The sequence below is a fragment of the Arthrobacter sp. D3-18 genome (genome assembly GCF_054408525.1).
Window position 1 is genome coordinate 287,742 of the sequence record NZ_CP096439.1, and the last position, 111,466, is coordinate 399,207.

General features: G+C 60.9%; 116 protein-coding genes and 8 pseudogenes (2 of these 124 only partly in view). 69 read left to right on the forward strand and 55 right to left on the reverse strand.

Annotation, left to right across the window (positions count from 1 at the left end):
- The 7 genes and pseudogenes from M1D89_RS01310 to M1D89_RS01340 all read left to right on the forward strand — a co-directional run.
- Positions 1–460: the 3' portion of a hypothetical protein gene (locus M1D89_RS01310; protein ID WP_498643351.1), read on the forward strand. It extends 269 nt beyond the left edge of the window; the window shows 460 of its 729 coding nt (coding positions 270–729); its start codon lies off the left edge, out of view; its stop codon occupies positions 458–460.
- 40 nt (positions 461–500) lie between these two features.
- Positions 501–1,148 carry a VOC family protein gene (locus M1D89_RS01315; protein WP_498643353.1) on the forward strand — a complete coding sequence of 216 codons (648 nt, stop codon included), beginning with the start codon at positions 501–503 and terminating at the stop codon, positions 1,146–1,148.
- Positions 1,145–2,578 carry a dihydrolipoyl dehydrogenase family protein gene (locus M1D89_RS01320; RefSeq protein WP_498643355.1) on the forward strand — a complete coding sequence of 478 codons (1,434 nt, stop codon included), beginning with the start codon at positions 1,145–1,147 and terminating at the stop codon, positions 2,576–2,578. The genes M1D89_RS01315 and M1D89_RS01320 overlap by 4 nt, the downstream gene beginning before the upstream one ends.
- Before the next feature lie 278 nt (positions 2,579–2,856).
- A complete protein-coding gene (locus M1D89_RS01325; protein WP_498643357.1) occupies positions 2,857–3,255 on the forward strand; it encodes a DUF3040 domain-containing protein in 399 nt (132 codons plus the stop codon).
- Between the two features lie 390 nt (positions 3,256–3,645).
- Positions 3,646–4,076, forward strand: a pseudogene (locus tag M1D89_RS01330) (LexA family protein).
- Positions 4,069–4,521, forward strand: a pseudogene (locus M1D89_RS01335) (Y-family DNA polymerase); the annotation flags it as partial. The pseudogenes M1D89_RS01330 and M1D89_RS01335, both read left to right, overlap by 8 nt.
- Positions 4,522–5,313: 792 nt before the next feature.
- Positions 5,314–6,309: a PIN domain-containing protein gene (locus M1D89_RS01340; protein ID WP_159736757.1), complete on the forward strand. Its 996-nt coding sequence runs from the start codon at positions 5,314–5,316 to the stop codon at positions 6,307–6,309.
- Here M1D89_RS01340 and M1D89_RS01345 read toward each other — a convergent pair.
- On the reverse strand, positions 6,298–7,137 hold the full coding sequence (locus tag M1D89_RS01345) for an IclR family transcriptional regulator (RefSeq protein ID WP_498643360.1): 840 nt from the start codon (positions 7,135–7,137) through the stop codon (positions 6,298–6,300). The genes M1D89_RS01340 and M1D89_RS01345 overlap by 12 nt on opposite strands.
- A 183-nt stretch (positions 7,138–7,320) precedes the next feature.
- On the opposite strand from M1D89_RS01345, the gene M1D89_RS01350 reads away from it, so the two are divergent.
- The 8 genes from M1D89_RS01350 (at position 7,321) to M1D89_RS01385 (ending at position 16,015) form a co-directional block, all read left to right on the forward strand.
- Positions 7,321–8,355 (forward strand): ABC transporter permease, encoded by a 1,035-nt coding sequence (locus M1D89_RS01350; protein WP_159736759.1) that lies wholly within the window; start codon positions 7,321–7,323, stop codon positions 8,353–8,355.
- A gap of 42 nt (positions 8,356–8,397) precedes the next feature.
- The gene (locus M1D89_RS01355) at positions 8,398–9,360 is read left to right on the forward strand and encodes a substrate-binding domain-containing protein (protein WP_159736760.1); all 963 of its coding nucleotides are present in this window, start codon (positions 8,398–8,400) and stop codon (positions 9,358–9,360) included.
- A 64-nt stretch (positions 9,361–9,424) separates the two neighbouring features.
- Positions 9,425–10,978 carry a sugar ABC transporter ATP-binding protein gene (locus tag M1D89_RS01360; RefSeq protein WP_159736761.1) on the forward strand — a complete coding sequence of 518 codons (1,554 nt, stop codon included), beginning with the start codon at positions 9,425–9,427 and terminating at the stop codon, positions 10,976–10,978.
- Between the two features lie 35 nt (positions 10,979–11,013).
- Positions 11,014–12,156: a glycoside hydrolase family protein gene (locus M1D89_RS01365; RefSeq protein ID WP_498643363.1), complete on the forward strand. Its 1,143-nt coding sequence runs from the start codon at positions 11,014–11,016 to the stop codon at positions 12,154–12,156.
- A 5-nt stretch (positions 12,157–12,161) separates the two neighbouring features.
- Positions 12,162–13,505 (forward strand): MFS transporter, encoded by a 1,344-nt coding sequence (locus M1D89_RS01370; protein WP_498643365.1) that lies wholly within the window; start codon positions 12,162–12,164, stop codon positions 13,503–13,505.
- 25 nt (positions 13,506–13,530) lie between these two features.
- On the forward strand, positions 13,531–14,409 hold the full coding sequence (locus M1D89_RS01375) for a Cof-type HAD-IIB family hydrolase (RefSeq protein ID WP_498643367.1): 879 nt from the start codon (positions 13,531–13,533) through the stop codon (positions 14,407–14,409).
- A complete protein-coding gene (locus tag M1D89_RS01380; RefSeq protein ID WP_498643369.1) occupies positions 14,406–15,071 on the forward strand; it encodes a bifunctional 4-hydroxy-2-oxoglutarate aldolase/2-dehydro-3-deoxy-phosphogluconate aldolase in 666 nt (221 codons plus the stop codon). The genes M1D89_RS01375 and M1D89_RS01380 overlap by 4 nt, the downstream gene beginning before the upstream one ends.
- Positions 15,068–16,015: a sugar kinase gene (locus M1D89_RS01385; RefSeq protein ID WP_498643371.1), complete on the forward strand. Its 948-nt coding sequence runs from the start codon at positions 15,068–15,070 to the stop codon at positions 16,013–16,015. The genes M1D89_RS01380 and M1D89_RS01385 overlap by 4 nt, the downstream gene beginning before the upstream one ends.
- 4 nt (positions 16,016–16,019) lie before the next feature.
- Here M1D89_RS01385 and M1D89_RS01390 read toward each other — a convergent pair whose 3' ends face one another.
- On the reverse strand, positions 16,020–16,829 hold the full coding sequence (locus M1D89_RS01390) for an IclR family transcriptional regulator (protein ID WP_498643373.1): 810 nt from the start codon (positions 16,827–16,829) through the stop codon (positions 16,020–16,022).
- 174 nt (positions 16,830–17,003) lie between these two features.
- Between M1D89_RS01390 and M1D89_RS01395 the strand changes: the two genes are divergently transcribed.
- The 8 genes from M1D89_RS01395 (at position 17,004) to M1D89_RS01430 (ending at position 26,430) form a co-directional block, all read left to right on the forward strand.
- A complete protein-coding gene (locus M1D89_RS01395) occupies positions 17,004–18,578 on the forward strand; it encodes an acyl CoA:acetate/3-ketoacid CoA transferase (RefSeq protein WP_498643375.1) in 1,575 nt (524 codons plus the stop codon).
- Positions 18,575–19,354, forward strand: a complete 780-nt coding sequence (locus tag M1D89_RS01400) for an enoyl-CoA hydratase/isomerase family protein (RefSeq protein ID WP_498643377.1) — start codon at positions 18,575–18,577, stop codon at positions 19,352–19,354. The genes M1D89_RS01395 and M1D89_RS01400 overlap by 4 nt, the downstream gene beginning before the upstream one ends.
- Before the next feature lie 20 nt (positions 19,355–19,374).
- The gene (locus M1D89_RS01405) at positions 19,375–20,514 is read left to right on the forward strand and encodes an iron-containing alcohol dehydrogenase family protein (protein ID WP_498643379.1); all 1,140 of its coding nucleotides are present in this window, start codon (positions 19,375–19,377) and stop codon (positions 20,512–20,514) included.
- Positions 20,515–20,536: 22 nt separating this feature from the next.
- The gene (locus M1D89_RS01410; RefSeq protein ID WP_498643381.1) at positions 20,537–22,078 is read left to right on the forward strand and encodes an aldehyde dehydrogenase family protein; all 1,542 of its coding nucleotides are present in this window, start codon (positions 20,537–20,539) and stop codon (positions 22,076–22,078) included.
- Positions 22,079–22,168: 90 nt separating this feature from the next.
- Positions 22,169–22,924: an HAD hydrolase-like protein gene (locus tag M1D89_RS01415; RefSeq protein WP_498643383.1), complete on the forward strand. Its 756-nt coding sequence runs from the start codon at positions 22,169–22,171 to the stop codon at positions 22,922–22,924.
- Positions 22,925–23,170: 246 nt separating this feature from the next.
- The gene (locus M1D89_RS01420) at positions 23,171–24,226 is read left to right on the forward strand and encodes a Gfo/Idh/MocA family protein (protein ID WP_498643385.1); all 1,056 of its coding nucleotides are present in this window, start codon (positions 23,171–23,173) and stop codon (positions 24,224–24,226) included.
- On the forward strand, positions 24,223–25,392 hold the full coding sequence (locus M1D89_RS01425) for a Gfo/Idh/MocA family protein (RefSeq protein WP_498643387.1): 1,170 nt from the start codon (positions 24,223–24,225) through the stop codon (positions 25,390–25,392). The genes M1D89_RS01420 and M1D89_RS01425 overlap by 4 nt, the downstream gene beginning before the upstream one ends.
- 54 nt (positions 25,393–25,446) lie before the next feature.
- Entirely contained in the window at positions 25,447–26,430 is a 984-nt protein-coding gene (locus M1D89_RS01430) for a substrate-binding domain-containing protein (protein ID WP_498643389.1), read from the forward strand.
- Positions 26,431–26,608: 178 nt separating this feature from the next.
- Here the strand turns inward: M1D89_RS01430 and M1D89_RS01435 are convergent, their stop codons facing one another.
- The 3 genes from M1D89_RS01435 to M1D89_RS01445 form a co-directional block, all read right to left on the reverse strand.
- Positions 26,609–27,895 (reverse strand): site-specific integrase, encoded by a 1,287-nt coding sequence (locus M1D89_RS01435; RefSeq protein ID WP_498643391.1) that lies wholly within the window; start codon positions 27,893–27,895, stop codon positions 26,609–26,611.
- 683 nt (positions 27,896–28,578) lie between these two features.
- Positions 28,579–28,875 carry a helix-turn-helix domain-containing protein gene (locus M1D89_RS01440; RefSeq protein WP_498643928.1) on the reverse strand — a complete coding sequence of 99 codons (297 nt, stop codon included), beginning with the start codon at positions 28,873–28,875 and terminating at the stop codon, positions 28,579–28,581.
- A 38-nt stretch (positions 28,876–28,913) separates the two neighbouring features.
- The gene (locus M1D89_RS01445) at positions 28,914–30,023 is read right to left on the reverse strand and encodes a tyrosine-type recombinase/integrase (RefSeq protein WP_498643393.1); all 1,110 of its coding nucleotides are present in this window, start codon (positions 30,021–30,023) and stop codon (positions 28,914–28,916) included.
- Positions 30,024–30,182: 159 nt separating this feature from the next.
- Here M1D89_RS01445 and M1D89_RS01450 point away from each other — a divergent pair.
- The 4 genes and pseudogenes from M1D89_RS01450 to M1D89_RS01465 form a co-directional block, all read left to right on the forward strand.
- A pseudogene (locus M1D89_RS01450) lies at positions 30,183–31,028 on the forward strand (DUF4113 domain-containing protein); the annotation flags it as partial.
- A gap of 30 nt (positions 31,029–31,058) precedes the next feature.
- Positions 31,059–31,373, forward strand: coding sequence for a hypothetical protein (locus M1D89_RS01455; protein ID WP_498643395.1), 315 nt, complete (start codon positions 31,059–31,061; stop codon positions 31,371–31,373).
- Positions 31,373–31,771, forward strand: coding sequence for a hypothetical protein (locus M1D89_RS01460; RefSeq protein WP_498643397.1), 399 nt, complete (start codon positions 31,373–31,375; stop codon positions 31,769–31,771). The genes M1D89_RS01455 and M1D89_RS01460 overlap by 1 nt, the downstream gene beginning before the upstream one ends.
- Before the next feature lie 15 nt (positions 31,772–31,786).
- Positions 31,787–31,924 carry a hypothetical protein gene (locus M1D89_RS01465; RefSeq protein ID WP_498643399.1) on the forward strand — a complete coding sequence of 46 codons (138 nt, stop codon included), beginning with the start codon at positions 31,787–31,789 and terminating at the stop codon, positions 31,922–31,924.
- A gap of 82 nt (positions 31,925–32,006) precedes the next feature.
- Here M1D89_RS01465 and M1D89_RS01470 read toward each other — a convergent pair whose 3' ends face one another.
- The 5 genes and pseudogenes from M1D89_RS01470 to M1D89_RS01490 form a co-directional block, all read right to left on the reverse strand.
- Positions 32,007–32,132, reverse strand: a complete 126-nt coding sequence (locus tag M1D89_RS01470; protein ID WP_498643401.1) for a hypothetical protein — start codon at positions 32,130–32,132, stop codon at positions 32,007–32,009.
- A 221-nt stretch (positions 32,133–32,353) separates the two neighbouring features.
- Positions 32,354–32,881, reverse strand: a complete 528-nt coding sequence (locus M1D89_RS01475) for a hypothetical protein (protein ID WP_498643403.1) — start codon at positions 32,879–32,881, stop codon at positions 32,354–32,356.
- Between the two features lie 115 nt (positions 32,882–32,996).
- Positions 32,997–33,254, reverse strand: coding sequence for a DUF2188 domain-containing protein (locus tag M1D89_RS01480; protein ID WP_498643405.1), 258 nt, complete (start codon positions 33,252–33,254; stop codon positions 32,997–32,999).
- Between the two features lie 136 nt (positions 33,255–33,390).
- A pseudogene (locus M1D89_RS01485) lies at positions 33,391–34,079 on the reverse strand (SOS response-associated peptidase).
- A 186-nt stretch (positions 34,080–34,265) separates the two neighbouring features.
- Positions 34,266–34,574, reverse strand: coding sequence for a histone-like nucleoid-structuring protein Lsr2 (locus M1D89_RS01490; RefSeq protein WP_498643407.1), 309 nt, complete (start codon positions 34,572–34,574; stop codon positions 34,266–34,268).
- 224 nt (positions 34,575–34,798) lie between these two features.
- On the opposite strand from M1D89_RS01490, the gene M1D89_RS01495 reads away from it, so the two are divergent.
- The 8 genes from M1D89_RS01495 to M1D89_RS01530 all read left to right on the forward strand — a co-directional run bounded on the left by M1D89_RS01495 (position 34,799) and on the right by M1D89_RS01530 (position 46,112).
- Positions 34,799–34,996: a hypothetical protein gene (locus M1D89_RS01495; protein WP_498643409.1), complete on the forward strand. Its 198-nt coding sequence runs from the start codon at positions 34,799–34,801 to the stop codon at positions 34,994–34,996.
- Positions 34,997–35,497: 501 nt separating this feature from the next.
- On the forward strand, positions 35,498–36,328 hold the full coding sequence (locus tag M1D89_RS01500; RefSeq protein ID WP_498643411.1) for a sigma-70 family RNA polymerase sigma factor: 831 nt from the start codon (positions 35,498–35,500) through the stop codon (positions 36,326–36,328).
- A complete protein-coding gene (locus M1D89_RS01505; protein WP_498643413.1) occupies positions 36,310–36,894 on the forward strand; it encodes a hypothetical protein in 585 nt (194 codons plus the stop codon). The genes M1D89_RS01500 and M1D89_RS01505 overlap by 19 nt, the downstream gene beginning before the upstream one ends.
- A gap of 490 nt (positions 36,895–37,384) precedes the next feature.
- On the forward strand, positions 37,385–38,926 hold the full coding sequence (locus M1D89_RS01510) for a sigma-70 family RNA polymerase sigma factor (protein ID WP_498643414.1): 1,542 nt from the start codon (positions 37,385–37,387) through the stop codon (positions 38,924–38,926).
- Between the two features lie 409 nt (positions 38,927–39,335).
- Entirely contained in the window at positions 39,336–44,318 is a 4,983-nt protein-coding gene (locus tag M1D89_RS01515; protein WP_498643416.1) for a beta strand repeat-containing protein, read from the forward strand.
- Positions 44,319–44,603: 285 nt separating this feature from the next.
- Positions 44,604–44,891 (forward strand): hypothetical protein, encoded by a 288-nt coding sequence (locus M1D89_RS01520; RefSeq protein ID WP_498643418.1) that lies wholly within the window; start codon positions 44,604–44,606, stop codon positions 44,889–44,891.
- Positions 44,892–45,140: 249 nt separating this feature from the next.
- Positions 45,141–45,866, forward strand: coding sequence for a hypothetical protein (locus M1D89_RS01525; RefSeq protein WP_498643420.1), 726 nt, complete (start codon positions 45,141–45,143; stop codon positions 45,864–45,866).
- 72 nt (positions 45,867–45,938) lie between these two features.
- Positions 45,939–46,112: a hypothetical protein gene (locus M1D89_RS01530; RefSeq protein WP_498643422.1), complete on the forward strand. Its 174-nt coding sequence runs from the start codon at positions 45,939–45,941 to the stop codon at positions 46,110–46,112.
- 197 nt (positions 46,113–46,309) lie between these two features.
- Here the strand turns inward: M1D89_RS01530 and aqpZ are convergent, their stop codons facing one another.
- Positions 46,310–47,050 (reverse strand): aquaporin Z, encoded by a 741-nt coding sequence (aqpZ, locus tag M1D89_RS01535; RefSeq protein WP_498643424.1) that lies wholly within the window; start codon positions 47,048–47,050, stop codon positions 46,310–46,312.
- A 287-nt stretch (positions 47,051–47,337) separates the two neighbouring features.
- On the opposite strand from aqpZ, the gene M1D89_RS01540 reads away from it, so the two are divergent.
- Entirely contained in the window at positions 47,338–47,547 is a 210-nt protein-coding gene (locus tag M1D89_RS01540) for a hypothetical protein (RefSeq protein ID WP_498643426.1), read from the forward strand.
- A 37-nt stretch (positions 47,548–47,584) separates the two neighbouring features.
- Here M1D89_RS01540 and M1D89_RS01545 read toward each other — a convergent pair whose 3' ends face one another.
- From M1D89_RS01545 to M1D89_RS01575, 7 genes are all read right to left on the reverse strand, one after another.
- Positions 47,585–48,388 (reverse strand): ANTAR domain-containing protein, encoded by an 804-nt coding sequence (locus tag M1D89_RS01545; RefSeq protein ID WP_498643428.1) that lies wholly within the window; start codon positions 48,386–48,388, stop codon positions 47,585–47,587.
- A 280-nt stretch (positions 48,389–48,668) separates the two neighbouring features.
- Positions 48,669–49,049, reverse strand: a complete 381-nt coding sequence (locus M1D89_RS01550) for a DUF7793 family protein (RefSeq protein WP_498643430.1) — start codon at positions 49,047–49,049, stop codon at positions 48,669–48,671.
- Between the two features lie 623 nt (positions 49,050–49,672).
- Complete coding sequence (gene bla / locus M1D89_RS01555; RefSeq protein WP_498643432.1) at positions 49,673–50,617, reverse strand: class A beta-lactamase; 945 nt, start codon at positions 50,615–50,617, stop codon at positions 49,673–49,675.
- Between the two features lie 724 nt (positions 50,618–51,341).
- Positions 51,342–52,424 carry an alpha/beta hydrolase gene (locus M1D89_RS01560; RefSeq protein WP_498643434.1) on the reverse strand — a complete coding sequence of 361 codons (1,083 nt, stop codon included), beginning with the start codon at positions 52,422–52,424 and terminating at the stop codon, positions 51,342–51,344.
- 125 nt (positions 52,425–52,549) lie between these two features.
- Positions 52,550–52,813, reverse strand: a complete 264-nt coding sequence (locus M1D89_RS01565) for a hypothetical protein (RefSeq protein WP_498643436.1) — start codon at positions 52,811–52,813, stop codon at positions 52,550–52,552.
- Between the two features lie 427 nt (positions 52,814–53,240).
- Positions 53,241–53,465 carry a DUF2188 domain-containing protein gene (locus M1D89_RS01570; protein WP_498643438.1) on the reverse strand — a complete coding sequence of 75 codons (225 nt, stop codon included), beginning with the start codon at positions 53,463–53,465 and terminating at the stop codon, positions 53,241–53,243.
- A 31-nt stretch (positions 53,466–53,496) separates the two neighbouring features.
- Complete coding sequence (locus M1D89_RS01575; protein ID WP_498643440.1) at positions 53,497–53,697, reverse strand: hypothetical protein; 201 nt, start codon at positions 53,695–53,697, stop codon at positions 53,497–53,499.
- 247 nt (positions 53,698–53,944) lie between these two features.
- Between M1D89_RS01575 and M1D89_RS01580 the strand changes: the two genes are divergently transcribed.
- The gene (locus tag M1D89_RS01580) at positions 53,945–54,154 is read left to right on the forward strand and encodes a hypothetical protein (RefSeq protein WP_498643442.1); all 210 of its coding nucleotides are present in this window, start codon (positions 53,945–53,947) and stop codon (positions 54,152–54,154) included.
- A 105-nt stretch (positions 54,155–54,259) separates the two neighbouring features.
- Here M1D89_RS01580 and M1D89_RS01585 read toward each other — a convergent pair whose 3' ends face one another.
- From M1D89_RS01585 to M1D89_RS01620, 8 genes and pseudogenes are all read right to left on the reverse strand, one after another.
- The gene (locus M1D89_RS01585; RefSeq protein ID WP_498643444.1) at positions 54,260–55,012 is read right to left on the reverse strand and encodes a GAF and ANTAR domain-containing protein; all 753 of its coding nucleotides are present in this window, start codon (positions 55,010–55,012) and stop codon (positions 54,260–54,262) included.
- Positions 55,002–55,346: a hypothetical protein gene (locus tag M1D89_RS01590; protein WP_498643446.1), complete on the reverse strand. Its 345-nt coding sequence runs from the start codon at positions 55,344–55,346 to the stop codon at positions 55,002–55,004. The genes M1D89_RS01585 and M1D89_RS01590 overlap by 11 nt, the downstream gene beginning before the upstream one ends.
- Positions 55,339–56,061: an ANTAR domain-containing protein gene (locus tag M1D89_RS01595; protein WP_498643448.1), complete on the reverse strand. Its 723-nt coding sequence runs from the start codon at positions 56,059–56,061 to the stop codon at positions 55,339–55,341. The genes M1D89_RS01590 and M1D89_RS01595 overlap by 8 nt, the downstream gene beginning before the upstream one ends.
- 142 nt (positions 56,062–56,203) lie before the next feature.
- A complete protein-coding gene (locus M1D89_RS01600; RefSeq protein WP_498643450.1) occupies positions 56,204–56,416 on the reverse strand; it encodes an ANTAR domain-containing protein in 213 nt (70 codons plus the stop codon).
- 65 nt (positions 56,417–56,481) lie between these two features.
- Positions 56,482–56,709: a hypothetical protein gene (locus M1D89_RS01605; RefSeq protein WP_498643452.1), complete on the reverse strand. Its 228-nt coding sequence runs from the start codon at positions 56,707–56,709 to the stop codon at positions 56,482–56,484.
- 710 nt (positions 56,710–57,419) lie between these two features.
- Positions 57,420–57,611 carry an ANTAR domain-containing protein gene (locus tag M1D89_RS01610; RefSeq protein WP_498643454.1) on the reverse strand — a complete coding sequence of 64 codons (192 nt, stop codon included), beginning with the start codon at positions 57,609–57,611 and terminating at the stop codon, positions 57,420–57,422.
- Positions 57,612–57,727: 116 nt separating this feature from the next.
- Positions 57,728–58,156, reverse strand: a pseudogene (locus M1D89_RS01615) (GAF domain-containing protein); the annotation flags it as partial.
- 204 nt (positions 58,157–58,360) lie between these two features.
- Positions 58,361–58,636, reverse strand: coding sequence for a hypothetical protein (locus M1D89_RS01620; protein ID WP_498643456.1), 276 nt, complete (start codon positions 58,634–58,636; stop codon positions 58,361–58,363).
- Between the two features lie 278 nt (positions 58,637–58,914).
- Between M1D89_RS01620 and M1D89_RS01625 the strand changes: the two genes are divergently transcribed.
- The 3 genes from M1D89_RS01625 (at position 58,915) to M1D89_RS01635 (ending at position 61,090) form a co-directional block, all read left to right on the forward strand.
- Positions 58,915–59,382 (forward strand): DUF4383 domain-containing protein, encoded by a 468-nt coding sequence (locus M1D89_RS01625; protein ID WP_498643458.1) that lies wholly within the window; start codon positions 58,915–58,917, stop codon positions 59,380–59,382.
- A gap of 113 nt (positions 59,383–59,495) precedes the next feature.
- Complete coding sequence (locus M1D89_RS01630) at positions 59,496–59,909, forward strand: MarR family winged helix-turn-helix transcriptional regulator (RefSeq protein ID WP_498643460.1); 414 nt, start codon at positions 59,496–59,498, stop codon at positions 59,907–59,909.
- Positions 59,910–60,178: 269 nt separating this feature from the next.
- Positions 60,179–61,090, forward strand: coding sequence for a LysR family transcriptional regulator (locus M1D89_RS01635; protein ID WP_498643462.1), 912 nt, complete (start codon positions 60,179–60,181; stop codon positions 61,088–61,090).
- A gap of 100 nt (positions 61,091–61,190) precedes the next feature.
- Here the strand turns inward: M1D89_RS01635 and M1D89_RS01640 are convergent, their stop codons facing one another.
- Both M1D89_RS01640 and mdlC read right to left on the reverse strand, forming a co-directional pair.
- A complete protein-coding gene (locus M1D89_RS01640) occupies positions 61,191–62,684 on the reverse strand; it encodes an aldehyde dehydrogenase family protein (RefSeq protein ID WP_498643464.1) in 1,494 nt (497 codons plus the stop codon).
- Positions 62,685–62,759: 75 nt separating this feature from the next.
- Positions 62,760–64,403: a benzoylformate decarboxylase gene (mdlC, locus tag M1D89_RS01645; protein WP_498643466.1), complete on the reverse strand. Its 1,644-nt coding sequence runs from the start codon at positions 64,401–64,403 to the stop codon at positions 62,760–62,762.
- A gap of 258 nt (positions 64,404–64,661) precedes the next feature.
- Between mdlC and M1D89_RS01650 the strand changes: the two genes are divergently transcribed.
- From M1D89_RS01650 to M1D89_RS01660, 3 genes are read left to right on the forward strand one after another with little or no spacing between them, the layout of a single operon-like run.
- Positions 64,662–65,579, forward strand: a complete 918-nt coding sequence (locus M1D89_RS01650) for a ketopantoate reductase family protein (protein WP_498643468.1) — start codon at positions 64,662–64,664, stop codon at positions 65,577–65,579.
- Positions 65,576–67,012 (forward strand): amidase family protein, encoded by a 1,437-nt coding sequence (locus M1D89_RS01655; RefSeq protein ID WP_498643470.1) that lies wholly within the window; start codon positions 65,576–65,578, stop codon positions 67,010–67,012. Before M1D89_RS01650 ends, M1D89_RS01655 begins: the two co-directional genes overlap by 4 nt.
- Before the next feature lie 9 nt (positions 67,013–67,021).
- On the forward strand, positions 67,022–68,371 hold the full coding sequence (locus M1D89_RS01660) for an MFS transporter (RefSeq protein ID WP_498643472.1): 1,350 nt from the start codon (positions 67,022–67,024) through the stop codon (positions 68,369–68,371).
- Between the two features lie 562 nt (positions 68,372–68,933).
- Here M1D89_RS01660 and M1D89_RS01665 read toward each other — a convergent pair.
- Both M1D89_RS01665 and M1D89_RS01670 read right to left on the reverse strand, forming a co-directional pair.
- Positions 68,934–69,374, reverse strand: coding sequence for a RidA family protein (locus M1D89_RS01665; protein ID WP_498643474.1), 441 nt, complete (start codon positions 69,372–69,374; stop codon positions 68,934–68,936).
- A gap of 5 nt (positions 69,375–69,379) precedes the next feature.
- Positions 69,380–70,003: a helix-turn-helix transcriptional regulator gene (locus tag M1D89_RS01670; RefSeq protein WP_498643930.1), complete on the reverse strand. Its 624-nt coding sequence runs from the start codon at positions 70,001–70,003 to the stop codon at positions 69,380–69,382.
- Between the two features lie 232 nt (positions 70,004–70,235).
- Between M1D89_RS01670 and M1D89_RS01675 the strand changes: the two genes are divergently transcribed.
- The 5 genes and pseudogenes from M1D89_RS01675 (at position 70,236) to M1D89_RS01695 (ending at position 75,505) form a co-directional block, all read left to right on the forward strand.
- Positions 70,236–71,393 carry an alanine racemase gene (locus M1D89_RS01675; protein ID WP_498643476.1) on the forward strand — a complete coding sequence of 386 codons (1,158 nt, stop codon included), beginning with the start codon at positions 70,236–70,238 and terminating at the stop codon, positions 71,391–71,393.
- A 232-nt stretch (positions 71,394–71,625) separates the two neighbouring features.
- The gene (locus M1D89_RS01680) at positions 71,626–72,297 is read left to right on the forward strand and encodes an HAD family hydrolase (RefSeq protein WP_498643478.1); all 672 of its coding nucleotides are present in this window, start codon (positions 71,626–71,628) and stop codon (positions 72,295–72,297) included.
- A 29-nt stretch (positions 72,298–72,326) separates the two neighbouring features.
- Positions 72,327–72,718 (forward strand): annotated as a pseudogene (locus M1D89_RS01685) (RidA family protein).
- A gap of 28 nt (positions 72,719–72,746) precedes the next feature.
- Positions 72,747–74,153 (forward strand): cation:dicarboxylate symporter family transporter, encoded by a 1,407-nt coding sequence (locus tag M1D89_RS01690; RefSeq protein WP_498643480.1) that lies wholly within the window; start codon positions 72,747–72,749, stop codon positions 74,151–74,153.
- Positions 74,154–74,413: 260 nt separating this feature from the next.
- Positions 74,414–75,505, forward strand: coding sequence for an epoxide hydrolase family protein (locus M1D89_RS01695; protein WP_498643482.1), 1,092 nt, complete (start codon positions 74,414–74,416; stop codon positions 75,503–75,505).
- A gap of 143 nt (positions 75,506–75,648) precedes the next feature.
- Here the strand turns inward: M1D89_RS01695 and M1D89_RS01700 are convergent, their stop codons facing one another.
- The 6 genes from M1D89_RS01700 to M1D89_RS01725 all read right to left on the reverse strand — a co-directional run bounded on the left by M1D89_RS01700 (position 75,649) and on the right by M1D89_RS01725 (position 79,159).
- Complete coding sequence (locus M1D89_RS01700) at positions 75,649–76,401, reverse strand: GAF and ANTAR domain-containing protein (protein ID WP_498643484.1); 753 nt, start codon at positions 76,399–76,401, stop codon at positions 75,649–75,651.
- On the reverse strand, positions 76,391–76,729 hold the full coding sequence (locus M1D89_RS01705; RefSeq protein WP_498643486.1) for a hypothetical protein: 339 nt from the start codon (positions 76,727–76,729) through the stop codon (positions 76,391–76,393). Before M1D89_RS01705 ends, M1D89_RS01700 begins: the two co-directional genes overlap by 11 nt.
- Positions 76,722–77,444: a GAF and ANTAR domain-containing protein gene (locus M1D89_RS01710; RefSeq protein WP_498643488.1), complete on the reverse strand. Its 723-nt coding sequence runs from the start codon at positions 77,442–77,444 to the stop codon at positions 76,722–76,724. Before M1D89_RS01710 ends, M1D89_RS01705 begins: the two co-directional genes overlap by 8 nt.
- A gap of 149 nt (positions 77,445–77,593) precedes the next feature.
- Positions 77,594–78,241, reverse strand: coding sequence for a GAF and ANTAR domain-containing protein (locus tag M1D89_RS01715; RefSeq protein ID WP_498643490.1), 648 nt, complete (start codon positions 78,239–78,241; stop codon positions 77,594–77,596).
- A 307-nt stretch (positions 78,242–78,548) separates the two neighbouring features.
- The gene (locus tag M1D89_RS01720) at positions 78,549–78,740 is read right to left on the reverse strand and encodes a hypothetical protein (RefSeq protein WP_498643492.1); all 192 of its coding nucleotides are present in this window, start codon (positions 78,738–78,740) and stop codon (positions 78,549–78,551) included.
- Between the two features lie 5 nt (positions 78,741–78,745).
- Positions 78,746–79,159, reverse strand: coding sequence for a CBS domain-containing protein (locus tag M1D89_RS01725; protein ID WP_498643494.1), 414 nt, complete (start codon positions 79,157–79,159; stop codon positions 78,746–78,748).
- A 277-nt stretch (positions 79,160–79,436) separates the two neighbouring features.
- On the opposite strand from M1D89_RS01725, the gene M1D89_RS01730 reads away from it, so the two are divergent.
- Positions 79,437–79,688, forward strand: coding sequence for a hypothetical protein (locus M1D89_RS01730; RefSeq protein ID WP_498643496.1), 252 nt, complete (start codon positions 79,437–79,439; stop codon positions 79,686–79,688).
- Between the two features lie 38 nt (positions 79,689–79,726).
- On the opposite strand, the gene M1D89_RS01735 is transcribed toward M1D89_RS01730, so the two are convergent.
- From M1D89_RS01735 to M1D89_RS01765, 7 genes are all read right to left on the reverse strand, one after another.
- The gene (locus tag M1D89_RS01735) at positions 79,727–80,485 is read right to left on the reverse strand and encodes a GAF and ANTAR domain-containing protein (protein ID WP_498643498.1); all 759 of its coding nucleotides are present in this window, start codon (positions 80,483–80,485) and stop codon (positions 79,727–79,729) included.
- Between the two features lie 572 nt (positions 80,486–81,057).
- Positions 81,058–82,191 (reverse strand): glycosyltransferase, encoded by a 1,134-nt coding sequence (locus M1D89_RS01740; RefSeq protein WP_498643500.1) that lies wholly within the window; start codon positions 82,189–82,191, stop codon positions 81,058–81,060.
- A complete protein-coding gene (locus M1D89_RS01745) occupies positions 82,181–83,512 on the reverse strand; it encodes a family 1 glycosylhydrolase (RefSeq protein ID WP_498643502.1) in 1,332 nt (443 codons plus the stop codon). The genes M1D89_RS01740 and M1D89_RS01745 overlap by 11 nt, the downstream gene beginning before the upstream one ends.
- Positions 83,509–83,739 carry a hypothetical protein gene (locus M1D89_RS01750; RefSeq protein WP_498643504.1) on the reverse strand — a complete coding sequence of 77 codons (231 nt, stop codon included), beginning with the start codon at positions 83,737–83,739 and terminating at the stop codon, positions 83,509–83,511. The genes M1D89_RS01745 and M1D89_RS01750 overlap by 4 nt, the downstream gene beginning before the upstream one ends.
- A complete protein-coding gene (locus tag M1D89_RS01755) occupies positions 83,736–85,403 on the reverse strand; it encodes a class I SAM-dependent methyltransferase (protein ID WP_498643506.1) in 1,668 nt (555 codons plus the stop codon). The genes M1D89_RS01750 and M1D89_RS01755 overlap by 4 nt, the downstream gene beginning before the upstream one ends.
- Positions 85,400–86,860 (reverse strand): SDR family NAD(P)-dependent oxidoreductase, encoded by a 1,461-nt coding sequence (locus M1D89_RS01760; protein ID WP_498643508.1) that lies wholly within the window; start codon positions 86,858–86,860, stop codon positions 85,400–85,402. The genes M1D89_RS01755 and M1D89_RS01760 overlap by 4 nt, the downstream gene beginning before the upstream one ends.
- 50 nt (positions 86,861–86,910) lie before the next feature.
- Positions 86,911–87,828: a metallophosphoesterase gene (locus M1D89_RS01765; RefSeq protein WP_498643510.1), complete on the reverse strand. Its 918-nt coding sequence runs from the start codon at positions 87,826–87,828 to the stop codon at positions 86,911–86,913.
- Between the two features lie 370 nt (positions 87,829–88,198).
- Between M1D89_RS01765 and M1D89_RS01770 the strand changes: the two genes are divergently transcribed.
- The 5 genes from M1D89_RS01770 (at position 88,199) to M1D89_RS01790 (ending at position 92,037) form a co-directional block, all read left to right on the forward strand.
- Positions 88,199–88,579 (forward strand): hypothetical protein, encoded by a 381-nt coding sequence (locus M1D89_RS01770; RefSeq protein WP_498643512.1) that lies wholly within the window; start codon positions 88,199–88,201, stop codon positions 88,577–88,579.
- A gap of 11 nt (positions 88,580–88,590) precedes the next feature.
- The gene (locus M1D89_RS01775; protein WP_498643514.1) at positions 88,591–89,088 is read left to right on the forward strand and encodes a hypothetical protein; all 498 of its coding nucleotides are present in this window, start codon (positions 88,591–88,593) and stop codon (positions 89,086–89,088) included.
- 147 nt (positions 89,089–89,235) lie between these two features.
- Positions 89,236–89,844, forward strand: coding sequence for a Rho termination factor N-terminal domain-containing protein (locus tag M1D89_RS01780; RefSeq protein ID WP_498643516.1), 609 nt, complete (start codon positions 89,236–89,238; stop codon positions 89,842–89,844).
- Between the two features lie 402 nt (positions 89,845–90,246).
- Positions 90,247–91,131, forward strand: a complete 885-nt coding sequence (locus tag M1D89_RS01785) for a manganese catalase (RefSeq protein WP_498643932.1) — start codon at positions 90,247–90,249, stop codon at positions 91,129–91,131.
- Positions 91,132–91,251: 120 nt separating this feature from the next.
- Positions 91,252–92,037 (forward strand): ANTAR domain-containing protein, encoded by a 786-nt coding sequence (locus M1D89_RS01790; RefSeq protein ID WP_498643518.1) that lies wholly within the window; start codon positions 91,252–91,254, stop codon positions 92,035–92,037.
- Between the two features lie 367 nt (positions 92,038–92,404).
- On the opposite strand, the gene M1D89_RS01795 is transcribed toward M1D89_RS01790, so the two are convergent.
- Positions 92,405–92,842 carry a MarR family winged helix-turn-helix transcriptional regulator gene (locus tag M1D89_RS01795; RefSeq protein ID WP_498643520.1) on the reverse strand — a complete coding sequence of 146 codons (438 nt, stop codon included), beginning with the start codon at positions 92,840–92,842 and terminating at the stop codon, positions 92,405–92,407.
- Between the two features lie 225 nt (positions 92,843–93,067).
- Here M1D89_RS01795 and M1D89_RS01800 point away from each other — a divergent pair, with 225 nt between their 5' ends.
- The gene (locus M1D89_RS01800) at positions 93,068–93,190 is read left to right on the forward strand and encodes a three-helix bundle dimerization domain-containing protein (RefSeq protein ID WP_498643522.1); all 123 of its coding nucleotides are present in this window, start codon (positions 93,068–93,070) and stop codon (positions 93,188–93,190) included.
- Positions 93,153–93,287, forward strand: a complete 135-nt coding sequence (locus M1D89_RS01805; protein WP_498643524.1) for a three-helix bundle dimerization domain-containing protein — start codon at positions 93,153–93,155, stop codon at positions 93,285–93,287. The genes M1D89_RS01800 and M1D89_RS01805 overlap by 38 nt, the downstream gene beginning before the upstream one ends.
- Here M1D89_RS01805 and M1D89_RS01810 read toward each other — a convergent pair.
- Entirely contained in the window at positions 93,271–93,555 is a 285-nt protein-coding gene (locus M1D89_RS01810) for a DUF7793 family protein (protein ID WP_498643935.1), read from the reverse strand. The genes M1D89_RS01805 and M1D89_RS01810 overlap by 17 nt on opposite strands.
- Here M1D89_RS01810 and M1D89_RS01815 point away from each other — a divergent pair.
- Together M1D89_RS01815 and M1D89_RS01820 are read left to right on the forward strand one after the other, a co-directional pair.
- Positions 93,448–93,678, forward strand: coding sequence for a hypothetical protein (locus M1D89_RS01815; protein ID WP_498643955.1), 231 nt, complete (start codon positions 93,448–93,450; stop codon positions 93,676–93,678). The two genes, M1D89_RS01810 and M1D89_RS01815, sit on opposite strands and share 108 nt — an antisense overlap.
- A gap of 229 nt (positions 93,679–93,907) precedes the next feature.
- Positions 93,908–94,303: a response regulator transcription factor gene (locus M1D89_RS01820; protein ID WP_498643526.1), complete on the forward strand. Its 396-nt coding sequence runs from the start codon at positions 93,908–93,910 to the stop codon at positions 94,301–94,303.
- 115 nt (positions 94,304–94,418) lie between these two features.
- Here the strand turns inward: M1D89_RS01820 and M1D89_RS01825 are convergent, their stop codons facing one another.
- The 4 genes from M1D89_RS01825 to M1D89_RS01840 all read right to left on the reverse strand — a co-directional run bounded on the left by M1D89_RS01825 (position 94,419) and on the right by M1D89_RS01840 (position 96,680).
- Positions 94,419–95,519 (reverse strand): EAL domain-containing protein, encoded by a 1,101-nt coding sequence (locus tag M1D89_RS01825; protein WP_498643528.1) that lies wholly within the window; start codon positions 95,517–95,519, stop codon positions 94,419–94,421.
- 174 nt (positions 95,520–95,693) lie between these two features.
- A complete protein-coding gene (locus M1D89_RS01830; RefSeq protein ID WP_498643531.1) occupies positions 95,694–96,149 on the reverse strand; it encodes a MarR family winged helix-turn-helix transcriptional regulator in 456 nt (151 codons plus the stop codon).
- 73 nt (positions 96,150–96,222) lie between these two features.
- On the reverse strand, positions 96,223–96,447 hold the full coding sequence (locus tag M1D89_RS01835; RefSeq protein WP_498643533.1) for a DUF2188 domain-containing protein: 225 nt from the start codon (positions 96,445–96,447) through the stop codon (positions 96,223–96,225).
- 32 nt (positions 96,448–96,479) lie between these two features.
- Positions 96,480–96,680: a hypothetical protein gene (locus M1D89_RS01840; RefSeq protein ID WP_498643535.1), complete on the reverse strand. Its 201-nt coding sequence runs from the start codon at positions 96,678–96,680 to the stop codon at positions 96,480–96,482.
- A gap of 295 nt (positions 96,681–96,975) precedes the next feature.
- Between M1D89_RS01840 and M1D89_RS01845 the strand changes: the two genes are divergently transcribed.
- The 7 genes and pseudogenes from M1D89_RS01845 (at position 96,976) to M1D89_RS01875 (ending at position 101,174) form a co-directional block, all read left to right on the forward strand.
- Positions 96,976–97,443, forward strand: a complete 468-nt coding sequence (locus tag M1D89_RS01845) for a DUF4383 domain-containing protein (RefSeq protein ID WP_498643537.1) — start codon at positions 96,976–96,978, stop codon at positions 97,441–97,443.
- A 206-nt stretch (positions 97,444–97,649) separates the two neighbouring features.
- Positions 97,650–97,814 carry a hypothetical protein gene (locus M1D89_RS01850; protein WP_498643539.1) on the forward strand — a complete coding sequence of 55 codons (165 nt, stop codon included), beginning with the start codon at positions 97,650–97,652 and terminating at the stop codon, positions 97,812–97,814.
- A gap of 79 nt (positions 97,815–97,893) precedes the next feature.
- Positions 97,894–98,097 (forward strand): annotated as a pseudogene (locus M1D89_RS01855) (hypothetical protein); the annotation flags it as partial.
- Positions 98,098–98,339: 242 nt separating this feature from the next.
- On the forward strand, positions 98,340–98,603 hold the full coding sequence (locus tag M1D89_RS01860; protein WP_498643541.1) for a helicase associated domain-containing protein: 264 nt from the start codon (positions 98,340–98,342) through the stop codon (positions 98,601–98,603).
- A gap of 565 nt (positions 98,604–99,168) precedes the next feature.
- Positions 99,169–99,444: a hypothetical protein gene (locus M1D89_RS01865; protein WP_498643543.1), complete on the forward strand. Its 276-nt coding sequence runs from the start codon at positions 99,169–99,171 to the stop codon at positions 99,442–99,444.
- A 52-nt stretch (positions 99,445–99,496) separates the two neighbouring features.
- Complete coding sequence (locus tag M1D89_RS01870) at positions 99,497–100,264, forward strand: hypothetical protein (protein ID WP_498643545.1); 768 nt, start codon at positions 99,497–99,499, stop codon at positions 100,262–100,264.
- Positions 100,265–100,409: 145 nt separating this feature from the next.
- The gene (locus tag M1D89_RS01875; protein ID WP_498643547.1) at positions 100,410–101,174 is read left to right on the forward strand and encodes a hypothetical protein; all 765 of its coding nucleotides are present in this window, start codon (positions 100,410–100,412) and stop codon (positions 101,172–101,174) included.
- Positions 101,175–101,189: 15 nt separating this feature from the next.
- Here the strand turns inward: M1D89_RS01875 and M1D89_RS01880 are convergent, their stop codons facing one another.
- Both M1D89_RS01880 and M1D89_RS01885 read right to left on the reverse strand, forming a co-directional pair.
- A complete protein-coding gene (locus M1D89_RS01880) occupies positions 101,190–101,876 on the reverse strand; it encodes a hypothetical protein (RefSeq protein WP_498643549.1) in 687 nt (228 codons plus the stop codon).
- A gap of 239 nt (positions 101,877–102,115) precedes the next feature.
- Positions 102,116–102,694, reverse strand: a complete 579-nt coding sequence (locus tag M1D89_RS01885) for a recombinase family protein (RefSeq protein WP_498643551.1) — start codon at positions 102,692–102,694, stop codon at positions 102,116–102,118.
- A 503-nt stretch (positions 102,695–103,197) separates the two neighbouring features.
- Here M1D89_RS01885 and M1D89_RS01890 point away from each other — a divergent pair.
- Both M1D89_RS01890 and M1D89_RS01895 read left to right on the forward strand, forming a co-directional pair.
- Positions 103,198–104,442: a glycoside hydrolase family 26 protein gene (locus tag M1D89_RS01890; RefSeq protein ID WP_498643553.1), complete on the forward strand. Its 1,245-nt coding sequence runs from the start codon at positions 103,198–103,200 to the stop codon at positions 104,440–104,442.
- 67 nt (positions 104,443–104,509) lie between these two features.
- On the forward strand, positions 104,510–104,836 hold the full coding sequence (locus M1D89_RS01895; RefSeq protein ID WP_498643555.1) for a hypothetical protein: 327 nt from the start codon (positions 104,510–104,512) through the stop codon (positions 104,834–104,836).
- A gap of 433 nt (positions 104,837–105,269) precedes the next feature.
- On the opposite strand, the gene M1D89_RS01900 is transcribed toward M1D89_RS01895, so the two are convergent.
- The 3 genes and pseudogenes from M1D89_RS01900 to M1D89_RS01910 all read right to left on the reverse strand — a co-directional run.
- Positions 105,270–107,807: an Ig-like domain-containing protein gene (locus M1D89_RS01900; RefSeq protein ID WP_498643557.1), complete on the reverse strand. Its 2,538-nt coding sequence runs from the start codon at positions 107,805–107,807 to the stop codon at positions 105,270–105,272.
- 24 nt (positions 107,808–107,831) lie between these two features.
- Positions 107,832–108,455 (reverse strand): hypothetical protein, encoded by a 624-nt coding sequence (locus tag M1D89_RS01905; protein WP_498643559.1) that lies wholly within the window; start codon positions 108,453–108,455, stop codon positions 107,832–107,834.
- A gap of 252 nt (positions 108,456–108,707) precedes the next feature.
- Positions 108,708–109,011: pseudogene (locus tag M1D89_RS01910) on the reverse strand (recombinase family protein); the annotation flags it as partial.
- A gap of 222 nt (positions 109,012–109,233) precedes the next feature.
- Here M1D89_RS01910 and M1D89_RS01915 point away from each other — a divergent pair.
- On the forward strand, positions 109,234–109,689 hold the full coding sequence (locus M1D89_RS01915; RefSeq protein ID WP_498643561.1) for a hypothetical protein: 456 nt from the start codon (positions 109,234–109,236) through the stop codon (positions 109,687–109,689).
- A gap of 184 nt (positions 109,690–109,873) precedes the next feature.
- Here M1D89_RS01915 and M1D89_RS01920 read toward each other — a convergent pair whose 3' ends face one another.
- Positions 109,874–110,011 (reverse strand): hypothetical protein, encoded by a 138-nt coding sequence (locus M1D89_RS01920; RefSeq protein ID WP_498643563.1) that lies wholly within the window; start codon positions 110,009–110,011, stop codon positions 109,874–109,876.
- Between the two features lie 1,092 nt (positions 110,012–111,103).
- Here M1D89_RS01920 and M1D89_RS01925 point away from each other — a divergent pair.
- On the forward strand, positions 111,104–111,466 hold the beginning of the coding sequence (locus M1D89_RS01925) for a ParA family protein (protein ID WP_498643565.1). It continues 582 nt past the right edge of the window; the window shows 363 of its 945 coding nt (coding positions 1–363); its start codon is at positions 111,104–111,106; its stop codon lies off the right edge, out of view.

The following is a 111,466-nucleotide window of genomic DNA, read 5'->3' on the forward strand; positions in this document are numbered from 1 at the left end:
CCTTTCGGCACCCCGCCGCAGCATGGCCGGTTACCTCGGAGATACACAGTGGTCACCGACCCAAATGGGCTACTTCATTTCCTACGCAACATGGACGTACCTGGCCGAACCGCAGCTCTTCACCCTCCCAGGAGTGAAGACACGCGAAATCGATCCCTGGTCCGAAGACGGCGAGACATGGCGCCGGCTCGAAGTGACCTTCCCGGATTCCATCCACAGCCACAGCAAGGTCCAGACCTACTACTTCGACTCTGAGACGGGCGAACAGCGGCGGATGGACTACGACGTCGAAGTCAACGGCTGGGCCGAAGTCGCCCATTACACCTCCGAACACAAAGACTTCCGAGGACTGACCGCCCCCACCCGCCGCCGTGTACTCCTGCGCGATAAGGACAACAACGGCCTGCACAACTTTGCCGCAATCCTCCTGGATCTTCAGGATCTCCGACCCGCCAACTGACCCCCAGCCCGACCATCCAACCCACACAAGGAGCATCACAATGTCTGTCCCCACCACGGAAATCCTGAAGAACGCCCTCGATCAAGCCGCGACCGATCACGGCGTCTACGAGGCCACTGTCCTGGGCGGTGTCCACGACGTCGAGTGGCCCACCTGGTACGCCGACCACATGAGCCAAGCACTGGCCAATGACGGCTACAACCTGGCCCTAGCGGCAGAAGAGAAGCCCAAAGAAATCAGCACCCTGGAACTGAAACTAGAAGTCCTCGTACTTCCCGTCACCGACGTCGACCGGGCCAAGGACTTCTACGAGAAAGCTGGCTTCCGCTTGGACGCGGACTTCAACATCAGCGAGAACTTCAGAATCATCCAGCTCACCCCGCCCGGTTCGGAAATGTCCATCATCTTCGGCAAGGGCGTCACGGAATCTGCGCCCGGCTCGGTCCAGAACCTCCACCTCATCGTTAAGGACATCGTCGCCGCACAGGCAGAACTACACCGTCGCGGGATCGACATCAGCGAAGTCTGGCATGACGCCGACGGGCTCTTCCACCAACCCGGCGGACGGAACCGCATCAGTGGCCCATCCCCGGACAGGTCAGACTACGGCTCCTTTGCATCCTTCAGCGACCCGGACGGCAACGGCTGGTTCCTTCAGGAAGTCCTCACCAGGGCGCCCGGACGATGAGCGACCACGGGTCCGCAGAATATGACCTGATCATCCTTGGCGGCGGCGCAGTCGGAGAAAACATCGCCGACCGCGCCGTCCAAGGCGGCCTCACAGCCGTCATCGTGGAAAACGAACTCGTCGGCGGAGAATGCTCCTACTGGGCATGCATGCCCTCCAAAGTCCTGCTGCGCTCCACCCAAGCTCTTCGAGCAGCCCGCCAACTCCCGGGAGCCGCCGAGGCAGTCACAGGACAGCTCAACATTGAAGCGGTCCTGGCACGACGGGACTACTACACGAGCAACTGGTTAGACGCCGGACAGGTCCAATGGCTCAACAGCGCCGGGATTGGCCTGATCCGGGGCCACGGCCGAATCACCGGAACCAAGCGGGTCACTGTCACCGCCGCTGACGGGTCAACCACAGAAATCACAGCCCGGCATGCCGTGGCAGTGGCCACCGGCTCAAGCGCCCTCATCCCCGACATCGAAGGACTAACCGACGCGCGACCCTGGACGAGCAGGGAAGCGACCAGCATCAAGACAGTCTCTGAAAGCCTCGCCATCATCGGCGGAGGAGTAGTCGCCACCGAGATGGCAGCAGCGTTTGCCGGATTCGGAACGAAAGTAACGCTGATTTCCCGCAGCGGTCTCCTGACCTCCATGGAACCGTTCGCCGGCGAACTCGTCGGCGCCGCCCTCCGCGACCAAGGCGTCAACCTGCTCCTGGACACCAAAACAACCAGCGTTCAACGCACCGGAGGCAGCGTCACTTTAGAAACCAGCGACGGCCAAACCATCACGGCACAAGAAGTGCTCGTCGCAACCGGACGCACGCCGAACACCCGCGACGTCGGGCTTGGTAGCCTCGGGCTCACCCCAGGCGATTGGATCGAAACGGACGACACCTTGAGGGTTCCCGGCTTTGACTGGCTCTACGCCGCCGGCGACGTAACGAACCGGGCACTGTTGACCCACCAGGGCAAGTACCAGGCACGTGCGGTAGGCGACCTCATCGCCGCCAGGGCAACAGGAACACCCGTGGATGTCACCTCGTGGGGCCGACATGTTGCAACAGCCGACCACTCAGCAGTACCACAGGTCACCTTCACTGATCCCGAAATTGCCTCGGTTGGACTGACCGCCCATGCCGCCACAAAGGCCGGCTACGACATCCGCGTTGTGGACTACGAAATTGGAAACGTGGCCGGCGCCGGCTTGCACGCCGAAGGTTACAAGGGCACCGCCCGAATGGTGGTCGACGAAGCCCGGAAAGTCATCCTGGGCGTCACCTTCGTAGGTCCCGACGTCAGCGAAATGCTACACGCAGCAACCATCGCAATCGTCGCCGAGATCCCCTTAGACAGACTCTGGCACGCTGTCCCCGCGTACCCGACCGTTAGCGAAATATGGCTCCGCCTCCTGGAGACCTACGGGCGAGAAGCCCGGTAGCACATCCGCCCCTCCACGGTTTCCAGCCGGTCGAGGGCAGGACATCCAAACGCTCCACCAGGAGCAGCCAGTCCCTCCTCGACCGGCGCGGAAACCTCCAAAACTCAAACCGCCCTAGCGACAGCTGTGCTCAACCGTTCCCTGGATGAACAAGAGAGAAGACCTAATGGCAATCCGCCATTCAGATAGAAACACCAAACTCCCGTTTCGGGTCAGAAACTTCCGGGCCCCTGGCGTGTATCGGTTCTCCCGACACCTGAACCGGGCAGGAGCAACTAATGGCACTCACTGACCGCGAGCAGAAGATGCTCGAGCAACTCGAGCAGCAATTCAAGCAGGACGATCCCGAGTTCGCCAAGGCAATGGAGCCAGAACCTACCGCCACCACATCAATCCGGACCATCGTCGGCGGAATCTCCATCTCGATTGCAGGCTTCGTAATCCTCTTCCTCGGCGTCGGCCTACAAAACCCCGCAGCCAATATACTGATCGGCCTCTCCGGTTTCGCCGTCCTGGTGGCAGGACTCTACATCGCCACCAAAAAGGTCAACCTCCAAAGGAAGCCGAAGCTGAAGACAGCCGAACCAAAGGAAGAAACCACCCGCGCACCGAAACAAGCACCCAAAGACGGCTACAGTAGCGCCGCTTGGTGGCCGATCATGTTCCCCTGGGTCTAACGAGACGGCGCCCCATCACTACAGCAAGGGCGCCGGTTCGACATGGGCCGTGATCCGGTCACCTCGATGACATGCCATAGACATCACGCCTGTATTAGTCATCAGAGAAGCAGAGAATATCTACGCCTCTGAATAACGGACTCCACCAAGTGCTAGGCCTGAACTGGACCCTGCCGACGTCGAACTCCCGCCGCATCTCCAAAACCGTTAACGCATCCATCTCGCGGTGGACGGGTTGTGCACACTGGCGGGCAGGTGGAGCCCTCCGCACAGCTCAAAGCTGTCCCCATTGTGTGCAAGCCGTCCCACGCCGCCCCGTGGGCGGCTTATTTCGTCGGACCGCTGGAGTACAGTTGTTTATCGAACATAGTTTCGAATAAAAGATGTGTTGTGGGCGTGATAGTTGGCCCCCGTGTGATAGATGCGGGACTGTCCTTAGTACGGTGCTGGTGGCACCGGTAGCGGTGGCGGCCGGCTATCCCTCGCCGGCTCAGGATTACTTTGACCGTCGGATCGATCTCAACGCGCACCTGGTCAAGGACGTGACCAGCACGTTCATCGTCCGGGTCACCGGCCAGTCCATGGAGCAGGCCGGCATCAGCGAAGGGGATGAGCTGGTCGTGAAGCGGGCGCTGGAACCTAAGGACGGTTCCGTGGTCGTCGCGGTCCTTGATGGTGAGTTGACGATCAAGCGGCTCAGGATTACGCCATCAGGTGTAGTCCTGCAGGCCGACAACCCACGGTTTCCGGACATTGAGGTTCCGGCGCTGGCCGAACTCTCGGTGTGGGGCGTTGTTGAGCGGTGTTTGCATTATGTCTAAGCCCGCGGTGATGCGCCGGATGCAGGAGATCGCGCACGTGGACGTGAACTGTTTTTATGCCTCAGCCGAGCGGGCGTTCAATCCTTCACTGGAGGGCAAGCCCGTCATTGTGCTCTCCAACAATGACGGCTGCGCGGTGACCCGCTCCCCCGAAGCAAAACGCCTGGGTATCGCCATGGGCGATCCGTGGTTCAAGCGCCGGCCCTGGGCCAAAGAATGGGGTCTCGTGGCCCTGTCGAGCAACTACGAGTTGTACGGGGACATCTCCGGCCGGGTAATGGAGTTGCTGGGCCGCTACTCGGCCTGGCTGGAGGTCTACTCCATCGATGAGGCGTTCCTGGGCGTCAAAGGTGAACCGGACGAGCTGCTGGCCCTGGGCCGGGAGATGAAGGCCGCGTGCCGGCGGAACGTCGGCGTGCCGGTCTGCGTCGGGATCGCTCCGACTACCGGTACTGCCGCCTATTCGAGAGTGACTTATTCATCGAATTTTCCTTGGGGCGTCCACCACTTGACCGGTGTTCAAGGTGGCAGATGTTGTAGCAGTGGGCCCTGACCAGGCGAAAGCGCTGCATGCGCGGTATGCCAAGCGTGCGCGGCCCTTCGGGCTCACATTGGAGGAACTAAATTTCAAGCATTTCCCCATGCACAACGGGCATCCAGGGATCCCAGTGAAAGCGTGGTTGCGGTTTCCGAATTGCGCGGAGCTGGTTGATGGCGAGGTGTTCGCCTGGACAGCGAAGGCGGCGGAGGTGACGTGGAAGGACGGGCCTTACACCTATCGGACGTGGGTATGGGCGTCGGCGGTGACCCGACGCAAAGAAGTAGCAGGTAGGAATTTGGGAGAGCGGGTAAGAAATGACAGCAACAACGAGTGAAGTAACGAGCATAGGAACACCGGTCGGTGTGCGGTTCAGTCCCATGGGAGCGCCGTTGGCAGTCCGCCACGATGGGCGGATTTGGGTCGTCGTCGAAGATTCAGTGCATTGGTTCGCCAGGGATTCTTGGTGGGGAACACGTCGCACCGCCCCTGTCGGCATCGGAAATCTAGTGGATATTGAGTATTGGAGAGTACAGGTGAAGCCCTCGGCCAACGCTGCCCTCCGCACCTTCACACTCCGTCTCGAACCACTGGCAGAGCAATGGGTTCTGGAAACGATCAGCTAAGCCCTCTAGACGGTTTCACGTGCAGATGGGCCATGGCGAGGAGGGAACTAATGATGGCGGTAGGCTGAACGTCGTGCTGCACCTATTCCTGGATACCTCGACGTGGTTGGACCTCTCCAAGCGCAGGGATGGACAACGATGGATTGTGGCTCTACGCGTGTTGGTCCATCAAGGACAGCTCGAACTGCTGGTCCCCAAAGTCGTGATCGACGAGTTCGAGCGAAACAGAGATCGAGTCGAGGCTTCCATGACCGCCAGTGTTGCCCAACGGTTCAAACTCATCAAGCAGGACATCGACGATTTTGGTGGGACGGACAGCACAGAAGCACTCACCATCGTCGAGGACCTTGCTCGCCATGTGCCCCTCATCGGCGCGATGACAACACGCAACTTTGACGATGTACTGGAACTGCTGAGTGCAGGGCGAGTTTTGCAGCCAACGGATGAAAACCACCGGGCGGTAACAGAGCGCGGGCTCTCCAAGCGGGCACCGTTCCACAAGTCAAAGAACAGCGTTGCTGACGCGCTGCTCATCGAGCTATACGCGACGGCCGCCGGCGAAAATTGCGCTGAAGAAGAGCACTACGCCTTCATCACTTCAAACAGCGAAGACTTCTCCTTACCCAACGCAGACAGGCGAAAACCGCACGAGGACATCGCGATCTTCTTCGATGGCCAAACGTCCGTTTACGGCCTCGGTGTTGACGGTCTCGACAGTGTCCTCCGAGAGCGATTTGGCACTGATATCGAGGAACTGTTCGACGAATCGGACTTCGAGGAAGAACCACGACGTTTGGACGCAATTCTTCGCGAAGAGCAGATGCTCTTCGACCGCATTTGGTACCACCGGTCAAAACAGAGTGAGTACCGCTTACGCGACGAAGGGGACGCGGGCGAACTGCAACGGGAACTTGCCATCGCAGGACCTGGCCGTAAGCGCGTCGAACACGTTTATACGGGCCCGGGAGAACTTGGCCCCTACACAGATTTTGAGCTGGGTATGCTCAACGGCAAACTTTCCGCCCTGCGATGGGTCTTGGGCAGCGAATGGGACTTCCTAGACACCTGACTCGTCGGATCCGTCGTGGGGGTTCCACCCCAGCTTCACGGAGATTGCTTCGGCTTCCCGTTGAAGGGGTACCAGAAAACGGGATAGGTTTCGGGTATTGAGTCGGTTCGACGGCGCAGCTACTGTTAAGGACGCCTGGACGCTTCCGCTGTAGTTCCGCAACGCCACCGAGAGGCTGGACAGGCCCACTTCCCTCTCTTCCCAGCATGTGGCGTAGCCCCGTCGGGCAATCTTTCCCAGCTCTTCCCGCAGCGTCTCGTCGTCTGTGATGGTGTTGGACGTATATGCCTTCAGCCCTCGACTGATGTAGCCATGGACATAGTCCTCTGCCTGGTTGGCGAGCAGGACCTTGCCGGAGGCCGTGGCGTGCAGGGATGAGCGGCGGCCGCTGTTAGCGACCATGCCGAACGTGCTGCTGGTCTGCCCGCGGTCCAAGTACAGGACGTTGTCGTCGTCCAGGATGCCGAGCAGGACCGCGGCATTGGTTTCGGTTGCCAGCCGGTCCAGGTGAAAGCGCGAGAGCTTGGTGAGTTCAATCGACCTCACCACAGCACTTCCCAATTCATATATGCCCCAACTGAGTTGGTAGCGCGCGTCCGCGTCCTTGGAGACGAGCCCTTCCACTTCGAGAGTTTTCAACAGGTTGTAGGTCGCCGGCTTACTCAATTCGACCCGGCGTGCCAGATCACTGAGTGACGTGGGACGGGAGAAACGTCCCAGCGCCTTCAGAAGGTGCGCGGCACGCGCGACGGACTGCACTGTGCGTGGCGGCCTAGCCGGCGAATCAACTGACCCGGGCACGGGCTGAGGCAAGACTGTTTCTCCCATGCAAACAAGTATGCGGCTAATCACAAGCGTTAGCAAGCGCTGAATGGTATTTGCTATTGGCTATTGCTTGGGGCGGGCCGAACTGGCTACCTTCGAATCAACCCCAAATGTGAGCTGAATCGCCAAAACAGGCGCAGACCTAGGGACGGCGAAGTCCCGGCACTCCAATCAAAAGGAAATCTCATGAGCACGCAGAAGATTGCCAGCGTGGGCAACCTGAAGGACGGAAATGAGCGCCCGTCGAACACCCCCGAATCGGTCAATCCCCGCAAGAACGCCGTAGTTCGGATCTTGAAGCAGGGGGCCATCGGATGGGTCCTCCTGGCTTTGTGCGTGGTGGCCTACATCGCCACCCCGTACTTCCTCACCGTTGACAACCTGATCATCGTCGCCCGGCAGACGGCTTTGGTTGGCGTGGTGGCGGTGGGAATGACCTTCGTCATCCTGACTGCAGGCATCGATCTGTCCGTCGGCGCTGTTGTCGGCCTCACGGCAGTGTCCGTTTCGTATTGCCTGGCCAACGGCTACGGCATCGCTGCCGCTCTCGCCGCCGGCGCCGTGGTTGGCCTGCTCGTCGGTGTACTCAACGGTGTGGGCGTAAACCTGGCGAAAGTTCCGCCGTTCATCATGACGTTGGGGATGATGACCATGGCCCGTGGCATCGCGTTGACGCTATCGAACGGAAAGCCGATCGGCGTCGGCGCTGAAGCCGAGGCCTTCTCTTGGATCGGGGCCGGCGACGTTCTGGGAATTCCTGTTCCCGTCCTGATCTTTGCAGTGGTCGCCGCTGTCGCGGCGTTCGTTCTGCGCTACACCTCCTTCGGCCGCGCCGTCTACGCCGTTGGTGACAACCGCGAAGCTGCCCGCCTGTCCGGTATCAGGGTCAAGCGCACCCTCTTCATCGTCTACGTCATAGCAGGTCTCTTGGCAGCGCTCACCGGCATCATCTACGTCAGCCGGTTGACCGTGGGCGAGCCGACCGCCGGCATGAGCCTGGAACTGGACGCCATCGCCATCGTCGTTATCGGAGGCACGAGCCTCTTCGGCGGCCAGGGAAAGATCTCCGGCACCATCATCGGCGCCGCCATCGTCACTGTCCTGTCCAACCTTTTGGACCTGCTGGCCGTCTCTTCCTTCACCCAGCAGATCATCAAGGGCGTCATCGTCATCGCCGCAGTCATTCTCGAACGCATCCAGAACCGCCACAGCAACGACTAACACCCCACCCCGCCCCGCACTTACTCAAACAGGGAGAACACCATGTTCCGCAACAAGAAGAGCCGCGCAGCGGTCGCCATCGTCGGCGCCCTCCTGGTCGCCTCAACCGCCGCAGCCTGCAACCGCGGAGAAGCCGGCGCCGCTGGCGGCAAGACCGTGATCGGATTCTCGCAGGCAACCATGAACCACCCGCTCCGCGTGGCCATGGTCGACGGAAACGTCGCCTACGCCAAGGAGCACTACGCCGACGTGGAGGTTAAGGTCTCCGACGGCCAGAACAGCGCACCCACACAGGTCGCCAACATGGAGTCGCTGATCGCTCAGCACCCGAAGGCCATCATCCTTTCCCCTGTCACCTCCGACGCCCTGACGTCTGTGGCCAAGAAGGCCATGGATGCCGGCATTCCGGTCCTGACGGTCGACCGGCAGGTCAACACGCCCGTGACGTCGCACATCGGCGGCGACAACAAGGCCATTGCCGTCTCCGTCGGTGAATTCCTCGGCGAAAAGCTTGGTGGCAAGGGCAACATCATCGAGATCCAGGGAACCTCCGGCGCCTCGGCAACGACCGAACGCAACAGTGGCTTTGCTGACGCGATCTCCAAGTTCCCCGGCCTGAAGATCGTCGCCTCCACCGACGGTGATTACCAGCGCAACAACGCCACCAAATTCATCGAAAACAACATCCAGCGCTTCAAGTCCGGCGAAGTCACCGCCGTCTACGCCCACAACGACGAAATGGCACTCGGCGCCCGCCTGGCCCTCGAGCAGGCCGGCGTCGCCGACAAGGTCACCATCGTCAGCATCGACGGACAAAACGAAGCCATCCAAGCCGTCGCCGACGGCAAACTCACTGCGACGTTCACCTACCCGTACGGGGTTCCCGAGGCCATCGAAGCCGCCTACAAGGCAGCCAAGGGCGAGACGGTCGAGAAGTCCATCGTGTTGAAGTCGCAGCGCATCGATCAGGACAACGCCAAGGACTTCATCGGCAAGGGCTTCTAGCCTTCACCCTGGCCCCCGGGCCTGACCGCACCTTCATCGGCAACTCATCCACCGGAGCATCACAATGAACACAGAACCAGACAACAGCCCCGCAGCTGCCCCAGCAGCGCCCAAAGGGACTCCGCTGTTGAAGATGGACAAGATCGGCAAGCACTTCGCCGGAGTCATTGCCCTTGACGGGGTGAGTCTGGAAATCGGCACCGGCGAATGCCATGCACTCGTTGGCGAAAACGGGGCCGGGAAATCCACCCTCATGAAGGTCCTGTCAGGCGCTTACACCGCCGACGCGGGCACCGTCAGCATCGACGGTGCCCGCGTCGAAACCGGCAACCCCCGGCGTATGGCCGACCTGGGCATCGCGGTGATCTACCAGGAACTGACCCTGGCACCCCACCTGAGCGTCGCCGAGAACGTCTTTCTTGGGCGGATGCCGCGAACGAAGCTCGGCATTGTCGACTGGGCCAGTGCACGCAGGCAAACCCGGGAAGCCCTGAACCGGCTGGGCGTCACTATCGGCGTCGATGTGCTGGCAGCCGATTTGAGCATCGCCCAGCAGCAGATGGTCGAAATCGCCAAAGCCCTGACCCAGAACGCGCGGCTGCTTGTCCTTGACGAACCTTCGGCGGTCCTGGGCGACACCGAGATAGCCATGCTGTTCGACATCATGCGGTCTTTGAAGTCCGAAGGCATCTCCTTCATTTACATTTCACACCGGATGAAGGAGATCTTCGAGATCGCCGACAACGTCACGGTGTTGCGCGACGGCCGGACCATCGCAACCCAGCCCGTCGCTGACATCACCGCAGACGGGCTAGTTAGCCAGATGGTGGGCCGGGAGCTGAGCAACGTTTATCCGCCACGGGACCGGGATCCCAAGGGCGTTGTTTTGAAGGTACAGAACCTCAACGGCGGCCCACTGGTCAAGGATGTCAGCTTCGAACTCCGGGCCGGGGAAATTGTCGGTATCGCCGGCCTGGCAGGTGCCGGGCGTACGGAAATCCTCCGGCTCATCTCCGGCGCAGACCGCAGGGCGTCAGGCACCGTGGAGCTGTTCGGCAAGCCCGTTGACTTTGCAAATCCCCGCCAGGCAGTTGACGCCGGAATCGGCCTGCTGCCCGAAGACCGCAAAGGCCAGGGCCTGTTCCTCAGCCACTCAGTCGCGTTCAACATCTCGGCCGCGGACCTTTCCAAGTACTCCACGGCGGGGGTCCTTAACCTGGGCTCTGAGAAGCAGAAGGCCAACGAACTGATCAAGAGCCTGCGCATCAGGACCCCCGACGCCGCGTTCACCGTACGGAACCTGTCGGGCGGCAACCAGCAAAAGTGCGTCCTGGGCCGGTGGCTCGCCGCCGGATGTTCGGTGCTGCTGGCCGACGAACCAACCCGTGGCGTGGACGTCGGGGCCAAGCAGGACATGTACCGGCTGCTCAACGAGTTCGCCCAGGAGGGCCTCGCCGTCCTGTTCGTCTCCTCGGAACTGCCCGAAGTCCTCGGATTGGCCGACCGGATTCTGGTCATCCGGGACGGGGAAGTTTCCGCAGAGCTTGACGGTAAGACCGCAACGGAGGAATCCATCATGCGCCACGCCACCGACCACGGCGCCGCTGTCGGTCTCTGAGAGCACCAGCACAGAGCCAGAAAGGCACTTCACCCATGAGCACCCCGACGCAGGCGACAAAGCCAAGTCTCGACCTTGACGCCACCTTCGCCACGGCGCAGGAACAGGTCAAGAACCTCATCACCAACCACCCCGACAAGATCCCGGTCTACACCGAGAACGGACAGTGGCACTTCGACGACGATGCCTGGGCCCCGGGGTGGACCTCTGGATTCCTGACCGGCCTGATTTGGATCTTCGCCGAACGGACCGGGGACCCCTGGTGGCGCGAACAGGCTGAAAAGTACAGCCTTCTGGTCGAACCCAGGAAACACGACGACGGCACCCATGACGTGGGGTTCCTCATGACTCCCAGCTGGGGACGATGGCACGAACTCGCCCCGTCGGAAAAGACCAAGGACGTGCTGGTCACCGCCGGCCGGACTCTGGCCAAGAGCTACAACCCGGCCGGAAAGTACCTGAAGACCTGGGTCGATGACGGCAGTTCCTTCATTGACATCATGATGAACGTCGGCATCATCTTCCAGGCCGGCGCCCTCTCCGGCGACGAAATCCTGACCAACATCGCAGCCGAGCACTCCCTGACCTCGCGCCGCTATCTGGTGCGCGGCGACTCAAGCACCATCCATGAGGGATGGTTCAACCCCAAAACCGGCGAATTCCTGCGGGCCGAAACCCACCAGGGCTATCGTGCCGACTCCTGCTGGGTCCGCGGACTAACCTGGGCGATCTACGGCTTCGGCACCGCTTACGAGTGGACCGGAGACACCAGGTTCCTGGACACCGCACGCCACTGCGCGGACTACTACATCGAACGCACCGGCGACCGGATCATCCCGCCGAACGACTTCGATGACCCGCACCCGGAACTGCAGTTCGAAGCCTCCGCGGCCAGCATCGCCTCCTCGGCCCTGCTGCAGCTCGCGGAGCTCCTGCACGCCCACGGTCAGGGCATCGACGCTGAACCCTACGAGAACTACGCACGCCGCACCCTAGCCCGGCTGAGCACCCCGGAGTTCCTCGGCCGCGCCGAGGAAGGCTGGGAAGGCGTCATCAAGCAAGCCACCTACCACCGCGGCAACAACTTGGGCGTCAACGAAAGCGTCATGTGGGGCGACTATTACTTCGTCGAGGCCCTGCACAAGCTCTCAAAACTCACCAACGAAACCAACAGGTAAACCCGATGAGCTCCAACCACCCCACCACTGCCACCGACGTCCATGACAGCCCCCGGGTCACCCCCACCGATCGACGCCGCGCCGCTTGGGCTGGGTTCGTGGGCACCATGCTCGAGAACTTCGACATGGTCGTCTACAGCATCGGCTCTGCGGTCATCTTCAACACGCTGTTCTTCCCCAACTTCGACCCGGCCATCGGCTTTATCGCCAGCTTCGCGACCTACGCCGTCGGTTTCGGCGCCCGACCCCTGGGCGGGCTGTTCTTCTCCCGCTACGGTGACCGGCTGGGCCGCAAGTTCGTCATGGTGGCCACGTTGAGCCTCATGGGCACCGCGACCTTCGCGATCGGCCTGCTGCCCACCTACGGGCAGGCCGGGGTCCTCGCCCCGGTGCTGCTGGTCCTCTGCCGCTTCGTCCAGGGCTTCGGGGCCGGCGCCGAAATGGCCAGCGGCGTGGTGCTGCTGACAGAATATGCCCGCAAGGGACGGCGCGGGGCCATGGTGTCACTGGTGTGGGTCGGCGCGGCCGTTGGTTCCGTTGCCGGGGCACTGGTGTGGCTGCTGGTGCAGTTGCTTCCCAAAGCCGAGCTCGAAGGCTACGGCTGGCGTCTGGTGTTCCTCTCCAGCATCGCCGTCACCATCGCCGCGTACGTCATCCGCCGGCGGATGAAGGAGTCCCCGGTCTTCCGAGAGCTCAAAGCCGAACGCCTGGAAGCGTCCTCACCAGTCCGGGACGTCCTGAAAAACGGCCGCAAACCCCTAACCCGGGTCTTCTTCATTAACGTCGGAGGCCACGCACACTCCTACATCTACCAAGTCTTCATCGGCGCCTACCTCATCTCCACCGTCCACATGCCCACAACACTGGTGCCCCAAATGCTGCTCCTGGGCGGGATCGTCGCCATCCCCGCGGCCTACCTGGCCGGCCGGGCCTCGGATAAGTGGGGCCGCAAACCGGTGAACCTGGCCATCTTGAGCGTGCTGTTCCTGTTCTCCTTCCCGGCGTTCTGGCTGGCCGGCACGGGCAACGTGTGGCTGATCGGGGCCGTGTACGTCGTCGGATTCGCGTTCGCCGTCGAAGGCGCCATCGCCGCTCAGTCCGCCATGTTCGCCGAACTGTTCGGCGCCCGCTACCGCTACGCCGGTGTGGCCCTGGCCCGGGAATTCTCTGCGATCTTCGGCGGCGGCATCGCCCCCATGATCTGCTCCGCGCTGCTGGCATGGGCCACCGGATCCTACTGGCCGGTCGCCGTGTACATGATGATCGTCGTCACCGTATCCATCATCCAGTCGCTGCGCACACCCGAAACGGCGGACCGGGACCTGACCTCGGTCCAAGACGCGGACTAGAACACCCACCACCTGAAGGAGAGCCATGGACAAGACGCTGCACACCGGATCAAAAGGCCCTTTCCTCCCGGGATCCGACCACCCGAAACTGCGTGCTGCCGCGATCGACGTCGATGGCACCTTGCTGGACTCCGGCCATCAGCTGTCCGGGGAAACCATTGCCGCAGTGACGAAGGCCCAACAAGCGGGCTTGCAGATCATCCTCGCCTCCTCCCGGGCACCACGGGCGATGTGGCCGATCCTGGCCGCGACCACCCTGACCGAACCGGCCACGTTCGTTGCCTCCCAAGGCGCGCTCGTGGGCCAGTACTCGGCAGCGGGGACGCTCAGACGTCTGCGCCAGCACCTCATACCGCTGGACGACGCCCACCACATCCTCCGACTGGCTATGTCCCTGGGGCTGCCAACCAACTGGTTCAGCGGCGAAAAATGGCTCGTCTCCGAAATCGACGGCCACATCCGCCGGGAAGCGGACATCGTCGGTTTCAATCCCTTCCTGGCCTCACTGGCCTCCGAAACGGAAGGCCCGGACAAGCTGATGTTCATGACCGGTCCGCAGGAGACGGACAAACTCGAACAACTCGCGGCCATGCTGCCCATCACCGTTCAGGCTCAAATATCGAACCCTACCTACCTGGAAATCACCCGGGCAGGTGTCGATAAAGCAGCAGCCATACACACCATCTGCCACGGTATGGGACTCCGCGCCGAAGAAGTCGTCGCGTTCGGGGACGGCCCCAACGATCTGGGCCTCTTCGCCTACGCCGGGCTCAGCATCGCTCCCGCCAACGCCCGGGTCCAGGTCCTGGAAGCTGCGACCTTCCACACCGCCAGCAACGATGACCACGGCGTTGCCCAGGCCCTCATGGCCATTCTGGAACACAACGAAAGAACAACCTCATGAAAACGCTCCTCGCAGAACACCGCCTCCGCCCCTCAGCGGCACTCCTGGACTGCCCCGTCATCGCCGTGCTGCGGGCCTGTCACGCCCGGGACTACGTCCCCGTCGTTGCCGCCCTGGGTGAAGCGGGCATCCGTTCCATTGAACTGACCCTGAGCACGCCCGGAACCCTGGAAACTTTCGAGGCACTGCGGGCAGCGACCGACGATGCCGTCGAAATCGGCGTCGGAACAGTCACCTCTACCGTCCAAACCATCGCCGCTATCGAGGCCGGAGCCGACTTCCTGGTCACCCCCGTCACCGATACAGCCATCGTTGAAGCAGCCGTCGCGGCCAAGATCCCGATCTACCCCGGCGGCCTGACCCCCACCGAGCTGCACGCCGGATGGGCAGCCGGGGCGACAGCGGTGAAAGTCTTCCCGGCAGCAACGGTCGGCCCGGGCTACATCAGCCAGCTTCAAGGACCCTTCCCGGGCATTCAGGTCGTTCCGTCCGGGGGCATCGGCATCGATGACATCGGCTCCTGGATGAAAGCCGGCGCGGTAGCGGTCAGCCTTGGCGGGCCACTGATCGGCGACGCCTTTAAAGGCGGCAGCCTCGCCGCACTTAAGGATCGCGCCCGCACGGCGGTACAGGCCGCACTGGAAAACCAGGTGAAGCCATGAGCGGCCGTGTCGTGACCTTCGGTGAAGTGATGGCCCTGGTCCGCAGCACCAAGCCCGGCATGATTGCCCTGACCCGCGACGCGCAACTGGGCATCGGCGGCGCAGAAGGCAACTTCGCTGTCGCCCTGAAAAGGCTCGGCACCGACGTGAGCTGGATCGGGCGCGTCGGACAGGACAGCTTCGGGCAGATGGTCACCCGCGAATTGAGGGCAGAGGGAATCGACGTCCACGCGATCGTTGACACGGAAGCGCCCACCGGAATGATGGTCAAGGAAAGCCGGACACCGAAAAACACCAGGGTCTCCTACTACCGCCGTGGCTCGGCCGGGTCCCGGCTGAGTGCCGAAGACCTGCCCGCCGGCAGCTTCCAGGGCGCTGCGTTGCTGCACGTCACGGGGATCACCCCGGCTCTGTCGGCCTCGGCCCGGGCCGCGACCCTGTACGCGGTCGAAAGCGCACGCGCGGCCGGGTTGACGGTGTCCTTGGACCTGAACTTCCGTTCCCAGCTGTGGTCCGGTCAGGACGCAGCGCACTTCTACCGCAGGATCCTGCCATTGGTGGACATCGTTTTCGCTGGCGACGACGAAGCAGCCCTGATCGTCGGCACCAACCCGGGCCCCACAGCACTGGCCTCGGCCTTGGCGGATCTGGGACCCACCGAAGTAGTCATCAAGCTCGGGGACCAGGGCTGCTATGCCCTGGTCGATGGGGCCGGGCACCTGCAGGACGCCATCCCCGTCTCCGTGGTCGACACCGTCGGCGCGGGCGATGGCTTCGTCGCCGGCTACATCGCCGAGTACCTGCGGGGTGAGCCGGTTCGGAAACGGCTGCTCACGGCCGTGACGGTGGGTGCGTTCGCGTGCATGGTTCCCGGTGACTGGGAAGGGATGCCGTTCAGGTCCGAACTGGACCTGCTCGGGGCGAAGGAACCTGTCAGCCGCTAGCCGATCATTGCTCCGCCGGAGCGCCCAGTGCCCGGGATACCCGGGCGGCGGCGGCGAGCAACAGATCCACCAGGCCCGGCCCGGTAGCGTGGTTTACGCGCTGGGCCGGGCCTGCGACGGCCATGGCCGCACATACGTTCCCGGTGTAGTCCCGCACGGGCACCGCGACCGAACACAACCCCAGCTCCTCTTCTTCCCAGCATGTGGAATACCCGTTCAGACGCACCGCCGCCAACGCCTGCCCCAGCTCCCGCGGGTCAATCAACGTCGCCTGCGTCCGCGGCACCAAGGGCTGGACCAGGAAATCTGAAATGAACTGCTCCGGCTGATAGGCCAGCAGCACCTTGCCCGATGCGTTGGTGTGCAAAGGGGATCGCCGGCCCATGTTGGCCACCATCGCAAACGATTCAACCGCCTGCCCGCGATCCAGGTACAGCACCGAATCGCCGTCCAGAATGGACAACAGCACCGCTTCCCCGGTCAGCTCCGCCAAATCATCGAGGTGAACGCGGGCCACCCGGGTCAGGTCCACCGACCGGATGACCGAGCTGCCCAGCTCGTACAAACCCCAATCCAGCTGATACGCGGCCTCAGCAGTCTTGCTGACAAACCCTTCCAGCTCCAGGGTCCTGAGCATGTGGAACGTCGAGGGCTTGCTCAGCCCCACCGCGGCGGCCAGCTCACCCAAGGTCATTGCCCGGCTCTGCGCCGCGAGGGTCTTCAGCAGACCAATGGCCCGCGAGACGGACTGGACCACGCGAGGACCCTCCGCCGCTTCGGCAGCAGGAGTGGTTTCTGTTTTCGGTATCGACATGGCTCGGCCCTTCCTATCCCTGATCCGATACTACACACGCTCATTTGGTAATGGCTAACATTATTTCGCTGTGGCTATTGATGGTGGAGTTCGGTGCTCATACATTGGTTAGGTCAGGCGGTGAGCAGTGTCACGTCACCCCACCAAGCACCAAGTTGAACGGAACATGGATCAATGAAATTCTGCAGCGCAGCAGAGGCAGCGGAACTAATACCTGATGGTGCCACAGTTATGGTGGACGGTTCCGGTGGCGGGGTCAACGAGCCCACCGCGATCCTGGCGGCCATCGAGGCCCGGTTCCTGGATCAGGGAGCACCCCGAAACCTGTCCGTCTATCACGTCTCGGGAATGGGATCGGGCAATGGTGACGGCATCGACCGTTTCGCCCATCCCGGCATGACCACCCGCGTCATCGGCGGTCACTGGGCTTGGTCACGGCGCATGCAGGAGATGGCCGCCGACAACCTCATCCAGGCCTACTGCCTGCCGCAGGGCACCTTGTCTCATCTGCTGCGTGAAGCGGCCGGGCACCGGCCGGGCGTGATCAGCCGCGTTGGGATCAACACTTTCGTGGACCCCCGGATCTCCGGTGGCAGGCTCAATGCCGCTGCCCTGGATCCGGTCAACGAAATCATCACTCTCGCCGGGCAGGAATGGATCTTCACCCCCGTTGTACCCATCGATGTGGCCATCATCCGTGGAACCACCGCTGATGAACACGGGAACATCACGATGGAAGGCGAAGGACTGCTCGCGGAGATCCTGTCCGCCGCCCAGGCAGCAAAGAACAACGGCGGCATCGTCATCGCCCAGGTCCGCGACCAGGTCCCGTTCGGGCAGATCACCCCGCAATCGGTGCAGGTTCCCGGCGTCCTGATCGACGCGGTCGTCGTCGACCCGACGCAGCGGCTCTCGCACGCAACCGGCGAAGACCCCTACCTCGAGGGCCGGGAACGACTGGAGAACATCACCATCGACCCGATGGCGTTGGGCGTGCGCAAGGTCATCGCCCGCCGCGCGGCCGCCGAGCTGCACTCCGGTGACGTCGTCAACCTTGGCTTCGGGATGCCGGACGGTGTCGCTGCGGTCCTGGCCGAGGAAGGCCAGTCCGAAGACGTTGTCTTCACCGTCGAACAAGGCCATGTTGGCGGGGTGCCGGCCGGCGGAACTGATTTCGGTTTGGCCCGCAACGCTGAATCGAGCATCAACGCCGGAGCCCAGTTCGACTGGTACGACGGCGGCGGCATCGACACCGCGGTGCTCAGCTTCGCCGAAGTCGACGCCGCAGGCAATGTCAACGTCAGCCGCTTCGGTCGCCGCGCCCCCGGCATCGGCGGCTTCGTCAACATCTCCCAAGGCACCCACCGAGTGGTCTTCGTCGGAACGTTCATCGCCAAGGGCGACTACGAACTCGATGGAACCGGAACGATCGGCCTGCCGCCGACCGGCAAGCCCAAGTTCGTCAACAAGGTCGAACAAATCAGCTTCTCCGGCATCAACGCCGTCGAAACCGGCCAGGAAGTCTACTTCGTCAGCGAACGCGCCGTCTTCAAGCTCGGTCCCGAGGGGCCGGTCCTGATCGAGATCGCCCCCGGCATCGACCTGGAAAAGGACGTGCTGTCCCAGATGGGCTTCACCCCGGCCATCGCCCCGGGCCTGCGCGTTATGGACCCCGCACTGTTCCGGACTGAACCGATGAACCTGGCCCTCCCCGCCCAGGACCCGCAGCTAGTGAAAGCACAGGCATGACTACACTCACCGACACCGTCCTGCTCACCGAACAACACGACGCTGTCCTCATCGCCACCCTGAACCGCCCCGCCAAGGGCAACTCGCTGAGCACCGAGCTGATCGACGCTCTGGGCGCCCTCGCCGCCGAGCTGCGAAGCCCGACCCACGAAGGGACCAAAGCGGTCATCCTCACCGGCGCCGGTCAGAAGGCCTTCAGCGCAGGTGCTGACATTAATACCCTGGTCGGGCTCGACGCGGCCGCGGCAGAGGCACAGATGCTGCACGGCCAAAAGGTCTTCGACGAACTCGAAGACCTCCCCCAGGCCGTCATTGCAGCCATTGACGGGGTGGCCTTCGGGGGCGGACTGGAATTGGCGATGGCCTGCGACCTGCGCGTCGCTTCCCCCACTTCCCGGCTCGGGCAACCCGAGATCACCCTTGCCAACCTTCCCGGCTGGGGCGGCACTCAGCGCTTGCCTCGCCTGATCGGACAAGGCCGGGCCCTGGAAATGATCCTGACCGGCGAGCCGATGTCCGCGAGCCGTGCCCTGGAAATCGGGCTCCTGAACGCCGTCTCGGAAGACCCCGTGGCAGCTGCGCATAACCTTGCCGCCAGAATCACCCGCCACTCCGGCACCGCCGTCAGCGCAGCGAAACAGGCCATCTACGCAGGCGAACGCGAAGGCATCACTGAAGGCCTCCGACGTGAAGCCTTCCTCGTGGGCCAGTGCTGCGAAAGTCCCGAGCAACGCGAAGCCGTCCAAAAATTCCTCAACCGTAAAAAATCCAACTAACCCTGCAAGGAAGCACCGACATGAGCCAGCACTTCTCCTCCCCGCCCCGCCTCATCCTCGGCGAAGGAGCCTTGGAACAACTCAGCAACGAACTGCCGCAGCTAGGCACCAAAGTTCTCATCGTCACCGACCCCGGCATCGTAGCCGCCGGCATCCTCGAGATTGTCACGGGCGTCCTGAACGACAGCGGCCTCGAAATCGCCGTCTTCTCCGACGTTGTGGGCAACCCGGACGTTTCCACCGTCGAAGCAGCCGACAAGGCCCGCTCCAACAGCGGCGCCGACATTCTCGTCGCCATCGGCGGCGGCTCCAGCATGGACGTGGCCAAGGCCGTGGCCGTGGTGGCCACCAACGGCGGCACGATCGCCGACTACGAAGGTGTCGACAAGTTCACCAGCACCCCGCTTCCGGTGATCGCTGTTCCCACCACCGTGGGCAGCGGCAGTGAAGTGACCAAGGGCGCGGTCATCACCAACGCGGCCACGCACGTGAAAATGGTGATCGTCTCTGACCTGATGTTCGCCAAGATCGCGCTGCTGGACCGCCGCGTCGTCGCCGGCCTGCCCGGCCGCATCGCCGCGACCACCGGCATGGACGCCCTCACCCACGCCATCGAAGCCTACGTCGCCAAAGGCGCCAACCCGGTCACGGATGCGATCAACATCGGCGCGATCGAACTCATCGGACAGAACCTTGTGGCCGCTTCCAAGGGCGACGAAGACGCCCTGTACCAGATGCTCGTAGCCTCCTCCATGGCCGGCATCGGCTTCCACGACGCCGGACTCGGCGCCGTCCACGCCCTGGCCAACACCCTCGGCGCGCACTTCGGGGTCCACCACGGAACCGCCAACGCACTGTTCCTTCCTTACGTCATGGACTTCAACGTCTCTTCCGCCCCGGCCCGGTTCGCCCGCATCGCCCGCGCCCTCGGCGTGGACACCACCGGAATGGACGACGAGCAGGCATCCCTGGCCGCCGCGGCCGCCGTCCACCAGCTCGCCGCCGACACCGGCGTTCCCCGGAAACTCTCCGAGGTCGGCGTCAGCGAAGATGCGATCGAAACCCTCGCCAAGGATGCCCTCGTGCAAGCCGACCTGCCCGGCAACCCCCGTGAAGCGTCCCTTGAGGATCTCATCGACCTCTACCGCAAAGCCCTCTAAGCAGAAAGGAAGGTTGAACCCAATGACGAACACACTCACCGAGCCCCGCCTCATCGGCCACTTCATCCAAGGCAGCACCGTCCAGGAAACCCACGACGAACTCCTTGACCGCCGCGCCCCCGGAACCGACGAGGTCGTCAGCCGCGTACTCCGCGGCTCCGGACACGATGTAGACCAGGCCGTCCAAGCCGCACGGACGGCCTTCGACACCGGCACCTGGCAGCACGCCCCCGGTATGGAACGCTACAAACTCCTGAACCGGGTCGCCGACCTCATCGACCAGAACGCCGCCCGCCTTGCCCAGTTGGACGCCGAAGAATCCGGCAAGCCCATCGTCCTGGCAGAAGGGGACATCGCCGGCGCCGCCGGGCTCTGGCGCTATGCGGCCAGCCTTGCGCTGAACATCCAGGGCAAGTCGTTCACCAGCAACGGCCCGGACTTCACCGGTCTGGTCCTGCGCGAGCCCATCGGCGTCACCGGACTAATCATTCCGTGGAACTTCCCCGCCCTGATCCTGAGCCAGAAACTGCCGTTCGCCCTGGCCGCCGGTTGCACCGCTGTGGTCAAGCCCTCCGAGTTCACCTCCAGTTCCGCCCTGGAAATCGCCCGCCTCACCGCTGAAGCAGGATTCCCCGAAGGCGTCGTGAACGTCGTCGTCGGCGACGGATCCACCGGCGGCGCGATCTCCGAACACCGCGACGTGGACCTGGTCTCCTTCACCGGTTCCACCGCGACAGGGCGCAAAGTCGTCGCCGCCTCGGCAGGTAACATGAAAAAGCTCTCCCTCGAACTCGGCGGCAAGGCAGCAAACATCGTCTTCAACGACGCCGACCTCGAAGACGCCGCCGCCGGTGTCGTTTTCGGCGTGAACTTCAACAACGGCGAATGCTGCGTCTCCCAGCCCCGCCTGCTGGTCCAGGAAGACGTCGCCGATCAATTCATCGCCGAGGTCGCCAAGCGGACCGCCCAGCTGAAGGTCGGCCAACCCCTGGACCGCGCCTCGGACGTCGGTGCGCTCATCCACGCCGGCCACCTGGACCACGTCTCCTCCTTCGTCGAAGGCGCATCACAGCACGGCGGGGAAGTCATCGTCGGCGGCGAACGGCTCACCGGCGGCGAATACGGCAACGGCCAGTTCATCGCCCCGACCATCATCGCCAACGTCACCGCCCAGGCCCCGGCCTTCCAGGACGAAATCTTCGGACCCGTGTTGACCGTGACCAAGTTCAAGACCCAGGCAGAGGCCATCGCACTGGCCAACAGCGTTGAATACGGCCTGGCCAACAGCGTCTGGAGCAAGAACACCGACACGCTGCTGGAGACCGCGAAAGCGCTCCAAAGCGGAACGGTCTACGCCAACACCACCATCGACGGCATCCCGCAGATGCCCTTCGGCGGGTACAAGGCAAGCGGCGTTGGCAGGGAAATGGGCGAAGCGGGCTTTGAGGAGTTCACCGAGCTGAAGTCCGTCAACATCCGCACGGGCAAACGCGCAGGAACCTTCCCCATCCCCGCCAGCCTCGCTGGCGGTGCCTCGGTCCCGCAGATGACTCCGCGCGACTGACCCCACACCGCGGCAGCCGCCTTTCTGGCACTGAGAGGTGGCTGCCGCTATTTGCCCTCGAACCCCATCTGAGCGAACCAAGGAACCGATGTGAACCGTGCCTGGCCTCCGGGAATGACCCCCTTACGCACCACCCGCCGGAGCAACGGCCCTGGAGTCCTGTTCGACCTGGATGGGACCCTCGTGGATCCGGCCGGTGGAATCACGGTCGGCATAGCCCACGCATTGACAGCCGCCGGAATGGACCCGCCCGACGAAGCAACGCTCCGTGCCATGGTCGGCCCGAAACTCGCCGATGCCCTGCTGACCCACACCACAGCACGACCCGAACAAATACCGGGCATCATCGCTTCCTACCGCCAGTGGTATGCCACGACCGGGATGGCCATGGGCGCGGTCTACCCCGGCATCACAGACCTGCTCGATGCCCTCGTCGACGCAGGAATCACGCTCGGCGTGGCCACACAAAAGCCCCGAACCATTGCCCGCACCATCCTTCAAACCCATGGCATCGAGGCCTACTTCGATGTCGTAGCAGGCGCTCCTGACGAAGAGGCCCTCATGCCCGGGGAACAGGGATACACCCCGGGCAAGACCGAAATCATCGCCGAGGCCCTCGCTGCCCTGAAACCCGCCACCGCTGTCATGGTGGGCGACCGCGCCCAGGACGTCGAGGGTGCCCGTGCGAACGACATCGCCTGTCTCGGCGCAGGCTGGGGCTACGCGAGCCCAGGTGAGCTTACCGAAGCCGGCGCCGCCCTCGTGGTGGCTGACCCGAAGGACGTAACCCCCGGCGTGCTGCTGAGCCTTGCCGCGAACCTGCAGGCAGCCCCACAGCAGCGCTAAGCGCGCCGACAACAGAACCTCCGACGACGCGCCGTGGGTCAGAGCCAGTCCCCTGACTCACGGCGCACTCTTGGTTGCCCAAAACCTCCGGGATCTGCGGCCGACTACGCCGGTCACCCGGCCCGAAGACCCAGCCGTCATTTGTTGATGGATAACGCTATTTGGTGAAAGCTATTGAAAGCATGCCTTGGGATGACTGAAAGTGGTCCACGTCACCCTTCCCCTTCACGAGAGTTTGGCGACCGCATGGACCACACGTCAGTGATCAGATTCGGCATTCTGGGCAACGCCGCCGTTTACCAGAAGGCACTGCGCCCGGCCTTTGAAAGGTCGGCCGTGGCAGTTCTAGCCGCCGTCGGATCCTCCAAAGCATCCGGAGCGGCCCACCCACTCCCCACAGACGGCGTCCCCGCCATCACGGAGTACACCGGCGAGGGCGCCTACCAGGCCGTGATCGATGACCCAAACGTCGACGCCGTCTACATTCCCCTGCCTAACCACCTCCACAAGGAATGGACCCTGAAGGCCGCAGCAGCCGGCAAGCACGTCCTGTGCGAAAAACCTCTCGGCGTCACCGCAGCCGACGCCTACGACATGATCCGGGCCTGCCAGGAAAACGGCGTCCACCTCATGGAGGCCTTCATGTACCGGTACAACCCCCAGCACCACCGGGCACGCCAGATCGCCGCCTCCGGTGAGATCGGCGATCTGCGCCTGGTCCGGGTGGGGTTCTCCGTTCCACTGCCCAGTCCGGAATCCAACGTCCGGTTCCAGGACTACCCCGGGGCCGGGGCCCTGCACGATGTCGGCAGCTACGGGATCAACGTCTCCCGTTGGATGTTCGGCACCGAACCCACCCGGGCGCACGCCCTCACCGCGAACCTGCCAGGTACCGGCGCTGACATCCTGCACACGATCAGCCTCGAATTCCCCGACGGAAAAATGGCAACGATCAGCGGCGGACTGGGACAGGCCTACCGCAGCTTCTACGAACTCGTCGGCACTACCGGCCGCATCGAAGTCGAACGGCCCTTCGCCACACCCCCGTTCGTCGAATCCGACGGCCCACTCAGGCTCAAAGTCGACACCGGAGAGAGCACCCGCGAGGAACTATTCGACGACGAAAGCCAGTACGACATCCAAATCGAAGCCTTCTGCAGCCTCATCAACGGCCACCCCGAGCAGGCCTACAGCCCGGAGGACTCGCAAAGGAACATGCACGTCCTGGACGCCTGCGCGGCCTCGGCGCAATCAGGCGCCACGGAACTGGTCCACGGCAGCGAAGTCGGCGTCCTCCGATGACCGGCACCGTGAACATCGCCGTGGTCGGGCTCAACTTCGGCGCCTCCTTCGTTCCGAGCTACAAGCACCACCCACAAGTGGGCGAAGTAACCATCTGCGACTTCAACCAGCATCTGGTCTCCCAGGTCGGTGAGCGGTGGGATATCACCAAACGTGCCCATTCACTTCAGTCGGTCCTCGATGACCCGGACATCAATGCCGTTCACCTCCTGACCAACATCACCGGCCATGCAGACCAGGCTGTCGCGGTCCTGGAAGCCGGGAAACACTGCGCCGTCGCGGTGCCCATGGCCCTGACGATGGAGGACGTGGCGAGGATTGTTGCCGCCCAGGAGAAATCCCGAAAGGTCTACATGCTCGCCGAGACCGTCATCTTCACCAGGAATTTCCTCTACGTCCAGCAGCTCCTGAAAACCGGCCAGATGGGCAACATCCAGTTCATGCGCGGCGCCCATTACCAGGACGTGGACGGCTGGCCGTCCTACTGGAAAGGAATGCCGCCGATGTACTACGCAACCCACGCCCTGGCCCCGGCGTTCGCCGCAACCGGGTCCCGCGCCAAACGCGTGGTGTGCTTCGGGTCCGGAAAAATGCGCGAGCAACTCCATGAGCCCTACGGCAACCCCCACCCCATGCAGACAGCCCTGTTCCAAATGGAGGACGGAACCCTCGCCGAGGTCACCCGGACCCTCTTCCACAATCCCCGCGGCTACACCGAAGCATTCACCATCGGAGGGGACAACATCACGTTCGAAACCGGGCAGCTCGATGCCGACCGGCCGGTCATGTGGAGATACAAAGACGACGGCGTGTTCGACCCGGACATGAAGCTGACGACCTACACCACCATGGGCCGGGAAGTGACCGAGGAACGCATCGACCCGCCCGACCAGCTGCACCTCATCCCCGAACCAATCCACAAGTACACCCGCTCGCACACGGTGACGAGCCTGCGTGACCCCGAGGACGTGTTCGAGTACACCACCATCGGCGGTTTCCACCCCCATCTCGTCCACGAATTCATCAACGCAGCGGCAGGACAGCGCACACCGGAGTTCGACATCTACCGGGCAGCCGACCTCACCGCCGCATGCCTCGCCGCCCACGACTCAGCCATGGCCGACGGCAGCGACACCGTAATCCGCGAATTCCTACCCATCAGCTAGACCCCGCACACACCACTTTCGGCCCCCAACAAACGCTCAACGAGGAGTAAAACCATGTCCGTACGCACTCTCAAATGGAAAGCCGCCATCGCCCTAACTGGGGTCCTTCTTAGCTCCACCGCTCTGACGGCATGCAACCGGGACACCGGAGCGGCAGCCGCCGGCCAAAGCGGCGGCGGAGAACGAATGATCATCGGCTTTTCCCAAGGCACCATGAACCACCCGTGGCGCGTGGCCATGGTGGACCAGAACGTCGCCTACGCCAAGGAGAACCTGAGCAAAGTCGATGTGAAGGTCACCGACGGCCAGAACAGCGCCTCAACCCAGGCAAGCAACATCGAAGCTCTCATCGCCCAGCACCCCAAGGCCATCATCCTTTCCCCCCTTACAGCAGATGCGCTGACTCCGGTGGCCAAGAAGGCCATGGACGCAGGCATTCCCGTGATCACCTTGGACCGTGAAGTGAACACCCCCGTGACCACCCACATCGGCGCCGACAACAAACAGATCGCCGAAGAAGCAGGCAAGTTCATGGGTGAAAAGCTCGGCGGCAAGGGCAACATCATCGAGATCCAGGGAACCGCCGGCGCCTCGGCAACCATCGACCGGAACAGCGGCTTTGCTGACGCGATCTCCAAGTTCCCCGGCCTGAAGATCGTCGCCTCCACCGACGGTGATTACCAGCGCAACAACGCCACCAAATTCATCGAAAACAACATCCAGCGCTTCAAGTCCGGCGAAGTCACCGCCGTCTACGCCCACAACGACGAAATGGCACTCGGCGCCCGCCTGGCCCTCGAGCAGGCCGGCGTCGCCGACAAGGTCACCATCGTCAGCATCGACGGACAAAACGAAGCCATCCAAGCCGTCGCCGACGGCAAACTGGCCGCCACGTTCACATACCCATACTGCGCGCCCGAAGGCATCAAGGCAGCCTACGATGCGGCGACTGGCAAGACCCTGGACAAGAAGATCGTCCTGAAATCCGTCAAGATCGACGCAGAAAATGCCAAGGAATACATCGGCAAGGGCTTCTGACAGCAGGCCTCTCAGCAAAAGGGTGGGCGCCGACGCGGTAGTGTCGGCCCCCACCCTTTCTTGCGGCAGCACGACAAGAATCTGAGTTACCGCGTACCCGGCTGGTCTGCCCCGCAGGTGTTCCCTTCCGTAGCTGCCTACGATGGGTCGGCATCGTATGCTGTGGCCGGGTTGGCCCCTATTCGGCAAGCCGGATTCGCGGATAGTCGACCCAGTCGCGGCTGCTGAGAGCCGACCAACGTGTTGCCGTGTGGATGGAAATTCCCAGAAGGGAAGCAAGCACTGCAGGTGGAATGTCACGGGCGAGGTTGATCATGGCGGTGCTGCGCCCCGCACGTGAGTTGATACCGCGACGTCTGAGCGGCTCGGTCATTGCCGCAGTTGTCAGGTGACGTCCTGGTTTGCGTCCTGCGAAGAGCCAGATATGCTCCCCGGTTGACGCGCGCCGTGCGCTGTCCAGGAGTTGCCGTACGAGAGACGTCATTGCTTCAGGTAATTCGATCGGATCTGAGCCAAGGCTAATTCGGATGGTGTCGCTGTCGATGTCCAGGTCATCTAACTGGATTGTGACGACACGGGTTGCCGTAATCCCGTACAAAAGCATCAGCAGTCCGCCCACACGGGCGGCGAAGCCGAGATCGTCCGCGTTCAAGAGATACTTCACCCATTCCCAGCGCTGGTCCTCCGACACTGCAGTGACGCCGGGGCTGCGTTGTGGCAAGTACTCACTGCGCAGCCGGGTGAGTCCCTGGTTCCTTGCCCATCGAATGAACGGTGTCAGAGCGGCACGCCCTCGCCGGTGTGTCACAACGTAGTTATCGAACAAGCGTTGTGGGGTTGATTCAAGGCTCAGTCCCAGACTGTCGAGGTGCTGGAGGAACTCGGTGACAGCAATCAGGTGTGCCTTTGACTGCCGATAACGGCTGCTTTCGTCGGTCTTACTGAGATGGGCTTCATTGGAGAACTGAGGATTCACGGCCCACGCTGCGTAGCGCTGCAGGAGCGATCTCTCGTCAGGTTTTGCGAGCGAGGCAAAGAACTGTCTCTGCCACACTTCAAGCCGGACTCGATCGAAGTTGTCCACGGGTACTACTCCTGCCTCCATGAGGAGGGCGGCGAAGTATCCTGTGGCTCTGGCATTGGGAAGTTCAGCCACAGCGCGAAGGGAAATAGCGGTGTTTCCTGTGGCCATGGCCTTTACAACAACGGCCATAGGGCTGCGGAGTACCCAAGTAAGGATTGTTTGGGCGTTCCCGTCCTCGTGCAGCAGGTATGTCTCGAGCGGCTTGAGCTTCGGATGGGGCTGGCCGTTCTGGTCCGTAATCAGGCCGCGGACTTTGTCTGGAAGTAGGCATTTGGCGCAGTAGACACCGTGCAGCTTCTGCTGGTCGCCCCCGCAACCATGACAACAGCCGGACTTTCCTACGCCGGCGCATTCACCGCAGATCGGCCCGTCCTCGCTCACGTGCGGCGAGATTCGCACCTCATGGCAACTCGAGCACGCCCGCGGTCTGCGGTTCAGGCGTAGGTAGCACCTCATACACACGGCTCTGCCGTCGGCTCTGCTGGCAGCAGGCCGATTCTCTGCACAAACCACACACGTCACAGGTGGTGCTGTGTAGCAGCGCCGGCATACAGGCCCAGCGAGATTTCGCGCCTCAGGAGTTTCGGCCATGCCGCAGGCGATGCAGGTCTCCTTGCTGCGGGGATCCCCGCGGAAACAGACACGGCAGTAGGGATTCCCTGCCAGCAGGCGGTAGCCGCCGGGTCGTTTCTGGCCGCACCCGCTGCAGTCAGGGTTCCTGGCGTTGCGGCTGCATCGATCACAATGCTTGCCTCCCTGGCCGTCCCTATGTCTCAGCTGCTTCGTCAGCCCGCAGGACGAACATTTGGGCAGCTGAAAGAGGAAGTGGCCTTGCCTCCGCAGGTCACGAATGAGCCGTCGTGTTGTTGGCAAAGCGTCGGAATGACCGGAAACAAGCACGTCCGGTTTGGCGCTAAGTTCACGAGCAAGCCTGACCAGGGCTTTGGGGCCACCGGCTTGTTGCGCAGAAGCGGTGATGACGGAAGCTGGAAGATCCGGCATAACGTCCTGGCATGCACGAATGATCTCCACAAGGCTTTCCGCACCGCCTGGGGCGGGCTCGATCATGCTCCAGTTAGCGGTGGTCGGGGTTTGTGAATGCGGGCAGGCTTAGGTCGCAGCTGACCCAGAGAGCCGCGAGTCTGCTCAACCGGGGCGGTCTTCTCCTCGACTATCCGAACCTCGATCAGATCCGACGGCGTGCATCCCAACGCGGCGCACACTGCACCAATAACGTGCAGATTGGCTCGTTCCGGTGTTTGAGTGACGAGCCGGAAAACCTGTTCCCGGGACAGGTGTACCCCGTACTGCTCCAGAAGGGGAATAAGTTCTGTCGTCTTAAAGAGACCATGTTCGGCCATGATCCTACGGAGATGCCAAACCGTTTCAACTCCCGTACTCACGACACCTCCAATGTGTTGAAGCGGCGCAGGGCATCAGCCAGGATGCGATTCTTGAAATCCCCGTTGACAGACGTATAGATCGACGTTGTCGATGCGTGCATGTGGCCGACCTGTTCCTGGACGAAACGGTCAGCATACCCGTACTCAATCAAGTGGGTCACATAGGAATGACGCAGGCAGTGAAGCGTCAAAGCTGGGTCCATGCCTGACTCCCTGCGTAGCGCGGCAAACCGGCGGTCCATATACTCGCGCGACACCCGGCTCCTTCGCTCGGTAGGCCACATGGCAGCGAGTTCTGCAGGTGCGAACAAGTCCCTGCCTTCCTCTACCCACTGCCGCATACCATCGATCCACCATGCGAGCTCGGGAACCAGCAGCACCGTCCGGCGCTTGGGCGTACCTCCCCTGCTGGACTTAGCAAAGCGGACCGACAGGGCGGCATACTTTCCCCATTGCGGGACCTTCGCATTGAAGTGAAGATCTGCAAGATCAATGCCTCGCAGCTCGGACCTTCGCAGTCCGAAGGCGTAGGCAGTCTTGAACATTTGGGCGTCCCGGAACGCGGCAAGTGCCCCCTTGCGCCCGCTCGTCAGAATCGACTCAACTCTTGCATCCGCGTAGTCAAAGAAATTCTGAAGCTCCTCGAGGGTCAGTGCACGCCGTGACGGATGGCCTTCATAGTCCTGAACATGTCTGGTGGTGTTCCACCTCAGACATATCTGTGACGGGGTGTCGCCGAACCTTGCCTCACAGATCTCCACCCAGTCGTAGTCCGGGCTGATCAGGTAGTCACAGAACAGACTCAGAGCGTTATGCATGTGTCTGATGGTCGAAACGGCACGGCCTTTGGAACGGAACATTCCCGAATATTCGTCAAGATCACTCGCCTGCCATTGCCAGGGATAGGAACCGGCATAGTCACAGAAGCGCCGCACGATTCCGAGGCGGCCTTTGATCGTGTCCTCCGCCAGCCCGCGGCTTTGCTGTTGCTGGGTCCATGATCCGAGCATCGATTCGAAGACTGCTTCTTCGGGATGAAGGAGTTCCAAACCGCTGTCGGAACCAGCGGCTCGTCGGAGCTGGGTAACACCAAGAAAATGTTGCATCAAACACAGGACTGTATGGATAGATGCAACTTTAATCAAGTTTGGCACGTTCTCCCGCGCGCCTAGGCTGATAACGAAGACGTCGCAAGACGAGGAAGACGGCCATAAATCATCAGTCCCCGCACGTTATATTGCATTAGATGCAACAGTCCACGGTTGAAGACCCTTGCCAAGCTGTGCAACAAGTGGGCAAAGAACAATCCCGCTTTCGATGGTGTCTGCCGGTGGGAATCTGTGCCAGCAGACCAGCGCGAAGCGCTGATGGCCAAGCTGTCCGTGATCGAAATCTGGGGCGTGGCCACCAGATTAACCAGGCGCCTGAACGCGATGGGGATCTTCTCGATCTTGGACCTGACCCGCGCTAACCCGGTAGCTATCCGGGACAAGTTCTCCATCGTCATGATGCGCACCGTCCTGGAACTGCAAGGCACACCGTGCATTCCGATGGAAGAGGAACGAATCGGCCGGGACCAGCTGATCTTCTCCCGGTCCTTCTCCACACCGATCACCACAACTGCAGGGCTGCGGCAGGTCATGAGCGTGTACGCGCAAATGGCCTCCGCACGTCTGGTCAAACACGACCTGCAAGCCAAAGTGCTGACCGCCTTCGCGGCGACATCGCACTCCAACCCGAACGAAAAATCCTTCCCCTCGGTGTGCCTGGCCCTGCCGATGCCGACCGCTGACCCGGTGCTGTTGACCAAAGCCGCCCACGCGCTGCTCCCCCAGGTCCATGAGGGCGTGAAGTATGTCCGGGCCGGGATCATGGTCACCGACCTGCGCCCATCAGGGAACCAGAAACCCCTGGAACTCTTCGAGAACCCCCACGAAGAACGCGGAATCGGGATCCTGCTCGAAGACGTAGCGAAACGCTACGGCCGCGGATCCATCGGACTCGGCCATGCCGGAATCAAAGGCGGCCCGGACTGGTCCATGAAACGCGACATGCTCTCCCCCAGGTACACCACCCACTGGGACGAACTCCCCCTCGTCAAGGCCGCCTGACCGGCGCCAAGGTAAGAAAGGAAACCACACATGACCATTGCACCCGAATCACCCACGACCAGTGCTGATGTCGCTGTCCGGTTCAGCCCCGACAGTACCCCGTTGGCGATCCGTCACAACGGACGCATTTGGATGGTCGATCCCGATGTCCACACCGCTCACTGGTTCACCAGGGACGCATGGTGGGAAACCCAGACCAGGGCAGCGATCGGCACCGGCGATCTGGTCAGCGTCGAACATTGGCAAGTCCAAGCCAAACTCCCCCAAGCTAATGCCGAACTGCGCACGTTCACGCTGCGGCGGGAGCCGCTGGCTACCGTGTGGCAGCTCGAATCCATCAGCTAGTGCCGGCTGACCTGTACCGCTCCCCTGTCCCTGAACAGCTCTGGAAACGGATCCGCAACGAATTTCACCTGCCCAGCCTGGAGCAGGTCCGCGAACGGTTCGCCTCCGTGCATGAGGATCCCGAGCCGGTCATGCGGCAGCTGGTTCGGGTTTTCCTGGACGGAGGGACGTATTGCCCTGGTTACCAGTTCCGGCCAGATCAGACTTTGGAGCCGGTGGTGGTGGCGCTGTTCGAACGGGCAATGGAGCTGCGGATCCCACACAACTACTTCGCACTGTGGATGATGGTGCCTTCCCCCGCCCTGCAGGGAAAGCGGCCCGTGGATCTCCGCCGCAGCGGCGAAGCCTCGGCCCTGCTCGCGGGGCTGGAACGGACCTTCAGAGACGAGGCGGCCTAGCATACGGGAGTGAAAGTGACCCTGACCGTAGAGGCCGCCGACGGCAAACTAAGTTACATCGACGCCGAAGGCGAGACATACGAAGACGCCAAAGCCGCCGCCGAAGCGCTGATCCCGGAAGGCTCCAAAGCCATTGTCCTCCCCGGCAAGTAGCAAGCCCGTATGAGCCCGAAAGTACGAACAGCGGTGGGTTCGGCCGGCGGATAGCCGCGTTTTACAAGAAGCCGAACGCCTTTCACAGGTTCTGTGGGTTCTTCGGAACCAGAAAAGGCGTGGCCTTCTCGCCCAGGAAGCCGTCCAGGCGCTCGATACGGCCTTCCCCGGCTGGCTGGACGGGATCGCGCTCAACTTCGAGCGGCACAGGCAACAACGGGCCACTGTATTCATCGATATGGATGAAAGAGAACGGTAAACACCCGCACCGCGGCGGCGGGGATGCCAAAGAACGGGCCCTGGCCGGTTGGCTCGCACGACAAAAGTACATGCGAACAAGGGCGAATACCCTGCCCGGATCAAGGAACTGAACGCGCGCATGCCCGGATGGCACCGCGCACCCTGATCCCAAACCGGTCCGGGGTAGGGCTATTTATCGGCCCAGCGTTCGTGCGCGGCTTGGCGGCTGATCCCAGCCGCCCGTCCGATGTCGGTCCAGGAGGCGCCGGCTGCTTTCGCGGCTGCGACGGTCTTGTCCAGGCGGTGCCCGGCCTGACGGTGTTCCCTGGCAGCTGCCTCCACACCAAGGATCGCTTCAGACGGGGCAATGTGGATCATCCACTCGTCCTGAACGGCATCTTCCACGCGTTCGGAAACAAAAGCGCCCTCCCCTAGAGGGCAGTACTCTTTGCGGGAGGCGAAATCAGCCTCTGCGGGCGTGAGCACTCTTTGCCACAGCTCTCCCTGCCACCCACAGGTGCAGGCACCGCGCCAGCTCATGATCAGGTCGTGAGGGACGATCTCCTCATCAGGGTGGAATTCTCCGGCTGGTTTGTAGTCTCCGTTGATCCCGTGGACAAACACTCCCTCCCCGGTTGAGCTCCCTGAGAGCCTACCGTCGGGTGCGACTTCAGCAACCCAGCCCTCGTGTTTGTAGTCGTTGGATGTCCAGCCCATGGCGTCGTGCCTTCCTGTCAGGGTTTCCTGACAGGAAGTCTTTCAGGGACCTCTGACAATAACCAGAGCCGTCCAAGCGGGGCTACGGGTCGGAGAGATCGGGGACTGCCGGGGCTTAGTGTCTGGTGTCCTTGGCTGGTGACTCGTTCTTGGATCCCGAGTCGCTGTCGCTGAACTTGCCATTCTTATTCTGGATCCGCACTTCGCCGTGTCCGCGGCCCGTGTTCTCCACGATTTCCTTGGCCCGTTTCTCAGCGGCCTTCTTCGTGGGTTCATGGGACGAGACCCGTTTGGCGTCTTCTTTTTTGACGTCCCAACCTCCGCGGTCACTATTGGGGACTACGTACCGGTCGTTGTCGTTGCCTTTTGCCATTTTGATCCGCTCCTTACCGCGTGAACTGATTTTGGGCCCAGCCAAAGGGCCAGTGGATGGACTGCCCCTTTATATGTGCCCGCTTATCGGCAATCGTGACGGGAAAAGTGAAAGATTTTCTGGCAGTCGATGTTCATCATTCCGCGGGTTCAATCAGCTCGGGTCCGTTGTTCCGGACACTGTTGACGCGGGTGCTGACTATGCGCGGGGTCAGGGTTGGTTCCGGCAGGGAATCCAGCAGGTGTTGGACGTCGGCTTTGTCGGTCAGGTCCGGGTCGAGCCATTCCGCGAAGCGCTCCTGCGGGATGATGACCGGAGAGCGATCGTGGACGTGTCCCAGCGCGTCCTGTGTCGTTGTGGTCAGGACGGTGCAGGTCAGCAGCCACCGTTCGGGATCGTCTTCGGGCAGGGCAGGATCGGGCCAGAACTCGTACAGGCTGGCGAAGCCCAGCAGCGGTTGTTTCTCGGAGAACAGATAGTTCGGGATCTTCTTGCCGTCCTCGGTCTTCTGCCATTCGTAGTAGCCCTCGGCGGGAACGATAGCCCTGCGCTTGACCGCAGCTGACCGGAAAGATGGCTTCTCCAAGATGCTCTCGCTGCGGGCATTTATCAGCTTGGATCCGATCTTGGTGTCCTTTGCCCAGGATGGCACCAGACCCCACTTTGCAATCAGCAGGCGCCGATCGATCGTGCCCTCGTCCAGGCGTTCTCGGCCACGATCGGTACGTTCTGGGTCGGGGCGACGTTCCAGCTCGGCCCTGGCGGGCTGCCTTCAACTTCCTTGGCCTCGAAGTGGCTCAGAAGATCGCTCGTTGCTTTGGACATCACGTATCGGCCGCACATGAGCCCATTCTGCCCATAAAACCGTCAAAGCGGAGGCCGTGCGAGGCTTCGGATCGCGTTGTATCGGGGCCTGCCCTTCTGATGGTCAGCAGTCGGTCTTGATGTCAGCCGTCCAGCGAGGGATGGGGTTGCGCTTCCAGAACGCCTACTGTCAGGATTCCCGGGTTGTTAGTGTGCAGCGTTGTAACGTTCGAGGACGTGGGCGCTGATCGTTCCCCGTGCTGCGACGTTGATGCCGTTTTCCTTTGCCCAGGCACGGATTTTGGAGTTCCTGGTTCCGCGGCTGCGGGAAGTCGCGGATTGTTTCAACGTGCGGGCAGCAGCTACAAAGGGGCTTAGGGAATCCCGTAGTTCTTTGACATGGGTGCTGTTGAGGTCGATTTCGTAGTCGCTGCCGTCGAGGGAGAAAACGATGGTCTCTTCCGCGTCCGTGCCGTCCAGGTCGTCGTGCAGAGTGATGATTGTTCGTGTAGCCACCATAAAACCGTACCCCGCAAGGCAAGGGTGTCCTGACAGGGGCAAACACAAGACGCTCCAACGAAGCTCCTCGCGTTGCCCGGCGGATTCGCGGAGAGTTGCAGCAGGCGGTGAGAATGTCAGCGGCGTGTCGGACTCGAGTCCATGGTGACTTTCCGCATCCGCACAGGGTTTGACCTTGAGATCTTGGATGAACGGCGGCTCGCCGGATCGACCGGCAATTCATGATTCGGCGCGTCGATGCTGCCACCTTGGACGGTGAAGAAATTCACACCTCCACCGCAACGCCGGCCGAAGCCATCGCCTTCGTTCTTGATTCGCCCAAGGCCCTCGCCTCGCTGGTGGCAACAGTGATGCTTAGCCGGGCAGGGACGGAGATGCCTGGCGCCCGGCTCTCAAACGTGAACTTGGAACACCTCTAACATCCGGACTCTCTGCGTCGGTTTCCTGGGCTGATGTCAGTTTTTGAAACTTTTTGTGTTTTCGAGCGTCACGTTTCGAGCCGGGGCCGGTATACATCGTGGAGGCATTCCCGGTCCTTGGGCCGGGCCTGCTGTCGAGACCAGCTAGTGCTGCTATCCAACTCTCCTGGCGCTGTGCCAGGAACACGAAGCGGCGACCGGATACGTGTCCCCCCTGACCATTGCCGGCCGTCGCTTTCGTGTTGGATTCCGCACAAGTACCACCAGAACACCGGGGAAAGAGGGAGTCATCTCTTAGTTGAGAGCGATCCCAATTATTTGTATAGGCTGACGTCGATCTGCCAGGCGAACGACGGAAAACGACACGCTAAGCGCTAGGGTCCGCATCGGTGGCAGAGCAAGTAAGTGAATATTTTGGGGGAACTACAGCATGAAGAATGAAGCCGAGCACTTGGTGCCGCCTGCCTCGGAGACGCCGCGGAAAGCGCTCCGGGTAGCGCGATGACCCAACCGGGTAATTCGACGTCACGGGAGTCCGCGGCTTCATCGGATGAGGATCTCATCAGGGGTGTGGAAAAGGGTGACGACGCCGCTGTCGAGGAGCTTTACCGCCGCCATCTTCCCGCGGGGCTGTCCTTTGCCCGCCGGCTTGTGGGTAATGATTTCGACGCCGATGACGCCGCTTCGGAGGCTTTCCTCAAAGTTATCGGGGCCATCCAACGCGGCAACGGCCCTGACGGGCCTTTCCGTCCGTACCTGCTCCGGGCTGTACGGACCTGTGTCGCTGATCACTGGACGGCCCAGTCCCGTGTGGTGCTGTTCGAGGACCCGATGGACACCCCAGCGGATGATCCGGGTTTCGACCACGTTCTGAACGAGACCGATCGTGACCTGGCGAGCGTGGCGTTCGCCTCCTTGCCGGCACGATGGCAGACGGTGCTGTGGCACCTTGACGTCGAACGCGAACCTCCCCGCAGGGTCGCCCCCTTGTTGGGTCTTGAACCCAATGCTGTCTCGGCGGTAGCGGCCCGGGCTCGGAAAGGCCTGCGTCAGGCTTATTTGGAAGCGTACGTTGCCTCCTCTGTTGAGGAATCCTGCAAACCGTTCCTGCCGCTGCTGGCCAAGTCCGTCACTGACGGCCTGTCCCCTGCCGAGGATCTGCGGCTGCAAAAACACTTGGAAGAATGCCCTGACTGCAGGGCAGCGATCCTTGCGATGGCCGACGCCAAATCCACGATGAGGCGAGCCGTCGGGCCCTGGTTCCTGGGGTTGGCGGCAGCCCCGCTCACCTTCACCCTGCCGTTCCTGCCGTCGTGGTCGCCCAGCAGCTAGCCACGCACTCCTCGGGCTTCGCACTGGGTCCTTGGGCAGCGTCAGTGGCCGCAGCGGCATGCGTCGTGACCGGCGCGGCCGTCGGGCTCAATACAAGTACGGTCGATCTGATAGATCCGGGAGTAGCCGCTGCCCCGGCCCGCGTCGCTCCGATGGGACCTGAAACCCCGGTCAACCCCTCCACGCCACTGGCTTCTGCACCGGTCTTTGACCGGACACAGGCACCGGCCCCGTCCGGCGTTCCGGTCATTCCTCCCAAGACCAATGCTGCGAAGGAAGTGCTGCTTTCCGCGTCGGTTCAGCTCACCGCCGCTCCTTCGACCGATCCTGCCGCCATCCCGCCGCCACCCCCCACAGCGGCTACGGTCAAAACCCCGCCAACCAACCCACCGGCGCCGGCCCCTGCCCCCGCACCCTCAACACCGGCACCTCCGACGGTGAAGCCCACCCCCACCACGCCGCCGGCACCTTCCCCTCCTCCGCCGCCGGCAGCAACCCCGGCACCGACTCCCCTGCCGGCGCCCGGGCGGGATTGCTGGCTGCTGTGTCTGGAGATCCGCTTGTAACCCTGGGAACCGGGCTTCCGTGTCGTTATCAGCGTCGGGGAATTTTGGCGGTTCGGCGTCACGATTCGCTTCCGGGCCGACGGGTGCAGCCGTCACACCAACACCTTCCGCACTCGCGGCCGACAGGGCGGGTCTCCCCTCAACCGGCCCCGAACTGGGGAAACACTGATCCGCACACATGAACCGAGAGTGAACTCCCGCTAATAAGGGTTCTTATTTTTTCGTATAGGATGCTCGTGGACGGCATTCGATGCTCGCCCCACAGGACTTGTTTACCACTGCCCGCCGCTCCGCGGGGATGTCGTCTCATCCCCTTGCGTGAGCGCCGGCACGGTCCCTGAAGGCGTGTTTGAGAGGTACCGGAGGGGGTGCGATCCTTTTCCGGCGGTACGCCGATGGGGCTCGCGATGGGGAACAACAGAACAATGACTACCAGGCACTCACTGCTGACCGCTGCCGTTTTCGGCTTTCCGACAGACCGGGAACTCCGATGACCGGCACCGGGGACCAGGGGATCTTCACTCCCGGTAACGCCGCCGATGAGGATCTCATCGCGCTGGTTGAACAGAACAACGAAGCGGCGGTTGAAGAACTGTACCGCCGGCACATGCCTGCAGCGCTGCTGTTCGCCCGGCGGGTGGTCGGCAATGATTTTGACGCTGACGACATTTGCTCCGAAGCGTTCCTGAAAGTCATCGGCGCGATCAGGCGCGGCAAAGGCCCGCAGGGCCCGTTCCGCCCGTATCTGCTCACAGCAGTCAAGACCAGCGCCGCTGATCACTGGTCTGGTGCGAGCCGTGAAGAGCTGGTCGAGGACGCGGCCGAAACTCCTGATGATGAGCGCGGCTACGACCGTATCCTGCAGGAAAAAGATCTCCAGCTGGCGGCAGCGGCGTTCACGTCCCTGCCTTCCCGCTGGCAAACCGTGCTCTGGCACGTGGACGTTGAAGGGGAACCTCCCCGCAGGGTCGGGCCTTTGCTCGGTCTCGAACCAAATGCCGTCTCTGCCGTGGCCGCCCGCGCCCGCAAAGGACTGCGCCAGGCCTACCTTGAAGCGTATGTCGGCTCATCGTTGGAGGAGTCCTGCAAACCGTATCTGCCCCTGCTCGCCAAGTCCGTCGCCGATGGGCTGAGCCCGGCCGAGGATCTGCGGCTGCGCAAGCACCTGGATAAATGCCTGCCCTGTTCGGCTGCCATCGCTGCCCTGACAGACGTGCGTTCGACCATGCGGCGGGCCGTTGGTCCCTGGATCCTGGGTTTGGCCCCGGGATCTGCCCTTCTGCCCGCCGGCGTGGCCGGATCAGCAGGAGCGGGCGCAGCCAACCCGGTCCCAGCCGCTGGGCAGGGTGCTGCGCACTCGGCAGGAATGGGCATCGGTGCCTGGGCAGCTGCTGTTGCCATTGTGGCGTGTCTTGCCACCGGCGCGGTTGCGGTGGGTATGGGTCTGGGCACGACGAGTTCCGCAAACCAGGCCGGCAGCGCACCGGCCCAAGTCGGTCCCGGTTCCGCAGGAGGCCAGGCAGACAGCGCCCCCGGATCAGGCCAACCGAACGGCATCGGCACCAGCAGTAGCGGTGCCAGCGACTTGCCACAGGCTGCAGATGCACCCGGGAGCAAGGCCCTGCAGGCTCCCATGCCGGTCACTGTCCGGGATCTGACATCTCCGACTACCCTCCCATCGGCAACCGGCCAGGACCCTCTGCCCTCAACAACAATGCTTGAAATGCCCTCCCCGGCGGCGACCGGAACGGGCACGCTTCCAGCACCCGCAACGACGGGGACCGTCACCCCCAGCCCCACATCGCCTCCGGTATCCAGCACCGCAACACCAACGACCAGCCCGTCTGCCACGGCAGAGCCAACGGCAACCCCAACACCTGCCCCAACTCAAACCTCGACACTGGTTCCTACTCCGACACCGAGTGCAACGGTTCCGCCGACTTCGCCGGATCCCACACCAACTCCCACACCGACGATCACGGATACCCCGGAAGAGCCCTGCCCGTGGTGGTGGTGGTTCTGCCGCGCCTAGGTCCGAGCCTCGTCGTCTGACCTGTTTGAACGTCTGAAAAAACTTTATTGATTTTTCGCGTCACGATTCCATCTGACTGACGTTTACACCATGGAGGCCTGTTGCCTCCGCGTGATCCACCATGTTCAGTCCCTGTCGGGACCGGACTTTCCTGCGCGCACGTCCAGCCATGGGCGGGTGCTTCAGCTGTGCCCGGAAGGGCATCACGAGCTTTGGGAGGCAACCAGACCGAGAGTGGTTCAGCACGCCTGGTGCGTGCCGATGAAGCAATGAACACGTTCAGCGCCGAACGGAGCTGAACAAATGGGGGGTGGCTCTTATGCGCAGTCTCGAACTGGCGAAGATGCGTCCCGAATCTCTGGGGGAAGAGTACTTCTGCTCCCACCGACACCTGTAAGGGGTGCAGCAATTGGCTGACGGCACTAACGGGCTCGGCGGCAGGACATCAGGTCCTGCGTCCAGTCCACATTCAAAGAGACCAACAGGCAGGCGGGCATTGACGCCGGTCCGCCGAAGGGCCAAGTCCGGCAACGGCATGGCCACGACGAAGAAGGCGCTGGGGCTTGTGGCCAGCGGCGCCCTGGTAGCTGGCATGTTCACCGGTGGTGGACTGGTGCTGACGGCGGCCCCGGCGACGGCTGCAGATGCGCTCAGCTGCGCCTCGGTCTATTCCATCCAGGGCGCCGGAGAGCGCAACCTGTGGCAGGTCGATACCAACACCGGTGTGCAGAGCAGTGTTGGCAACTTCACCATCAACGGGTCCAACCAGAACCTCAATGGTCTTGGCATTGCCGCTGACGGCAGCGCCGCGTTCGGTGTCCTGCCCAACACCGGTGACACGGGCCGGACCATCTACCGTCATGACCGCGCCTCCAACACCACCACCGCTCTCGGTGCCGGTGAAGCCGGCACCCCGGTCACGCACGGTGCGATCAATCCGGACACCGGGTTCTACTACTACGGTGGTTTCAGCGGCAACAACGTCCGCATCTACGGTTTCAACACCGCCACCAACACTTCCATCGGTCTGGTCGCCAGCGGCGACATCCCCAACGCCGGAGCCAACGGCGACTGGGCCTTCGACCGGCAAGGCCGCCTGTACGTCGTCGGCGGTGGCACCTCCCAGAGCATTCTCTCGGTGATCCAGCAGCAGCTGCCCACCACCGCCGGCGCTCCCACCGCGGTCAGTGCCTCCGAAATGGTTGGCATCGCCACCCCGCAGCCGGTCAACGGCATCGCCTTCGGCGGAGACGGGCTCCTGTATCTGGGCAGCTCCGATACCCTCCGTCAGGTTGACCCGGTCAGCGGTGCCGTCACGAGCACCAAGCCGTTCTCCCAGGCCGGGTCCGTTGACCTTGCTTCCTGCGCGACACCGAACACCATCACCGTCCAGAAAGACTTCCCCAACGGCCGTGTAGCACCCTCGGAACAGGCCACACTGGCACTGACCGGCGGGACTCTGCCCGGGGCAGGGATCCAGGCAACCACCACGGGCAACGAAGCAGGACTTCAAGTCCAGCCCGGTGAGGTTGTCGGCCCGGTCTTCGGCCGTGTTGGAACCACCTACACCATCTCCGAGTCCGGGACCGGCACCGGTGGCAGCTATGCCTCCAGCTGGGCCTGCATCAACGACAACACCGGCGCCCCGATCGCTTCCGGTACCGGCGCGACGGGCAGCTTCACCATGCCCGCAGCCGGATCCGACGGTGTCGCGGTGCTGTGTACGTTCACCAACTCAGCCATGGTTACTGCGTTGACGTTGGATAAGAAGGCAGGAGACCTCAGCGGTAACACCGCCGGGTCAACCATCCCCTACACCTTCGACGTGACCAACACCGGCACCGTGCCGTTGGAAACCGTCACGGTCAACGACCCGAAGGTCGGCGCTGTTACCTGCCCGGCCGGTCCTTTGGCTGTCGGCGCGACCGTCACCTGCACCGCCGATGCGTACACGCTCTCCCAGGAGGACGTCAACGCCGGTGAAGTCCTGAACACGGCTACCGCGACCGGCACGGCCACGGGCCTGCCGAACGCCACGGACGATGACTCCACCACCACCCCGGTCGCGGCCGCCCCGGCCCTGACCCTGGAGAAGACCGCCGGTACCCCGGTGGATGTCAACAACTCGGGTCTGACCGATGCCGGTGACACCATCGCGTACAGCTTTGTTGTGACCAACAGCGGCAACCTGCCGGTGAACAACATCGGCATCACCGATGATCTGTTGAGCAGCCAGGACCCCGGTATCACCATCACCTGTGAGGCCTCCTCACTGGCACCTGGTGCTTCCACGAACTGCACGGCAGATAGGCCGTACACGATCACCGCTGCTGATGAGGCTGCGGGCAAGGTCGTCAACACCGCCACCTCCACCGGAACCGACCCGGACAACGGCGGCGTGACCTCCAACGAAGACAGCACCGAAACCCCGGTCACCGCACCGGCACCGGCACTGTCCATCGAAAAAACGGCCGGCACCCCGGTCGATAAGAACAACTCCGGCATCACCGACGCCGGCGACACCATCGCCTACACCTTCGTGGTCACCAACACCGGCAACGTGCCCCTGCACGACGTCAAAGTCAACGACCCCAAGGCCGGCGCAGTAACCTGCGACGCAACGACCCTGGCCCCCGGCCAGTCCATCAACTGCGCAGCAGACGCCCCCTACATCGTCAGCGAAACCGACGAAACCGCGGGCAAGGTCATCAACACCGCCACCTCCACCGGAACCGACCCGGACAACGGCGGCGTGACCTCCAACGAAGACAGCACCGAAACCCCGGTCACCGCACCGGCACCGGCACTGTCCATCGAAAAAACGGCCGGCACCCCGGTCGATAAGAACAACTCCGGCATCACCGACGCCGGCGACACCATCGCCTACGCCTTCGTGGTCACCAACACCGGCAACGTGCCCCTGCACGACGTCAAAGTCAACGACCCCAAGGCCGGCGCAGTAACCTGCGACGCAACGACCCTGGCCCCCGGCCAGTCCATCAACTGCGCAGCAGACGCCCCCTACATCGTCAGCGAAACCGACGAAACCGCGGGCAAGGTCATCAACACCGCCACCTCCACCGGAACCGACCCGGACAACGGCGGCGTGACCTCCAACGAAGACAGCACCGAAACCCCGGTCACCGCACCGGCACCGGCACTGTCCATCGAAAAAACGGCCGGCACCCCGGTCGATAAGAACAACTCCGGCATCACCGACGCCGGCGACACCATCGCCTACACCTTCGTGGTCACCAACACCGGCAACGTGCCCCTGCACGACGTCAAAGTCAACGACCCCAAGGCCGGCGCAGTAACCTGCGACGCAACGACCCTGGCCCCCGGCCAGTCCATCAACTGCGCAGCAGACGCCCCCTACATCGTCAGCGAAACCGACGAAACCGCGGGCAAGGTCATCAACACCGCCACCTCCACCGGAACCGACCCGGACAACGGCGGCGTGACCTCCAACGAAGACAGCACCGAAACCCCGGTCACCGCACCGGCACCGGCACTGTCCATCGAAAAAACGGCCGGCACCCCGGTCGATAAGAACAACTCCGGCATCACCGACGCCGGCGACACCATCGCCTACACCTTCGTGGTCACCAACACCGGCAACGTGCCCCTGCACGACGTCAAAGTCAACGACCCCAAGGCCGGCGCAGTCACCTGCGAAGCAACGACCCTGGCCCCCGGCCAGTCCATCAACTGCGCAGCAGACGCCCCCTACATCGTCAGCGAAACCGACGAAGTGCAGGGTTCGGTGGATAACTCCGCTACCTCGGAGGGCACTGATCCTGATGGTGACCCGGTGACGTCGAAACCGGATACGACCAACACTCCGGTCACTGTCCCGGTGCCATCCCTGGAGATTGAGAAGTTCGCGGCCACTCCCGTGGATGTGAACAACTCCGGCATCACCGACGCCGGCGACACCATCGCCTACACCTTCACGGTCACCAATGACGGCAACGTCCCGGTCAAGAACATTGCCGTGGTGGATCCCCTTGTCGGAACAGTGACTTGCGATGTCACCGAACTGGCTCCGGGCGCGAAGGCCACCTGTGCTGCAGCAGCCGTGTACACGATCACTGCAGCGGACGAGAAGGCACAGCTGGTGCGCAACACCGCCCACGCGACCGGTGTTGACCCGGATTCCGATGAGGTTCTCTCCGACCCGGATACGACCAACACTCCGGTCACGGAGCAGGCCCCTGTCCTGACGCTGGAGAAGACAGCCGGCGCGATCCAGGACGCCAACCGCAACGGTGTCCCGGACGCAGGTGACACGATCGCCTACACGTTCACGGTCACCAACGACGGCAACGTCCCGGTCCGCCAGATCAAGATCAACGACCCGCTCCTTGGGTCCGTCACTTGTGAAGCGGCCGACCTCGCCGTCGGTGCCTCCACGAACTGCGCTGCTACCGAACCGTACGTGATCACCCAGGCAGACGTTGACGCCGGGAAGGTTCACAACGTTGCCACGGCAACCGGAACCGACCCCGACAACGAAACGACGACCTCGAACGAGGACTCAACGACCACGGACATTGCCCGTGCCGCTGAGCTGAGCATCGAGAAGTTCGCGGAACTGCTCGACGGTGACGGCGACAAGCTTGCCGACCTCAACGAAGGCATCAAGTACACGTTCAAGGTCACCAACACCGGAAACGTGACCATCACCGACGTGGTGGTCAACGATCCCAAGGTAGGGGCGGTCATCTGCCCGGAAACCGTGCTCGCACCCGGGGAATCGGTGACCTGCACCGCTGAGAACCTCTACATCGTCACCCAGGCCGAGGTGAACGCCGGTTCGGTCGATAACACCGCCACCGCCACCGGAACACCGCCGACCGGTCTCGAGAAGGTCACGTCCGATCCGGACAGCGTCTCCACCCCGACCAACGTCGTCCAGGGCCTGCACCTTGACAAGGACAACGTCCTGGCCGACAAGGACGGCGACAACGCAGCGGACGCCGGGGAAACCATCAACTACACGTTCACGGTGACCAACACCGGAACCGTGACCGTTGAAGGCATCCGCATCGATGACGCCATGCTCGAAAAAGCCGGCATCGGCATCACCTGCCCGGAAACCGTCCTGGCTCCCGGACAGTCGGTGACCTGCACGGCCTCGTACACCGTTCAGGCCGCTGATGTGGCCTCCGGCAACCCGATCCGGAACGTCGCCGCCGCCAAGGGCTCCGGCCCCGACGGGGCTGTGTTCTCGCCCGAGGATGACACCGAAACCAAGGCAGCGGCCAGGGACGAAGGAACTCCTTTGGCCGTCACCGGTGGCGTGTCACTGCTCGTGGCAGGCATCGGCGGAGCGCTGCTGCTTGGAGGGCTCGCACTGGCCCTGGTAACCCGCCGGCGCCGCGCCTAACAGTCAAAGCCCATCGGCTCTGACATAGAAGGCAGATAAAGAGGGAGAGCCCGGGACGCCACAAGCGTCCCGGGCTCTCCTGCGTTCTGACAACAGCTCCACCAAACCCCCTTCCCCGGCACACCCCGGAACACAAAAGCGGGGTGGGATGCTTCCACTCGACCAACCCGGCACCGCTTTTGCATCCCGGAACCAGGTTCGACAAAAAAGTTTCCAGGAACTGCGTCACGATTACCGCTTTCGGGCGTTGAGTACATAAGAGAAGCCCGATGAAAAAAGGACAGAATGGCCATCACTACATACACCCCCGCCTCGATCGCGGCGTGGGAATCATCTCTGGCCTCCAGAACCGAACTCTGCTTCTCCATAGCAGGAACAACCGCTGGAAAGCTCACCCTCTACGCAGGCCCCAACTACACCGGCAGCGAACCCATCGCGGTACTGGACCTGCCCGGATCCGGGATCTACCTCAGCCGCCCCGCCACGGACTCCACGGAACGCTGGATCACCGAGATGCTGCACGCTGTCGAAGAACTCACCCACCCGGCACCGGTACACGCCATGGCCGCCTGAAGCCACCAATCAGCCCAGGACTGCTTTGCACTGAACCCGTTGGGAAATTTTGGTCTACGCGCCCGTTCTGCGGGTACGTATCCCTCGACCCCTGAAAAGGGGCTAATACCGCGTCACTCAGCTGCGTCATTTACTCAGCTACGTCATTTACTCAGCTGTGTCCTTTTAACCGTCCCGGAAAAAGCCAAAGGTAATACCGCCACGAAACGCCGGATGCACCGTTCCCCTATTGAGAAAGCCCGAACAAGAATGCTGCGGTGCAACCGCCCCCTCGACGCCGACATGCTCCAGCACAGCTGGAAAGCAATCAGCCTTGGTAACAGCTGGCGTTTTGACGACGACTGGGAAGTCCCGGAAACAACACGCCTCACCAAAGCCCACACCCAAGGGCTGCCATTGGGACAGCCCGCGCACTGCCTGGGATATGCCCGCGCCATGCAGGGAATCGGCATCACCGAAACCATCGAAGACCTGGCAGCATTCTTCACCGCCAGCGGCACCCACGCCGACGCCGCCATCCAGCAGCGGCTCACCGAGGGATGGGTCACCGCAAGCAACACCATTCAGGCGGAATCGTGCATTGATCCCCTCACGGACCTGCCCACCTATGAACATTTCACCCGGGTACTCAACGAGCTTTACGCCGCTCCAGGCTTCGACCCCGATGGCTTCGTGATCGGAAGAATCACGCTACCGGCTCTCCCGCACGGGCTCACTCCGGGATGGACGGACCTGGTCGAGTTGGGTCTTCGCTGCCAGGAAGCCTTCGATGGCACCAGCGCGTCGTTGGCCTATCAGGGCAATACAATCACTGTGCTGATGCAACGCACCGGCGAGAACTATGCACGACTGGCCTACTGCCAGGCAACCCTGATCAACAACAAGCATGTTCCCTGGGGCCGGGCGGACATCAGGTACGAGTCCCTGACCACGACACCGACCGGAGTACTCGACGCGCTGGCGGGAACCACCTGACGTACCGGCACCACCGGCACGTACGGGCAGGCACGGCCCGCCCACCCAGGAAGCCTTAACGAGGAACGACAGATGGAACTATTGGACGCCCACACCCTGATCATGCCGGCCGTGTTGATCGTGCACTTCCTTGGGGTACTCATCGTCGCGGCATCCGCAGCACTCCTGGTGATCTCACTCTTTGTCGTCGTCCTGGCCGTCCACGCCGTCCGGTCGCTGTGGGCCATCCGCCGGAAGGACGCCTGAAGCATCAAAGCAATTCCAGCGGCTCCCACGGGAGCGTTGGCTTTGCCAGGATTGGTGGAAGCATGACGACGGACCCAGTCACTGCTCATGGGGAAGGCCAGCACCCTCTCGGGTGCCGGCCTTCGGCTGGTCCTTCTCCGCGAGCCACGTACAAGACCGCATGGGCCATAATTGGCTCCGGGTCGCAGCGTTTGTTTCTAACGTTCGAGGACAACGTCTTCGGTATTGGGGAAGAACATTTTGTAGGTGATGCCGGCGATGGCGGCGCCGATGATCGGGGCAACAATGAACAGCCATACCTGCCCCAAGGCCTCCGGGCCTGCGAACCACGCCACACCCAGGGATCGGGCAGGGTTCACGGAGGTGTTGGTCACCGGGATGGATACCAAGTGGATCAGGGTCAGGCCGAGACCGATCGCGACGGGGGCGAAGCCCTTGGGAGCGCGTGAGTCAGTGCTACCCAGGATGATGTAGAGGAAGATCGCGGTCAGAATGACCTCAGTGAGCAGGGCAGCGACAAGCGAGTACCCTTCGGGTGACCGGTCACCGTAGCCGTTGGAGGCGAACCCGGACGCTACCGGATCAAAGCCCTCTTTTCCTGAAGCGATACCGAGCAAGGCAGCACCTGCCAGCGAAGCGGCAATGACCTGAGTGATGATGTACGGTCCGACCGCCTTCCATTCAACGCGGCCGGCCAAAGCAGCACCGATCGTGACTGCCGGATTGAAGTGTCCTCCCGAAATATGGCCCACGGCGTACGCCATGGCCAGGACGGCCAGACCAAACGCCAACGCCACCCCCAAAAATCCGATTCCCATGTTGACGCGATCGTCCGTGAGGACCTTGGCGGCCAAAATTGCGCTGCCGCATCCTCCGAAGACGAGGACGAATGTCCCCAAAGCTTCGGCCCCAAGCCGGGACGCGAGTGATTTATGCATGTCATCTCTCTGTTCAGTGGGCATTACGAGGCAAATCTATCCCCGCCAGAGCAAAGACATGCGGACCTTCGAAGGTACGGCGCAACTGAAAGGAACATCCCCTGAAGCCGCGTATGCCCGCTCTTGCCTGTTCCGGCAACAGATCGCCGGTTGGCACCCCGGGAGCCGATGCCAACGGGACTTGGCCTTTAGCTCTCCCGGGGTGAACGTGTAGCGTTAATTGCTAAGCAGGCTGATTATTCGGCCCGCATGCAGGAGGCCTAGTCGATAGCACCGGGATAGTAAAGATGCATGACCCTCGAAAGAGCGCACGATTCCTACTGGATCAAAACACGATCACCCTTGAGTGGTTGTGGATCAAATACTGGGGAGAAGGCGGAAACGCGACCGCCCTGGAATTGGATGCGTACGTGCACGAAGCGTTGAGGCCGCATCCTTCCGAGCTCGACCTCATTGCCTGGGCGATGGAGGACCTGGACAGCGGTCCGGTGCGCTGAGCACTTGAAGACCTCCCCGGCGTGGCAGGGGAGCCAACTATTTTCTCGCCTGCCTGTGGTCCTTTGTGCCCATGCCGTCCAGGAGGTTCCTGGCCAGGTCGCGCAGCTTCTGGTTCCGGTCATTGGATGCCTTCCGCAAGATGGCAAAGGCCTCATCATGCGTGCACCGGTTCTGGAAAATGATCACCCCGCAGGCGGTATCAATCATCGACCTGCTCCTCAGAGCCGCCTCGAGGTCTCCTACGCTCTCCCCCAGCGCCGTGATCCTGATCGCCACTTGTAAAGCCTTGCCAGCGACCGCTGCAAAGGTCAGCGCGTCGGCGACAGCTTGGCGGGTGAACGTCCCAGGGGCCGATGCGAAGAAATTCAAGACAGCCTTGCAGTCCTGATCCAGCTCCAGGGGCACAGCCAGTGCGCTGCACAGTCCGGCCGCGTTCATCGCTCCACAATGGTCACCCCATTGAGGTGATGCCCTGGCGTCGTCAAGGAGGATGGAGCGCCCACTTTCCCACGCGTCGACGCCGGGGCCCTGTTTTAAACCCTGCTCGATTCCGGCGAGCAGCATCGCCTGGTCGCTGCTGCCGCCAATGGTGGTGGGCCGCTTCCGTCTTCCCAGGGTCACAGCGCATTCGATGCGTGTACCGGTCGAGCGGGACGTCACTGTCGCACCAAGACCGGCCATCCCATCGAGGAAAGCCTCAAGATCCTCAGAGGCACCAGCCAACTCCGCCAGCTGATCAACAGCCTGGGACCAACCCTTCCCCGCCACAATCTCCAAGAAAACACCGCCCTCGTGCACGCAATGGTCAATCAGGGGGCCGATTCCGTTACCGGAACGCATCTCGCGCCGAGGACGCTGGCACGGATTGCTTACCCGCTTTGCCCTACGTTGCCCGCCAACAATTTAGCAAGGATGTCTAGTAATTGCGAAGGCCCGACAAAACAGGATCAATCGGTTCGTTCAGAACTTTCTTGTCAGCATTCCCGGCCACAGCGCCGTCACTGGTGTCGCGATGTTCGGCCTGAGAGTCGGCCAATCGGATGAGAGCCATCAAGATGCCCGATACCCAGGCCACGGCTACAAATAACACCAGTACGATCAGGACCAAGGGGTGCATTGGTCAGGAATCCGTGGTTTTGAGTAGCCAACTGATAGCCTCGCTCCGGGAAGTGAAGAACCGGGTAGGACACGGCAATCCATGTTGCCGTCCAATGGTGTAATTGGCGATGACCCGATCCACCGCACTCGAGCCCAGCAAGGCAATGCGCGAAGCGGCACACGGAATGACAAAAACCGACTTAGCCTGACGGGTAACAGCATGGGTACTGCCCATATCGACCAGCATCGGCAGTTCACGGTGCCCGGCGATCTCATTGACCATCGCCATGGCCACATGCACGTCCTCTGCTTCCAGAACAATTCCCGGCTTCCAGGCGAGATGAATTATTCCTTCAGCCCCGAGCCCGATCGCGCCCTTCCCACCAACAGCAACTGTTTCCATTTCTGCTCCCCACAGCATCCGGTGAGACCAAGGATAACCGGGGGGCCGGTGATTGGCCATCGAACGGACAAACCAGATACTCGCATCACTGCATGATTGCCCGAAACCCGGTAGAACACGCCTCCTGGGACGTATTTCCGGTGCGACGACGGTTCCGGAATGGAAACCCGTAAATCCGCAGGAATCACGGGTTCCCATTCCTAAGTGACGATTTCCCCGGCACGAGGGGCGAAGGGCATCTACACCACCGCGCCGGTGAACACCGTCACTAATAAAACCTCCGAAAACCGAAAACGTGACGCACCACCCAGAGAATTTTCAGCTCGTTGCGGACTAACACGCTGAGATGCGCAGAACGACATCAAGGCGCCCCTACCTCCCAAACGCTCGTGAGCCATCTGCCCTGACCTTCTATGCTTCAAATCTGGGTGCAGCGCGGTAGCGCCGATGTCCAAGATCGATGCCTGCGTGCAGTGCCCTGCGGCCGGAACCAGCCGAGCTCAAACTCATTGAATAGGCCAAAGCGGTGGCGGAGAAACAACCCAATTACTTGCACGTACCGGGGATCTGCCGGAGAGCGTAATTAGGCTGATCCTCGTCCTCGGAGCAGTGCGGAGCCTTCGTTAGAGAAGCTCCGCGAAAAGTAGCTGGCCAACGCGGGCGAGGATGTCATTGTTGTTGACCGCATCCGGATCTTCCGTCTTGGTCATCACAGCAAGTGTTAGCGGTGGACGGCCTTCCTGCCATACAACGCCCGCGTCGTTAACGACTCCGTAATCGCCGGCACCTGTCTTGTCCGCGAGTTCAGCCCCAGGTGGCTCGGCAGCTCCTAGCCGCTTGCCGGCGGTGGTATTACGGAGCATCCAGGCGCGAAGACGGGCCTGACCGAGGGTACTCAAGGCGTCGCCGAGCAGGAGGGCCTCGTAGAGTTTATGGATATCAGAGGGTGTGCTCGTATCCCGGGGGTCATCGGGGATCGCCTCGTTGAGCTCCGGTTCCCAGCGGTCCAGACGTGTGGAGTAGGCGCCAAGAGCTCGCGCATATGGGCCTATCTGGGCTGGACCGCCGATCAGTTCGAGCAGGAGATTTCCGGCCGTGTTGTCGCTGAAACGCAGGGCAGCGTCGGCGAGCTCTTCCACGCTCATGTCCCGGTCCCCGTCGGCGGCGCAAATCACGGAGTTTTCCACGATCTGATCCTCACGGAACAGAATTCGGCGCTTCCACAACTCATCATCGTACGCGTGGTCTTGCAGCAGTCGGGCAACAGCGAGGGTCTTGAAAAGAGAGCACATCGGGAACGCTTCACTGCCACGATATGTATAAGCAGACTGTCCCCATCGGCCCGCGGCGATCCCTATCGTGACGCCCTGAGCCGATTCAAGGGCGGCGATCGACCGGTCCAGATGCGGACGGGCGCGCCCTTTCCCGGACAGCTTCTCTTGGGCGGATGCCGGGCTGCCCGTGGCGACCAATGAGGTTGCGAGCACTCCCGCGCCAAGCAAGAAGGTTCCGCGACGTGTCGGCGCGAACTTCCGGTCTCTGGGGCCGAAGGCATCGGTTGGTTCCATGCCACCAGTCTGGGGGAATGCCCTGGTGCGTGCAAAGCAAAAAGACTGCCACGGCGTCGAGAAGTCATCGACGGCTGGCAGGCACATGACCTTCCACCAGCTTTGCTGTGATGTCTGCTCGGCAGTGGATCCCCGGGCCTACGGGATGGAGGCTGTATCCCAACAGCCGCCGCACCACCGGGTTCACGGTACGGGTGATTCGATCCCAGCGCAGAGTTTACGGATCTAGAAGTCGACGGCGACGAGCTTCCCCGGAAGCTCTCCCCCAGCCTCGTCGGCTTCAAAACCCTCGGTCCGTAAAGGCAACCTCTCATCCAACCTTGCGCTCCGGCAACGGCTCATCGATGGGAGCTGGTTCCAAAGCCAGCCTAGAATCGCACGACCAAATCAGAGCTGACGCTTCAACGCCCAGCGACGCCAGCGGGATACTTCCAAAGTCGTATCCTCTTTGAAGACAGCGTCCCATCTTGGCTGCGCAGTTGCTGGCCGCCCCCGTGGAGCGTCGTCCCTTATATGGGCTTGTACGCACACTATTCATCGTTTTTGGGCCCATGGTCCGTCCCTGCAAGTATGTGCGTCGTGGTCTCTTCTTGAGGCTCCGGGTCGGGGCGGTTGGGTATCTGGACTTTGTCCTGGACGCGGGCCAGCCGTTTCAGAGCCAGGAGGATCCTGAAGGTCCACACCACGGCTGCCTAATCCGATCAGGATCAGTGCGTGCATGGTGCTAGGAGATCTTCCGTGCCGCGTGTGTGGAGAGGAAGTCGAAGGTCTTGTCCCGCGCCTGCCTCGCCTCGTCAAAATTCAGGTGGAACTGGTACTCATGCGGAAGTTCAGGCTCGTGCGTAGCGGGCCAAAAGAGCTCGGTCACTGGAACGCCGGCATCCTTCAGCCGGTTGCTGTAGGGAACGGACTGGAGCCACGTGAGCCCGTCACCGTTGCCGCCGCTGATGAAGGTGGGAGGGAAGTCGTCGGTCACGAAGTCGATGGTGGACATGGTGGCACCAGCGTAGGTGGCGGACCAGTCCTTGGTGCCCGTGTAGGCCCAGAGGGAGGTCTTGAAGCCCCAGGCCACGATCCCGCTGAGATCCGCCATGGCCCGGAGGTCGTAGACGCCGCAGTGCAGGATGGTGGCTGCCAGATCGGACTTCTGTAACGCAGGTTGGATTCCCATCAGGTTGGCGTACTCGGGGTTCACAGTGAGCGTGGTCATCTGGCTCGCGAGTTGGGCGCCGGCGGAGTCGCCGGCCAGGACGATTCGGCTGGTGTCGACGTTCAGCTCGGCGGCATGGGCCTTGATATAGGCAAGAGCTTCGTTGATGTCCCGCACCGCGGTGGGGTAGGTGGCCTCGGGGGCAATCGGGTAGCTCAGGCCGATGGTGGTGTAGCCCTCAGCAGCAATGATTTGAAGATACGGATTTACATCCCGCTGGGCACCGGAGATCCAGGCACCCCCGTGAATCCACACCACAGTAGGGAGAGGGGCGGTGGTGCCTGCAGGGCTGAACACGTCAAAGGTGGAACCCGGCTTGTACACGACGCCGTCCTGGGTCTGCAGCGGTGTATCCGGCACGTACGGCGTCATTTCGTCGATGGTTGCCTGGGCTCCGCGCTCAAAAACACTTCGAATCAGCATTGCCGAGGGCCAGGGCGTGGCCGAAAGTGCCAGCGCGACGATCAGCACCAGCAGAATCGCCAGCTCAAGTTTCTTCAGCCGCGACCATCGCTTCCGCGGGGCCTTCGATGATGAACCCTTCCGGGTTGGCTCACTTTTCTTCGTGCTGGCTTGGATCGATTCCAACGGCCCCATCACACACTCCCCCGGTCGGCGCATCTCTGGACCATGCTAAGGCCGAAGGGAGTCCGCGGAAGGGATATCTTGGCGGCACGGTAGGTCTAGCGTGCGGCGGCGCGGGCCCGCCCACCCTTGGTTCCCTAGCGCTCCAGGACGACGTCTTGGGTGTTGGGGAAGAACATTGCGTACGTGAAACCCGCAATCGCTGCGTCGACGAGTGGGCCAGTAATGAAGAGCCGCACCTGTCCTAAAGCCTCCGGACCGGCAAAGGGCGGGATCACAGAGGTATTCGTGGCCCAAATGGAGACCAAGTGAATCAGGATCAGTCCATGACCATTGACGATAGGTGCGAACCCTCTGTACGCCCGCGGAACCTTGGCCGAAAGGTCCCAATCGTCGACCAAGACTGGGCAGCATTGGACCGGCCGCGGCTCCTGCCGGAGACATGAGGAAGGACCCGGGCCGGCACTTAAAGCTAAGCATCCTTACTGTCTCCCGACAAGGGGAAGAACCAATCTCTCAGGCAGGCGCTTTCCGCACAGAAGCCTCGTCGGCTAACAGCGAATCGAGTTGCCGCGTCCCTTTTCCTTAGCACCGGAACACCTCTGACGGGATACTTCCAGGGTTAGTCTCGTCAAGGGAACATAGAGCCATCTACGGGCTACCGAGAGGATTGACATGGCGAAACGAAAAATGCATGGCACATGGATTCTCTCTCATTCCCCCATTTCTCGTGACTTATGGACTCGTTTGGCTCATGAGAGATGTCTGGAACCTGTTCTAGCAATGGATTGGGCACCGGGCCGCGTAGGTGATGAGCTCCGCTCGGCGCTAGTGGTCGTTGGGCGGGTTAAGGTCGCTGCCGTAAAAGTTCGTACGATCAATCGTGCCGTCCAGGTTTCTGATGATGTGCTCAACACCGTCCCGCCGGGCCGCGTCCTGCCCACGCTGCTGCTGCTCAGCCTTGGTCCCGCCGACGGCGAAGGGTCCATCCGAGCCCTGACGTCGGCTTCTCCACTGCCCGTCCTGGTTGTAGGTCTCAACCCCTGGCTTCACCAATGTTTCCCTTCTGCGGATCGGTCCGTCCCTAAGGGTTGGTCTTCGTAGTGCTCTCATGGGGTGAACGGAGTCGTCGTTCAAGCTGGGCTTCCGCCGCCTCACGGCGTTTACCCACCACGCGCAGCTGTTCCGTCACCGGGTTATGGTGCGCCAAGGGAGCCATAGGACGAGGGCTGCTTTGCCGTTGTTCCCCGCCTTCTCCCACAGGCTCCAGTGTGCTCGTTTCCATGATCGCCTCAGTTCCTGGGTGCCGTTGGACCAGCCCCGATTCACACAGGAAGAATGAAGGAACCGGACCGGTACTTAATGATAAGCATCCTTAGAATTGGCGAAAAGACTTTTCCTTGCCTAAGTCAGCCGCGACGAACAGGCTGCTGCAGCTCGGTCACCCAGTCGGACTGATCCTCTGAGATGGCTCGGACGTATAGGTCTCGGCATGGCCCTGAGTGGACAAGCCCTCGAGCGAGGATCTCAGCGTGAAGCGCTTGCCAGCTTTCTGCAATGTGCTCCGTCGAGCCGAGATGGACGCCGCAAACGGCATTTTCAACGGCGGGCAGCTCGATGATCTCGAAGCCGTCTCTCCCAGGTCCCCCACCGAAACACCTACGGCTTCGCATTCGAACAAGAGCCGCTGCGCTTACCGCGCAGTTCCGCAGGTCGACGGCAATGGTGTTCCACTTCCTTAGAAGTGGAACAGCCAAAGAATGGGACGCTGCCCAGCAACTGATGGAAATAACAAGGCGATGGTCGAGCAGATTCTGGAACACTGTGCGCCGCAATGGGGCTCTCGATTAGTCGTCGAAGTGGGTCAGTACCGTCGGGTCTCTGGCGATGGAGGTGACGATTACGGCCGCGACGTCGCGCAGCTTGATGTTACGGCCGCTGGAGGCGATCCGGAGGATTTTCATGGCTGCTTCCTGACTGCAGCGGTTTTGAGCCATGATCGCCCCAACGGCCATATCGATGGCCGTGCGGGATTGCATCGCGGCCAGCAGGTTCCTTCTGTCCTCGGTAAGTTGAGAGATTCGTACCGCGATGCGCAGAGTTCTTGATACTTGGCCGGCGAGAGACTCTGCCTCCTGGATTTTCGGACCGCTGAAGGCGTGTGTTCTGGTGGCGTAGAGATTCAGCGCGGCAGCGGCCTCACCTTCTAGGGGAACTGGTACAGCCAGGATGGACCCGACGCCCTTGGCCGATGCTGTAGGTGTGTAATCGGGCCATCGGGTTTCTTCGCGGACGTCAGGGACGTGGATGGTGGCTTGCCCATCAAGGGCCGTCAGGCACGGGCCGGTACCGGCCCCATACTGCAGCTCGTCAAGATCCTTCGCTTGTGGTGTGCTGAAGGCAACCGTGACGGGTTTCTTCCGTCGTTTCAGCGTCACTGAGCTCAGCAGATCATTCTTCTCCGATAGGACGTTGGCGGAGAGCAAGGCTAGTTCCTGGAGGAATTCTCCAACATCTTCGGAGGCCAGGGCGAGGTCCTGGAGGTGCTCAGTCGCCCTGGCGCCTTCAGTACCCTCGGTGGTTTCATGCTCAGTCGGCATGGTGATCTCGATTTTCGATGTTGTTCGTGCTGTCCGGTACCCCGGAGGTCGGATTCCCGTCCGCGTAGGGGGCTTTGGGGCGGGAACGGAGTTCGTCGATCAGTTCATTCGCGGCGTGGGCCAAGAGGTCCCGTTCCAGTGGCGGCAGCGGAAACGAGGTCTCGACGTAGGCATCGACCTCGTACTCGCCAATGTTCCCACCAATGCTGAAGTACTTCAGCCACAACTCCTCCACAGAGATATCTGATTCCTTCAGAGCAACCTTCAACCCCCTGATCTGTTCCTGTTCAGAGACGGGGCGTGATTCGGGCTGATTGTTCCCCGCTTCAGCCATGCCGGTCGTTCCTGCTGCGGTCCAGAATCCCTTCACTGACATCAACGAGGGACTGCCGGTTGGTACGGGAACGTTTGAGCAACTCCCGGAAAGCTTCTTCTTCTCCCAAGCCGTGGAGTTGCATCAGCGCTCCTTGGGCCCGGTTGATGTTGTCCCTGCTTGCCAGGGCTTCGCTGAGTGCTTCGTTGAACCGTAAGGGCGCCTCAGCGGTTTGGATGTTATCGAGCAGGATCGCCGCGGTAGAGGCGAACTTCTCCAAAGGCCGGGTCGTCGCGGTGTCGTACGCTTCCGGGACGTCGGAGTAAATCTTCAGCGCTCCCAGGCTGCGGGTTCCGACCAGCAACGGGGAACTGATCACCGATCGAATCGGCAGCTCGGCCACTGCCTGGGTCCAGGCCGGCCAGCGGTCTTCGGTGCTGAGGTCGTAAATGACAACGGAGTGTTCTGAGGCCCAGGCAGTGAGGCAAGGTCCCTCGCCGAGTTCGTACTGGGCTTGATCAGCCAAAGCGGCCACTTCATTGGTGGTCCCGGTGCTGGTCCTGCGGCCCTGCTCGTCCAGGAGCGACACCCCCGCCCCGACGCTTCCGGGGAAAGCGTCACGGATTCCCTCGGCCAGGAGCTGGACTGCCCGGTCAACCTTGTCCTCTGTCAGGAGCAGACCCTTGATACGGGCAAGAGTGAGTGTCAGTTCATCCAACGGTAATTGCTGGGTCATTGGGCGTGCCTTCTACAGAGGACATATGACTGCCCGGCTAAAAGGCCTACTGCCAAACCCAAGGGACCAAACCCTGGAAGGTTGGCTTACCCTCAGGATAGCTTCTACAGCCTCTCACTGTCGTCGATAACCGGGGCTTTTATTAGAGGTGCTCCCCTTTGGCCAGAATCTGTTTGGCTACGTCCTGGACACGACTGTGACGACGTCTTGCAGTCGTTTGCATGAATGCTAACGCCATGCCGCGGCTGCACCGGTTCTGCGCCATGATCCGTGCCACAGCGGCATCAACAACAGCACGCGATTGCAGCAACAAATGGAGATGATCCGGCATGGGTGCCGGGTGGTCCTTGGCCATAAAGGGGCCTCGTTTCTGTAGGCACCAGAGGTTTTCACGCTGATAGCAGGCACCCCGGCGCAGCGTTATCCCCGTGCGGTCTGATCCAAGGGGCTATCGCATCCAAGGTCTATCAAGGCCCAAGCGAGGACATGCAGATCAAAGGAGTCAGACCAGGCAGGGGCTCCCAAGTAGATGCCGAAGTCGTTTGGTCCCGCCCATCCTCCGTTGGCCCACCATTGGGTCCAGAGTTCATCCAAGGTGATGGTCTTGTCCGATATCAGCGCTTTCGCGATGCGGTGAGCGTCTTGCATGGAGGCCTCTTTAGAGACGGAAACTTAGTCCGCCGTGTGGTTAGCGCCTCGGTATAGACACAGTTCAGCATGACACACGCGCGAAGCCATAGATACCCCTGGGTAGGCGCCCCTCCTTGAAAGTGGGACGGTGGCGGTTCCGGTCTCTCCGGACACTGCCGCTGGGGCTTCGCGTAGAGCCTGAGAACGGAACCCTTGGAGCAGCCTGTACTCACCGCGGTCCCTTAAAGTCTCCGCCTGTTCACGGCCCTCTCGTGGATCGCCCTCCGGCTCCTGCCGAGGCGTAGAGCATCGGGCGACGATCAAGCCAACTACCCCACTGTAGGGGGCTTCGATCTCAAGCGTTGCCGCCCCGGGCGGGCCGGATAAAGGGATTTGAAGCCGACGGAAAATGCTGGCCAATCCCGGGCGTCGGCATGCTGGGTCTTAGCCGACGGACGACGGCAGGACGAACCCAAACGCACCCGGATGGTAAGCCCTTCGCACTTCCAACGCCCGCAGGCAAGCTGAACCGCGTTGCAACTCCGCCGAGTTGGATGAGTGCCGGAAGGAAGCGTGGGTTGTTCTCGAGGATCTGACGCCTTTGACCTCGAAGTCCTCGCCTCGGCCCAGGAAGACCCTTGATCTTGGTGAGCCGTCAAGAACGCCATCGGCTGCTGTACCCCCGCGCCTCGGCTCCTTCTGAAAAGGGCGACGTCTGCGGTTCAGGCTCAGGCGTCGAAGTGGGTCAGGACGTTCGGGTCGTGGGTGATGGAGGCAACCACTTTCGCTGCGACGGCGCGGAGCTTCACGTTACGGGTGCTGGAGGCAATCCGGAGGATCCGTAAAGCCTCTGCCTGGCTGCATCGGTTCTGGGCCATGATCGCGCCGACAGCCAGGTCAATGACAGTGCGGGATTCCATCGCAGCCAGCAGGTTTTTCGGTCCTCGACCAGTTGCGAAACCCGGGTCGCCATCCTCAGCACCTTCGAAGCCCGGGCCGCGTAGGACTCCGCAGCCTCAATATCAGAGGCGGTGAACGCTTCGGTCCGCGGCGCGTAGAGGTTCAGGGCTGCGTTCGCCTCTCCTTCCAGGGGAAGTGGCACGGCGAGCATCGAGCCAACGCCGGCAGCCCAGACCACGGACATGTACTTTGGCCAGCGGCGCTCCTGCCGGACATCGGGGACGTGTACCGTGGTCTGGGCCTTGACCGCGGACAGGCAGGGTCCTCCCCCGATGCCGTACTGCAGCTCATCAAGCTGCGTGACCAGCGGGTGACTGGGGCCGACCGTCACAGGCTTCTTGCGCCGCACCAACGTCACGCTGCACAACAGATCACCAGAAAGATTCGATGCCGAAAACGCGGCAAGTTCCTTGAGGAAATCCTCAACATCCCCGCACTCCAAAACAAGGTCCTGAAGATGATCAGCAACACTCTCAACCCGCGGCATCGGGTACTCGAAAGACATGGCGGCCTCACTCACAAACAGATAAGGGCCGCCGACTGCTCAACGGACCTTCAGTCTACGACGAAGCGCGCAAAAGCACCCCTGGTTTCCGGTTAGGCGCTGTGCTACCGAGCCATGGGCTCGTGCCTCTCCTGAGGTCCGAACACGACGTTGACCCAAAAAAAAATAACTTGGGTGCCACTGGCCTGGCTAGGGATGAGCTGTCTAGGTTGCACGTAACTGGTCCTCAAGCCGGGCCTCGGCCCGTTCCCTCCGTTTACCAACCATCACCAGCTGCTCCGTAACCGGGTTGTGCCTCAGCAGAGGCCCCTGATGCCCGGACAAAGACGCGAACGAATCGCGGCCAGCATCCACAGGGACCGGCGTTGACGTCCGCGCATCTATCGCTTCGGCGGGAGGCAAGCCCATCGAACTCGAAGACAGGTTCAGGGGATTGGTGCTTGGAGGCTCGGGGCCGACCGAGTCATGCTGTGTTGCCATGCCTGCTCTCGAAGATCCGGCCGTTCTGTGGGGTTGGACCGCCCGGCTCTTGCCGAAGGTGGAGCACCGGGCGGTAATTAAGCTAAGCACCCTTACTACCCTTGAGGCAAGGGTGCATTTCCTCGTCATCCCAAAAGGTTTGCGGCCAACTGTGAGCCATGGTGGTCCAAGGCCCGAGAAGTGCTGGCGAAGAGTACTAAGGAGCCTTATTATTGCCGTATATCGGGATTTGCCTGAGGCTTCATTCGGTTACAAGCTCTTGTGATGGAGGAGAACAAATGACACCTACCCATAACCCCGCCCGGACCCGCACCCCGATTCAGCGAGCAGCACAGATCGTAGGTGCCGTCTTTCTCCTTGTAGGGGTCCTTGGCTTCATCCCTGGGGTCACCTCAAACTACGAAACTCTATCCTTCGCCGGCCACACCTCCGATGCCGTGCTGCTGGGGATTTTCCAGGTCTCGATCCTGCATAACATCGTCCACCTGCTCTTCGGGGTAGCGGGTATCCTTATGGCCCGAACCGCGGGCCAGGCCCGCAATTACCTAATCGGTGGTGGCGCTGTTTACCTGGTGCTATGGCTCTATGGCCTATTCATCGACCAGGAATCCACCGCAAACTTCGTCCCTGTCAACAACGCCGACAACTGGCTTCATCTGCTCCTGGGCGTGGGCATGCTTGCCCTGGGCTTGGCCCTCAGCCGACGGACAACCACAGGACGACCCGCAACCACGACCGGCCGGTGAGACCCGACATACTGTGCACGGACTCCGGACCCGACGGGGGCGGCGCTTACCTTCCAGTAGTCCTGACGCTTCCAGTATTCTGACGCCCTCTCGACCAGTTTTCGGACCCGCCGATGCCTGATGTAAAGCGCTGGCCCACCAGCAGATTGCTCTACACTGCAGCCCGGCTTGTCGAGCAAGGATTGAACAGAAAATTACGCAACCTCGGGCTAACGTACGCGGCAGTGATCGCCTTGGATGCGGTGGCGGCCACGGGACCCATCACACAGGCGGGCCTTGCCCACGTTATTCACGTGCGGGCCCAGACTCTGGGCCCGACACTGCTGAAACTCGAGTCCCGAGGGTACATAAATCGCCGGCCAGGGAACCGCAACAGTCACTACGTTTCCATCACGGACACAGGCAAACAACTGCTTCACGAGGCCCACGCCTTGGAACTTGAAGTCCTGGCAGACTTTGACGTCGATCCCGACGGCCTGCGGGACGAGCTGGAAAACATTGTGCTCAACGCACCCAAAGACGACTGAGCGCATGGGCCCACCTCTGCCTCTTCTGAGCTGACCATCGGAACAGACATTCAGTGCCGCAACGACGCCTGGCTGCCACTCCGCCCTTCTTCCGCCGTAGCCCGCGAACGCGACAACCAGGGGGTCTCCCGGTGCCCCAGTGCCTTAGAAGTGGAACCTCCAAGAGTGGGGCGCTGCCCAGTTAGCTGATAAGACTAGGCACTTGCGCATATGAAGTGCAGCATTGATAGGGGTCCGTGGGTTCAGAGTGCGGCAGCTACGATTGAGCGGTGGCTAGCCTCGATTTACGTCTCGTCAGGATTTTCAATCTCATATTCGAGACGGGAAGCTTGACCAGGACCGCTTCTGTCTTGTCGGTGACACAGCCGTCGGTTAGCTATGCGCTGTCTCAGCTGCGCAAGCAATTGGCTGATCCCCTATTCATCCGTGGACCGGAAGGTATGCATCCCACGGCGCGTGCTGTTGAGCTGTTCGAGGTTTTCAAACGCTCCGTGAACGAAATCGATCTGGCGGTGGAGAGCCTGACGTTGTTTGATCCGATGGCTTCGAACCGGACGTTCCGCCTTTGCCTTTCAGATCTCGGTGAACTGACTTTTCTTCCCTCAATCGTGAACCATCTCATGAGCGAAGCTCCCGGGGTATCCCTTGATGTCGTACCGATGCAGATTGACCGTGTGCCGGATTGGCTGGAGCGGGGGGAAGTTGATGCAGCCATCGCAAGCATTGATTTCCCTGGTCAGGCTCATCGGCAGGTGATTTCGCAAGAGCGTTACGTTTGTGTCCTTCCGGCCCGTTTGGCCGGGCCCGGGACGACCATGACCTTGGAAGAGTTCAAGGGCCTGCGGCATGTCGTCATTGACCGATCTAGCGGGCATGCCCAGGTCGACGCGGCGTTGAGTTCCATCGGGGTCGAACGTGAAGTCAGCCTCCGTGTTCATCATTTTTCCGTCTTGCCCGGTGTACTTGCCAACAGCGATCTGGCGGTAATCGTTCCCTTGCGGGTGGCGAGGTCCTTTGGCAGGTTATGGCCGGTGGTGGTGAAGGAACTGCCGTTCGATCTTCAAAGCTTCAACGTGAACCTCTATTGGCAAGGAACCCAAACGCGTTCCCCGGCCATTGCGTGGTTCCTGGATGTTCTTACCCGGTCTTTGAGTGAGGCCGAGGTTGTATCGATGCCCTGATGAAACCGAAACATTTGCTGGGCGGAACTTGTTCCGTGGTTAGGCAAACGTGAGGGGCGGAAGCCACGCTTCCGTCCCTCACGTTTGAGTGTGGCTCTTTCTAGAAGGGGTAATGGCGTGAGCTGTGCTGGACGCTGATCCAGTGATCGGTGGTGAACTCATCAATGGCCCATTCGCCGTTGAACCTGCCCAGGCCGGAGTTGCCTTCGCCTCCGAAGGACACGTGGGCTTCGTCGTTGACGGGGATGTCGTTGATATGGGTCATGCCGGCCTTGATGCGGCGGGCAAACGCTACGCCTCTTTCGATGTCAGCGGTGAAGACTGCGCTGGCCAGGCCGTACTCGGTGTCGTTGGCCGATTCCAGAGCTTCAGCTTCATCCCTCACGCGTTGAATACCCACCAGTGGCCCGAAGATTTCCTCGCGGGCGATTTCCATCTGTGGAGTGACGTCAGCGAATACGTGTGGGGGAACCAGGAATCCAGCTATTTCACCGTCCAGGACGACTCTTGCGCCCTCTGCCTTTGCTGTGCGTATCTTCTCCAGCAAGCCGTTACGCTGCGAGTTGTTGATGACAGGTCCCACTACAGTGGCGGGATCAGCAGGGTCTCCAACTTTGATGGTTCGCACGTGCTCCGTGAAACGGCGAACGAACTCATCGTAGACGGCATCGACGACGATGATCCGGTTCACGGCCATGCAGATCTGTCCTTGGTGCAGGAACTTTCCCATGGCGGCAGCGCGTACGGCTTGGTCCAGGTCAGCGTCTTCAAGCACCACAAAGGGGCTGTTGCCTCCCAGTTCCAGGGCCACATGCTTGAGGTGCCGGCCGCTGCTGGCGATCCTGGCGACGTTCTGCCCCACGGGGGTTGAACCGGTAAAGGAAATCAGCGCCGGTACTTCGTGTTCGACGAAGGCATCGCCGATTTCGCTGCCGGATCCTACGACGACGTTCAGGACACCGGCCGGCAGGCCGGCTTCTTCGAATATTTTGGCTACGATCAACCCGCCTGTGACGGCGGTATCACTGGCAGGTTTGAGCACAACGGCGTTGCCCAGGGCCAGAGCCGGTGCTACTGAACGCTGTGAGAGGTGAAGAGGGAAGTTCCAAGGGCTGATGACTCCGACAACGCCCAGCGGTCCCCGGTATACCCGGTTCTCCTTCCCCGGGATATTCGATTCCATGATTCGGCCCTGGACGCGGTAGGGGTAGGAAGCTGCTTCGAGGGTGATCGCCCGGGCCGCTGCGACCTCTACGGTGGCTTTGAGAACCGTGCTGCCTGATTCGGCAACCAGCCAGTTGACGATCTGTTCGTGGCGTTCCTGCAGGATCTGCGCTGCGCGCAGCATTACCTCTTGGCGGACTGCAGGCGGCGTGGCAGCCCATTGGGGTTGCGCCGCGGACGCGGACCTGTAGGCGTCGTCGACGTCAGCGATGGAGGCTTGCCGGATGGTGCCCAAGCTGTCTTGGGTATATGGGTTGGTGAGCGTCAGCTCCTTCCCGGACGTCCCTTTCCTCCACTTGCCGGCTATGAACTGCTGTTGAGGCACCCAGGCGGTCAGCGGTGCTGTCTCTATCTCTATTTGGGTTGTCATGGTTTTCCCTTTCCAGACTGTAACGGGGTTCGATACTGCGGGCGTTGAGGTTTTGGAACCGAGGCTTGTGCAGTATCAGAAGGGGCTGATGGTAGTGGTGGGGACTTCAATGAGAGTCGGAGAATCTGCTTGAAGGGCGGCTTGAAGTTCTGCCTTGAAGGACTCCAGAGTGGGAGTGCGGACGGCGCTGACGCCGTAGCCGTGCGCCAGGGCGCGGAAGTCGATTCCGGGAACATCCAGACCGGATACTTCTCCGGCGTTCAGCAGCTTCGCGAACGCCCTGAGGGCACCGTAAGTACCGTTGTTCAGGATGATGAACACCGTGGGAATACGTTCCTGCGCAGCGGTCCAAAGCGCGGTGATGCCATAGTTCGCCGACCCATCACCAATGATTCCGATGACGCGCCGGTCAGGGCAGGCCAGCTGCACGCCAACTGCGGCCGGCATCCCAAAACCCAAGCCGCCCGAAGCTGGAAAGAAGTAGCTCCCGGGGTGTCTCATTTCAATCCGGTCCCACAGTTCACCGACCGTCGAGGTGGCCTCATTGACGAAGACGGCGTCTTCGGGTGCCAGCAGATTGATGGCATCGAAGACTTCTTCCGGCGTGAGTGCTTGGTCGAAGCCGGTTGCGGCTGGCCGGATGGTGCGAGGGTCCGGCGCTTGTCGCTGAATGGTGGGGACGTCGGCGGCCAGAGCTTTCATGGCCTCTGCGATGTCTGCCACGAAGGCGTCGCCCATGGGGGCGCGCGCCGCTTCCGATGGGTCGCAGGTGATATGCAGCAACCTTGACCCCTCGGGGAGGAATCGGCCGGGTTGGTGCTGGTGGTATCTGAAGACCGGTGCTCCTACGACGACGATGAGGTCGTGGCCGTCGAGGAGGGCGGAGATGCCTTGGACCGAGGCCGGAAGCACCCCTTGGAAGTGGGGGTGACGAGTCGGGAAGGGACAGCGTGGAGCCGAAGGGGCAACCCACACCGGCATCCCCAATTTTTCGGCCAGGATCACCGCGTTGTGGTTGGCTTTGGCCGCGTCAACGTCCGGGCCCAGTACCAGCACCGGGTTGGCGGCCTCGGACAGGGCAGAAACGAGATGGTCTACCTGGTCCGGGGTGAGGGCACCGGCGGTGTGGACATGCCGTCCCGAGAGGTGTTCGCTTGCGTGGCCTGCTTCGGTGTCCCAATCATCGTAGGGAATCGAAACATAAACCGGTCCTTTCGGGTCCTGGGCTGCGGTGTGGACAGCCTGGGCCAGTGTGCGGGGGACGTCCACCGGCGAGGCGGGCTCTGCGCTGTACTTGACCAAGGGGCGCGGCAACGTGGTCGCATCAACGTTGGAAAGCATTGATTCCATACCGATGGTAGTGCGGACCTGCTGCCCGGCGGTGATGACCAAAGGAGTGTGGGAGTACCATGCATTCGTTAGGGCGCCCATGGCATTGCCCGTGCCCGACGCGGCATGCAGATTCACGAACGCGGCCGTGCCCGATGCCTGGGCATAACCATCTGCCATGCCCATTACCACGCCCTCATGCAGGCCCAGTATGTAGCGGAAGTCCTCAGGCATCGCCCCCAGAAAGGGCAGCTCGTTCGATCCGGGGTTGCCGAAGATGGTCGTCAAGCCGTTTTGCCGTAAAAGTTCGAAGCTGGCCTCGGCAACGGTACGGACCGCTTCGTCTCCATGGGGTGCCGCTTTATCAGCGGACTGGGTAATAGCTGTCATGTGGTTTCCTTTCCCTCTTCCCGACCGTAAGCCCGAAAGGGACCATCGGACCACTAAATATTTTTGCTGATTCCCATAGAAAGCATTGATCCGGCCAGCCGGGCGTACAAGCACTGAGAAGGATCTTCCATTGAACACCCTAATAGATAGAACCTATGTGCTTTAGAAAAAATATTTAGTGGCTTGATTGGGTCGGCAACCTTACTCTCGAAGAATGTTCATTCCTTCCACCTTCCAGGCCACCTTGGGAGAGTCCTTATGAAAACCGCAATTGTGGGGTCCGGTGCCATGGGCCAGCTCTTCGGCGCCCGGCTGCTGCTCGCAGGAAACGATGTTGTCTTTTTGGATACCAACCAACAGACCATTGACACCCTCAATGACAACGGCGTCACCCTGACAACGGATATGGGGACCGAGCACGTACCGGCCAGAGCTGCCCGGGCTGCTGACCTGACAGAACCGATGGATCTTTTCATCGTCTTCACCAAAAGCTTCCACACCAATGCTGCTGTGGCCTCCGTCAGCCACCTCATAGCTTCGGAAAGCTGTGGGCTGACCCTTCAGAACGGCTTGGGGAACGCGGAGGTTCTGCAGAATTGGTTTGGGCAGGCCCGGGCGCTGTTGGGAATTACGGACTTTCCGGCCGACTTGAAGGGCCCCGGAGTGGTGGTCAGTCACAGCAGCGGAAAGGTGCGGCTGGGTTCGTTGGATCCATCCCCGAGCCTGCCTGCAGTGGCCGCCCTGTTGGACTCAGCCGGGCTGAACGCCGCAGCGGAACCGGACATCCGTGTACCCGTGTGGGAGAAAGTAGCGTTCAATTCTGCTTTGAATACCCTTAGCGCAGTGACAGGAATGACCGTGGGTCAGATCGGCGACGATCCCCATGCCCGCGGGATCGTTGCATCCGTGATCGCGGAAACTGTCGCCGTCGCCAGCTCCCTGCAGATCTCCATTTCAACGGACCGAATAGACGCCGCGATGGAGAACGCCTTCATGCACCATACCCACCACAAAACCTCCATGCTTCTTGACCGGGAAGCCGGCAGGCCGACGGAGATTGACTCGATCGGAGGCGGCGTAGTGCGCATCGGCCAGGAAAACGGAGCAGCAACCCCCGTACTGCAGACACTCTGTGAACTCTTGCGCGCCGTAACGTCCTCAGGGAGCAAGCCATGAACGATGTGGCTTTGCAGCCCGAAACAGGCGGCGTAGATCGCTCCGCCCTGGTGGATCTGACGGCCACTCAAGCACTCAGTCTTATCAACTCACACCGGCTCTCTCCACAGCTCTATCGCCAGGCGCTTCAGGCCCGGGCCGGGCAAGTCAGTACCTACAACGCGGTGGCAGCAATGCACCCAGGCGCGGCGACACCGCAGCAAGGCCCGCTCAACGGTGTTCCCGTGCTCGTCAAAGACAGCTTCGACGTCGAAGGCATGCCGACCACGGCGGGAACCCCTGCCCTGTCGGCAAATATTGCCGGCTCCACCGCCCCACTTATTCAGCGGTTGCTGGACGCGGGCGCAAACATTCTGGCGAAAACCGTCATGCATGAACTCTCCCTCGGCGGGACCTCGCGGAACGGCGTCCACGGAACACCGAAAAACCCGTGGAATCCGGAACGCATCTGCGGCGGCAGCAGCGGCGGAGCAGCCTCAGCCGTGGCTTTGGGAATTGCACCCGTGAGCATCGGCGCTGACACCGGCGGTTCCATCCGGGTACCTGCTGCCCTGTGCGGGGTAATCGGCTTCCGACCATCCGTGGGCCGGTACCCCCAAGGAGGTGCTGTCCCCCTCTCCCCCACCCGGGACGCCGCCGGCCCGATCGCCCGCAGCATGGAGGACATCGTCACAGTCGACGCCGTTCTTTCCGGGCAGCCCCGTAAGAAGGAAAGAAGAGCCGACACCACAGTGACGCTCGGACTCATTCCCTCTCACCTTCAAGACCTCGAACCCGACGTGTCAGCGGTGTTCGAATCCACACAACAGAAACTCATCCAAAGCGGAGTGCGGATCGTCGCGCTATCGGGCCAGGACCTTCTCGACCGCGCCCAGGACATCGCCTTGACACTCGTCTGGGGTGAAGCTGGTTCGGCCATCGAAACGTACCTCCAGGAACAAGGCCGGATTTCACTGGCGGAACTACTCGAACAAATCAGTGAACCCGACGTGGCCCTGGCCATGAGGAACGGCATGGGTTCGGTCTCTCCGAAGAAATACCGTGCCGCCCTGATTGAACGAGACGCGCTCCGTCGCGAACTGGCTGCCCGTCTGCATCATGCCGGAGCTTCCGGCCTGATTTACCCCACCACACCGGTGGTAGCCCCAAAACTGGAAGACGGCGAAACACTGGCCCTCAACGGCCGCCTCGTTCCAACCTTCACTACTCTCATCCGCCATTGTGATTTCGGCGGGACCATAGGACTCCCCGGAATTTCCCTCCCCGTGGGGCGAGGACCCGAAACGGGATTGCCCGTCGGGATCGAACTCACCTACCCCCCTGAAGCCGACGACCAGCTACTGGACCTTGCAACGCAACTCGCGCCGCTGATCCTTGATGTCGCCTCCCCCACACAACTCGTACCCGTTCACAAGCATTCTCCTGTCGCATAGGAAAACACCATGACAACAAATGCCCTGCCAGTCTTCACTGGCCCAACGAAGGCGGAACTATTCCGTGTTCGTTTCGCCAGCGGGATCGGCTCCACCATCGAGTGGTACCTCTCTTTCGCCTACATCTCAGCTGCCGGACTGATTTTCAGCACCCAGTACTTCGGAGCGCTGGGCCCCAACGCCCTCATCGTGTCCCTCGGCTCGGTTGCCGCCAGCTTTATCGCCAGCCCCCTGGGCGGCATCATCGCCGGGCACTTCGGAGACCGATACGGACGCAAAGCCACACTCGTTGCGACCTTGGCCGTTATGGGAATCGCCAGCCTCGGTATGGGTCTGCTCCCGACCTACGACCAAATTGGTCTTGCAGCCCCAATCCTGCTGGTCATCTTCCGCTTCATGCAAGGGCTGAGCACCGGTGGTGAATGGGGCGGGGCGGCATTGATGTCCATCGAGTACGCTCCCGCCCACCGACGTGGCTTCTACGGAATCTTCTCTCAGATCGGCACCCCCTCCGGTCTGGTGCTGTCCACCGGTGTGTTCTTCCTGATGCAGGCCCTGACCACACCCGAACAATTCATGGCGTGGGGATGGCGCGTACCCTTCTTCATCTCCGTTGTCCTGGTCCTCATAGGACTGAAAATCCGGACCTCCATTTCGGAGAGCCCCGCCTTCGCCCAAATGAAGGAATCGAACGCCGAAGTACGGGTACCGCTCAAAGAGGCCGTCCAACACCACGGCTGGCAGATGTTCCTCGCCGGCGGATCTTTCGTGGCAAATATCCTCTCCGGCTACATCCTCATCGGCTACCTTCTCTCCTACACCGCGAACCAGCTGCAAATGGATCCCGGAACCACTCTGTTTGTCCTGATGCTGGCCTCGCTTGTATGGATCGGCTCCACCGTTCTGGGAGGCATCTGGTCCGACCGGGCAGGACGCAAACGCGTCATGGCCATCGGCTACGCACTCATGGGCGTATGGATCATCCCCATGTTCCTGCTCATCAACACACGCTCAACCATCAACCTGGCCATTGGCGTGTTCATTCTTGCCATTTCCTTGGGACTCTCCTACGGCCCGCAAAGCGCGATGTTCGCGGAACTTTTCCCCGCCCACCTGCGCTACACCGCAGCCTCACTCCCCTACGCCATCGGAGGAATAGTCGGCGGAGGATTCGCTCCTGTCATCGCCGAATGGTTGCTCGAATCCACCGGAAGCATCATCTCCATCGGTGTGTACGTCATCGCCTTTGTCGGGATCTCCCTGCTCAGCCTCCTACTGCTCAAAGACACCTACTTCAAAGGCTTCCCGGACATGAGCTTCAAAGGCACCGCAACATCCACGAAGTCCGCAATGAAGTAACGACCCGTCTATGAGCAAAACCGCCGGGCGGTGCCTCTACAGGCATCGCCCGGCGGTTTTGCTCATCACAGCTCTTCGGCATCGCACTGGAAAGGTAAAAGCACATATGTCCTGGACGGCACGGAAAGCTCAGCGGGAGGGATCACTTCATTAGCTGCAAGGTGCCGCACCTCCAGGGTGTGCTACATGAACCGACCTAAACCTATTGGCCGGATTCGCCAACTGGAGCCAAACTCGACTGGGAGCCAACATCGTCGGCCCACTCTTGGTAGCAAGTGTCGTCGGACTGTCCATGGCAGCCCGCAGATACATCCGGTCGATCCCCGACCGCCTGTTCAGATGGACGATGCACAAAGCCCGCCATGACAACACCGCTCCTCCTCACAGCGATTGGACGGCCAAGAACCACGTCCCGCTTTCCTTGAAACTGGAACCCGCCGTAGCCGAACGCACTCCCCCATCATGGACTTGATTGTTGGCTGGCGCCTTTTCCGGCTGTCAATCGATCCCGCACAGGTGCCCGTAAACGGATCATCAATCGAGGAGTATTGGTGATTCCGGCCTAGGAGTCATTTTCGAACTCGCCAGTTCGTGGGGAATCCGGTATGCATGCTACGGCTTCAACTTCTACGGCAGCGCCATAGTGCAGTTCTTTGACACCGGCAACAGCCCTGGCGGGGCGATGGCTGCCGATCCAATCTCCGTATATGTCATCGAAGGCTTTCCAGTCGGCAATTTCCGTGACGTAGACGCGGACCTGCACAAGGTCTTCCCGCGAAAGACCAGCTGACAGGAGACAGGCGTCAACATTTGCGAGAGTCTGCTGTACCTGCCGAGAGAATGGTGCGTTAGTGACGGGCTCACCCTCGGTATTGATGGGAAGTTGGCCGGAAACGAAGGCCATACCGTTGGCTATGGTGACGTGGCTGTACTTGCCCAGTGGGGCTATGAGGCCGTCCGCGTTGATCTGCCGCGGCAGGGGAACTTGGTCTATGTGTTTCATCAGGCTCACTTCAAGTAGTTGTATATGGTTGCCCGCGAGACGCCTATGGCTTCGCTGACAGTAGGGACGGACTTCTTGACATCCATGTAGCCTTCATCGCGAAGCTGCCGCGTGAGGGCTCTGGTGGATTCTGGATCCAGACTTTGAGGTGTTTTACCGCGCTCTGCGGCGTAGCTGGAGATAAAATCGCGGATTTCCTGCAGGCCTTTGGGCCGCAGGTTCTCTTTGACTGAAGGGGCTTGGTCGATTCTGGTGAGTGCGGAAAGCTGGTAGGTGAGGGTATTGAGTAGAGAGACATCGACGTTGAGGCACAGGGCTGCAATGTAGTTGCCATCCCGGTCCTTGATCCCGATAGAGGTGCTCTTGGAGGCGCGGCCGTCGGGGAAGTTGTTCGCATAGTTCTGCAGCACAGCCGGGAAGTTGGGATCTTGTATCCGGACTAGGCCCAGTTCGGTTGCGGAATCCCCCGGGTGGCGTCCGGAAATGTTGTTTTCGATAGTCCTGACGGTGTGCAGAGGATCTCGCAGGTCGTGGAGTACTACTTCACACAGCCCGGGAAACGTCCGCCCAAGGGCAGTGGTGATCTTGTCGAGCTCGGCCAAAAGGTGCTCGGTCTCCGAATGTGTCATCATTTCTCCCACTCAGTCAGGTGTTGCTGCAGTCATGGTTCGAAGCAGCAGCCATGATGGCAAAGCCTCTCCAAGGAGCTGCACCTGGTCTTGTCGACTTGGTTCTCTCATCAGCGCCTATTGCATTCTGTCGAAACTTTTACGTATTGTCTATTCAGACTATTTACAAACTGTCTTGTAGTCGACAAAATGTAAGCGGGGCAACATCGTCCCGAGACAGAAGGAGTGAACCGTGGATATTTCCACTCCGGGCCCCGCGACCTTACTTGATCCAAGCACCCCGTTCCTGGCTTTGGATGAGTTCAAGGTCGACAGGAACATCGGCCGCCTTAGGCAGCACCTGGACCAATTCCAGGTCGGCCTAAGACCGCATGTGAAGACGTCGAAGTCAACGGACGTGACGCGTAAGATTTGGGCGGGCGAGCCTGGCCCCATCACTGTTTCCACCCTTGCAGAGGCGGAAGGCTTCGCGGCGGACGGGTTTATGGACATCGTCTACGCAGTAGGGATTTCACCCGACAAACTGGAGCGAGTGCTCGCTCTTCGTCGTCAAGGCGTCGACCTGGTCGTCTTACTGGACAGTGTTGAGCAGGCCAATGCTGTGGCTCAGGCTTCGTCCGAGACCGGAATCAGCATTCCGGCGCTGCTTGAAGTTGATTGTGACGGGCACCGGGGCGGTGTACTTCTCGATGATCCCGCCGCCCTTGTTATCGGTAAGATCCTGGAGCGTGGTGGTGCGGAACTCCGAGGCGTTCTTGCTCACGCAGGGGAATCCTACTTCTGCTATACCGCTGATGAGCTCGCCGAAGCTGCCGAGAACGAGCGAAGGATAGCTGTCGGTATGGCCATGAAATTGCGCACTGCCGGCCATAACGCTCCCGTCGTCAGCATAGGTTCGACGCCCACGGCGCATGCCATTCGTGACTTGTCGGGCGTCACTGAAGTCAGGGCCGGCAATTTCGTCTTCTTTGACCTGGTCATGGCCGGCATCGGGGTCTGCGCAATCGAGGACATCGCGCTGTCAGCCGTTGTCACCGTCATAGGACATCGGCCCGAAAAGGGCTGGATATTGACCGATGGAGGCTGGACCGCAACCTCCCGTGACCGCGGAACTGCAGCTCAGGCAATCGACCAGGGCTACGGGCTAGTGGCAGACATTGGTGGCGAACTAATCGAGGACCTACTGATGACCGGCGCCAGCCAAGAGCACGGCGTCTTATCAGTTCGTCCCGGCACTGACTCCACCCTCCCGGACCTACCCGTGGGAACTAGAGTCCGCATTCTGCCCAACCATGCATGTGCAATGGGCATCCAGCATGCAAGGTACAGCGTGGTCGAAGGCGAGTCGCTTTCCATCACCAAGACCTGGGAGAGGGTGCAGGGATGGTGAGGATAAATCCCCGTCAAAGCGCCCCGAGACTAGCCCTAAAGCGAACTCACATGCGCAATCCTCTGGCGAAGACCTGGCTGCCCATCAGCACGCTAGTGCCCGCTGAATCAACATCTCGGAGCTGTCACTAGGGACGGCACACGTCCAGCAAGAAAACATCCAACTGCTATTTAGAACCGAGGACACTGAGGTCAACGCGCTTCAGCCTCACTCCCAACGAAAAGGTAAACGAATGACACCCACTCCATTGGACGCGCAATCCACTAGAAAGTACGACGCAGTCCTCTTTGATCTCCTCACTGCATTATTGGACTCGTGGACTGTCTGGGCCGAAGTCGCGGGCGACGCTGAAGTTGGGCGACGTTGGCGCGACGAGTACCTCAAAATAACCTACGGCGAAGGTGCATACCGCCCCTACGAAACTCTCGTGGCAGAAGCAGCTGAAGCACAGGGACTGGATAGATCTTTCGCTGAACGCCTGGCCGCTCGCTGGAACACCATCGAACCCTGGGAAGAGGCGCCAGGAGTCTTGCATGCCCTATCCTCCGCGGGTTTAAAAATCGGCGTGGTCACCAACTGTTCAGAAGAATTGGGCCACATCGCTGCAAACCAGCTGCAAGTGCCCTTCGACGTGGTGGTTACTTCAGAGGCGGCGGGTGCCTATAAGCCACGCCCCGAACCCTACACGCTTGCCATCGAGCGACTTGGGATACCTGCTGAACGGATCCTTTTCGTCGCCGGATCCAAATACGACATTCCAGGCGCAGGCGGCGTGGGCATGCCGGTGTGGTGGCACAACCGGATCCACATGGATCGGGGTGAACTGCCGGCACCCCTGGCCGAACACGACAACCTCGGGCCGCTCACCGATGAAGCGCTCGACACGCCCGTACCCGCCTCATAATCGCGCCAACCCGATTGGAGGAGGCAGGGATGACGACTAAAGACCTTGCTTACTCGGCAGCACCGCACCCCTACACGCCGGCTGTAGCAGCGGGCGACCTCGTTTTTGTAACGGGACACTTGTGCATGAGCAACGGCCAGTTGGTTAAAGGAGGAGCGGCCGCCGAGGCAAAGCAAGCCCTCCAGAACGCCGCCCTCGACCTGGCCAACACGGCCTCGACTTCACGCACCTGGTGAAGGCAACGATTTTCTTGGCAAAGATAGAGGACCTACAGCCAGTCAACCAAATCCACATGGACGCTGTCCCGGAACCGCGTCCGACCCTGTCATGCGTAGCCGTCGCCCAACTGCCTTTTAGCGGGGTCTGGTCGAAATCGAGCTCATCGCATCAAAAAGTGACCGACCCATCCGTATCACCATGAGAACTACAAAGGCACGAAGGAGTGCACCATGAGGATCAATACGAGACCTTCCTCGTCGAAACCGACGAACAAGAACGGCCGCGGCAGCGTCATCACCAAACTCTGGTTTTGGATACTCATTGCCATCACGGCTGGAATTGTCCTAGGCCTTACGGCGCCATCGGTAGCCGTCCAGATGAAGTGGTTGGCTGACACCTTCATCCAACTGATACGAATGGTCGCCCCGCCGATCATCTTCTGTTCCATTGTCGTCGGCATCGCATCACTCGGTGACCTGCGGAAAGTTGGGAAGCTGGGCAGTATTGCATTGGGCTACTTCTTTGCAATGACCACCCTCTGCCTCGCTCTTGGAATGATTGTTGCGAACCTGGTCAAGCCGGGATCAGGGTTCGACGGAACCGCCGGTGCTGCCAGCATGGAAAAGGCGCAGGAGAACCTAGCGAAAGGAAGCAACAGCGAAGGCATCATAGGATTTATTAGGAACGATATCCTCCCGAGCAGCTTCGTTCAGCCCTTCGTCGAGAACACCATCCTCCAAGTGGTGGTGCTCGCGATCGTGGTTGCCTGTGCCATCTCCGTGCTCGCACCACCCGTTCGCGAATCAATCGTGAGGACCGTTGAAACCACCAACAAAGTCATTTTCGGGGTCATTCGCATCGTCATGTTCACCGCACCCCTTGGCGCATTCGGTGGTATTGCCTTCACCGTCGGGCAATTTGGCGGACAAACCCTAGGAAGCCTGGGGCTTCTTATGCTCGCCTTCTGGCTCACCTGCATCGTCTTTGTCTTTGTCATCCTGGGATCGATCGCGGCGTGGAACGGATTCAATATTTTCAAGTTCGTCCGAATGATCAAAGACGAGTTGCTCATTGTGCTCGGCACGTCCTCATCGGAAACTGTTATGCCCAGATTCCTGGCCAAGCTTGAAGCTGCAGGGGCTTCCCGGCGCGTGGTCTCGCTGACTGTTCCTACTGGCTACTCGTTCAATTTGGATGGCACGGCGATCTATATGGCGATGGCTGCCCTGTTCATCGCGCAGGCAGGCGGCATTCAGCTCCCGTTCGGTGCCCAGTTGGGTTTGCTGGGTCTTATGCTCATAACAAGCAAAGGCGCAGCCGGAGTTAGCGGTGCCAGCGTCGTAACACTGGCCGCGTCACTGCAGGCCTTCGGGCCGGAATTCTTCCCGCCATCAACGCTCGCCGTTGGGATCGCAATGGTCATCGGCATAGATCGCGTCATGAGCGAGGGCAAAGCCCTGACAAGCGTGATCGGTGTAGCTGCCGGAACAATGATCATTGCCAAGCTGGCGGGGGAACGCAATGAAGAGATGTTCCAAGCCGCTCTCAACGACCCGAAACTTGTACGGGACGCAATTGATCAAGAAATGCTGTCGCCAACCTCACCCACGGAGCTAGCATCCGTCGGCAGAGCCTGACTTCCGCTTCACCGAACGAGAAACTTAAACACCCGTTCCCCATCTGGCCGGCGCCCATAACTTGGGCGCCGGCCCTCAACACCGTTGCTGTGCATCAGCCGTCACCTCATTTCTTCGGCGGTCTAACGATTGGGCGGCAGCAGTTGATGGACCCGCGGCGCTTACCCTAAATCGCCGAACCTGGTGTTGAGTCATCGCCCCGCATGGCTTGCAATTGTCTTGGCATGGATCCCAGAAACCTGTGAGAAAGGACCGACCCTATGTCAGCATCTGCTCCTCCCGAGGTGGCCCAGGACGTACTGGATGACCTTCACGACCGGTTGAAGCGGTTCCGACCAGTCGCGACCGCCGGAGAACACGGGTGGCGTCGCGGGGTGGACCCCGACTACCTCGCCGAACTCATCGACTACTGGGGGAACGGATACGACTGGCGGAAGCACGAGCACCGCATCCGATCCATGCCCTGGACCGCCGTGCAAAATACTGAGACGCCCATCCGAGCCATCCATCAAACAGCCGGTCGCGGTGCTACCACCGTCGTGCTGTTACATGGGTGGCCCGACTCCGTGCTGAGGTTCGAACGTCTCCTGCCGATGCTTAACGATGTCAACGTTGTGGTCCCGAGCCTGCCCGGGTTTCCGTTTGCGCTGCCGGTACCTGACGGCGGCCTGTCCTCGGTGCAGATGGCCGAAGCAGTCGCCCAGGGGTTATCTGCACTGGGTTACGACCGTTACGTCCTTTCGGCCGGCGACGTCGGGTGCGACGTTGCCGAAGCCCTTGCAGCATCACACCCGCAGAATGTTTCAGCTCTGCACCTGACCGACATCTCCCAATACCATTTCCTGGCCGACCTCCCCACAGACCTATCGGCCGAGGAGAAAGAGTATGTGCGCCAAGGCCACCACTGGCAGGCAATGGAGGGCGGCTACATGCACGAACAATCCACCAAACCCCAGACCCTCGCCGTGGCGCTCGGCGATAGCCCTGCCGGGCTGGCGGCATGGCTCCTGGAGAAGTTGCGGAACTGGACCGACTCTGCAGGTGACGTCGAATCTGTTTTCACAAAGGATGAGATTTTGACCTGGATCATGGCCTACTGGGTGAGCGGAGCTATTGGCACATCGTTCACGCCCTATGCCGAGAGTGGACCAAAACCATGGAAAAAGATTCAGACGCCCACGGCCGTCACTATCTTCCCGCGCGACCTCGTCAACGCCCCGCGCGAATTCGCTTCGCGATTCTTCAATATTCAGCACTGGCAGGAATGCCCGGCAGGAGGTCACTTCGCCGCGTGGGAACAACCAGAAGCCTATGCCAAGGGGATCCGCAAAGCAGTCTCCCTTGCGACCTAGGGTCGATACCCTGGCGCCTGTCCAGAAGCATGTCCTCCCCACAGCGACTAGGGCTGCCATGGGCCATGTCCCACTTCCTTAGAAGTGGAACAGCCAAGAGTGGGACGCTGCCCAGCGATTGATCTCCGCGATGGGGTTTTTGATTAGTCGTCGAAGTGGGTCAATACGGTCGGGTCTCTGGCGATGGAGGTGACGATCACGGCTGCGACATCGCGGAGCTTGACGTTACGGCCGCTGGAGGCGATCCGGAGGATTTTCATGGCTGCTTCCTGACTGCACCGGTTTTGCGCCATGATCGCCCCAACAGCCATATCGATGGCCGTGCGCGATTCCATTGCCGCCAGCAGGTTCCGTCTGTCCTCGGTGAGTTGAGAGATCCGTACCGCGACGCGCAGAGTTTTTGACACTTGGCCGGCGAGAGACTCGGCCTCCTGAATTTTCGGACCGCTGAAGGCGTGTGTCCTGGTGGCGTAGAGATTCAGGGCTGCACCGGCCTCACCTTCGAGGGAAAGCGGTACAGCCAGGATGGAACCGATGCCCTTGGCCCATGCTGGGGGTGTGTACTCGGGCCATCGGCTTTCTTCGCGGACGTCCGGGACGTGGATGGTGGTGTGCTCATCAAGGGCTGTCAGGCAGGGGCCGGTACCGGCCCCGTACTGCAGCTCGTCAAGATCCTTCGCTTGTGGTGTGCTGAAGGCAACCGTGACGGGTTTCTTCTGTCGTCTCAGAGTCACTGAGCTCAGCAGATCATTCTTCTCCGATAGGACTTTGGCGGACATCAAGGCCAGTTCCTGGAGGAACTGTCCAAGATCGTCGGAGGCCAGGGCTAGGTCTTGGAGGTGCTCGGTAGTTCCGGCGCCTTTGGTGCCGTCGGTGGTTTCATGCTCAGTCGGCACGGTGTCCTCGATTTTCGATGTTGTTCGTGCTGTCCGGTACCCCAAGATTCCCGTCGGTGTAGGGGGCTTTGGGGCGGGAACGGAGTTCGTCGATCAGTTCATTCGCGGCGTGGGCGAGGAGGTCCCGTTCCATGGGCGGCAGCGGAAACGAGGTCTCGACGTAGGCATCGACCTCGTACTCGCCAATGTTCCCACCAATGCTGAAGTACTTCAGCCACAACTCCTCCACAGAGATATCTGATTCCTTCAGAGCAACCTTCAACCCCCTGATCTGTTCCTGTTCAGAGACGGGGCGTGATTCGGGCTGATTGTTCCCCGCTTCAGCCATGCCGGTCGTTCCTGCTGCGGTCCAGAATCCCTTCACTGACATCGACCAAGGACTGCCCGCTGCTGCGGGACCGTTTGAGCAACTCCCGGAAAGCTTCTTCTTCTCCCAAGCCGTGGAGTTGCATCAGCGCTCCTTGGGCCCGGCTGATGGTGTCCCTGCTGGCCAGGGCTTCGCTGAGTGCTTCGTTGAACCGCAAGGGCGCCTCAGCGGTCTGGATGTTATCGAGCAGGATCGCGGCCGTGGAAGCAAACTTCTCCAAAGGCCGGGTCGTCGCGGTGTCGTACGCTTCCGGGACGTCGGAGTAAATCTTCAGCGCTCCCAGGCTGCGGGTTCCGACCAGCAACGGGGAACTGATCACCGATCGAATCGGCAGCTCAGCCACTGACTGGGTCCATGCCGGCCAGCGGTCTTCGGTGCTGAGGTCGTAAATGACAACGGAGTGTTCTGAGGCCCACGCAGTGAGGCAAGGTCCCTCGCCGAGCTCGTACTGGGCTTGATCAGCCAAAGCGGCCACCTCATTGGTGGTCCCGGTGCTGGTCCTACGGCCCTGCTCATCGAGAAGGGAAACTCCCGCACCGGTGCTTCCGGGGAACGCGTCACGGATCCCTTCCGCCAGGAGTTGCACGGCCCGGTCAACCTTGTCCTCTGTCAGGAGCAGACCCTTGATACGGGCAAGAGTGAGTGTGAGTTCATCCAACGGCAGTTGCTGGGGCATGGGCGCGGCCTTCTGCTCAGGACAGGTACCTGCCCTACAAGATAGGCCTGCTGCGAAACCCAAAGGACCAAACCTGGACGGCTGGCTACCATCAGAGTAGCTTCTACAACCTCATCATGTCGCCTACTACCCGGAGCTTTCCTCGCCCGCTATAACCCTTGGGCCAGAATCCGGCTGGCCACCTCGTGGACACGGCTGTCGTTGTGCCGGCCTGCCCTGTGAATGAGCGTCAAAGCCATGGTCCGGCTGCACCGGTTCTGGACCATGATCAGAGCGATGGCGGCATCAACCGCAGCGCGGGACTGCAGGAGATGGTGGAGATCCTCTTTGTTTCCTTCAATCGGGCGGGTTCCCAGGGCCGAACGAAGAACCGGCGACAGTTTCCTCGCCTGGGCTTCAGCCAGCTCGATGAGTTCCGGATTGAAAACGTTCGGAGACCTCGCGTAGCAGTTCAAGGCCGCGTTCGCGGTCTCGTCCAAAGGAACAGGTACAGCAAGGATGGAACGGATGCCTTCCCCGGAGATTGCTGCAGCGTAGCCATGCCAGCGGGTGGTCGTGTGCAGGTCCGGTATCAGGACTGTGTGGTGCTCGCGGAGGGCTGTCAGGCACGGGCCTTGATTGAGGTTGTACTGCGTTTCATCGAGGCGGCGGGCCTGTTCAGCACTGCTGGCCGCGGTGGCAGGATGGCGGCCGCGCTCAACGGTGATGGCACACAGCAATGGCTCCTCACCGCCGAGAGCGGAGGCTGAAATCGTAGCCACCTCCACGAGGAAGTCCCTGAAGCGGTGACTGCCCATCAATAAATCCTGGAGCTGCTCTCGAGCCGGTGCTGAGTCGTCCATGGCCACCAGGGCCTCGCTTCTGTAAGCGCCAGAGCTTGCTCCCCAGCTAGCGGCCGGCGCTTGGTGAAGCGCATAGCCCGTGGTCTGAATCCCGAAAAAGTGATGAACCACGGGATTACCTACTCTTGACACTACTCCGGTAAACAACCCCTGCGGCTCATCATCCAATTGAAATATCAAATGCGTGGGCACGACGGCGCCACCGGGCGCGCAGTCCATACCGTCCACAGCCCGGACCTGCCAAACGAAACTCCAAGTGACGCTAGGGATGGGCCGCTTTCGATGCCCGCAGTCGTTCGTCAAGCTTGGCTTCTGCCTGTTCACGCCTTCTACCGACAACGACCAACTGCTCCGTGACAGGGTTATGCCGGACAATCGGCACATGAGCTTCGACCTTCACCCGGTGGTGCCGTTCAGCCGCTACCCCTGCAGCGGATTCCTTCTGCTGACTCATTGTGATCAGTATGAGATGAATTCGACGAGCTCCCCGACGCGGTCCTCGGGGTAGTTCCTGGCGATGTCTGCCTGACTGAGCATACCGATCAGGTCATGACCATCAATGACCGGCAGGCGGCGGACCTGGTGATCCTGCATGGTTCTGATGGCTTCCTCAATGGAGTCATCAGCCCCGATAGTGACCGGCTTACCCTGCCCCAGCTCCCCGGCCGTTGCCGTGCGAGGGTCCCCTCCCTCGGCCAGGCACTTGATGACGATGTCCCGGTCCGTCAACATGCCTTTCAGACGGTTATCCTCACCGCAAATCGGAAGAGATCCAACGTCGAGGTCCTTCATCTTCTTTGCTGCTTTGTCCAGAGTTTCCTTCTCACCGACGCACTCAGCGCCGCCGGTCATGATCTCCCGCGCGGTTGTCATGGCACACTTCCTCAATCGATGGAACGGGATCCTTCAAATTTGACCTGCCCGCCCCCCGCTGCGATGAAACCGGACAGTTAACTAAGCTAAGCATCCTTAGTATTTTCGGACAAGGGCGCAGTCCCCCAGTTCCTTATGCCGGCCAGTAACTGAATCCCCCTTCCCGCCATTTCCCCTACCTGTATCCCTTGCTTCATGTTTCTGTCATGCTGAACTGTGTCCATACCAAGGCGCCAACCACCTGGCGGACTACTTCTCCGCCGCTAACGAGGCCTCCATGCAACACCCGCACCGCACAGCAAAAGCCTTGATCGCGGATAACACCATCACCGTGGACGAGCTCTGGACCCAGTGGTGGGCCAACGGAGGATGGGCCGGACCAAACGACTTCGGCATCTACCTCAACGCCCATGCATGGTCTGACGCCTTTGACCTCGAAGTCCTGGCCGCGGCCCTTGACGACCTTGACCCGGGGCGCCGATCGGGCGTGACACCGGGCGCTGTACCTCCGCACCTCGGCCCTTTCTAAAACCCTCGGCCCTCTCTAAAGAAGGCAGCCTTTGCGGTCTAGACTGATCCGTCGAAGTGGGTCAGGACGTTCGGGTCATGGGCGATGGACGCGACCACTTTCGCTGCGACGGCGCGGAGCTTCACGTTACGGGTGCTGGAGGCAATCCGGAGGATCCGCAAAGCCTCTGTCTGGCTGCACCGGTTTTGGGCCATGATCGCCCCGACAGCGATATCAATGACCGTGCGGGATTCCATCGCAGCCAGCAGGTTTTTCCGGTCCTCGACCAGTTGCGAGACTCGGGTCGCCATCCGCAGCACCTTCGATGCCCGGGCAGCGTAGGACTGGGCGGCCTCAATGTCAGGGCCGGTGAACGCATCAGTGCCTGGCGCGTAGAGGTTCAGGGCTGCGTTCGCCTCACCCTCCAGGGGAAGCGGCACCGCGAGCATCGAACCAACGCCGGCAGCCCAGACCACGGACATGTACTTTGGCCAGCGGCGCTCCTGCCGGACATCCGGGACGTGCACTGTGGTCTGTTCCTTGACCGCGGACAGGCAGGGCCCTCCCCCGATGCCGTACTGCAGCTCATCAAGCGGCCTGACCCGCGGGTCACTGGGGCCGACAGTGACAGGCTTCTTGCGCCGCACCAACGTCACGCTGCACAACAGATCACCTGGCAGATTCGACGCGGAAAACGCAGCAAGTTCCTTGAGGAATTCCTCAACATCCCCGCACTCCAGAACAAGGTCCTGAAGATGATCAGCAACACTCTCAATCTGCGGCATCGGGTATTCGAAGGACATGGCGGCCTCACTCACAAACAGATCAGGGCCGCCGGCTGCTTAACGGACTTTCAGTCTATGGCTAACCCCGCCGAACCGCCCCCCCCTTTTTTCCTTCCGGCGGAGAGCATTTCAACCCTGTCCCGTCTGCTGTAACAGGCACCGCTGCACAGCAATGGCCTCACTGGAAGAATCAGCAACTGCCACCTCTAAACCCAGCTATGGACAAACTCGGGGTCCTTAAAGTTTGTTCAATCCACTATTCTCGGGCGTCCCAGTTCCTTGGAAGTGGAACAGCCAAGGAACTGGGACGCGCTGCCCAGCAACTGTGGAACCAGGTACTGCAGAGAAAAGCCTGGATCCGATCTTGATGTCTTTTGACCAGAACGCTGTCGAGTACGACCCTGAAAGTCTCGGGCACACGAATCGGGAAGGCGGCGTATTACAAGCTCAGACCAAAGAACGCATCCTCGCGCGCCCGCCTTCGAACTACCGCGCCGTGCATGGAGTAGGCCTAAAGGAGGCGAGTCACCTGCTAGAGGTTTCGGCCCTCGCCACGGGCCTCAAGTCAGGGATAGGCCTCCTCGTCACCGGTTTCAATCGCTGAGCTATGCAGTGGCCTCGGCACCAGAGGTTTCAGGCGCCTGCAGTCCCGAAGCGAAAACGGCGTCCGCCATTCGGGCTGCGATGGTGTCCCAGTGGTGCTGCTGAAGCAGTTCCCGGATTTTCGGTTGAGGAGCGCGCGAAGGGTCTCTCACGCCGAGGTTCCGGCACCGTGAGGCAAAGCTCTTTCCGTCGTCGTGCAGGTGCACGAGCCCGGTGAAGTCAGCGACGACGTCCGGGACCCGTGTGGAGACCACCGGAAGTCCGGCAGCAAGGTATTCGAGAGTTTTGGTAGGGCTGATGGAACGGGTCGCTTCGTTGAGGGCGAAGGGCATGAGTGCAACGTCCAGTGCGGCCATTGCCGCTGGCAGGTCTGCGTAGCAGGTGTACCCTTCGTAGCTGATGTTGGGCGCTTGTGGCAGGCTGGCAGGATCGATCTTGGCTACTGGACCATACATTTTGAGGTCCCACTCCGGGAGGGCGTTGGCCAGGTCGGCGATAAGCCGCAGGTCCAGCCGCTCGTCCAAAACGCCGACGTAACCGGCAACGGGGCGTTGACCTGGAACCCGGCCCGGCGCCGTCGTGGTCCTGTAATGCTCCGGCTCCACTCCGCTGGGGAAGAGCAGCGTGTCCGTTCGGCCCTGCCGCACCATTGACCGGTGCAATGACTTCCCGCCGGCGAAGACGACGTCGGCCTGCCGGAGTGCCTGGCGTTGCCGCACCACGAGCTCCGGGGGTGCGTCCTTGAACGCCGCGAGATCGTCCATCACGTCATAGACGAGGGTGGTGGGTTGCAACGTGAGGGCAAGCTCGAGGGCCAGTGGCGTGTAAAGCCACACGACACGTTCGCCTGCTGGCGTGCCTAACAGATCGGGAAGCTGCGCGATGTAGTCCGGGAGGACGTCGTCGCTGAATCCAACGTGGTGACCCTGTTCCGGGATCTCCAGCCACGCGCGGTTCAGCCCACTTACTTGAGTGTGGTTCATCTGGTTCTTGCCCGTGAATCCGGGCGAGGGAGTAAGTGGCTCCTCCACATACCAGGTCGAACAGCGGGAACCGATGCGGGAAACGAGGTGTTGGGGGCGTTGCCATACCCAGTCCCAGCGGAGATGCGACAAAACGATCAGTTCATTCGGCATTGACTATCCTCAATTCCATTCGGGTCTCCGTATTGGGCAGGCTGTTCCCCTGATCCGAAATAGGAGCTTCTGTCCAATCCCAGTGGGACATTTGCGGTTCGTATCCGCGCAGCCACGTGCTCACGGGCTCCCCCAGGGTGAAGGCGGGAAGCTCGCTCGACGGCGTGCCGGCCGCGGCTTTCATGTAGGACTCAGACATCACGGACCGCCTTCGGGTCAGCTCATCGTCCAACCAGTAGACCCCGACGGGGTCGATGTGCCCATCGCTGCGGTACAGGAGCGTATCCCAGTCCGTAGAGTCGATCACCGGAAACCAGCAGAGGCCTTCGAGGGGGACGCCCATGTGCCGGGCTCTTTCGCACTGTTCCAGCACGTACTTGAACCAGGTGGCCCTGTCCGAGGTGCGGCCACGGATATTGGTCTCGGTCAGCAGGCAAGGCAGCTTGTAACGGTTCCAGTAGAGGTAGATCTGCTGGGCCAACGGCAGGGGGTAAGGCGTGGGCGTCGAGCCGCCTTGGTCCTCGAAGTGCCACTGGCAGTGGGCGTAGTAGTCCATCCCCAGCACGTCTATCCGCCCCGGTTCCAGGTTGTGAAGTTCGTCTCCTCCTGCTACGTGCAGCAGCTGCGCCATCGGCCCGTCGGGGTCGTATCCCTTGCCGTCATACCAGCCGAGAAAGCTGTCCAGCACCAGAAACCGGCGCTCGTTGGCCATGGTGGCGTACGCGCTTCCACCTGTGCCGGATCCTGTGTGGTGCTCGCAGGTGTCCACCCACACGTGCCTGGCGTCAGGCAGGAGATCAGAGTAGGACCGGCTAGCCTCCGCGACGGCCGGTAATACATTGAGGAGCTGCCCGACGAAATTGCCCAAGCCCTTTTGATAGGGCGGCCAGATGCCCTCGTGCCCGGTCAGGAAAAGGGTTGAGAAGGGCTCGTTGAAGAGGGTGTATTCCTGCACCCACGGGTAACGCGTGGCGAACTTTTCAGTGTACCGGAGGTAGGCGTCGCGGAAGCGGGTATCGGCGAAGCCGCCATCCAGCCATTGGGGGTAGCTGGTGTGGTGCACCAAATCCACGATCGGCCGGAAACCATTGTCACGGAGGTAGTGCAGCGACTTGTCCGTGTCCCGCCAATTGAACTCCCCTTCCTCGGCCTCCACTCGATGCCATCGGACGGGATACCGGAGCCGGCTCACCCCACAGTCTGTCAGCAGTTGCAAATCCTGTTTCCACTGGACATCGTGGGCGGTGGTTTCGAAGATGTCCCGGTCATGACGGGGAAGGTATGTGCTCTCGAAAGCGCCGATGATTTCGATTCCGCTCATCTGTCCGAGCCTTCCCGGTGGTGGGTGGAGACCAGGGGTCTTGGGTTCAGGGCCAGGTGCTCGTAGACGAGGTCCAGTATTTCCGCTGCTCGCCGGTTCAGCCGCCGGGACTCATCAAGGTCTCGGTCCAAGCGGACCAGTTCGGCGCGTAGCTCCGCGATTTCCGTCTCGGTGCGGGCCAGACGAAGTTTGACTTCTTCCATAGGGTCATTCAGAGGTTCGTTCATGGCAGGATCCTCACTTTGAGTCGTCGTGTGGTGCCGGCGCCACGGCTCTGGTGCCTTGGTTGCAGGGGGACATCTTCCGCAGCGAGTCCCAGGTTCGCCAGGCTGCCTTTCAGCTCGTCAGGATCAATGCAGTGGTAGAAGTGGCAGTCAGGGAATACGGGTTCGGAGCTCTCCACTTGTACTTCCAGGAAGGCTGCGGCGTTGCTGAACTGCGCCCGCAGCAGTTGCTGGATCAGCAGCAGCGTGTTTTCCTTGCCTTGCCAGTCGAGTGAGTTCAGCAGAAGCCGCGCGTACGGGAGCAGTGGTCCATTGCCGTCGCTGGCAAGTCTGACCAGGGGTGCCGTTTCTCTTAGAGAGTTGAGGTTGACCCGGCGGCACTCGAGGGATCCGCGCCCAGCCTGCTGCGTCCGCAAATGCTCGACGGCCGGGCGGCTGTAATCAACGGCCACCACATGATGCCCTTGGGCGGCAAAGTGTTTCGCGTCGGTGCCGAGGCCGCAGCCGAGCTCGAGTATCCGGGACCCAGGAGGAAGACCGCCGGCGAGCTCCTGAGCCCAGACTGAGGGCGCCTCCGCAGCGCCTGCTGCACGAAGCTGTGCCCGGTGATGGTCTTCCCAGTTTTCCCTGTCCCAGTCCATCCCGCCCAGCCAGGTGTCGTAGCGGCGCCGTGCCGGTGGTGGTGTGATGAAACGGAACGCTGGGTCGGGGGTGCGCCAACCAGGGCCATAAATCGCGGTCAGCATCTGCTCGGGTTCGGCCGGTGTGGGAAAAACGCGTCCGTTGATGGTCAGGGTCCGCAGCGGAAAGATGGTCACGTGGTCGCTGCGTTCCCGGGCGTGAAATGTTCCATAGAACCAGCCCTCAATGATGAAGTAGGTGAAGATGTCCAGGTAGAACCTGTCTGTCCCGTCCGCTCCGGGGAAGAGCAGTTGCAGGTGCCCGGCAGAATGTCGAGCCGTTTCGTAGCCTTGTGCGTGAAGTGCCCGTTCCAGATCGAAGCTCTCCAGCGCGATGTCAGAGGGGTTTTGGTGCGCGCTGAGGTAGGCCAGGTCGACATCGTCGTCACCGGGCATGATCTGCCCGTCCCGAACCGGCCCCAGGAGCGTGCCGCCGGTTACGAACAGCTGTTGGCCCCGGCGTCGCAGCCACTCCACGAGCTTGCAGGCCTCATCAAGGGCTTCGTCTATCAGGAAGGCGCGCTGGCCGTCAAAGTTCCGCGCGATTCGTCCCCACTTGTTGATGATCTGGGGAACTCCGGTGCCCGGTTCCACCAGCAGGAACTCATGGGGTGTTTCGTCGAAAGTTGCTGTTACGGTCGGGCATATCGGGACGCCGTCCTGCAGCACGCTCACCCTGGCCCAACCCGACAAGCGGCTTGTGAGGGCGGGTGGCCAGTCAATGACGACGGCACCCGGGCCAAGTTTGGTACCTTCGCCGGGGTGAATATTCCAGATGGTCCTGTCCCCCAGCAGGATGGAGAGTCTGGCACCATTGGGGATGGAAGGCCCTTCCAGGGCCAACGACAACTTGTCCACCTTGAGCCTGTGGCTGAAGCTGCCCGGCGCCTGTTTTCCAGCTGTTGGCACACCGCCGGCCAATGCATCAGCAGCGACCGGGTCATCAGCCAAGAGCCCCACCCGCCTTGCTTCAATGTCCCCGCTCATGGCTGCGTCACCAGTTCCGGATCCTTGGATGGGTCCACATAGGGCAGCCGGACGTCCACCACCTGTCCCGTCATGGACGAGGAGAGTACCTGGATACTGGCTCCGGCGACGACTGCCGCGGGCAGCAGGGACCCAGCGTCCTCCACCCCGAACGCCCGGGTCCTCATGGGCGTGGCAGTGCGGCTCGGGCTGATGCAATTCACACGGATTCCGTCCGAACTCCACTCGTCCGCCAGCGCCTGGGTGAGATTCACGATGGCCGCCTTGGTGGCCGAGTAGACCGTGTAATTGGCACGCCCGCGAGTGTAGGAACTGGAAGCAAAAAACGTCAGCGACCCCTTGCTCTCGGCCAGGTACTTTTGCGACTCCTGAGCCACGATGAAGGCCGCTGTAAGGTTCACCTCAACGTCGTGATGCAGCTGTTCATCAGACAGTTGGGCGAGCGGCCCAACGCTGAGAACACCGGCTGTGAGAATGACATGATCCAAACGTCCATGGGTTGCGGCTGCTGCAGCAATTGCTTGGGCAACACATTGTCGGTCCTCCACATAGGTTCCGCTGCCGGTGCGACTCTGTCCCACCACCCGGGCCCCTTCAGCTTCGAGCTGTTGGACCAGCTCCAGTCCTATGCCTGAACTCGCGCCGAATACCAGTACCGCGGACCCGCGGAGATCTTTGCGGCTCCCGTCGCAGATCATGCTCTTGTGCTTGAGCTGGAACAGCTTATCTGCAAGGTGAATGTCGATCGGCTGAGTGATCTTGATATTCGCCTCGTCGCCCTCAACCACGTAGATGGGGATGTCAGGGCAATACTTGAGGACGACTGAGCAGTCATCCGTTGCCGAAAAGTCCGGGTCCTGGGTTGCCCGTTCGTAGGCTCGCGCGATCACGGGCAGACGGAATGCCTGGGGCGTCTGGCCCCTTCGCAGCTTGGCCCGTGGAGGTACTGCCCGGATGAAGCTTTGGTCATCGACTTCGATGATGGTATCGGCCGATGGGATGGCGGTGTCGACGGCGGCGTAAATGTCCAGTGCCCGGATGCAGGCGACGATGATGTCGCCATCGAGCAAGGGGCGGACGGCGTCGTGGAAAATCACGTTGGCGTCTTTATCCGCAATGGCCGCCAAGGCGAGCCGGGATGTTTCGCTCCGGTCGACGCCGCCTGGAAGTATTGCTGTGAGTTTGGCGGTTTTGTTGGTAGACGCGCCTTCACAATGGCTACCCAGGAGCAGACTTTCGGCGCGCGGGATGTAGTCCGCGGCCATCATGACGAGGATCTCGTCCACCAGTTCACAGTGCTCGAACAACTCGACGGTGTATTCGAGGCTCGTGCGTCCGGCGATGGGGACAAACTGTTTGGGTATGTCCAGTCCCATACGGGCGCCGACACCGCCCGCCAGGATAACCGCGACGTTGCGGTGGCGGAGGCCGGACGGAGCGGGAAATTTCTGTTCCATAGCGTGTCCCTTTGATTGATCTGACGGCCTGGCGGACGACTGAAGAGCCGTTAGCGGCGACTGGCTGGGTTGACTCCGGTGGTCCCGGTGGCTGTGGAGATGGTGACGGAGGCGGCTTCGAGCCGCTGGCGGGTGTCTTCCGCCGTGACGTAGGAGTTCAGGCGGGGGTACTCACCCACCGGGACCACCGCCGCAACGAAAGTTCGTTTGTGAATCCGAATCAGGTTGAAAGAACGGGCACCGTTTAATCCCTGCATATGGCCCGATGGCAGAGCCAGGTCCTGCGTGTAGCTGGTCGACGACGCCACGGACACAGGGATACCGGCGAAACTGGAAAAGGCGGTGCAATGTGTATGGCCAGAGAGAATTCCGATCACGTCGCTTCCTTCCAGAACTCGTGCCAGGCGTTCCTGCTCCCGCAATTCCGACAGCACCGCGAGTTCCTGTACCGGTGGGACCGGCGGATGGTGGATCACCAGGAGGGTACCGTCCTTGGATATCGTCTCCAGTTCCCCGGCCAGCCAGTCCAACTGCTCCTCCCCGATTTCCCCGTGATGGTATCCGGGGGCAGACGAGTCCAACACCAGCACCCGCAGATCTCCGAGGTAGTAGCGTCGGTCCACCGGGCGGGCCTGCGGCTCTTCGTCCAAGAGAATCCTTTGAAAGCTCGTGCGTTCATCATGGTTGCCCATGGCCCAAATGAGCTGCGCGCTCAAGCTCTCCGCGTACCTCTGACAGATGGTCCGCAGACGCCGGTACGCTTCAGGAGCGCCCTTGTCCGTCAGGTCTCCTGAAAAGATCAGGGCTTCCGGTTTCAGCCCGCTGGTTTCAATCGATGCGAGGACTTCCACGAGTCCTTCGAACGGGTCCAGTTCCCCGTAAAGAAGACCCTGTGCCACAAAATGCGGATCGCTCAGGTGCACCAGCACATGGCTAGGCATTGCGTACTCGGACTGGAACGGAGCCATGGAAGCCCCTTTCAGCTGATACCCGTGGACGGAGTCACATCGGGAGGTTGCTGACGGGCCCTGCATGCCGTCGGAAGAACAACATAATAAGCAGACTTATCAATTTATGGGAAGAGCGACTTCCGGCGAAGAATTGCACTTGCCGCCAGACATCCTTTACACAAAGGCATAACGGCGAAATCGCAAGGCCGCCGAAGCACCGAGCCGTCAACCTCCCGGCCTTCAGTGAGCAAGGCGCCGGTGTATTGCAGCGACCTGAACCGTTTCGCAACCGCGAAAGTGGGCACTCCTACTACAACGGGGATAAACCCAAGCAACCTGCAGGTTCCTAACCATCAGCAAAGTCCGTCAAAGGGACGAGGGCAGAATCATGAGCACCGGCCTCTCCACGGCCCAAGGTAGCTTCAACACTGCTATGGGCCTTTGGCCACTGGTTCATATGCGCAGCTTTGAAGCCGTGAGTGGGCACAAAACCGATGACTGGCTCGTCCGGACAGTCTCCGGACTACTCCTGACGATTGGGCTGGAACAACTCCGTCACGCCTCAGGCACCGAAGGGGCCGCCTCAGCGAAACGTCTCGGCATCGGGACAGCCGCCACCCTTGCTGCCATCGACCTGATCTACGCAACCACGGGACGGATCAGGAAAATATACCTGTTGGACGCCGTCTTTGAGCTTTTCCTCATCATTGCATGGCTGCGGACACGCGAAACCACCGACCCCGCCAACGGCAAGCGACGGAACGATTAGAGGAGCACCTCGTGATAGACCGAAAACGCGGCAGCACCCTTCTGATGGCAGCCTCAAAAGGCGCAATATGCGGCTTGGCCGGGGTGGCGATCATGACCGCCGGAGAAAAGACCGAACAGGCCCTCACTCAGCGCAAGGATTCATACATACCGGCCCGAACTCTGTTGGCCCTCCTTGGAAGAACCCCGACGCAGGCGGACAAACCAGCGCCTTGGAACCACGTAATGCACTGGGGCACCGGGCTCCTGCTGGGCTCCCTCCGCGGCATCTGGGCTGCAACCGGGATCCGGGGTGGAGTCGCCAACATTCACCACACCGCCGTGAGACTGGCTTTCGACCAGACCTTGGAGAATGCCACTGGCATGGGATCTCCACCCATGACTTGGAGCCGGCAGGAGCAGCTCGTGGACGTACTCCACAAAACCATCTATTCACTGGTCACAGGCGTGGCCGCGGACCGCTGGATCCCAGGACGTCTCGAGTCCAGAAACGGAATCACCAGCCATTAGCACCAGCTCCCTGGCAGCTGCCTTTCAGCGCTTGGGGAGCGCGGTCAGTTGCGCCGGACCGCCGGGCGGCGATCTTGACGTCCCCTTCATAAGTGAACTAATCATAAGTAACCTTACAAATACCTGATCCCGACTGAAGGAGTGACCATGAGCGAGAAACCAGGCAATCAGACGCCTAACACGCCCGGGGTTAGCGAAACCGAATTGCGTGCAATGAAGGTCGATGAGCTGCGCCAGGAAGCCCGGGAGGAGAACATCAGCGGCGTTGCGGATATGCGTAAGGAGGAGTTGGTTGGCGAAGTGGCCGAAGCACGCTCCTCCGGAGAACAACGGAACCAGGACGGCCCTACCCCCGAGGGTGACTCGCTCGACGCCGGGCCGGACGGCGGAAAGATCCGGACCGGCGAGGCGTCCTCCAGCTCATTGAAGTATTCACAGGAGGTCACTTCCCCTGAGGACGAGCCCGAACGGGAAGGAAGGAGCCTGGTAACAACCCATCATGTAGTCATCAAGCAGTGGGCAGAGGAACGCGGCGGGGTGCCTGCTACCGTTGAAGGCACTGAACACGGGGATCACTTGGGCGTACTCCGTATTGATTTTCAAGACAAAGACAGCAACCTCCGGCGCGTGAGCTGGGAAGAATGGTTTAACACTTTCGATGCCCGCCGCCTGAACTTCATCTATCAGGAACAACGCTCCGATGGCAGCCAATCGAACTTCTTCCGGCTGGAAAACCCGGACCGGGAAGACGCCTAGACAAACGATGGCCGTCGCGCTGGTCCGTTGTGTCCAGTGAAGCCGTCGACGCCCCGCATAGCTGCGCATCCCGAACGGGACAAACTTTGCTGCTTACGGCTTCAGTGCCGGTTACGTCCCCTAATCCTGATTTGGCTGCGAGCTCGATAACCTCGTGGCGGCGCTTTTGTTTTCGTTGCCGCATGCCTAACCCCTGCACTGCCGCCCTGACAACTTTCCCCCGATCGGCAGTGAATCCGATTCTTCCCACGATAACGCTGGTCATCCGACGGAGCATGCGCCAAGATAGTAAGCATGCTGATCATTCCTCCCGGCGGGATGGTTGGTACCTACACACCGGGGCTCCCCTCCGCACGACGAGGAACCGCTGCGGGCAGGAGCGACTTTTCGAAGGGCGTAGAAATGGTCTTTTTTCACAGGCAGGAACTTCAATACAAATCCACCCCCGACAAGCCAGACGCTGTTTACGCGCGAAAGCTCCAAGAAGTGCTTGGCGGCCAATACGGCGAAATCACCGTGGCAATGCAGTACTCCTTCCAGGCATGGAATGCCCACATACCCGGCAAATACCGTGACATGCTGTTCGGCATCGGAGCCGAGGAATTCGGCCATGTTGAGATGCTCGCCGTCATGATCGCGCAACTGCTTGAAAAAGCACCCTTGGGCATCACCGATGACGCGGTACAAGCAGACCCCACCGTGGCCGCCGTCGTGGGTGGAACTGACGTCCAGTCCGCAATCGTGGCTGGCGCCGGCGTTCGTCCCGTGGACAGCAACGGCAACCCGTGGCAATCCAGTTACGTGACTGCCAGCGGGAATCTGCTGGCCGATTTCACGGCTAACGCCAACGCAGAAATGCAAGGCCGGATCCAGGTTGCCCGGCTTTACCACATGACCGATGACCACGGCGTGAGGGATATGCTCTCCTTCCTCCTCGCCAGGGACACCATGCACCAGAACCAGTGGATGGCAGCGGCTGCTGAACTGCGGGAATCCGGCGCAGAAGGACTTCCTGTCCCCAGCAACTTCCCCCTCAAAAAGGAAATGCGGGACGTCGCCTATGAGTACAGGAACTTCTCCGACGGCGCGGCGGCTGCGGAAGGCTCCTGGGCCCAGGGCCCCACACCCGACGGCCTCGGCGAGTTCAGTTACGTCGCAGAACCACCTGCGGGAGTTCCCATGCCCCCGCCAACGCACCCTGATTCCAGGTTCTACGGAACCACGGAGCTGCCGAACACCATGGAAAAGGTTGCCGGGAGGGTTCAGGACAAGCTGCGCAAGGAGTAATCGCGTCTACCGGGACTCACCGCGCGCCGTTTCCCACGCCCGCCGTGCGGAGGCGGCCGCGGCGCGGTCCGCTGATGTATTGGAACCCTTAGCAGATTCAGGGGGTCTGAGGTGCAGGAGTTGGGGACATCTGGGATCGCTGGCAACCAGCTACCGGTCAAGGGCAGGCTGGATGGCTTCGATGTACCTGCTTTCGTGATCCGCTTGCAGGATTTACTTGATGAGCACACGGACGTGTGCGACTTTTTCAGTGAACTGGTCACGCTTGTCGCGTCCGAGTTGTCACATCCCTCTGACGCTGTCTCGTGCGGAATCACTGTTGACCGACGGAAGAAGTCCGTCGCGATGGCCAACAGTGACGGCCGCGGCCACGATCTGAACGAACTGAGCAATGGCTTCAACGGTGGCCCTGCTCTGACCGCGATGCGCTCCGGTGCCGTGACGCACGTTCCTGATGTTGAGTCTGACAGGCGGTGGCCTGAGTATATGGACGCGGCAGAAGAAGCAGACGTGGGCTCTATCCTTGCTATCCCCTTGGAGCTCAAAGGCGCCGCCGCGGCTGGCGTCCTTACGCTTTACTCACCCCGTAGCCACGGGTTCAGCCAAGAACGCATCCTTGCCGCAGAACTGGTGGCGGACAAGGTAAGCAAGTCCCTGAGCCTGGTTTTGAAGTTGGCGCACCTGCTCGATATCCGCGACCATCTCACGGCCGCCTTGGAGTCGCGTACGACGATAGACACAGCAGTGGGCATCATCATGGCAGAGAACCGTTGCAGCCAGGAGGCGGCCCTCAAAATTCTGATGAGCGCTTCCAACCACCGCAACACGAAACTCTCAGTCGTGGCCCGGCAGGTCGTATCTCATGTCGCGGGAGACATCCACGTGTCATCAAAATTCGATGAATAGCCGTTGCTTGAAGGAACCGGTTGCTAGGAGTGGTCAGCCTGGCAATCCTGCCTTCAAATTCTCGGCGAGTCGCGCCAAACCCCAAAGCACAGCGGGCGGGTGCGCACCGTGGCGTGGAGATTGTCCGAACGCGGCTTTATCGGTTTAAGGAAGGCCCACTAGAGACAGCTGCTCGGCACCGTGTTGCGCTTAACGAGAGGTCCTTGACCCGGACAATGGCTCGCGGGATCCGGACCCATCCGCTCCGGGGACCGGCGGTCCGAGGTGCCCCGGCCTCCTGGAAGTGAACACTCACCCACAGACCCCCGAAACAACAATTCCAGCGGCGCCGGCACCCTTGTCCTCTCCAAGGGGCGGGCCGCTTGGCTTAGCCAGCCGAAAGGCGATTCACTGTCGCAGCTTCATCCTTAGCAAGGGTTCGGACAAGTACCTGAAGTTCCTCACAAAACCTGCCGTCCAAGAGGACATGGGCCAGGCCCTCACGCTCAGCTTCATTGACCCGTTCCAGCACCTCCACCCCGTGCCTCGTCATGGTGACGAGCTGGACCCGACCCACGCGCTGCAAGTCCACGCAGCTCCGGGCTTGGAGTTTGCTTAGGGTTGATCCCAAAGACTGGGCCCGGACACCCGACGCCTCTGCCAGCTCAGACTGGGTACAAGGTCCCATGCCGGCGAGGATCTGCAAGGCGATGGCCTCCGGATGGGTGATACCGATGGGATCCAGGTTTCGCGTTACTGCGCGTTCAAACATCCTTGCTGCCGTGGACAGCAGATGCGAAGCGGGCCACCGCTCAACCTCAGGCATGCCCCCATCATAGGCGGACGCCAAAAGCGCACGGACAGGCCTTCCAGAATCGGCGTCGTGCCTGTCGAATGACGACGTTGAACGCACGGACGATCGAGGCCAGCAAGAACCAAATGTTTCTGGGGTTTCGTGGCCAGCCCCGCGAAAGGCCAAATCCACTCGTCCCACTTCCTTGGAACCGGAACAGCATTGACGGGACAGCCTTTACGCGCTGACACTGGGCCAATGGCTAAAGAGGACGAAGCACAGGCTGTAGCAGCAGTTATCGACAGACTGGCCAGGAAATTTCCGGGCACTCCCAGAACCCAAGTTGAAGAGATCGTTAGCGAGGAATACACGGCCCTTTAGCGACCGCCCGATCCGCGACTATGTGCCCGTGCTGATCGAACGCGCAGCCAAGCTCCGACTCCGCAGCTATTACGGTTGCGCTACTGAGGCTCCCTGAGCCATGCAAGAGCGTCCGCCTTTGAGCTGAAGAAGCTGGTGGAGCATGGGGGCGCGCCGGTGTTGAGCTGATAATCAACCAGCACGCGGTCCACTGGCCCTGCTCCTAGCAAGGCGATCCTAGAAGCGGCACACGGCTGAGCGAAGACAGCGCGTGCTTCATGGCTGAGGAAGCTCGCTTCGGCTATCTCAACCAACAGCGGGTACCTTTCGCTGCCGGCGGCACGGTTTACCGCGTCCATGGCGGCTCGCGCGTGTTCGGCTTCGATGCGGGTTCCGGGATTCCACATCAGGTGCAGGATGGCCCCGCCCTCCAGCCGGACGGCAAAATCGAGCAGCTGGTCCTGACCAGTCATGGTTTTCCACCTATTTCTGTCATCGGGAAAGCATAAACAATAGCTGGTGGGATCTGGGTGGCGGCCCGCTGCAAGACCGGCCACCCAGTGCGCCTATGCTTCCGCCCAGACGTTTAAACCGTGGGGGCGATCCCTCAAGAATCGGGCAGGGAAAGCTCAAGATTTACTCAAGATCCCTTGCGATCAGGTTTCTATTGCTAATCGTCACCCATGGGTTGTCCGCGCTTACCGTCGTAGACTGGCGGGGACGTGACAGGGGGAGGTCATGACTTCACGCGGAAAATGCCTGGTTATCGAGGATGACGAGGATATCGCCGGACTGATCGAGGCAATCCTTACCGCTGCTGATTTTGACGTGCGGGTAGAGACAACAGGGACTGAAGGTCTCCTGGCCGCCGCCAGTGCTGAACTGACGCTGATCACCCTGGATCTAGGGCTCCCTGACATGGACGGCCGCGAAGTGGCTGGCTTACTGCGCGATGTCTCTAAAGCCCCGATTTTGATGATCACCGCATTTGCGGGAGTTGGGGACGAGCTGGACGGCTTTTCTGCCGGCGCGACTGCCTATCTTCCTAAACCGTTTCGGCCTACCCAACTCCGCAATCTGGTAGATCAACTTTGCCCGCGAGAAGTCCGGCTTGCACGGCCTGTAACCTCCTGAATCCCCGCTACCCTCAGGGGTACGAGATATTCCAGATGGTCCAAGGCATCCCGCTTCCGTGAAATCCGAATGGCGATAGCTGCATCTGGAAGTTGTTCTCTGACACTCCCAAAATCTAGGGGGCAGGGTGGGTTTCTGTCTGGGCGCGGATGCTCCAGGCTGACCAGTCCAGTGGGTGAACGGAGGGCCGGCCCAACAGGTATCCCTGCGCGGCGGCAATGTTCAGTTCGCTGATTTCTGCGAGTTCTTCGGCGTTTTCCACGCCGACTGCGATGACGTCGGCGCCGATCTCCCGGGCCACGGCAACGATGGCTTTGGCGCGAGTCAGTTGTCCTTGGCTGGATTCGATGCCTTCAATCAGGTGCCGGTCCAGTTTGATAATGTCCGGGCGCAGTTGTTCGATCCGCTCCATGGAGACCATGGCCGCCCCGGATGCACTAATGGCCATGCGGAGCCCCAGCGTGCGCAAGGGCCCCAAGCCCTCCTGACCGGTGTGGGGGCCAAGGGCTGCGAGGGTCCCGGTGAGTTCAACAATGATCCTGTCCGGGGCCAGGGGCGCTGCTGCGAGCAGGTTACGGACACGGGTATCACTGGAGGTTGCCGGTGTGAGGTTCAGGGCAACAGACATGTTCTCGGGAACGTCGTGCGCTGCGGTCAGGGCGCAGTGGAGGGCTGCGATCTCCAGCTCTGTGCCTAGCCCTGCTGCTGCGGCCTCGTTGAACCAGACGTCGGCGCTTGCGCCGTCTTCCCCGACGAACCTGGTCAGTGCTTCAACGCCTACAACATCACCGGTTGGCAGTGCGTGGACAGGTTGGAAGGCCGTCAAGAGAAACTTGTCTCCCAGGTATGACTGGATTCCTTGCTTCGCGTGGTGGCTGACTGGAACCGAGACGGTACGCGCTGCTTCAACGGATTCAAGGTGCAGGTGGGAGGATTCGAGCTGAACCGCGGCGGAGTGTGCCGCGCCGGCTGCTTTGCGGGTTTCGATCAGGTGCGCCAGAAGAGCCCCTTCGGGATCGTCGGGGTGTGCCTCAATCAAAGTACGGAGCTTGGCCCTGGCCGCTGCGCTGCGGGGTTCAGAGTCAGCCAGGATGGACGCGATGATCTCCTTCACCTGCTCACGCATAGTGCCCGCATCCGCCAACGACGATGCGCCGTTCTGGTCTGCGGACTCGGCAACGCTACGGGGTGAAAGAGAGCCCTCTTCTTGAGCCATCGACTATTCCTTTATGTGTACCCGCGTCGGACAAGCCAGACGGACGACCAAAGCTGTAAACCTACTGCGACAAGCTTTGTCAGATTTTACAAAGGAAATGACGTCCCTCCCATTGGCCCGGGGTGACCTCACCGCACAAGACAACACACCGGGCACGGTGACTCGGCTTCGGGCCTAACACGCCCCTGTCCCAGGGATCTGACTGGGGCGTGTCAGCCCCGGGTGCATCTGCCGCACAATGCTCTGCAGCTCCTCGCGCAGCCTGTCCGCGTCCACGTCTAGACCATCAAAGACGGTACGTTCCGAGGCATGGGCCTGATCCAGCAAAGCCTCGCCCTCGTCAGTGATGGAGACAAGAAAGCGCCGACGGTCGAACACGCCCCAACGACGCAGGACATATCCCCTGGACTCAAGCCGAAGTATGACCGGGCCGAGTGTTTGGACGCTTACTCGGACGCTGCGCGCGAGCCACGCCACCGTAGTGGGGCCGGAGGCCTGCAAGGCATCAAGCGCGATAACGGACGCCGGGGTCAATCCGAGTGCTCCGAGCTTCTGACTCCACATGTTCTCCACTAACCTGGCCGCCGTGAACAGCAGACGGCAGGTCAGCCAAACCTCTGCATCAGGCATATCCGCAGTATAGGATCTCACCGGTCACCGCCAGAGGGTACCGCACCGCACAGTTGCTGAGTTCCGCTCGGCGCTAGTAGTCGCTGAACGGGTTCGGGTCGTTGCCGTAAAAGCTCGTCTGATCAATCGTGCCGTCCAGATTCTTGATGATGTGTTCAACACCGTCCCGCCGGGCCGCGTCCCGCCCACGCTGTTGCTGCTCAGCTTTGGTCCCACCGACAGCGAAGGGTCGGTCCGAACCCTGACGTCGGCTTCTCCACTGCCCGTCTTGGTTGTAGGTCTCAATCCCTGGCTTCACCAAGATTTCCCTTCCGCCAGTTCGGTCCGCCCCTAAGGGGTGGTCTTCGTGCTGCTTTCACGGGGTGGGCGAAGCCGTCGTTCAAGCTGCGCTTCCGCAGCCTCACGGCGTTTACCCACGATCAGCAGCTGCTCCGTCACCGGATTATGGTGCGCCAAGGAAGCCATCGGACGGGAACTACTTTGGCCTTGTTCCCCTCCTGCTCCCAGACGCTCCGGTTTGTTCGTATCCATGATGTCTCGGTTCCTGGGTGCCGTTGGACCAGCCCTGGTTCCCACAGGGAGACTGCAGAGGAAACCGGGCCGGTACTTAATGATAAGCATCCTTATGATTGCCAAGCAAGAGGAGCATCCACCCCCCAGGCAAAGGGGCGCCGGCGTCAAACCTAGCCCCCGAAGCTCGGGCCAGATGAGGGATCAAGGCTGATGAAAGGTGCTGGTCAACACTGATAAGCAACCTTATTATCTATGTATGGGGACCGTCCCCGAGGCTCCATCCAGACTCGTGTAATGCGACTGAGGAGAACAAATGACCCCCACCCATAACCCCGCCCGGACCCACACCACGATTCAGCGGGCAGCGCAGATAGTAGGAGCGGTCTTTCTCCTTGTAGGGGTCTTCGGCTTCATCCCGGGGATCACCTCGAACTACGAGACCCTATCGTTCGCGGGCCACACCTCCGATGCCCTCCTGCTGGGCATTTTCCAGGTATCAATCCTGCATAACATCGTGCACCTGCTCTTCGGAGTAGCGGGAATCCTGATGGCCCGAACTGCGGGCCAGGCCCGGAACTACCTGGTAGGCGGCGGAGCCATTTACTTGGTTCTGTGGATCTACGGCCTGTTCATCGACCAGGAATCCACCGCGAACTTCGTTCCCGTCAACAACGCCGACAACTGGCTTCACTTGATCCTGGGTGTCGGCATGCTGGCCCTGGGCCTGGCCCTGAGCCGACGAACAGCGGCAGGACGAACTGCAACCACAACCGGCAGGTAAGCCCTTCGCACTTCTACGCCCTCACGGCACACATGAACCGTGGTGCAATCCGTGGACTTGGGCAGTGCTGAAAAGGAGGCATGAGTCGCTTCTCGAGGATTGCATGGCAGCCTCCGTTGGCACCGACAGCGGGGGTCCAGTAATGACGTGGTTTCACACCGTAGCTGCCTGCCGCCGTAGCAGGCCACCCGTTCAAAGGAGCCAGTATGTCTGAAGAAACGGAGCATTCAGAAGAGATAGAACCGGGTACGGGGCATCCCTCCCTGCCGCCCGAGGAACCGGAACTGCCACCGGATGAAGCACCAGAACCGCCGAATCCTGCTGAACCTGAAGTCATGCCAGGGACGGAACAGGAGGAAACTCCTGAATGACCCTCTTGATAAGAATCGGCTCCATCGATCACCTTAGGGGTGAAACTTGCGGGCTTGGACAGCGAATCTTCTGCACCTGGTGAGGAAGGAGCTAGCGTTGAACGGATCTGGCGAGCTTCCAAGTCACAACCAGCCCAAAGTTGTTCGTCACGATTGGGATAAACAACTCGATGCATACGTTTACTTCGTCCAGCAGCACAACCGGACTCCCTCTCAATATGCCAAGGATCCGGCCGAACGATCCCTGGACTCGTGGCTCAAGAATCAAAAGTCCTCACTGCGGAGCGGATTGCTCCTGCCCGAGCGGGTGGCCAAGCTTGGCAGGTTGTTGCCGCGATGGAGCTCTCCCCATCGGCTGCGCCCAAGTTGGGATGAGACTTTGGCCCACGTCATTGAATTCACGGAATCCCGCGGAAGATGGCCATCGGCTGCGTCACACGATGATGACGAGCGAAGCCTCGCGAACTGGCTCTACCGCCAAGCGGCAGCCCGAACGCAGCCCGTGACCGTAAGCACGCAGAACGAATGGACAAGCTGTCAAAGGCGTTGCCGGGCTGGCGCCGGAGATCCCCTGCTGGCCACGACCGCCGGGGCGCCCGTCTGGAACAGTTGCTGGAGCACGTGCGCACACACGATCGGCTCCCCGTTATGGGGCCCTCCAGCTCGCCAGCGGAGTACGCGTTGGGTAAATGGCTAGCAGTCCAGCGACATGGCCTGAAGAAGGGGCAACTGTCTACAGAACGTAAGGCACGGCTCGACGAGCTCGTTCCTGCCTGGCACCGAGATTAGCTTTCCTCACCATGGAGCACCTGAATAGTTTTGTGCTTGGCCTCAGCCCTCCTGCCGCTTGGTGTCCTAGAAGGTAGGTCCGAGCCAACCGCATAAGGTGCCCTAGCTCAGCGCCCAAACGTGAGTTGACGAGATTTCAGAGAGTGGTTATATTTTTTTCTCGTAAGAAAAAGAGAACGGAAGTTCCCCCGCTTGAAGTAGCTACAGTTTCGCCTCGCTTTCCAGCACCCCACTGAAAAACGGTAGCTTCCAAGTTTCAACCGCCGTCTACAGGGCACCCGCAACCGACCTTATGGTTAGGGCTGCGCAAACCACCACGGCATCCAAACCTTGCAGCACCGTACAGAAGGCCGCACAGGCGATCATCGACGGGGCAGGCACTCGCAGCCAGAAGTTCGACAATCTCCGTAGCGCGATTACTGCCAATCCTGGGGCCCATCGGCGTGTCTGGGACGTCATAGCCGAATCGCGGTTCAAGGCCCGGCCGAACAATGGTAACCAATATCTCACTCAGACCCCCGCCCAACGTCCTAAAATAGGCCGGGATCCTGTTCAAACACAGTGGATGCTTCAGGAGATAACCAGGCTGCAGGCTCTTGGGGCAACAAACTTCCGAATAAATCAAAAGCAAGTCAACGTGATGGGGAAGCTCGTCGGAAACAACAGGCCTGATCTCCAGTACGACCTCAACGACTTGCACTTCGCCGTGGAGCTCGACAAGCCTCTGAAGTCCGGTTCAACCGAAAGTGTTCGCGGTCTACCTCACTTCTTGAGGATCCTAGCCAACGATCCCTCTCTAAGTAAGGCGCAACTACGAATTGAGACTGTAGGAAACCCTTGAGAATCTGTAACGTCAAACTTGCTGAAACGTACACAAATGGGAATGGATTGGAATGATGTCTCCTCGACTGAACCAAGGTGACAACCTGGCCCACCAGCTGCTGTTCGGCAACGCGTGGGCGCCGTTGACAAATACCATCGGCTTCATCAATGCACCACTGGACGAAGCGGCAAGCATATGGCGGAATTGGGATGAAACAAGACCCCACGATGCTAGAACGTCAGTAAGCCTGGAAGGGCTCGAAGGAACCCTGCCAGAACTCCTATCTACGCTGGTGCCTCTTGGAACCGGAAACCGAAAGCTGTTCTTGGAAACCTCCGACCCGCATTGGACCGCCGTCCTGGACAATTCGGCTAACGGCGCGGACCTCAGCTCGGGACTGAAAGTCCAGTACGCCCAACAACGTGATATTAGGACGGTGAGCGTCAAGGAAGTCCCGCACACCCTGGACAAGAAGAGCTACCAGCAGCATCGAGGCCGATACGGACTCCGGGAAATGATGGTCTGGGGACCTGGAGACTTTGTCCGAGGTATAGGACTGGTAAATGAAGATAGATGGGTCTTTTGGAGCGGCGGGGACCCGCTGCCATTTGAGAACTCTTCTGCCTACGAAAACCCTAGGAAGCACGAACGGTTCACACATGAGATGCTAGTGACTTACTGTCAAAACCTAGGACTAGATCCGTTCAACGAAGACTTCTACGCACCAAACGGTAGGGGCATCGTTGTGGAGACACACGTCAAGCAACCCCTGTTGAAACTGTCTCTTAGCGAAGCGCGGGCGGGCTATGAAGATCGTGACGTTCCTTCGTCAGTATGAGGCGTTTCCATCCCGCCCTGTGTGTAGAGCCAGCATTCTGCTCTGACGAGAGTTTGCACGTAAGGAGACGTTCTCCTTCAAAATCTAAGGCGCTAAGGGAAGCGACGCAGCTGACAGTGACTTTCCAAAGACAGGGAAACAACGCGTGCCGGTTCGAATGACAAAGGGTGACAAGCTCGCGGCCGAGTTGTTGCTGGGTAGCCGGTGGGCACCGGTAACGAACACGCTGTCGTTCATCAATGCGCCGTTGGAGCAAGCTGCCCAGGTCTGGCATGACTGTTACGCCTCCAGTTATCCCAAATGGAACATCGTCCAGACCGAGCACACCGGCACGGTGGAAGAACATTTCAGCAGACTGCTGCCATTGGCAGCCGGCGCCAAGACGCTGTTCCTGGAGACCCTAAATCCGGACTGGACTCTTGCGGTGAACAATAACGCCTACACGGGACCGGATTTGAGCTCCATGTTGACGGTGGAGTACGCGCAGAACCGCGGAATCAGGTCCGTGATCGTAATGGAGGTCCCTCACACCCTCGACCGTAAAACGTACTCCCAGTGGCGGGGCCGATACGGTGGACGACGCTTCATCGTGCTCGGGCCGGGTAAGGCCAAAACGGGTGTCTTCCTGGTTAACGAGGACAAATGGGTCTTCTCAAGGGGCGGCGAAGTCCTCGATTTCGAGGACACCAAGGCATATGACTCCCCCAGGGCAACGGATCGATTCACCCACGAGATGCTCGTCGACTACTGTCGGCATCTCGGCCTGGACCCTTACAACGAAAACTTCTACGTCCCCAATGGACGCGGAATCATGGTGGGCCCTCTCAGCGAATCAACCGGCTACACGCTCGCTGAAGCACGCGCCGGAACTGAAGACCGCGACGTCCCGAGAACTGACCGTGAGCTGTAGGGTCTCCCCGATCCTCTAGTCCCACCACAGCTCAACGATGGGGCTGTTGTTCGGGCCGGTGGTGAGGACGGTGACTTCGTCGCAGGCCTGCTGCAGTTCTGTTGCGATGCGGGGCAGGTCCGGGACGGTCAGGACCATGGTGGCGTTGTTCGTGTCCGAGAGGTGCAACGGCACTGCACCTGCAAGGCGGTTCCACCGGCGCAGGAGCACCGCCAGTTCCGTTCGGGTGCCGAGGTTGTCAGCTCCCTCCCATTCGACGGCGTGAACAACGTCGCCTGGGCTCTCGACTTCGACGGCAATCAGGTTGCCTACGCCAATGCTGACCACTGGCGCGTCCAAGGGCAGGACCACTGGCTCGGGTGCGCTGTCGAGGCCCTCGCTTGCGTCGGCGTCGACCGTGTATTCGTGCAGTGCTTGCTTCTCGGCGTCAGCGTCAAAGAGGTCTGGGAGTTCTTCGGACTCGGGACCTTGCTCATCCCACTCCTCGGCAAGCTCCTCTGGATCGGAGGGCTCTACCCCGTAGGCGATAACATGCCAGCCCGGCAGCTTCCCCGTCAGCTCTACTTGAACCTGCCACAACTGGGTACCGGTCAGCTCAGGCCCCCAAATGAGAGCATGCGCCCCTGAAGGCGTCACTGCAGCTACCGCCGACGGCAAACCTCGTCCGTCAAGGAATTCCTGGACTTCATCCGTAGTAGTCAAAACTTCTCGTTCCTTTTGCAGAAAGCCCAACTCGGCGGTCACCACCCGTGTGCGGCCGAAGCATCAAGCGTACATAGAACCCAGGCCAGGGACGTTACTCAAAACTGCTCCATGCCCGTCCATACAAGCTCTGCCAGACGCCAGCCTCTGCCTAAAATTCTCTCCCCAGAGGCAATCACGAATCCCCTGCCGCGAAGAGCATCGGCAAAGACATCCTCTGGGACACGTACGTCCGTTACTCAGGAGTCCAAGCTCAGGTAGCGGTATACGGTGGCGCGGCTGGCGCCGATGATCTTTCCGATATCGGCTGGCTTGAGTCCGCGGGCTTTCAGTTCTTGGGCGCGCTTGACCTTCTCGTGATCAGTGGTGACTTCCCGCCGACCTGCTTTGCGTCCGTGGGCAGCTGCGGCGGCCATGCCGGCCTTGGTGCGTTCGGATAGTTGGTCTCGTTCGAGCTGGGCGAAAGCGGAAATGATGGTGACCATCGCCTGGGCCATCGCTCCCCCGACCTCGCTGGCCGGATCAGTGGCAATTCCATCCCGAAGCGAACGGAATTTGATGCCTCGGGATTTGAAATCATCCAAGAGCTCGAGGAGGTGGCGGGTGTTGCGTCCCAACCGGTCCAGCTTCCACACCACGACTTCATCCCCTGGGCCAAGACGGTCGAACATCCGGTCCAATTCTGGACGGCTCACCCTGGTCCCGCTTATCCCCTGGTCTTTATAGATCCGCTCGCACCCAGCAGCTTCCAGTTCGCGGATCTGCAAATCAGTGTTCTGGTCAGCCAGACTGACGCGAGCGTATCCAAGGCGTGCCATCACTTCTCCGGATCTTATTAAAGGACAAATATGAGTGATATTGAGAATACTCTGGTGAGACACATTGTTGGGACAGGCGGCGTGCCGGAAATCCGCGAGCCTAAGTCGCCGACCATCCCCGGGCCAGTGGTTCCCATCAAAGGATCCATTGATGCGACGGCCATAACGACACTAAATGTTGCAGAACTCCCCGGCCGTTCAGTTCACCAGTGCAGGTCTACGCACATGTCCTAGGTTGACCAACATGGCGGAACGTCGAATTGGGTTTCATTGGCAGGGTGGGCCGTTGTTCCGGGTTATGTCCGACGTGGTCCGATGATCGGAAGGCCCGCCGTCGGGAAGATGCTGGGGAAGATCGACGGCGGCGGGACGGGTACGGTGTCCAACGGAACAGGGCCCACGCTCAACCTCGATTGCAGAAGAAGCAGTAGCAAGTTACGCTTGCGCGTTCCGCTGAGGACCGCCCATAGGATAAACAAAAGTGCAGGTCAGAAAGGTTTGGTGTGGGGGAACAATCCGGTAACAGTAGCGCCCGGAAAGCACACCGCACCGAACTATGGCGGGCATTTGCCGTGCCGGCAGTCATTGGCTTAGCCGTACTGGGCATTGCAGGAGTGAACTTCGCCAATGGCCTCGCCGAGAAGAAAACGCAGACTGATTCGGCCCTAAAGGTTTGCGAGGTGCTCCCCCGGGCCGGGCTTGTGCCCGATACTGGTGCCCTCTTAGGTGTGAACCTGGACTGGCACGCCAAACCGCTGGCCACCTTCGCCAAAGACCTGGGCCACAAACCTGCCGTCAGTGTCTCGTTCACAGGCTTCCCGCTGACCATAAAGGACAAGTACGACCTGCGGCGGGCCGTTGAGCAAATCCGGGCCGACGGGCACATGATGCTCCTGACCTTGGAACCTCACGAGGGGCTCTCGACCGTGACGGACGAAACGGCTGCGGCCTTGGCGAAAGACCTCGCCTCGTTCAATGCCAATGGCGTCCCGGTCATCGTCCGGTTCGCCCACGAAATGAATGGCTCCTGGTACGCCTGGTCGCAGCAGCCCCACCAGTACGTCGCTGCCTTCCAGACATTGGCGCAGGCCGTGCATGACCACGCACCAGGATCAGCCATGATGTGGGCACCAAACTACGGCGGCGGTTACCCCTTCTCCGGCGGACAGTTCGAAGCCAAACCAGGCACCCCGGAATTCGCGGCCCTTGACACCACTGGTGACGGGGTCCTCACGATGAATGATGATGCCTACGCCGCCTACTACCCCGGCGACGAAGCGGTGGACTGGGTCGGCATGTCGCTATACCACTGGGGCAGCACCTACCCGTGGGGCGAAAACGAACTCCCTGAGGCTAATAAGTTCGCCGATCAGATCACCGGGAATTATGTCGGGGCCAACGGCGATGACAGCCTGCTTCCGGACTTCTACGGCATATACGGTGCCCAGCATGGCAAGCCGCTCGCTATCCCCGAAACAGCAGCCCTGTTCGCCCCGGCGGCCGGCGGGGAAGCTGAGCAGACCATCAAGGAAGCATGGTGGAACCAGCTCTTCGACCCCACAACACATCAGCGGTTCCCGCAGCTGAAGATGATCAACTGGTTCGAATGGGACAAGACAGAAGCTGAAGTCAAAGGCCGTGTGGACTGGACCGTGAACAATACCCCGGCATTGCGGGACGCGTTCACCGCGGCAATGCCGGAGTGGCTCCGGTACGGTCCCGAACACTCCTGCAAACCACGTACCTAGCCGCAGGGTTCCGCGGGCGGAACCTGCCTAAACCACAACCCACCCCAGCAAATCACGAGAAATGAACATGGAACTTCTTGACGCCCACACTGTTGTGATCTCCGCCGTACTCCTGGTGCACATCGCAGGGGTGATGATCGTAGCCGCCTCAATTGCAGGCTTGATGATCTCACTCTTCATTGTCGTGCTGGCTGTCCACTTCATCCGAACTACGTGGGAACTGACCCAGAACTGGCGTAGCAACGAAGGATTCAGCGGCGGCCTCAGAAAGGTTCTTGACTCCTTGCCGGCGAGGGCCCTGACGCCGCGACCTCTGAGGGTGGTGGCACGGCAGAGAATTAGCCAGCTGTCACCGTTGAAGCCTCAGCCACGGTCCAGCTCAGAGGGTCCCTAGAGTTTGTCCGGCACACCAATCTCGGGCCTCCCGTTTCCTTGGAACGGGAACACCTTTGGTGGGAGAAGCCATCCGTTCCACGTCCGTAAATCCCGTCATGGCCGTGGCGGTCTTGAATGCTAGTAGCCGACCTCAACCTCAAAGTCGCTTTTGGGGCGGCCTGTTAGTCCCGCTGCGGCTTCGCTAACGGCCTCAGGGATTTCGCCGACCCTTTTAACTGCGACTTCTAGTTGTGGCATCTCCACTACCTGAAGCTCCATACGGCCATCTGTTGCCTTCCGAACTATGACCGTCAGTTTCATAGTCCCCTCCGATTCCGTCCTCAGGCTAGTGCTTGAAACATGACCGCCCCGATACGCCTTTCCTCCCCCTGGGGTGGAGGAAAGGGCTGCTCCCCTGCTGCTTTGGTTATCGGGACCCAAGTGTCGCGCGGTTAGAAATCCCTATCCATAGACCCCGCTTCGGTCAGCGGCGCCAGCGAGCAGGCAACTCCCGCAGGAGAACTGACGGCCGACGTCGGTGTCCAGACCATGTTGGCTGCTGCACCTGACGTCCTAACACCGGCACTGCCACTGGCCGCGCTACCGAGAACCACGGTGACTACCGTGCGGGGAATTCCACCCACTGTTTCGGTTGCAGCGGTCATGGTGGCGTTGAACACCACGGTCTTGCGGTTCTTGGCGTAGTTCTGCTTCAGGTTCACTGAGCCGAGGTTGACGCTGCTCCCGGCCCGTTGCACGTCGAGGGCATCCTGCCCATTGCCCAGGCCGAGCAGGTTGCCGTCCCTCAATCGAACTGTCACAGGCAGGGACGCGCCGGCCCAGCCCGGGGTGACAGTAGCCAGACTGACTTGCTGGCTGTAGACGAAGCTCATGGAGTCGCCGGGTTCCAGCCTTCCCTGAATGGCTCCACCATTTGTGGTTCGGATGTCGGCCGCACGGAGCGGACTGTTATCCACCCTCCTGGCAGCCACCGTTGCGGAAATGGTTTCCTTCCCGTTGCGGTCAGTGAGTACCGCCCTTAGGTCGTAGGTCCCGTCGGCGTAAGCGGTGGTGTTCCAACTGCAACCGTAGGGCGCAGCGGCAATGGTGCAGAGCGTGCTCCAGCTTGTTGTCCCGGCGGGCGCAACTTGGATCCGAAGAGAAGCCACCCCGGCAGTCGAGTTCGCCGCCGCCGTCAGAGGAACAGTACCCGTGACATACGCGCCGGGATCCTCCACGGAGACCGATGCCACTGTGTTGTCGACGGTTCTACTCAGGGTCGCGGAGGTAGCACTGTTTCCCGCGGCATCAACACTGATGGCCCTGAAGGAGTAGCTGCCGTCGGCCACCGTGGTGGTGTCGAAGCGGCAAGAGTAGGGGCTCTCCGTTAGGGCGCAAACGGTGGTCCAGGTGCTTGTCCCGGTGCGGGCGTACTGAAGGCTGACTTGGGCCACGCCGGAGTGGGCATCCGTGGACGTGGCGGCCAAGGTACGCACGCCACTGAGTGGCGTTCCCGGGTCCGTCATGGTCACTGCGGGAGCCAGGTTATCCACGGTGATGTCCGTGACCACGGCCGAATACGTGGTGGTGAGACCCGCGACAGCAACCGCCCGGAGATCGTAGGTTTCATTCGTTGTGAAGGCTGTGTTCCACGTGCAGTTATACGGAGCCGTGACATAAAGGCATAGAGTGCTCCACTTGTTCGCCCCTGCCAAGGAGTACTCAACCCGCACACTGTATAGCGTGTTAGCGGCACCCAGGAGGCTGGTGGACAGAGGAACGATGCCGCGAACCGCTTCGGCCGGGCTAGCCAGGACCACCAGCAGGTTGTTGGCGACAGTTGTGGCCCGTAGGGCGGTAAGAGAGGTGAGCCCGGCGTTATCCGTAGCCCGCGCGCGGAGGCTGTAACCGCCATCGGGCACAGATTTGGTATTCCACTGGCAGGTGACCGTGGAGCTGGCCCCTGAACAGATGCTGGTCCAGGTGGTTGTACCGTCGCGAAGGTACTCGACGTCGATGCTCCGGATGCCTGACTCTGCGTCCTGCGCGGTGGCCGAGGTGGCAACGGTGTCTTTGACCGAGGCGCCGGGGTCCGCGAGCGTTACGGTGGGCGGGTTCCAATCCGGGGAGGCCGCCCAACTGTTCGCGGATGTGGACGTGACCGAAGTGAAGGCGGCGGCGGACGTACCAGCCGTGGCGCCAAGGATCACCAGGACGGCAATGACGGCGGCGAGGACGAACGCCGCGGCACCCTTGATGCGCGGGTTGGCCCAGAGGCCGGGTCCGGCAGCGGGGGGCACCGCAGCGGGGGGCACCGCAGCGGTGGGTCCGGCAGCGGTGGGTCCGGCAGCGGTGGGTCCGACCCCGACGGCGGAAGGTCGCCGTCGGCTGTTCCGCTGGGGACTGTTGTGCTGTGGGCGGCGTGTTCGGGTTTCGCCTGCGGAGCCGCCCACATAGATGGCGCAGATGACGGCGAGAAGCGTTCCCACAGACCAAATGGCGATCTGCGGGAACGTCCCATGAGAGATCCAGAGTCCCGGCAAGCCGACCATAGGCACCAAGATGCGGGCCCTGCCGCTGATCTGCTCGCGCTTCATCGGCGTGCTGTCCACGTCCATGTTGGCGTCGCCGGCTGTCACGTAGGTGCCGTCATCGTTGGCATCGACCACGCGATGGAGCCTTGTTTTTGCTGTTCCGTCGGGTTCAGCTTCGGCTGGACTGAGGTAGGCCACCACGCCACCCACCGGGACTGGTTCGTCGTCGGAAAGTTCAGAGGTGAGGACCACATCGCCGGGGCTGATGTGCGGCTCCATGGAACCGCTTTGCACCACACTCCCGCTCCAACCGAAGAGAGCTGGAAAGAGAGCGATCACCGCCAGGCTCAGCGAAATGCCGAGATAAACCCTGGCGACAATGCCCACGACGAAAGGAACCCATCCCTCAGCAGAGAACAGGGCCGATCCGGCGCTGTCCTTGGTGTCCAATCCCACGTGGCAGCAAAGAGTCCAATCAGCCTACGGAGTAGGCGCGGTGTCCGACTGCAGTTCCCACACAAGGTCGATGCCCACGCGTGCTCCTTGTAGCGCGTTGACCTGTTCCTGGGTCATTCCGGTGGTGTCGAAACGCCATGTGCCCCGGTAGCTTTGGGTCTCTCCGGGCGTGCCCGCTGTCTCCCAGGAGGAACCGCCCGTGGCGAAGTCGCGGTTTTGGACTGCCAGTGTGGAAAGGGGAAGCTCCGGCACCGTGTTGGCTATGGGAGTGAAACCGGTGCAGTCATTGAAGGAGCCGCCCGTTCCCTGCTCCAGATCGAAGAAAATGCGGTCTTCGAGACCGCGGTCCGCGATCAGATTCTGCGTATAGGCACGAACTTCACCGGCCACATTCGCATTCGACGTCACCACAATGCATTTCTGGCCGGTTTGGCCCGGCACAATGTTTTCAACGGTGAATGCCGCGGCACCAAGGTCATCGTCAGTCAACGTGACACTGCCGGTGCTCCAAGCGCTTCCCGAGTTACGAGTGGTCGCCGTGAATGCGGCCTGCGAGCCCTGCCAGACCATTGCTCCGGCAATAAGTATTGCAATAGGCCCAGCCGTGAAGGCCGCAATGGCCCTGGTACGTGAGGAAGGGGTTTTCATGATGCGAATCCTTTGCTTGAGACCGGTCCGAGGCCGCACGCTGGGAAGCATCGAGACCAGGCACCCCATTCACTGCGTAACGACGACTACAGACTAGCCGCTCCAAACACGTAACTCCACAAACATAGGAAAAGCATTGACAATGATAGTCGTATTACGTAAGAGCGACGGAGAAATGTTGCCCTGAGAAAGCAGAAGGAAGGGGTAGTGCAGACCGACGGAACGATGATGACAGACAACTGTCTCGTGCGCCGTGGTGCCCGATTCGATGCCGTCTGAGATTGACTGAGCTCCACTCCCCTGCCCAGCAAGATATCCGGTGTTCAGCACGTCAATTACGGACCCAAGCGGTCCACGCGCCACACCACGATCGTGTCCCCACTCTCGGCACAACCAAGCAGCTTCTTCATCCTGGGTCGTTCAACTGCGGCCCTGCTCCCCGACGTTACATCAGCAAAAACCTCGCTCTTCTGCACTCCAGCGGACAGGAGCGAGTCCAACTGCACTGCGCATCCTGGGCTGCAGTACTTACTCTTGTGTACCTGAGTAACATCATCAGCTCATCTAGCCTTGAAAAGGGTCGCCTATCACGTCAGCTAAGACACTTCATGGTGAGGCAACTTAACGAGACACCGAGATTCGCGATGGCCCGGACGAACCAAACGTTCCAAGCGCGGCTCCCACTGATGTCTCATAAACCTTTAGCTTTCCACGACACACGCTGACGGTTGATGAAACCACGAGCTCCTTGCCCTAAACGCCATGAGACGATCCACCCATGGATGCGAAGGAGCTGGCTTTCTGGGCGCTGATCGGAACTGGCCTGAGCCTGACGATCGCTGTGTCCGCCTTGACCGTAGCGATCCTGGATTGGCATCAGATCGGTCGAGAAGAGCCTTGGAATCTCGTCAAGGTTCGGGACGAAATTTGGGTGCTGGAGCGAGTGCATCGCTCACCTGTTGTGATCACATGCCTCCTCAACTTTCACGGGGGCGAAGTAAAGGTACTCAATGATGCCGGAGCGCCAGTGGCGCTCTTTCGGCGGGGCACAAAGGAAGTCCTCCGCATAGCCCCGACCGTGGGGACTGCTTTGACGGTCTTCTACCGACCTTATCCATGGGGACTCAGGGTGTGGGACCGTTTGCGCCGAACCCAACGAGTGAATCACATACGCGAGTGGGGCAATCCCCCAGACGTAGATTCCACCAAGCAGTGGTCCACGCCGATCTACTGACATCAACCATGGGAAAGAGACCGGAAGCATTCGAACCCTGATCGTCATCAGCCGCTGGCGTTATTTCTCGTCAAAGAATCCCTGCTGGGATCTTTTTCTACTGGAATCTGGACGGGAAGTCTAGGGTCGCTGTCAGGATATCCTGACGGCAAACAACAGTAGGGAACTAGCAGTGCAGTGGGACTTAGGCGACGGCCGCCACGAGGGTAAGGCCTGTATGGTCGTTCCAGACGGACGACTGTCCAATGAAGTGGGAGGGCTTGGCGTTCTCGTTCCAGGCATAACGGGAACGTTTCCAAGAGACACCCAGAAGCGCGACCATGAAGTTGTCAATGACGACGAGGTCGTTGGATGGCGTGCTTCATGTAGCTGTGGGTGGAAGGGCAGGTTCTGGAGGAGGGTTGCGACCAAGTTGGAAGCTAATCACGATGGCCACAGTGCATACGTCCCCTTTTTGGGATTCGCCACTCCCCCGGTCTCGGCCGAAGATGCAATGAAAGTCGAGTGGCGGACTCACGCTGAAGCGTCATCGGCGGTCGATGAATTGCTGGCTGCCCAAAAGACCCTTCGGGCTGCCAAAGCAAGGCTGGACAACGCCGTGAGCAAGAGCCGCATGCTAGGACTTCCTTGGTCAACAATTGCTTCCACCCTGGGGATCACGCGGCAGTCCGCTCACGCCAGATGGAGAAAGATAGACCCCTAATCCCAACGGGATTCCGCCCATGGCAAAGACGTGCTTGTTTCACACCTATGAGTTAAGGAAACCCTACCGACGACCTGACGGCGCCATAACGCGTGCCATAACAACTATGGGAATGCATGCTTGTCGCCTAACGTGATGGCTTACTTCGCATGGGCCCGTTCTGTCAATCCGCTGATTCCAGATGGCACCCGATCTTGCCCGCCAGTCCCAGTCAGAACTCTCCCGGACAGCCACCATTGACGCACTCCCCAAGCATTGCTTGATTGGCCATTCGGGCGAAAACGACCCCTCATGCCATAACCAACGCCATAATTACTATTAGAACACGAGCCTTGTCCCAAACCTCAACCTCCATGGTTGTCCAGAGAGGACCTCCGGTGACGCCATCAACAATGCAATCAACGTTTGCCCCCACTAACCCCAACATGGAAAGCGACGCGAGTGGACTAACGGTATAAGCAGCAAAGAAACTAATGGACTTCATTGTCGGTACACCAGTGCACAGACGCATTGGTGCATCAATAAACTGGACCATGTGCCGCACAATCCTGTCTCCCACATACCCTGCCGTCCGAACACAGGCAGGAGATATGGCATGACGGTCTATATGACGAAAAATAATGAAACACGCGTGTGTCACTGCGATGCTCAACAGGATGGCACACATAGAGTGGAAGGTAGAGTGCCAGACCAGTAGGAGAGTTGGAACAAATGCCACGAGCGTCGCTGCAAGCACCGGCAAACCTCACACAGAATCGAGCACGTGCAATCGAACGTGTAATCTCTTTCGCCAACGGAAAGGGGGGAGTGGGCAAAACAACTACTGCTGCCAACGTCGGTGGCTACGTGGCACTTGCAGGCTCAAGAGTCCTAATGGTGGACTTAGACCCTCAGGGGGATCTGGCCCGAGATCTTGGATATGAGAGACAAAACGGGCGCGAGCTGTTCCAAGCGCTGATCGCAGGAACCGCTCCGCTCATCCTTCACAACGTGCGAGAAAACCTCGACGTTATACCCGGTGGGCAAGAACTGGAAGACATCCAGGGGCTGATGGTTTCCCGTTCCAGCCGCTCG

What these genes read in the sequence shown, in the direction of transcription:
- M1D89_RS01315 (WP_498643353.1), top strand. Translation starts at nt 501, where the DNA reads ATGTCTGTCCCCACCACGGAAATCCTGAAGAACGCCCTCGATCAAGCC.
- M1D89_RS01320 (WP_498643355.1), top strand. Translation starts at nt 1,145, where the DNA reads ATGAGCGACCACGGGTCCGCAGAATATGACCTGATCATCCTTGGCGGC.
- M1D89_RS01325 (WP_498643357.1), top strand. Translation starts at nt 2,857, where the DNA reads ATGGCACTCACTGACCGCGAGCAGAAGATGCTCGAGCAACTCGAGCAG.
- M1D89_RS01345 (WP_498643360.1), bottom strand. Translation starts at nt 7,137, where the DNA reads ATGGGAGAAACAGTCTTGCCTCAGCCCGTGCCCGGGTCAGTTGATTCG.
- M1D89_RS01350 (WP_159736759.1), top strand. Translation starts at nt 7,321, where the DNA reads ATGAGCACGCAGAAGATTGCCAGCGTGGGCAACCTGAAGGACGGAAAT.
- M1D89_RS01355 (WP_159736760.1), top strand. Translation starts at nt 8,398, where the DNA reads ATGTTCCGCAACAAGAAGAGCCGCGCAGCGGTCGCCATCGTCGGCGCC.
- M1D89_RS01360 (WP_159736761.1), top strand. Translation starts at nt 9,425, where the DNA reads ATGAACACAGAACCAGACAACAGCCCCGCAGCTGCCCCAGCAGCGCCC.
- M1D89_RS01365 (WP_498643363.1), top strand. Translation starts at nt 11,014, where the DNA reads ATGAGCACCCCGACGCAGGCGACAAAGCCAAGTCTCGACCTTGACGCC.
- M1D89_RS01370 (WP_498643365.1), top strand. Translation starts at nt 12,162, where the DNA reads ATGAGCTCCAACCACCCCACCACTGCCACCGACGTCCATGACAGCCCC.
- M1D89_RS01375 (WP_498643367.1), top strand. Translation starts at nt 13,531, where the DNA reads ATGGACAAGACGCTGCACACCGGATCAAAAGGCCCTTTCCTCCCGGGA.
- M1D89_RS01380 (WP_498643369.1), top strand. Translation starts at nt 14,406, where the DNA reads ATGAAAACGCTCCTCGCAGAACACCGCCTCCGCCCCTCAGCGGCACTC.
- M1D89_RS01385 (WP_498643371.1), top strand. Translation starts at nt 15,068, where the DNA reads ATGAGCGGCCGTGTCGTGACCTTCGGTGAAGTGATGGCCCTGGTCCGC.
- M1D89_RS01390 (WP_498643373.1), bottom strand. Translation starts at nt 16,829, where the DNA reads ATGTCGATACCGAAAACAGAAACCACTCCTGCTGCCGAAGCGGCGGAG.
- M1D89_RS01395 (WP_498643375.1), top strand. Translation starts at nt 17,004, where the DNA reads ATGAAATTCTGCAGCGCAGCAGAGGCAGCGGAACTAATACCTGATGGT.
- M1D89_RS01400 (WP_498643377.1), top strand. Translation starts at nt 18,575, where the DNA reads ATGACTACACTCACCGACACCGTCCTGCTCACCGAACAACACGACGCT.
- M1D89_RS01405 (WP_498643379.1), top strand. Translation starts at nt 19,375, where the DNA reads ATGAGCCAGCACTTCTCCTCCCCGCCCCGCCTCATCCTCGGCGAAGGA.
- M1D89_RS01410 (WP_498643381.1), top strand. Translation starts at nt 20,537, where the DNA reads ATGACGAACACACTCACCGAGCCCCGCCTCATCGGCCACTTCATCCAA.
- M1D89_RS01420 (WP_498643385.1), top strand. Translation starts at nt 23,171, where the DNA reads ATGGACCACACGTCAGTGATCAGATTCGGCATTCTGGGCAACGCCGCC.
- M1D89_RS01425 (WP_498643387.1), top strand. Translation starts at nt 24,223, where the DNA reads ATGACCGGCACCGTGAACATCGCCGTGGTCGGGCTCAACTTCGGCGCC.
- M1D89_RS01430 (WP_498643389.1), top strand. Translation starts at nt 25,447, where the DNA reads ATGTCCGTACGCACTCTCAAATGGAAAGCCGCCATCGCCCTAACTGGG.
- M1D89_RS01440 (WP_498643928.1), bottom strand. Translation starts at nt 28,875, where the DNA reads ATGGCCGAACATGGTCTCTTTAAGACGACAGAACTTATTCCCCTTCTG.
- M1D89_RS01445 (WP_498643393.1), bottom strand. Translation starts at nt 30,023, where the DNA reads ATGCAACATTTTCTTGGTGTTACCCAGCTCCGACGAGCCGCTGGTTCC.
- M1D89_RS01455 (WP_498643395.1), top strand. Translation starts at nt 31,059, where the DNA reads ATGACCATTGCACCCGAATCACCCACGACCAGTGCTGATGTCGCTGTC.
- M1D89_RS01475 (WP_498643403.1), bottom strand. Translation starts at nt 32,881, where the DNA reads ATGGGCTGGACATCCAACGACTACAAACACGAGGGCTGGGTTGCTGAA.
- M1D89_RS01480 (WP_498643405.1), bottom strand. Translation starts at nt 33,254, where the DNA reads ATGGCAAAAGGCAACGACAACGACCGGTACGTAGTCCCCAATAGTGAC.
- M1D89_RS01495 (WP_498643409.1), top strand. Translation starts at nt 34,799, where the DNA reads ATGATTCGGCGCGTCGATGCTGCCACCTTGGACGGTGAAGAAATTCAC.
- M1D89_RS01500 (WP_498643411.1), top strand. Translation starts at nt 35,498, where the DNA reads ATGACCCAACCGGGTAATTCGACGTCACGGGAGTCCGCGGCTTCATCG.
- M1D89_RS01510 (WP_498643414.1), top strand. Translation starts at nt 37,385, where the DNA reads ATGACCGGCACCGGGGACCAGGGGATCTTCACTCCCGGTAACGCCGCC.
- M1D89_RS01520 (WP_498643418.1), top strand. Translation starts at nt 44,604, where the DNA reads ATGGCCATCACTACATACACCCCCGCCTCGATCGCGGCGTGGGAATCA.
- M1D89_RS01525 (WP_498643420.1), top strand. Translation starts at nt 45,141, where the DNA reads ATGCTGCGGTGCAACCGCCCCCTCGACGCCGACATGCTCCAGCACAGC.
- M1D89_RS01530 (WP_498643422.1), top strand. Translation starts at nt 45,939, where the DNA reads ATGGAACTATTGGACGCCCACACCCTGATCATGCCGGCCGTGTTGATC.
- aqpZ (WP_498643424.1), bottom strand. Translation starts at nt 47,050, where the DNA reads ATGCATAAATCACTCGCGTCCCGGCTTGGGGCCGAAGCTTTGGGGACA.
- M1D89_RS01540 (WP_498643426.1), top strand. Translation starts at nt 47,338, where the DNA reads ATGCATGACCCTCGAAAGAGCGCACGATTCCTACTGGATCAAAACACG.
- M1D89_RS01545 (WP_498643428.1), bottom strand. Translation starts at nt 48,388, where the DNA reads ATGCGTTCCGGTAACGGAATCGGCCCCCTGATTGACCATTGCGTGCAC.
- M1D89_RS01550 (WP_498643430.1), bottom strand. Translation starts at nt 49,049, where the DNA reads ATGGAAACAGTTGCTGTTGGTGGGAAGGGCGCGATCGGGCTCGGGGCT.
- bla (WP_498643432.1), bottom strand. Translation starts at nt 50,617, where the DNA reads ATGGAACCAACCGATGCCTTCGGCCCCAGAGACCGGAAGTTCGCGCCG.
- M1D89_RS01560 (WP_498643434.1), bottom strand. Translation starts at nt 52,424, where the DNA reads ATGGGGCCGTTGGAATCGATCCAAGCCAGCACGAAGAAAAGTGAGCCA.
- M1D89_RS01575 (WP_498643440.1), bottom strand. Translation starts at nt 53,697, where the DNA reads ATGGAAACGAGCACACTGGAGCCTGTGGGAGAAGGCGGGGAACAACGG.
- M1D89_RS01585 (WP_498643444.1), bottom strand. Translation starts at nt 55,012, where the DNA reads ATGCCGACTGAGCATGAAACCACCGAGGGTACTGAAGGCGCCAGGGCG.
- M1D89_RS01590 (WP_498643446.1), bottom strand. Translation starts at nt 55,346, where the DNA reads ATGGCTGAAGCGGGGAACAATCAGCCCGAATCACGCCCCGTCTCTGAA.
- M1D89_RS01595 (WP_498643448.1), bottom strand. Translation starts at nt 56,061, where the DNA reads ATGACCCAGCAATTACCGTTGGATGAACTGACACTCACTCTTGCCCGT.
- M1D89_RS01600 (WP_498643450.1), bottom strand. Translation starts at nt 56,416, where the DNA reads ATGGCCAAGGACCACCCGGCACCCATGCCGGATCATCTCCATTTGTTG.
- M1D89_RS01605 (WP_498643452.1), bottom strand. Translation starts at nt 56,709, where the DNA reads ATGCAAGACGCTCACCGCATCGCGAAAGCGCTGATATCGGACAAGACC.
- M1D89_RS01610 (WP_498643454.1), bottom strand. Translation starts at nt 57,611, where the DNA reads ATGGAATCCCGCACTGTCATTGACCTGGCTGTCGGCGCGATCATGGCC.
- M1D89_RS01620 (WP_498643456.1), bottom strand. Translation starts at nt 58,636, where the DNA reads ATGGCAACACAGCATGACTCGGTCGGCCCCGAGCCTCCAAGCACCAAT.
- M1D89_RS01625 (WP_498643458.1), top strand. Translation starts at nt 58,915, where the DNA reads ATGACACCTACCCATAACCCCGCCCGGACCCGCACCCCGATTCAGCGA.
- M1D89_RS01630 (WP_498643460.1), top strand. Translation starts at nt 59,496, where the DNA reads ATGCCTGATGTAAAGCGCTGGCCCACCAGCAGATTGCTCTACACTGCA.
- M1D89_RS01640 (WP_498643464.1), bottom strand. Translation starts at nt 62,684, where the DNA reads ATGACAACCCAAATAGAGATAGAGACAGCACCGCTGACCGCCTGGGTG.
- mdlC (WP_498643466.1), bottom strand. Translation starts at nt 64,403, where the DNA reads ATGACAGCTATTACCCAGTCCGCTGATAAAGCGGCACCCCATGGAGAC.
- M1D89_RS01650 (WP_498643468.1), top strand. Translation starts at nt 64,662, where the DNA reads ATGAAAACCGCAATTGTGGGGTCCGGTGCCATGGGCCAGCTCTTCGGC.
- M1D89_RS01655 (WP_498643470.1), top strand. Translation starts at nt 65,576, where the DNA reads ATGAACGATGTGGCTTTGCAGCCCGAAACAGGCGGCGTAGATCGCTCC.
- M1D89_RS01660 (WP_498643472.1), top strand. Translation starts at nt 67,022, where the DNA reads ATGACAACAAATGCCCTGCCAGTCTTCACTGGCCCAACGAAGGCGGAA.
- M1D89_RS01665 (WP_498643474.1), bottom strand. Translation starts at nt 69,374, where the DNA reads ATGAAACACATAGACCAAGTTCCCCTGCCGCGGCAGATCAACGCGGAC.
- M1D89_RS01670 (WP_498643930.1), bottom strand. Translation starts at nt 70,003, where the DNA reads ATGACACATTCGGAGACCGAGCACCTTTTGGCCGAGCTCGACAAGATC.
- M1D89_RS01680 (WP_498643478.1), top strand. Translation starts at nt 71,626, where the DNA reads ATGACACCCACTCCATTGGACGCGCAATCCACTAGAAAGTACGACGCA.
- M1D89_RS01690 (WP_498643480.1), top strand. Translation starts at nt 72,747, where the DNA reads ATGAGGATCAATACGAGACCTTCCTCGTCGAAACCGACGAACAAGAAC.
- M1D89_RS01695 (WP_498643482.1), top strand. Translation starts at nt 74,414, where the DNA reads ATGTCAGCATCTGCTCCTCCCGAGGTGGCCCAGGACGTACTGGATGAC.
- M1D89_RS01705 (WP_498643486.1), bottom strand. Translation starts at nt 76,729, where the DNA reads ATGGCTGAAGCGGGGAACAATCAGCCCGAATCACGCCCCGTCTCTGAA.
- M1D89_RS01710 (WP_498643488.1), bottom strand. Translation starts at nt 77,444, where the DNA reads ATGCCCCAGCAACTGCCGTTGGATGAACTCACACTCACTCTTGCCCGT.
- M1D89_RS01715 (WP_498643490.1), bottom strand. Translation starts at nt 78,241, where the DNA reads ATGGGCAGTCACCGCTTCAGGGACTTCCTCGTGGAGGTGGCTACGATT.
- M1D89_RS01720 (WP_498643492.1), bottom strand. Translation starts at nt 78,740, where the DNA reads ATGAGTCAGCAGAAGGAATCCGCTGCAGGGGTAGCGGCTGAACGGCAC.
- M1D89_RS01725 (WP_498643494.1), bottom strand. Translation starts at nt 79,159, where the DNA reads ATGACAACCGCGCGGGAGATCATGACCGGCGGCGCTGAGTGCGTCGGT.
- M1D89_RS01730 (WP_498643496.1), top strand. Translation starts at nt 79,437, where the DNA reads ATGCAACACCCGCACCGCACAGCAAAAGCCTTGATCGCGGATAACACC.
- M1D89_RS01740 (WP_498643500.1), bottom strand. Translation starts at nt 82,191, where the DNA reads ATGCCGAATGAACTGATCGTTTTGTCGCATCTCCGCTGGGACTGGGTA.
- M1D89_RS01745 (WP_498643502.1), bottom strand. Translation starts at nt 83,512, where the DNA reads ATGAGCGGAATCGAAATCATCGGCGCTTTCGAGAGCACATACCTTCCC.
- M1D89_RS01750 (WP_498643504.1), bottom strand. Translation starts at nt 83,739, where the DNA reads ATGAACGAACCTCTGAATGACCCTATGGAAGAAGTCAAACTTCGTCTG.
- M1D89_RS01755 (WP_498643506.1), bottom strand. Translation starts at nt 85,403, where the DNA reads ATGAGCGGGGACATTGAAGCAAGGCGGGTGGGGCTCTTGGCTGATGAC.
- M1D89_RS01760 (WP_498643508.1), bottom strand. Translation starts at nt 86,860, where the DNA reads ATGGAACAGAAATTTCCCGCTCCGTCCGGCCTCCGCCACCGCAACGTC.
- M1D89_RS01765 (WP_498643510.1), bottom strand. Translation starts at nt 87,828, where the DNA reads ATGGCTCCGTTCCAGTCCGAGTACGCAATGCCTAGCCATGTGCTGGTG.
- M1D89_RS01770 (WP_498643512.1), top strand. Translation starts at nt 88,199, where the DNA reads ATGAGCACCGGCCTCTCCACGGCCCAAGGTAGCTTCAACACTGCTATG.
- M1D89_RS01780 (WP_498643516.1), top strand. Translation starts at nt 89,236, where the DNA reads ATGAGCGAGAAACCAGGCAATCAGACGCCTAACACGCCCGGGGTTAGC.
- M1D89_RS01785 (WP_498643932.1), top strand. Translation starts at nt 90,247, where the DNA reads ATGGTCTTTTTTCACAGGCAGGAACTTCAATACAAATCCACCCCCGAC.
- M1D89_RS01795 (WP_498643520.1), bottom strand. Translation starts at nt 92,842, where the DNA reads ATGCCTGAGGTTGAGCGGTGGCCCGCTTCGCATCTGCTGTCCACGGCA.
- M1D89_RS01800 (WP_498643522.1), top strand. Translation starts at nt 93,068, where the DNA reads ATGGCTAAAGAGGACGAAGCACAGGCTGTAGCAGCAGTTATCGACAGA.
- M1D89_RS01815 (WP_498643955.1), top strand. Translation starts at nt 93,448, where the DNA reads ATGGCTGAGGAAGCTCGCTTCGGCTATCTCAACCAACAGCGGGTACCT.
- M1D89_RS01820 (WP_498643526.1), top strand. Translation starts at nt 93,908, where the DNA reads ATGACTTCACGCGGAAAATGCCTGGTTATCGAGGATGACGAGGATATC.
- M1D89_RS01825 (WP_498643528.1), bottom strand. Translation starts at nt 95,519, where the DNA reads ATGGCTCAAGAAGAGGGCTCTCTTTCACCCCGTAGCGTTGCCGAGTCC.
- M1D89_RS01830 (WP_498643531.1), bottom strand. Translation starts at nt 96,149, where the DNA reads ATGCCTGATGCAGAGGTTTGGCTGACCTGCCGTCTGCTGTTCACGGCG.
- M1D89_RS01840 (WP_498643535.1), bottom strand. Translation starts at nt 96,680, where the DNA reads ATGGATACGAACAAACCGGAGCGTCTGGGAGCAGGAGGGGAACAAGGC.
- M1D89_RS01845 (WP_498643537.1), top strand. Translation starts at nt 96,976, where the DNA reads ATGACCCCCACCCATAACCCCGCCCGGACCCACACCACGATTCAGCGG.
- M1D89_RS01850 (WP_498643539.1), top strand. Translation starts at nt 97,650, where the DNA reads ATGTCTGAAGAAACGGAGCATTCAGAAGAGATAGAACCGGGTACGGGG.
- M1D89_RS01860 (WP_498643541.1), top strand. Translation starts at nt 98,340, where the DNA reads ATGGACAAGCTGTCAAAGGCGTTGCCGGGCTGGCGCCGGAGATCCCCT.
- M1D89_RS01865 (WP_498643543.1), top strand. Translation starts at nt 99,169, where the DNA reads ATGCTTCAGGAGATAACCAGGCTGCAGGCTCTTGGGGCAACAAACTTC.
- M1D89_RS01870 (WP_498643545.1), top strand. Translation starts at nt 99,497, where the DNA reads ATGATGTCTCCTCGACTGAACCAAGGTGACAACCTGGCCCACCAGCTG.
- M1D89_RS01885 (WP_498643551.1), bottom strand. Translation starts at nt 102,694, where the DNA reads ATGGCACGCCTTGGATACGCTCGCGTCAGTCTGGCTGACCAGAACACT.
- M1D89_RS01895 (WP_498643555.1), top strand. Translation starts at nt 104,510, where the DNA reads ATGGAACTTCTTGACGCCCACACTGTTGTGATCTCCGCCGTACTCCTG.
- M1D89_RS01905 (WP_498643559.1), bottom strand. Translation starts at nt 108,455, where the DNA reads ATGAAAACCCCTTCCTCACGTACCAGGGCCATTGCGGCCTTCACGGCT.
- M1D89_RS01915 (WP_498643561.1), top strand. Translation starts at nt 109,234, where the DNA reads ATGGATGCGAAGGAGCTGGCTTTCTGGGCGCTGATCGGAACTGGCCTG.
- M1D89_RS01920 (WP_498643563.1), bottom strand. Translation starts at nt 110,011, where the DNA reads ATGGTCGCGCTTCTGGGTGTCTCTTGGAAACGTTCCCGTTATGCCTGG.